Below are 110,661 nucleotides of genomic sequence, written 5' to 3'. Positions count from 1 at the left end.
CGCACCGCGGTAGTCTCGGGCATGAAGCGAACGGGGTGGCCATGAGGCCACCCCATTCGCGTGTCGGGTATCAGCAGGTATCGGGTGTGCGGATCAGCCATTGGCGGGAGACGAAATCGCTGGTGCATAGCATCGGCTCCGGTCCGAGTATTCGACCGCCGAGCCGGGCGAGGGCCTCCCGGTTGCCGCGTGCGGTGGATGGCAGCTGCTTGGAGACCGTCACCGGCTGCCAACCGCCGTCACCGCGGGTCGCCAGGGTGAAGGCGAAGGGATGGAAGCCCGGGAAGCCGAGTCGTAGGTCGGTGGCCACCAGGGTGTCGCGTCCGTCACGCTCGCGCACCTCGTAGCGCAGGAAGGGGCCGGCGAACCAGTCGAGGCGTCGGCCGCGGGGGCTCTCGAGGGCCGTCGCCTCCAGCCCGGTGCCGCGGGCGTAGGTCTCCAGTATCGGCGGGGTGTCGCCGTCGAATATGCCCACCAGGGCCTCGTGATATCGCGCCCCGTCGGTCACGGTGACCCGCCACAGCAGGGTGTTGAAGGGGGTCGGCTGCACCAGTCGCGGGGCCTGCTGAAGCCCCTGCTCGGCCAGTACCGGGGTGATGCGCGCCTCGACCAGCTGCCTGGCTCCGAAGGCCACCACCAGGTAGGCGCAGGATAGCGCAAGCCCCCAGCTCGGGGCGCGCCTAGCCCGGCCGGTGGCCAGGGCCACGGCGATGCCCACCAGCAGCGGCAGGGTGAAGAGTGGGTCGATGATGAAGACGATGGGCCAGGCCGCAGGACGCACGTCCAGTGGCCACCAGAGCTGGGTGCCGTAGGTGGTCAGGGCGTCGAGCAGCGGATGGGTCAGCAGGATGAGCCCGAAGAAGAGCCCCCACCGGGCCGGCGAGATGTCCCGGGTGCGTGAGAGGCGCGCCGAGAGCAGCGCCAGGAGGGTGGCGAGCCCGGCCAGCACGAACAGCGAGTGGCTGAAGCCGCGGTGCTGGGTGACATTGGCCACGGCATCGCCGTAGTCGATGATCACGTCCAGGTCGGGCAGGGTGCCCAGCGCCGCGCCGATCAGCACCGCCTTGCGGCCGAGGCGTCGGCCGAGCACGGCGCCGCCGATGGCCGCGCCCAGCGCGGCCTGGGTAACCGAATCCATCGAGAGGCTCTCCTTCGTCAGCGGCAGGCCCTTGCTCTGACGCCTGGCGGGGGCGCCGGTTCCCTGGCCTCAGCCGGACTGCACTCAGCCGGGCTGTGTTCAGCCCGACCGCGCCCAGACCGGGCCGGCGTCGAGGATGCGTGCCTGCACGGGGCAGTCGTCACGGTGGGCTCCGGGCAGGTAGCCGGTGCTCATAAGCAGCTCGCCGACGATCTCGGGTCCGGTGAAACGGAAGGTCCGCTTGAAGAGTCGCACCCAGTCGCCATGGTCCAGCGGATGGTGGTGGTCCAGCCAGGCCGAGAAGCTGCCATGCTCGGCCTGAAGGGCCTGGATCACGCCGGCATTGTGGATCGCCGCGTCGACCTTGAGGCGATTGCGGATGATGCTCGCGTCCGCCAGCAGTCTCGCCCGCTCGGCCTCGCCATAGGCCGCCACGCGGTCGATGTCGAAGCCCTCGAAGGCACGCCGGAAGGCCTCGCGCTTCTTCAGCACGGTGAGCCAGGAGAGGCCGGCCTGGTTGATCTCCAGCACCAGGCGCTCGAACAGGGCGCGGTCATCCTCCACCGGGAAGCCGTATTCATGGTCGTGATAGGGCCCGTGGAACGGATGCCCGGGGGCCAGGTCGCAGTAGTGGCTCATGGGGCCGCTTCCTCGTGGTCGGGATTGGCAGGAGGAACGTGAATTGTCAGGATGACGCCATCCTCATCTACTGTGAACCGGGAGAATGTTCATGCAATACCTTCACACCATGGTTCGGGTCAGCGACCTCGACGCGTCCCTGCATTTCTACTGCGACCTGCTGGGCCTCAAGGAGGTGCGCCGCCGGGAGGTCGAGAAGGGCCGCTTCACCCTGGTCTTCCTGACCGCCCCGGAAGACGAGGCGCGCTCGGCCGAGCTCAAGGCACCGGAGCTTGAGCTGACCTGGAACTGGGACCCGGAGGAGTACGGCGGCGGCCGCAACTTCGGCCATCTGGCCTTCAGGGTGGACGACATCTATGCCCTCTGCGAGCACCTGCAGGCGAACGGCGTGACCATCAACCGTCCGCCCCGGGATGGCCATATGGCCTTCGTCAGGAGCCCCGACGGCATCTCGGTGGAACTGCTGCAGAAGGGCGACCCCCAGTCACCGAAGGAGCCCTGGACCTCCATGGAGAACACCGGCACCTGGTGATCAGTCCGGCCGCCAGGCCATGCGACCGCTGCCCAGGAAGACCAGCGCCAGGGCGCCGAACAGGAAGAACCCCTGCAGCTCCAGGGCCCAGGCGCCATTGTCCTTGAAGGCGGTGAGCTCGCCCATGTGCACCAGGAAGATGGCCACCAGCATGTTGGCGACCATCAGCAGCGCACCCACCCGGCTGCGCCAGCCGATCAGTGTCATCAGCGGCGCCACCACCTCGCCGACCAGCACCCCGTAGGCGAGCACGGTCGGCAGGCCCTGGGTGGCCAGAGTGTTGCCGATCCAGGTCAGGCTGCCCGGGTTGAGCAGCTTGGTCAGCCCGTGGGGAAGCAGCAGGCCGGCCACGGTGAGTCGCAGGATCAGCTTGCCGAGGGCATCGTTGTGGAGCGCTTGGAGCATTCGGGGACCTCATGGTGCGGCGGGAATTGTCTCGATGCCCCGGCTGGGGCAAGCTTGGTGCCTGGGCAATCGCCTCGTGCCTCAAGGAAGATACCATGATGATCAAACCGTTACGCAACACAGTGCTGCTTCTTGCCGCGGCCCTTCTGCTCGCCGCCTGCAGCACCGGGCCGGCCCCTCGAGTTGTCGGCGAGCCCGCGACCCGTCTCGAGGGGCCGGTGGTCGAACAGCGCTGGAACCTGCTGCTGGTGGGCACCTCCGAGCGTCTCTCCATGCCGGAGCGGCCCCACTTCGTCATCGACCGCGATGGCCGGGTGGGCGGCAGCGACGGCTGCAATCGGCTGACCGGCCGGGCGGCGCTGGGCGAGAACCAGCGGATCGCCTTCAGTGAGCTTGCCACCACCCGGCGCGCCTGCCCACGGGCCGAGGACGCCGCCCGGGTGACCGGCATGCTGGAGAACGCCTACCGCTATCTGATCGACCACGACCGGCTGGTATTCTTCGGTCCCGATCAGCGCGTGCTGGGGGGCTGGCGTCGCGTCGATTGAGACGATGACGACCGATCCTTCAGCGACGGACCGGCCATGACAAGGGCTCGGTCAAGAAAAGGGCCCAGTTGAGAAAAGGGCCCGGTTGAGAAAAGGGCCCGACATCGACGGGCCCCGTTGGATGAGCAGCAGGCACGGATCAGAGCGCTTCGATCTTCTCGTGTTGCTCGACCAGCAGGCGCCGCGAGGCCTCGAAGTCCGCGAGCTTGCCGCGCTCCTTCTCGACCACCGCCTCCGGCGCCTTGGCGACGAAGCTCTCGTTGGACAGCTTCTTCTCGATTCCGCCGATCAGCTTCTCCTGCTTCTCGATCTCCTTGGCCAGGCGCGCAAGCTCCACGTCCTTGTCGATCAGGTCGGCCATGGGCACCAGCACCTCCATCTCGCCGACCAGCTGGGTCGCCGAGAGCGGGGCCTGCTCGGGGTCGTCGAGCCACTCGACGCGCTCGAGCTTGGCCAGCTTCGACAGGAACAGGCGGTTGGCCTTGAGGCGCTCGGCGTCGTCCGGGCGGCCCTTGGTGAGAAGTGCCTCCAGCGGCTTGCCAGGAGCGATGTTCATCTCGGCGCGGATGTTGCGCACCGCCACGATCACGCCCTTGAGCCATTCGATGTCTCGGGTCGCCCGGTCGTCGATCAGGGCCTCCTCCGCCAGCGGCCAGGGCTGGTTCATGATGGAGCCGTCCTCGCCCATGGCGAGCGTGCCCGCCAGCGGGGCGACGCGCTGCCAGATTTCCTCGGAGATGAAGGGCATCATCGGGTGGGCCAGGCGCAGGATCGCCTCGAGCACGCGGACCAGGGTCCGGCGGGTGCCGCGCTTGGCGGCGGCGCGGGCGCCCTCGTCCCACAGCACGGGCTTGGAGAGTTCCAGGTACCAGTCGCAGTACTCGTTCCAGACGAAGTCGTAGAGCGCCTGGGAGGCGTGGTCGAAGCGGAACTCCTCCATGGCCCTGGTCACCTGAGCCTCGGTCTGTTGCAGGCGCGAGACGATCCAGCGGTCGGCCAGCGAGAGCTCGACCGGTTCTTCACCCAGACCGGTATCCTCGCCCTCGGCGTTCATCAGCACATAGCGCGAGGCGTTCCACAGCTTGTTGCAGAAGTTGCGGTAGCCGTCCAGGCGCCCCATGTCGAACTTGATGTCGCGGCCCGTGGTGGCCTGCGAGAGGAAGGTGAAGCGCAGCGCGTCGGTGCCGTGGGGCTCGATGCCCTCGGGGAACTCGGCGCGGGTGGCCTTGGTGATGGCCTTGGCCTTCTGCGGCTGCATCATGTTGCCGGTGCGCTTTTCCACCAGGGTCTCGAGCGCGATGCCGTCGATCAGGTCGATGGGGTCGAGCACGTTGCCCTTGGACTTGGACATCTTCTGCCCCTGGCCGTCGCGCACCAGGCCGTGGACGTAGACCTGCTTGAAGGGCACCTCGCCGGTGAACTTCAGGGTCATCATGATCATCCGGGCGACCCAGAAGAAGATGATGTCGAAGCCGGTGACCAAGACGCTCGACGGATGGAAGGTGGCCAGTTCCGGTGTCTGCTCCGGCCAGCCCAGGGTGCCGAAGGTCCACAGGCCCGAGCTGAACCAGGTGTCCAGCACATCCTCGTCCTGGGTCAGGGGCAGCTCGGCGGGCAGGCCGTGCTTCTCGCGGGCCTCGGCCTCGCTTCTCGCCACGTAGACGTTGCCGTCGGCGTCGTACCAGGCCGGGATGCGGTGGCCCCACCACAGCTGGCGGGAGATGCACCAGTCCTGGAGGTCGCGCATCCAGGCGAAGTACATGTTCTCGTAGTTCTTCGGCACGAACTGGATGTCGCCGTTCTCCACGGCTTCGATGGCGGGCCTGGCGAGGCTCTCCACGGCGACGAACCATTGATCGGTGAGCAGCGGCTCGATGACGTCACCGGAGCGGTCGCCATAGGGCAGGGTGTTGCTGACGGCCTCCACCTGCTCGAGCAGGCCCAGGGCCTCCATGTCGGCGACGATGGTCGTGCGCGCCTCGAAGCGGTCGAGGCCGGCGTACTTGCCGGGCAGGCTCGGATCGATGTCCGGCAGCGCTCGGCCCTGGATGTCGAAGGCCTCGGCACGTTCGAGGACGGCGGCATCCTGGGTGAAGACATTGATCAGCGGCAGGCCCTGGCGGCGTCCCACTTCGTAGTCGTTGAAGTCGTGAGCCGGGGTGATCTTCACGCAGCCCGAGCCCTTGTCCATGTCGGCGTGCTCGTCGGCGACGATGGGAATCCGCCGGCCCACCAGCGGGAGTTCGACGAACTTGCCCACCAGCGAGGCGTAGCGCGGGTCTTCGGGGTTGACCGCCACGCCGGTATCGCCGAGCAGGGTCTCGGGGCGGGTGGTGGCGACCACCAGGTGGTCGCGGCCCTCGTCGGTGGTGACACCGTCGGCCAGCGGATAGCGGAAGTGCCAGAAGCTACCCTGCTGGTCGCGGTTCTCCACCTCGAGGTCCGAGATGGCGGTGTGCAGGGTCGGGTCCCAGTTGACCAGCCGCTTTCCACGATAGATCAGCTCTTCTTCATGGAGGCGGACGAAGACCTCCTGAACCGCCTGATAGAAGCCGTCGTCCATGGTGAAGCGTTCGCGGCTCCAGTCGACGCTGGCTCCCATGCGGCGCAGCTGGCGGGTGATATGTCCGCCGGACTCCTGCTTCCACTCCCACACCTTGTCGATGAAGGCCTCGCGCCCGAGATCGTGGCGGCTCTTGCCTTCCTCGGCGGCGATCTTGCGCTCGACCAGCATCTGCGTCGCGATGCCGGCGTGGTCGGTGCCTATCTGCCAGAGGGTGTTGTGTCCCTGCATCCGCCGCCAGCGGATCAGGGTGTCCATGATGGTGTCCTGGAAGGCGTGGCCCATGTGCAGGCTGCCGGTGACATTGGGCGGCGGGATCATGATGGAGTAGGGCTCGCCACTGCCCGAGGGGGCGAAGCGGTTGTCGGCCTCCCAGCGCTCGTACCAGCGGGTTTCGATCTGCTCGGGTTGGTAGGTCTTGTCCATGGGCATTCCGGGTCGAAGAGGTGGCGCCGACCCATGGCAGGGACCGTCTCGGGGCGCTGCCAGGGTGCCGGGGATGCTGAAAATGGGCCTGATTATAGCGTGACGGTGGGGGAGGCGTCAGCCCGCCTGTCCGCGGGCCTGGCTCTTGATCTGGTGGGGAGTGACCGGATAGCCACGCTTCTTGTAGGTCTGCCAGCACTCGCGCTTGGCGGTGAGCACGTCCTGGTGCTGGTTGATGATCTCGGCGACTCGCTCGAAGCGCGAGAACCACTCGGGGATCCCCGGGTGCAGGTTGAGCAGCGCCTGGGCCTCCGGCTCCGGCGGGCCTTCCCAACCGATGGTCACCGGCACCGTCTCTGCCTGGTCGCTGCCCAGCAGGGTACTGCCCATGAGGGCATGGGGCACGTAGGCGTCGGGCCTGAAGGACCAGAGCCGCTCGTCAAGCTCACGGGCCATGCCCTCGTCCTCGGCATGCAGGTGAAGCCGGTATCCCTTGCGGTAGATCGTCTCGGCCAGCCGGCAGGCGAAGTCGAGGCGCGCCGCCAGGGTGGTGTCGGGAAGGATGTAGAAGTCGATGTGAGTCATGGGATCTCGAGGCGGCCCGGTCAGCGATGTGGGCTTGCCCCCCGGCGCCCACCATCTGGGGCCGGGAAGAAAGGGCTCAGGCGAGCCGTGTCAGCCAGCCGCGGGTATCCTCACTGCGGCCGTACTGCAGGTCGAGCAGGCGGGTGCGCAGGCGCTTGGCCACCTCGTTGTCGTCCTGGGCGGAGAGCCGGATACGGTCGTGTTCGGTGACCAGCTCGCCCACCGGGGTGATCACGGCGGCGGTGCCGCAGGCGAAGATCTCGGTAATCTCGCCTGAGGCCGCGCCCTCGCGCCACTCGTCGATGCTGATAGGGCGCTCCTCCGGGGTCAGGCCCTCGTCGCGGGCCAGGGTCAGCACCGAATCGCGTGTGACGCCCTCGAGGATGGTGTCGGTGAGGCGCGGGGTGACGATGCGGCCGTCGCGGAACACGAAGAACAGGTTCATGCCGCCGAGTTCCTCTACCCACTTGTTCTCCGCGGCGTCGAGGAAGGCCACCTGGCTGCACTCGTTGGCAGCGGCTTCCTTCTGGGCGGCAAGCGAGGCGGCGTAGTTGCCGCCGCACTTGGCGAACCCGGTGCCACCCGGAGCGGCGCGCTTGTAGTGCGAGGACAGCCAGATCGACACCGGCTTTACGCCGCCCTGAAAGTAGGCCGCGGCCGGTGAGGCGATGACGTAGTAATCGACCTCATGGGACGGGCGCACCCCGAGGAAGGTCTCGCTGGCGATCATGAAGGGCCGCAGGTAGAGGCTCGACTCGTCGGACTCGCTGGCCGGGGTGGGCACCCAGTCGTGGTCGCGGGCCAGCAGGGCGCGCAGCGAATCGATGAAGTCCTCGTCGGAAAGCTCCGGCAGCGCCAGGCGTCGAGCACTGCGACGGAAGCGCTCGGCGTTCTTCTCGGGGCGGAAGGTCCACACCGATCCGTCGGCATGGCGGTAGGCCTTGACCCCCTCGAAGATCTCCTGGCCGTAGTGCAGCACGGCGGCGGCGGGATCTAGGGTCAGCGGGCCGTAGGGCCGCACCTGGTGGCCATGCCAGCCGGCGTCGAGGGTCCAGCGCACATGGATCATGTGGTCAGTGAAGTAGAGCCCGAAGCCGGGGTTGGCGAGGATGTCGTCACGGATCTGCGGCGCTGTCGGCTGGTTGCATGGCAGCACGGAAAAGCGTTCGAAGGACACGGCAAGAGGTCTCCGCTACTGGCGGGGCGCACTCGGGCGCCCTCGTCACGAATCAGGGTTCCGGGCCGGCGAGGGCCCGGTGCATGGAAGTCGACATCCCACATGAAAAGGGCACCGCACGGAAAAGGCAACCCTGGCGAGGGCCTCAGTCTTCGGCGACCTCGACCTGGCTGTCGGCCTCGCGGTCCAGCAGGTACTGGGTCAGCAGTCCCACCGGGCGACCGCTGGCGCCCTTATCCTTGCCCGAGGCCCAGGCGGTGCCGGCGATGTCCAGATGCGCCCAGGGGAACTTGTCGGCGAAGCGCGAGAGGAAGCAGGCGGCGGTGATGGTGCCCGCCGGTCGGCCGCCGATGTTCGCCAGGTCGGCAAAGTTGGAGGACAACTGCTCCTGGTACTCGTCCCAAAGCGGCAGGTGCCAGGCGCGGTCCCAGGCGGTCTCGCCGGCATCGAGAATATCCAGCGCCAGGTCGTCGTCGTTGGCGAGCATGCCCGTGGCATGATGCCCCAGGGCGATGATGGCGGCCCCGGTCAGGGTGGCGATATCCACGACGCTTGCCGGCTCGAAGCGCTCGGCGTAGGTCAGTGCGTCGCACAGTACCAGGCGACCCTCGGCGTCGGTGTTGAGCACCTCCACGGAGAGGCCCTTGAGGGTATTGATGATATCCCCGGGCTTGGTGGCTCGGCCGTCGGGCATGTTCTCGGCGGCGGCGACGATGGCCACCAGGTTGATCTTCGGCTTGATGGCGAGCACCGAGGTGACGGTGCCGAATACGCTGGCGGCCCCGCACATGTCGAACTTCATCTCGTCCATGGCCTCACCTGGCTTGAGCGAGATGCCGCCGGTGTCGAAGGTGATGCCCTTGCCCACCAGGACATGGGGCGCCTCGTCGGGGTCCTCGGCGCCCTGGTACTTCATGACGATCAGCCGCGAGGGCTGCTCGCTGCCGTGTCCCACGGAGAGCAGGCTATGGGCGCCCAGTGCCTCCAGGGCCTCCTCGTCGAGGATCTCGGCGGTGAGGGCGCCGCCGGAATCGGTGGCCAGTCGCTCGGCGCGCTCGGCCAGGTAGCTCGGTGTGCAGACGTTACCGGGCAGGTTGCCCAGGGTGCGGGCGGTCGCCACGCCCTGGCCGATGGCGTCGCCGATGCGCACCCCCTGGCGGGCGGCCTCGGCATCACCTTGCTCACTGACCAGCAGGGTGACCTGGTCGAGACGCGGCGCGGGTGCCTTCTCGGACTTGAATTCGTCGAAACGGTAAACGGCGCGATGGGCGGCCTCGGCCACCATGCGGGCCTTCCAGTCGCAGCCGCGGTCGGGCACCGGGACATCGGTGAAGGCCACGGCGACATCCTCGACGGGCAGCGCCGCCAGGGCCGTGAAGGCCGCGTCGACCGCCTTGCGGAAGGCGCCTTCCTGGCACTTCTCGCGCTCGCCCAGACCTATCAGCATCAGGCGTTCCGCGTTGAGCCCGGGGGCGAAGGGCACCATCAGGACATTGCCCAGCTTGGCCTCGAAGTCACCGCGATCGATCAGCTGGCCGATCAACCGCTCGCTGGCGTCATCGAGCTTGGCGGCGGCAGGCAGCAGCTCACCGTCCTTGAACACCGGTACCACGAGACAGGCCATCTCGGCCTTGGCGGGATTGGCCGTCTGAACAGGGAATTCCATGGAGTCTCCACAAGACAAGCGATGGGGGATTCTGGATAATGCCGGCACGTTGCCGAGTCGCCCAGTGTACCCAAGGCAAGGCGTCATTGCATGGAAGATGGTCGGGCGCCGCGGGGTGTCGGGCCGGGAGACAGCGTTGATCATATTTCGTTACCTGACCCGCGAGATCCTGCAGACCATGGCCGCCGTGGCTGGTGTCCTGCTGCTGGTGATCATGGGCAGTCGCTTCATCCGCTACTTCTCCTCGGCGGCGGAGGGGGAGATCCCGGTGAGCATCCTTGGCACCCTGATGATGTTCCACCTGCCGGGCTTCCTCGAACTGATCCTGCCGCTGGCCTTCTTCCTGGGAATCCTGCTGGCCTACGGCCAGCTCTACCTCAACAGCGAGATCACCGTGCTGGTGGCCTGTGGCACGAGTCCCAACCGCCTGCTGGAGGTCAGCCTGGTGCCCGCCACCCTGGTGGCGATCCTGGTGGGGGCTTGCAGCCTGTGGCTGACCCCGGCCGGTGCTCTTTACAACGAGGTGCTTCTCGAGGAGCAGCGCAGCCAGCTCGATTTCTCGGCCCTGGCGCCGGGGCGATTCCAGGACTTCGGAGGGGGGCGCACGGCCTACACCGAGGGCTTCAATGACGACGGCACCCGGATGCAGGAGGTCTTCATCAGCGAGCGACAGTCCCGCAACGACGGCACCCCCGAGAGCGTGGTGACCCGCGCCGAGACCGGCTATCAGACCGTCGACCCGGATACCGGGAGCCGCTTCCTGGTGCTGGCCGACGGCGAGCGCTACAGCGTCGACCCGGGGCGCGCCCAGGCCGAGCGGCTGGTGTTCGGCACCTACGCCGTGCGCCTCTCCGGGGCCGCCGAGCGTCCCGAGCTCGATGCCCCCGAATATGCCACCACCGCCGCGCTGTTCGCCGACGAGGCGCTGCCGGCCCGGGCCCAGTTGCATTGGCGCCTCGGCCTGCCGCTGATGGTCTTCATCCTGACTCTGCTGGCCATGCCGCTGTCCCGGGTGAACCCGCGTCAGGGGCGCTTCGCCAAGCTGCTGCCGGCGATCTTCCTCTATGTGGCCTATCTCAGCCTGCTGCTGGCGGCGCTGGATGCCATCGGGCGCGGCAGCTGGCCGGTGGCCATCGGTATGTGGCCGATCCATGGCGGCTTCCTGGCCATCGGCCTGGCCATGATGGCAAGGGCCCAGCACAGGGGGATGAGCGGATGATCGCCGACCGCCTCGATCGCTACATCGCCCGCAACGTGCTGGGCGCCATCCTGGTCGTGCAGGTGGTGCTGCTGGGCCTGGACCTGGTGATCACCTACATCAACGACCTCGGCGACATCGAAGGTGACTATGGTGCTTTCCAGGTGCTGCTCTACCTGCTGATGCGCCTGCCCTGGCGCTTCTACCAGTATGCGCCCGTGGGGGTGCTGATCGGTGCGCTGATCGGCCTGGGCAGCATGGCCTCGAGCAACGAGCTGACCGTTATGCGTGCCGCCGGTCGCTCGTTGGTACGCATCCTCTGGGGGGTGATGAAGCCCATCATCGTGGTGGTCGTGGTGCTGCTGTTCATCGCCGAGTTCGTCAGCCCGCGTACCGAACAGTTTGCCGGCGCCTGGCGCCTCGAGCAGCGTCAGGGGGAGGACGCGGTACTGACCGAACGTGGCGGCTGGCAACGGGAGGGGAATGACATCTACCGTTTCGGCGCCATCCGTGCCGACGATACGGTGCTTGACCTGACCCGCTATCGCTTCGAGGGCAAGTCGTTGCGCGAAGCCCTGAGAGCCCGGCTGGCGGTATGGCAGGAAGACCACTGGCAGCTCAGGCGAGTGGCTGTGACCCGCTTCCAGGAGGGACGAACCGAGGTCGAGCGCCATGACGCCCTGCCCTGGGAAACTACCATGACGCCCGCGCAGCTCGGTCGGCTGTTGCGGGACGTCGAGAGCCAGTCGCCTAGCGAACTGTGGTCTTACGCTCGTTACCTGCGTGATCAGGGACAGCAGGCGACTCAGCCGCTGCTCTATTTCTGGCAGAAGATGCTGATGCCACTGACCATGGCGTCGCTGGTGCTGGTGGCGGCCTCCTTCGTGTTCGGCCCACTGCGAAGCGTGGCCGCCGGGACTCGGGTGTTCTACGGCGTGATCGTCGGCCTCTCCTTCAAGTACCTTCAGGACTTGCTGGGCCCGGCGTCTACCGTATTCGGCTTCTCGCCGGCCTGGGCGGTGCTGGCGCCGACCCTGCTGTGTGCCGGGGTGGGGTTCTATCTATTGCGTCGCACAGGCTGAGACGAGGACCGCATGCAGCGATATTTCGACCAACTCGATGATGTCTGGCCGGCCGGCCTCGGTCGGCGGTTGGGCGCCATGCTTTACGACGGCCTGCTGGTGCTGGCGATCTGGATCGTCATCACCGCGCTGCACCTGGTCGTCGTGCGGCTGGTGCTGGAGGTGCCGGCCGAGCAGGTCGGACTGAGCCTCGCGCAGGTGCTCTCGCTGCGCCTGCTGCTGGCGGTCAGCGCCTTCCTCTTCTTCGCCTTCTTCTGGACCCGGGGCGGCATGACGCTGGGCATGCAGGCCTGGCGGCTGCGGGTTCAGACCCGTGAGGGCTGCTCGATCACCCCCTTTCAGGCGCTGCAGCGCTTCCTGGTGGCAGGTGTCTCGCTGGCCGCCCTTGGCCTGGGATACCTCTGGATCCTCTTCGACGATGAGAAGCGTAGTTGGCCGGACATCGTTTCCGGCACCCGGGTAGTGGTTCTGCCCAAGCGGCGTTGAGCGCCTTCGGTCCGAGGATGCCTGGCTCGGAAACCTGACATCGGTCAGTTTTTGAGCACATTCGACTTGCGATTACCCATGCGAATCATTTACATTTACTTCACGACCAGCGTGAGGTGATGACATGTACGTGTGTCTCTGCAAGAGCGTGACCGACCATCGGATCCGCGGGGCCGTCGAGCAAGGTGCCCGCAACTGGCGCGAGGTACAGCAGGTGACGGGGTGCGGTACCCAGTGCGGCAAGTGTTCCTGCATGGGCAAGGACATCACCCGCGAGGCGATCCAGGCCGAGAGGAATGCCGCCGCCGAGGGGCTCGCCTACGCCGTCTGACGGCCATCATCGTCGTTCCCTTCCCTCATCAACCCTTTGATTTTATGCAGATGTCCCCGGCGTTGCCCACACTGTTGGGTGGCGGGCTGGTCAGGCCGGCACGGCCATGCCAAGCTGGCACCAGTGCCCTGACAACCGTGATCGAGGTAATCAAATGAAAGGCGACAGCAAGGTCATCGAGCACCTGAATACCGCTCTCGGCAATGAGCTGGTGGCCATCAACCAGTACTTCCTGCATGCCAAGATGTACAAGGACTGGGGTCTCAAGGCGCTGGCCAAGTGGGAGCACGACGAGTCCATCGAAGAGATGCAGCACGCCGACAAGCTGATCGAGCGTATCCTTTTCCTCGAGGGCATCCCCAACCTTCAGGACCTCGGCAAGCTCAACATCGGCGAGAACGTGCGCGAGATGCTCGAGTGCGATCTGAAGATCGAACACGAGGGACGCAATGATTACATCGAGGCCATCGCCTATTGCGAGCAGGTCAGGGACTACGTCAGTCGGGACCTGTTCCGGGACATCCTCGCCGATGAGGAAGACCACATCGATCACATCGAGACCGAGCTCGGCCTGATCGACAAGGTCGGTATCGAGAACTACCTGCTGAAGCAGATGCAGGAAGCCGGCGACGAGTAAGTCCGTCGCCGTTGCGGCCCGCGAGTTCATCGAGCGCCCCGTTGCCTGGCCACGGGGCGCTCTGTCATGGAAAGGCCTTTTCCAGGGCGAAGCGGGATACCGGCTCGCCCTGCACCTCGACGGTCTCGAGGAACATGTCCAGGGGCCGCGTCCATAGGCCGTATTCGCCGTAGAGGGCGCGGTAGACCACCAGGGGCTCCTCGGTCTCGCTGTGCCGGGCGACACCGAGTACCTCGTAGAGCGGGCCCTTGTAGTGGCGGTAGATGCCGCGTGGGGCCTTGTGTTCCATGGGGTCTGCTCCTGTGGTGGAGGCGTGGGTGGGGCGTGCTGGGTCAGGGGGCGGCGCTGGCCTGTTTCGCCAGCCGGGCCAGTACCCGGGAGGCGGCGGTGAAGCCGAAACTGCCGGTGACGAAGGTGGCCGCGCCGAAGCCCGAGGCGCAGTCGAGCCGGATGGCCTCTCCCTCGCCGGGTTTCTGGAAGCATACCTCGCCGTCGCTGCTCGGGTAGACCAGCTGTTCGTCCGAGTAGACGCACTCCACCGAGAAGCGCCGCTTGGGATTGCGGGAGAAGCCGAAGTCGCGGCGCAGGCGGGCGCGGACCTTGGCCAGCAGCGGGTCGTGCTCGGTGCGGGTCAGGTCGGCCACGCGGATGCGCGTGGGATCCGTCTGGCCGCCGGCGGCGCCGGTCACCACGATCGGCAGCTTGCGGCGCTTGCACCAGGCGATCAGCGCCGCCTTGGCGACCACGCTGTCGATGGCGTCCACCAGTTGGTCGGCATCCTCGGGGATGCGCTGGGCCAGGTTGGTCGGGGTGACGAAGGCGCTGTCGGCCACCACCTCGATGCCCGGCTGGATGGCCCGGCAGCGCTCGGCCAGCACCTCCACCTTGGGGCGTCCGATGGTGCCGTCCAGGGCGTGCAGCTGGCGATTGACGTTGGAGACGCAGACGTCGTCCAGGTCGATCAGCGTCAGCTTGCCGATGCCGGAGCGGGCCAGCGCCTCCACCGTCCAGCTGCCCACGCCGCCCACCCCCACCACCACCACGTGGGCGGTGCGGAATCGCTCGGCGGCACGCCGGCCATAGAGCCGGTGGATGCCGCCGAAGCGGGCCTCGAAGTCGTCCGAGGAGGCGGAGGGCGAAGCGAACTGGGCGGAGTCGGTCATGGCATCACGCTCGGAAGTGGAGATCGTGTCGGGGTCGGCAGGTGGCCCGTCCACCCGAAGCGCTCGAAGAGCGCCGTCATGGTGGCATCCAGCGGGCAGCAGAGGTCGAGGGGCCGGCCGCTCACCGGGTGGTCAAAGGCCAGTCCCACCGAGGCCAGCAGCAGCCGGGGGCAGTCCAGGCGCTCGGCGAAGAAGCGGTTGTGGTTGCCCTTGCCGTGCTTGGCGTCGCCGATGATCGGGTAGCCTCGCCGGGAGAGGTGGCGACGGATCTGATGGCGGCGGCCGGTGAGGGGGCGAGCCTCCATCAGCGAGTAGCGGCTCTGGGGATAGCGGTCCACCTGGATCGGCAGCTCCACGCTGTCGAGCCGGCGAATCTCGGTCGTCGCCTCCATGGCCGGCATCTCCGACTTGGGGCGGCGGCCATCCTCCTCGCGCAGCGGGTAGTCCAGCCTTTCGCTCACAGGACCGATGCCGCGCACCACCGCCAGGTAACGTTTCGTCACTCGGCGCGCGCTGAAGGCCGCCTGGAGTGCGGCCGCGGTGTCGGGGTCGAGGGCGAAGACGATCACCCCCGAGGTGGGGCGGTCCAGGCGGTGGACCGGGTAGACTCGCCGTCCGAGCTGGTTGCGCAGACGCTGCAGCAGGAACTCCCGCTCACCGCGGGCAAGCGCACTGCGATGCACCAGCAGGCCGGCCGGCTTGTGCACGGCGACCAGGTGGTCATCCTGATGGAGGAGGCTCAGCGGTGGCGTCATCGGGGCATCGGGGCAGGTTGACAGGGGGCGCCATTGTCGCCGCCTGGCGCCGCGCTGTCATCCCGCCCCGCGTGTCGCTACGCCGCGCGGTCCGCTGCGGTCGGCCTCAGAGTTTCTCGAGCACGGTCTCGGCACTGCTGGCGTCCACGCCCTTCTCGTCGATGCCCAGATACTCCACCACGCCGTCGTCGGCGATCAGGGCGAAGCGCTTGCTGCGCAGGCCCATGCCGCCGCCGGAGGCATCCAGCTCCATGCCCAGGGCACGAGTGAACTCGGCGTTGCCATCGGCCAGCATGGTGAAGGCCTGGGCATTCTGGTCCTTCTGCCAGGCATCCATCACGAAGGCATCGTTCACCGCCATGCAGCCGATGGCCTCTACACCCTTGGCGAGGAGCTTGTCGGCATTCACCACGAAGCCGGGCATGTGCGTGTTGGAGCAGCCGGGCGTGAAGGCGCCGGGCACGGCGAAGAGCACCACCCGCCTGCCGGAGAAGAAGGCGCCGGTGGAGAGATCCTCCGGGCCCTTGAGGCCGTTGGTCTTGAGGGTGATATCGGGAATCTTGTCGCCCTTGGCAATCGTCATGGGGTCTCCCTTTTCGTGGGGTTAATGTCGTGGGAACACTATCGTGGGGTCAGAGAGTGTCATACACACCGCGGGTATGCACCGTCAGTGTGATGGCCTCGCCGGCGGTTCGCCAGGGGGCACGCCACCTTGGTCGGCTCGCCTTGCCCGACACGATTCGTCATGCTGGGCGTGATTGCTGCCCGGAGCCAGACCATGACGCATTCGTCCGCCTATCGCCTTGCCGCCTCGGTGCTGCATGGCTTCGACGAGTACCGCTCGCGTTTCAAGCAGATCACCGATGATGCCAGTCGTCGCTTCCGGGACGCGGCCTGGCGTGAGGCCCAGCAGGCCTCGGCGGAGCGTATCGACCTCTACGACGAGAAGGTCCAGGACACCCTGGCCCGCCTCAGGCGCACCCTAGACGATGACGAGCTGACCAACTTCGAGTGTTGGCGGGAAGCCCGGGGGCACTATGCCGATCTGATCGACCAACGGCTCGACTACGAGCTGGCCGAGACCTTCTTCAACTCGATGTTCTGCTCGCTGTTCCACCATCGACACATCCGCAACGACTGGATGTTCGTCTATAGCTCCCGGGAGCGGGCGGCGCACCATTCCGGCCTGCAGCTGTGCCGTTCTCGACGGGTGGGAGGTGACTGGTCGGAGGGGCTGCGATGGGCCCTGAGTGAGGCGCGCTTCGAGACGCCCTTTGTCGACCCGGCGCGGGATGCCGAGCTGGGGAGCGAGGTGCTTGGCCGGCTGCTGCCCGCGGCCATCCAGGAGGACCCCGAGGCCGAGATCGAGCTGATCAAGAGTGTCTTCTACCGCAACAAGGGGGCCTACCTGGTGGGAAGGGTGCTGGGCGGCGGTGAGCAGGTGCCGCTGGTGCTGCCGGTGCTCCATCGGGAAGGCGAGGGGCTGCACCTGGATACGCTGCTGATCGAGCCCGAGGAGGTCTCGATCATCTTCTCCTTCACCCGCGCCTATTTCCAGGTCAAGGTCGTGGTGCCCAGCGAGTTCGTGCACTACCTACAGGAATTGATGCCGGACAAGCCCCAGGGCGAGCTGTATGCCGCCATTGGCTTCTTCAAGCACGGCAAGACCGAGTTCTTTCGGGCCCTGAACCGCCAGGTGGCCAGACGCGAGGATCAGTTCATCATCGCCCCGGGGGTGCGTGGCATGGTCATGGCTGTTTTCGTGCTGCCCTCCTCCCGCACCGTGTTCAAGATCATCAAGGACCGCTTCGACCCGAGCAAGGAGATGACGGCGGAGAACGTGCGCGACAAGTATCGCCTGGTCAAGCGCCACGACCGCGTGGGGCGCATGGCCGATACCCAGGAGTTTTCCAACTTCATCGCCCGCCAGGACCATTTCGACCCCGACTGCCTGGCGCATCTGCTGGAGGTGGCGCCGTCCACTGTCTACCTGCGCGGCGACAAGGTCATCATCCGGCACTGCTATACCGAGCGCATGATGACCCCGCTAAACCTCTATCTCGAGACCTGCGACGCGACGGAGACCGAGGCGGTGCTCAAGGACTACGGCAATGCGATCAAGCAGATGGCCGCCGCCAACATCTTCCCCGGCGACATGCTGCTCAAGAACTTCGGGGTGACCCGCCACGGCCGGGTGATCTTCTATGACTACGACGAGATCTCGTATCTCACCGAGTGCAACTTCCGGCACATTCCCGAGCCGATGTACCCGGAACAGGAGCTGGCCAACGAGCCCTGGTACTCGGTGGGGCCCAATGATATTTTTCCCGAGGAATTCGGTCCCTTTCTGTTCGCCAACGTGCGGCTTCGCAAGCTCTTCTACCAGCTTCATCCGGAGCTGTTCGATGCCGATTACTGGAAGGGGCTGCAGCAGGCCATCCTCGACGGCCGCGTGATCGACGTCTACCCCTATCGCAACAAGCGGCGCTTCACCGCCGACGACGGCAACGGCCTGACCTACTGAGCCGAGACCGACACGCATGGCCAGCAGGAGATGCTCCTATGGGTGAGCAGCGACGCCCCCACCTGGTGGTGTTCACCGGGGCCGGGATCAGTGCCGAGAGCGGCATCCAGACCTTTCGCGCCAGCGATGGCCTTTGGGCCGACCATCCCGTCGAGGAGGTCGCCACCCCCGAGGCCTGGCGGCGCGATCCCGAACGGGTACTGCGCTTCTATGACCAGCGCCGTGACCAGGTGCGCCGTGCCCGACCCAACGCCGCCCACAAGGCCCTGGCGCTCCTCGAGCAGCGGGGCTTCGCTGTCAGCATCGTTACCCAGAACATCGATGACCTGCACGAGCGTGCCGGGTCACGCCATGTGCTGCACCTGCATGGCGAGATCCTCAAGGCGCGCTCCTCGGTGGATCCGCGCATGCACTACCCCTTGCCTAGTGGGGGCATCCGCCTGGGGGACCGCTGCGACAAGGGCAGCCAGCTGCGCCCCGATGTGGTGTGGTTCGGTGAGAGCGTGCCGCATTTCCCCGACGCCTGCGAGGTCGTCGCCCAGGCCGACCTGCTGCTGGTGGTGGGCACCTCGCTTGCCGTGATGCCGGCCGCCTCGCTGCTCGGGCATGCCCCCCTGAAAGCACCCTGCGTGCTGGTCGACCCCGAGGCCCAGACCCTGGCGCCGCCCGGGGTGGCCTGCCTTCGCGCGCCGGCAGGCAAGGGCGTGCCGGCACTGGTGCAGCACTGGACGCGTGAAGGGCGCCTATGGTTGCCGGAGACGCTGCTGGGCGGAGCATGAAGGGTGCGGCATGCTAGAATGCCGGCCCCTCCACCTTCGGGATCCAGCATGCAGGACGATACCACCATCGATCGCGACGGGGACGCCGGTTGCTCTACCGCCCCCGCTGCCGGGCGCACCAAGGATCCCGGGACAGGGCATCCGCGCCCACCACGCCGCGAGTTCAAGGCGCGCGGCAGTTTCGTCTCCCGCTGCGACAGCTGCCAGCTGCCGGCACTCAACTGCCTGTGTCCCTTTCGAGTCACCGCCCGGAGCGAGGCGAAGGTGTGGTTGCTCACCCATCCGCTGGAACACTACAAGCCTACCAACACCGGCCGGCTTATCGGCGATGTACTGACCGATACCGAGGTCTTCACCTGGTACCGCACGGCGCCCGACGAGCGGCTGCTGGCTCTTCTGGATGACGAGCGCTACTCGCCCTTCGTGATCTTTCCCGACGATCAGCCCGACTATGCCGACCGCGTGGTGGGGATGGAGCGTGTCGGGGCCAGCAGGCAGTCGGGCAGGGTGCCGGTCTTCATCATTCTCGACGGCACCTGGCGGCAGGCCCGGCGGATCTTCCGCAAGAGCCCCTACCTCGACCGGCTGCCGGTGCTGCCTCTGGCCACCGAGCGGCGCACCCGCTACCGGCTGCGCAAGCCGGCTTCCGCCGCCCATCTCTGCACGGCCGAGGTGGCCATCGAGCTGCTGCGTCAGGCCGAGGATGCGGAGGCGGCCGAGGTGCTCGACGACTATTTCGATGCCTTCAACGACAGCTACGCTGCCAGTCGGCGCCACGAGAAGCTCGAAGCGCCGACGGCAGCCATGCGGCGTCTGCTGAAGAGAGCCGCTCGCTGAGCCAGAGTCCTTTGTCCGCTGACACCGCCGCCCGGTCGTGCTCCGGGCGGGGGCCTCACTCGCTGTGCTTGCTGAGGATCCAGTCGACCAGTTGCTCGGCTTGTTCCTCGCTCACTTCGGGACGCTCACCGGGCTCCGGCATGGTCGCCGACCCCCAGTGATCCTCACCCCCGGCCATCACGACATCGATCAGGTACCCTTTCATCTGTGTGCCGGCGTATTTGGCGGCGATGCTGTTGAAGCTCGGCGTCCTTGGGGTGTCGTCGTCCCGGGCGTGGCAGCTCAGGCACTGCTTCTCCTCTGCCAGCTGCATCACGTCCTCGGACGCCGCCGTTGCAGAGGAGGCGCCCAGGAACAGAAAGAGGAGCGCCATGGATGCAATGGGCGTATTCATGTCCTTGTTCCCCCTTTTCATCCGGAGACCTTCATCCGGATGCTCGCTATGGATGATGGGCTGATCAGGCTGCCATGACGGCATGTGACGCGTCCGCGGCAGCTGCCCTTAAACTTAGGCCAGCTACCCCGCCAGGGCCATGAAGGGGGTTCTGATTTTTCTCATGCTCAAGGCCCGTCATCGCCGGGTGGCGATGACGGGCCCCATCCTGGCAGGCCGACCATCCGGATCGGTCAGCCGCCGAACAGCTTCCCGGCAATGCGGAAGCCGGCGATCCAGGTGCCGGCGGCGGAGCCGAGGGTGGCGGTGAGGAACACCAGCAGGGTGCGCGAGACCCGGTTTCGCCACCAGCCCTTGAGCTCGGTGACATCGTGTCGCAGGCTCGAGAAGTCCCGTACCTTGGGCTTGCGCAGCCACAGTTCGACGCCCGCGGCCACGAAGCCGGCGCCGATGGTGGGATTGAGCGAGGTGAGTGGGGCGGCGACGAAGGTCGCCGCCACCGTAAGCGGGTGGGCCAGGGCGATCAGGGTTGCCGCGCCGGAGAGCACACCGTTGATCAGGAACCACTCCACCACCAGCTGCCAGCCGAGCTCAGTGTTGCGCGAGAAGCCGATGGCGAAGCCGGTCAGCACCAGCGCGGTGATCGCCCAGGGCAGTGCCTTCCAGACCTTCGACGGCGGCGGCGTGGCCTCCAGAGCCTCACGCTCCAGGCGCGGCGCCTCGGGCAGCGGCTGTTCCAGCTGTTCGGCCATGCCCTTCATGTGGCCGGCGCCGATCACCACCAGCACGTGGCGATAGCGGCCGGGGGCGGCGTCCTCCGCCAGGCGAAGCACCATGTAGCGGTCGCGCTCGGTGATCAGCGGCGTGTAGAGGGAGGCCGACTCGGCGGCGAACTCGCTGAAGGTGGACTCCAGGACGTCGCCCTCCTTGAGTCGCTCGATTTCCTCAGCGGAGACCTGCTGGCGAGACAGCACGCTGCCGAGCAGGCCGGAGAAGATCGAGAAGCGCTGCCACCAGGGCACGTTATGGTAGATGCGCTTGAGGGTGGTGCCCACGTCGCGGTCGATCAGCATCAGCGGCAGGTCCGCATCGCGGCTCTCCTCCAGGGCGGCGCGCATCTCGGCACCAGGCTCGATGCCCGACTGCTCGGCGAGGCGCTGCTGGAAGGCGCCCAGTGCCAGGCTGGCGGCGACCATGCCGGCCTTGCCCTGACGAAATATCTGGAACAGGTCCTGCTCGCCCAGGGCATCGGGATGGGTCAGGCTGTGGTGGCGCGATTCGCACAGCTCGATGGCCACGGCATCGAAGTCGCCGGAACGAATCAGCGCGCGCACGTCCGCGGCGCTCTCGGCGGAGACATGGGCGGTGCCCAGCAGGCTATAGCGGGTCTCGCCCACCACAAGCTCTCGGCGCGGGCCGCTGGTGGTCGCGTGCTGCGGGGGAGTGATCACGGAGTCCTGGGAGTCGGTCATGGACGCTCGGGTCTGTAGGATGAAGGCTCGATTATCCACGAAGCGTTGAGGCAGGCCAATCCCGCCGCTCAGGGGGTATCCCACGGGTCAGCGGTTCCCGTCACTTGCGCCAGAAGGCCGGGGTGAAGAGCACCAGCACGGTGAAGATCTCCAGGCGGCCGAGCAGCATGGCCACCACCAGGATCCACTTGGCCAGGCTCGGTAGGTCGCCATAGTGGGCGGAGGCCTCGCCCAGCGCCGGCCCCAGGTTGTTGAGTGCCGAGCCCACCGTGGACCAGGCGGTGACCTGGTCTACCCCGGTGGCCATCACGCCCACCAGCATCAGGAAGAACAGCATCACGTAGGCGGAGAAGAAGCCCCACACCGCCTGGGCGATGCCGTCGGGCACGCTGACCTTGCCGATCTTCACCGTGATCACCGCATTGGGGTGGATCAGACGCATCACCTCGCGCATGCCTTGCTTGAGGATCAGGATGATGCGGATCACCTTCATGCCACCACCGGTGGAGCCGGAGCACCCGCCGACGAAGGCCGCGACGAACAGCAGGAAGGGCAGGGCGCCTGGCCAGGTGGAGAAGTCCGCCACGGCGAAGCCGGCCGTGGTGGCAATGGAGACCACCTCGAACAACGCATGGCGGAGCCCCTCGGCGGTCGAGTAGATGCCGGTCAGCCACAGCGAGACCGCGGTGATCACCGTCAGTCCACTCAGGAAGAGCATCAGGAAGCGCGCCTCGGGATCCTGGAAGTAATGGATCAGGCTGCGCTGGCGCCAGGCCAGGAAGTGCAGGCTGTAGCTGAAGGCAGAGATCAGCAGGAAGCCGGTGCAGATCAATTCGATGGCGGCACTGTCGAAATAGCCGATGCTGGCGTCGTGAGTCGAGAAGCCGCCGATGGCCACGGTGGAGAAGCTGTGCCCCAGGGCATCGAACCAGTTCATGCCGGCGGCCATGTAGGCCAGCATGCAGGTGAGGGTCAGGGTGGCGTAGATGTACCAGAGCGCCTTGGCGGTCTCGGTGATGCGCGGAGTGAGCTTGGAATCCTTGAGCGGGCCCGGGATCTCGCTGCGGTAGAGGGCCATGCCGCCGACCCCCAGGGTCGGCAGGATGGCCACGGCCAGCACCACGATCCCCATGCCGCCCAGCCACTGCAACTGCTGGCGGTAATAGAGGACCGCCTTGGGCAGGAAGTCGATGCCGGTGATCACCGTGGCGCCGGTGGTGGTCAGTCCCGAGAAGGACTCGAACACCGCGTCGGTGATCGTCAGGGCCGTGTCGCCGGTGAGCATCAGCGGCAGCGAGCCGAACAGTCCCAGCACGCTCCAGAACAGCGCCGCGATGAGGAAGCCGTCGCGGGTGCGCAGTTCCTTGCGGGCACCCCGGTTGGGCAGGTACATCATCGCCCCGGTCGCCACGGTGATGCCGATGGCCACCACGAAGGCCTTCCACATGCCGTCGCCGAACAGCAGCGAGATCAGGATAGGCGGCACCATGGTCAGGCTGAACATCATCAGCAGCAGGCCCAGGATGCGCAGGATCATGCGCAGGCTCATCAGGCGGCTCTCCTCGGGTCGCCGGTGGTGGCGGGAAACGTCATCAGAAGAAGGTCAGCCCGACCTGGAAGAGCCGCTCCACGTCTCGGAGCCGGCGCTTGTCGATCACAAACAGGATGATATGGTCACCGGATTCCACCACCACGTCATCGTGGGCGATCAGCACCTCCTTGCCGCGTACCACGGCACCGATGGTGGTGCCCTGGGGCAGGTCGATGTCACCGATGGCGCGGCCGACCACCTTCGATGACTGGGTATCGCCATGGGCGATGGCCTCGATGGCCTCGGCGGCGCCGCGGCGCAGGGAGTGGACATTGACGATGTCGCCGCGCCGCACGTGTGTCAGCAGGCTGCCGATGGTGGCCTGCTGGGGGGAGATGGCGATATCGATCTCGCCTCCCTGCACCAGGTCCACGTAGGCGGCGTTGTTGATCAGCGTCAGCACCTTCTTGGCTCCCATGCGCTTGGCCAGCATCGATGACATGATGTTGACCTCGTCGTCGTTGGTCAGCGCGCAGAAGATGTCGCAGTCCTCGATGTTCTCCTCTTCCAGCAGCCGCTTGGCGGTGGCGCTTCCATGCAGCACCACGGTGCGATCCAGACGCTCGGAGAGCTGTGTGCAGCGGTTGAGGTTGTGCTCGATGATCTTGACCTGGTGGCTGTGTTCCAGGTGCTCCGCCAGCCGCTCGCCGATGTTGCCGCCCCCGGCGATCATCACCCGGTGGAAGTCGCGGTCGAGTCGACGCAGTTCGCTCATCACCGCCCGGATGTCGCGGCGGGCGGCGATGAAGAATACCTCGTCGTCGGCTTCGATCACGGTATCCCCGCGGGGGATGATTGGCCGATTGCGCCGGTAGATGGCTGCCACCCGGGTGTCGACGCTGGGCATGTGGCGACGCAGGAAGCCCAGCTCCTGGCCGACCAGGGGGCCGCCATAGAAGGCCTTCACCGCCACCAGCTGCACCAGGCCACTGGCGAACTCCAGCACCTGCAGGGCCCCGGGGTGCTCGATCAGGCGGCGGATATGATCGGTGACCACCTGCTCGGGACTGATCAGCACGTCGATGGGTACCGCATCGTGGGCGAACAGCCCCTTGCGGGTGAGGTAGGCGGTGGCACGAACCCGGGCGATCTTGGTGGGGGTGCGAAACAGCGTGTGAGCCACCTGGCAGGCGATCATGTTGACCTCGTCGGAGTTGGTCACCGCGATCAGCATGTCGGCGTCCTCACAGCCGGCCTGGCGCAGCACCATCGGATAGGAGCCGGCGCCGGATACCGTGCGGATGTCCAGGCGGGTGTGGAGCTCACGCAGGCGTTCGTTGTCGGTATCCACCACCGTGATGTCGTTTTCTTCCCGTGCCAGGTGTTCTGCCAGGGTGCCGCCGACCTGGCCGGCGCCCAGAATGATGATCTTCATCGTTGTGCTATCCGCTCTGGTCAGACCCGGGGGATCGAAGGCGGCACACCTTGTGCGCCGCAGCATACCTTAGGCAAGACTAAACCAGCCATTGGCAGAAAAACAGCTCACGCCATGGTTCAGTCCAGGGTGAAGCCGACCTTGATGGTGACCTGCCAGTGGGCGACACGCCCGTGCTCGATGTGGCCGCGGGTGTCCAGGACCTCGAGCCAGCGCATGCCGTGCAGGCTCTCAGCGGCCTTGGTCAGGGCGTTCTGGATGGCGTCCTCTATGTCCTTCTCAGAGGACCCCGTCAGCTCGATATGCTTGTAGGTGTGATGGCTCATGAAGCCTCCTGTATCGCGGATCGGTTCGCGGATCGATAGCGCCGCCCGTCAGGCAGTGCGCTTCCCCAGTCTGGCATAGAAGAAGCCATCATGGCTGTCGGGTTCGGGCAGCAGCTGCCGCCCGACGCCCGAGACGCGTCCCCAGCCCATCTCGGCCGGGGTGGTAGCCTCGGCATCGGGGGTGCGGGCCAGGAAGGCGTCGATCTGCGCGGCGTTCTCCTCGGGCAGCACCGAACAGGTGGCATACAGCAGCGTTCCTCCGGGGCTTAGCAGCGGCCAGAGGTTGTCGAGCAGGCGGGCCTGGAGCTCGGCCAGCTTCGCGATGTCCGAGGGGCGGCGCAGCCGCTTGATATCCGGGTGGCGGCGGATCACGCCGCTACCGGAACAGGGCGCGTCGAGCAGGATGGCATCGAAGGGGGTGCCGTCCCACCAGTCGCGGCCGGTGGCGTCGCCCTCGGCCAGGGTCGCCGAGAGTCCCAGGCGAGCCAGGGTGTCCTCGACCCTGGCCAGGCGGGAAGCGTCACTGTCGATGGCCTGCAGGTCGAGGTCGAACAGTTCCAGCAGGTGGGCGGTCTTGCCGCCCGGGGCACAGCAGGCATCCAGCACCCGGGCACCGGGGCGCGGGGCCAGGGACGGCCCGAGCAGCACGGCTGCCAGCTGGGCGGACTCGTCCTGGACGCTGACGTGGCCCTCGGCGAAGCCGGGAAGCGTCTCGACATCGCGGGGCGTCTCCAAGGTCAGGCCGTCCGGGGCATGCAGGCAGAGGCGCGCCTGGATGCCGGCACTATCGAGGCGGTCCAGATACTTCTCACGATCACCATGGCGACGGTTGACCCGCAGTGTCATCGGGCCCGGCACGTTGTTCGCCTCGCAGACAGCCCGCCAGTCGTCGGGCCAGGCCTGGCGCAGGGCCTTGAGCCACCACTTGGGGTGCAGCAATGCCGAGGCCGGCTCGCGGTCCACTTCCGCCTGGAGCTCGGCGCTCTCGCGCTGCAGGCGGCGCAGGCAGCCATTCAGCACTCGGGTCGCCCACTCCTTGCCCAACAGGCGGGCGGCGCCGGCGGTCTCGCCCACGGCGGCATGGGCCGGTATGCGCAAGTAGAGCAACTGGTGGATGCCGATCAGCAGCAACGCCTGTACATCGGCATCGCGGGCCTTGAATGGCTTGGCCAGGAGCTTTCCGGCCAGTGCCTCGAGCCTGGGCAGGGTGCGGCAGGTGCCATAGCAGAGTGCCTTGAACAGGGCCCTGTCCCGGGCGACCACCTGATGGTCATCGAGGCCGGTGAGTGAGCCCTTGCCGGTGATCACCGGGGCCAGGGCACGGGCGGCGGCGGCGCGCACGGCCATGCCGTTGTCGCGGTGACCTTCCCGGGAGTGCGGGGTCTTCTTCTCCTGGCTCATGCCGGGGCCTCCTCGTCGTTGTGCCCCAGGCGAAAGCCGGGGGTGAACCTGTCGGAGCGGGCCTTGAGCAACTCACGCACCTCCATGGCCTTGCCACCGGGCAACTGCGCGCGAGTCACCGCCAGCACCTGGTCGCCGGCCTCGCCGCAGGCGATTCGCAACGCATCGGCCTCGGGGGCGAGCAGGGTGCCGGGGCGTGCCGGGAGATCGTGTGGTGCCGGAAGGGTGGCCCGGGCCATCAGCAGGCGCAGGCGGTCCTCGCCCATGGGGCACCAGGCCACCGGCCAGGGGTTGAAGGCGCGGACCCGGGCGGCCAGTTCGCCGGCCGGGCGTCGGAAGTCGAGCTCCGCCTCGGCCTTGGAGAGCTTGGCGGCGTAGGTGATGCCTTCCGCCGGCTGAGGAGCGGTGGCCAGCCCCTCCCCGGAGAGTGCCTCCAGGGCCTCGATCAGCGCCTTGCCGCCGAGACTCGCCAGGGTGTCGTGGAGCTCGCCGCCGGTAGTGGTTTCAGTGATCGGCGTACGCTTGACCAGCAGCATGTCGCCCGTATCGAGCCCCTCGTCCATCTGCATGATGGTCACCCCACTCTCGCTATCGCCGGCCTCGATGGCGCGCTGGATGGGAGCGGCGCCGCGCCAGCGGGGCAGCAGCGAGGCATGCACGTTGAGGCAGCCCAGCCGGGGGGTGTCGAGCACGGCGCGGGGCAGGATGAGCCCGTAGGCCACCACCACCATGATGTCCGCCTCCAGGGCGGCCAGTTCGGCCTGCACCTCGGGCGCCTTCAGCGTCTCGGGCTGGAGGACAGGCAGGCCATGGGTCATCGCCAGGGCCTTGACGGGGCTCGGCGTCAGCTTACGGCCACGTCCCGCCGGGCGGTCTGGCTGGGTATAGACGGCGATGACGTCGTGTCGGCTCGCCAGCAGCGCCGACAGGCTCTCGGCGGCGAAGTCGGGAGTGCCGGCGAAGATGACGCGCAGGGGTCGGGACATGTTCAGGGCCTTGCCAGTGGGCGATGTCCCTCATGATAACGGAGGCGACCATAAACGACGAAGGCCGACGCGTAAACGTCGGCCTTGGTGCGGGATATCGGCAAGGGGGTCAGGCGGGTTGCATCTGCTTGTGACGCTTCTGCATCTTCTTCATCACCCGATCACGCTTGAGCGGGGAGAGGTAGTCGACAAACAGCACTCCCTCCAGGTGGTCGTACTCATGCTGGATGCAGTGGGCAAGCAGTCCCTCGGCTTCGAGTTCGTAGGGCTGACCGTCTCGATCCAGGGCCTTGAGGTGCACCTTCAGCGCTCGCGGTACCTCGGCATAGTACTCCGGTATCGACAGGCAGCCCTCCTGCATCGGATCACGCTCGTCGCCGATGGGCGTGAATTCCGGGTTGATCAGCACCAGGGGGCTCGAGCGGTCGTCACTGACGTCCATGACGATGACCCGGCGGTGCACGTCCACCTGGGTGGCGGCGAGTCCGATGCCGCTGGCGTCGTACATGGTCTCGAGCATGTCGTCGACCAGTCGGCGTACCTCGTCGTCTACCGACGCGACCGGCACCGCGATGTTGCGCAACCGCTCGTCGGGAAATTCGAGGATAGGTAATTTGGCCATGGCGTTGGAATCACCGTTATGCTGTCATTTACAGGATGACACTATTCTAGGTGTACGCGTTCAATGGCGAAACCGTCGAACGCGCATCACATCGATAGCATGTGACTATACCACGTCGCCGACGTTCCTTGGGCGCCGGGCGTGAGTCCAGCAACGCGGGGGAGAGCAGGGATGAGACAGACAGGATGCACAGTGGGGTGGTGTCGGCGGCTGACGGGTGGGCTCGTTGCCTTGCTGGTGGGCGGGGTGCTCGGGCTCGGCACCAGTCTGGCCCAGGCCCAGGGACTCTCCTGGGATGACGGCCTGAGGGGCGACGCGCCCGATCGTTACACCGTGGTGAAGGGGGACACCCTGTGGGACATTTCCGGTCGCTTCCTGCAGCACCCCTGGCAGTGGCCCGAAGTGTGGCAGGTCAACCCGCAGATCAGAAATCCACACCTGATCTATCCCGGCGATATCGTCTATCTCTATGACTGCAACGGCCGCCCCTGCCTCGGTCTGGAACGCGGTCAGGGCTTTGCCCGACTGTCGCCGAAGGTGCGCACCACGTCGCACCGCGAGGCCATCGAACCGATTCCGCTGGATGCCGTGCGTCAATTCCTTCGCGATCACCGTGTCATCGAGGACTCCGAGATGATGGACGAGCTGGCCTATGTGATCGCCGGGGACGATGGTCGGCTGATAAGTGGCAGCGGCGATCGGCTCTATGCCCGGGGACGTGTCGAAGGCGGAGGCCGCGTGGGCCTCTACCGAGTGGGCGAGCAGTATACCGACAGCGTCACCGGCGAGTCGCTTGGACTCGAGCTGGAGAGCGTCGGCGAGGCGCGTCGACTGCGGCAGGAGGATGACATCGTGGTGATGGAGGTCACCTCTTCCAGTCAGGAGGTTCGCAGCGACGACATCGTGCTGCCCCTCGAGGATCGCCGCCTGGTCAACGAGTTCTTGCCGCGGGCGCCGGACCATGAGGTCGACGGCCATATCCTGGCGGTGCCAGGGGGCGTTCGCTTCATCGGTCGCCTGCAGGTGGTGGCGCTCGACCGCGGCCGCCGCGATGGCCTGGAAACAGGGCATGTGCTGATGGTCGAGCAGCAGGGGGAACTGGTCGATGACCCGCGAACCGGCGAGGCGCTGCGCCTTCCCGGTGAGGATGCCGGCCTGGTGATGGTCTTCCGCCCCTACGAAAAGATGAGCTACGGCCTGGTGATGGAGGCCAGCCGCACTCTCTCCGTGGGCGATCGTATCCATAGCCCGAAGCGCCTGCTGGATACGGCGCTGCGCTAGGGAAGCCTCGCCAGGTGCAATCGCGCGAGTGGCTGGCCATTGCCCGGTTGCCCGGGGTCGGAGCGGCTCGCCTGGCCGAACTGGCGGCGGCTTGTCCCGATTGGCCGGCCGGCTGGCTGGCCCTGCTGCCCCGGGAGGCCGCCACGGCTCTGCGGCTGTGGCTCGATCATCCCGCGCGCAGCCCCCTCGCCGCTGACCTGGCCGCGGATGAGGCCTGGCTCGGCGCCGGACCCGCCCGGCACCTGCTCCATCCGGACCATTCGCACTGGCCGAGGCTACTCGGGCAGATCGCCGACCCCCCGCCGGTGCTCTGGGCGATGGGGGACCTGTCGGCACTCGACCCGCCGCGACTGGCCATGGTCGGCTCGCGACGCCCGACCCGGGAGGGGCTCACCAATGCCGCAGGCTTCGCCAGGGAGCTGGCCGGGCGAGGCTGGTGCGTGGTCAGTGGCATGGCGTTGGGCATCGACGCCGCCGCCCAGCAGTCGGCTCTGGAGGCCGGCGGAACCAGCGTGGGTGTGCTCGGTTGTGGCGTGGATGTCGTCTACCCGCCTCGCCACCACCGCCTCCATCGGCGGCTGCAGGAATCGGGCGGGCTGCTGCTCTCCGAACACCCTCCCGGCACCCAGGCGCGGGCCGGCTACTTCCCGCGGCGAAACCGCATCGTCACCGGTCTGTCGCTTGGAGTGCTGGTAGTGGAGGCCGCCGAGAAGAGCGGCTCGCTGGTCAGTGCCCGCCTGGCCCTCGAGCAGAACCGGGAGGTCTTCGCCCTGCCCGGTTCCATCCACAACCCCATGGCCAGGGGGTGCCTGCAGCTGATTCGCGATGGCGCAGTGCTGGTACGCCAGATGGATGACATCCTCGCCGAATTCAGCCAGTGGGCCGTCGCCACCGCCATCGATCCCCCGCCTGCATCCGGCCCGGATCCGGCGGGGGAGGATTCGCTGCTGCGCTGGCTCAGCGACACCCCCACGCCGGTGGATGCCCTGGTCTCGCTGACCGGTCGCGGCGTCGCCGACTGCCAACGCGGCCTGCTGGAGCTGGAGCTCGAGGGCGCCGCGACCCAGGCCGCCGGTGGCTGGGTGCGCCTGCCGACCCGGCCGGGAGCGTGATAGCATACGCCCCCATAGCTGGCGGCCGGCCTGTCGAGACACGACGAGGAAACCCATGATCGAGTCCAGCAAACTGGAGGACGCCGTCGCCGCCCTTCGGTCCGGCGGCGTGATCGCCTATCCCACCGAGGCCGTCTGGGGGCTTGGGTGTGATCCCGACGACGAGGCGGCCCTCGCCCGCCTGCTGCGCCTCAAGCAGCGCGACCCGGCCAAGGGCGTGATCCTGGTGGCCGCGAGCATCGAGCAGGCCGCCCCCTGGCTCGAGGGCGTGCCTGAGGCGCAGCGGGTGACGCTGGCGGAGAGCTGGCCGGGCCCAACGACCTTCCTGGTGCCCGACAATGGTCGCGCCCACGCCCTGGTGCGCGGCGACCACGATCGGGTGGCGCTGCGCGTCAGCGACCATCCCCTGGTCATTGCCCTGTGCGAGGCCTTCGGTGGCCCGGTGGTCTCGACCTCCGCCAACCGGGGGGGCGAGCCGCCGGCAATGAGCGCCGACGAGGTCCGGCATGTCTTCGGCGAGGAGCTCGACGCCGTCCTCGAGGGCGAGCTGGGCGGGCTCCAGCGCCCCAGTACCATCCGTGACCTGGCCACCGGCCGGGTCCTGCGTACCTGATCTCCTCTTTCCATTCTTCCCAGGAGGCACCGTTGGCCCACGCCCATCTCGATGACGTCAAGACCTACCTGCTCGACCTTCAGGACCGGCTCTGCGAGGCCCTGGCCGCCGAGGACGGCGGCGACTTCCGCGAGGATGCCTGGCAGCGCGAGGAGGGCGGCGGCGGTCGCTCCCGGGTGATCGAGCACGGCGGCCTCTTCGAGAAGGGGGGCGTGAACTTCTCCCATGTGTTCGGCGAGCGCCTGCCCCCCTCGGCCACCGCGGCGCGTCCGGAGCTCGCTGGACGCAGCTTCCACGCCGTGGGCGTCTCCTGGGTGCTGCATCCGGAGAACCCCCACGTGCCGACCAGCCACGGCAACGTGCGCTTCATCATCGCCGAGAAGCCCGGCGAGGCACCGGTGTGGTGGTTCGGCGGCGGCTACGACCTGACTCCCTTCTATCCCGTGCATGAGGACGTGCTGCACTGGCACCGGGTGGCCCGAGATGCCTGCGCGCCCTTCGGCGAGGCGGTCTATCCGCGCTACAAGGCGTGGTGCGATGACTACTTCACCCTGAAGCATCGCGGCGAGACCCGGGGGGTCGGTGGACTCTTCTTCGACGACCTCAACGAGGAGGGCTTCGAGGCCAGCTTCGCCTTTCAGCGGGCGGTGGGGGACAGCTTCCTCGACGCCTATCTGCCCATCGTGCGTCGCCGCCGCGGCACCCCCTGGAGCGAGCGCGAGCGGGACTTCCAGCTCTATCGCCGCGGCCGCTACGTGGAGTTCAATCTGGTGTGGGACCGCGGCACCCTGTTCGGCCTGCAGAGCGGTGGTCGTACCGAGTCGATCCTGATGTCGATGCCGCCCCTGGCAAGCTGGGTGTATGACTGGCGCCCGGAGCCGGGCAGCCCCGAGGCGCGGCTCTACGAAGACTACCTGCGCCCCCGTGACTGGCTGGGCGAGGCCCCGAACGAGGAGACCCCATGACCGATCGCTACTGTGTCTTCGGCCATCCGGTCGGCCACTCGAAGTCCCCGGCCATCCACGCTGCCTTCGCCGAGCAGACCGGGGAGCGCATCGAGTACACCGCCATCGAGGCGCCGCTGGACGACTTCGCCGGCGCCTGGCGCGCCTTCGTGGCCGAGGGCGGTCGCGGGGCCAACGTCACTGTGCCCTTCAAGGAGGAGGCCTTCCGTCTCTGCGACACCCTGAGCGGGCGCGCCCTCCGCGCCGGCGCGGTGAACACCCTGATCCTGGGCGGCAACGCCCTGAGCAACGCTTTCAAGGTCTATGGCGACACCACCGATGGTGTCGGCCTGGTGCGGGATCTTGAGCGTAACGGTGTTGCCCTGACCGGGGCACGAGTGCTGGTGCTGGGGGCCGGCGGTGCGGTGCGTGGGGTGCTGGAGCCGCTGCTGGCGGCAGAGCCGGCGAGCGTGCTGGTCTCCAACCGCACCGCGGCCAGGGCCAACACCCTGGCGGAGGACTTCCGCGACCTGGGCATGATCCACGGTGGCGGCTTCGGCGCGGTGCAAGGACCCTATGATCTGGTGATCAACGGCACCAGCGCGAGCCTTGCCGGCGACCTGCCGCCACTTCCCGATGAGCTCTTCGCCGACGGGGCGACGGCACACGACATGATGTACGGGGCCGAGCCCACGGTCTTCCTGCGCTGGGCCGCCGAGCGTGGGGCCCGGCCCCTCGACGGCCTGGGCATGCTGGTGGAGCAGGCCGCCGAGTCCTTCTTCCAGTGGCGCGGCAAGCGCCCCGATACCGCGCCGGTCCTTGAGGCGCTGCGCCGCTCGCTGTGAGCCTGTCGGGCCAGCCGGAGGCGTCACGGGGAGAGCGGTTGAGCGCCGCTTGACGTGGCGCCGTCAGCGGTATTTCACGAAGAGCCATCAGCGGTAATTCATGAAGAGCCATCAGCGGCGTTTCACGAAGAGCCCTCAGCGGCGTTTTACGGATAGCCCTCAGCGGCGTTTTACGGATAGCCCTCAGCGTCTCTTGACGTACAGCCCCACCATGCACAGCGCCATGCCGGCCACCGAGAGCAGCATGCCGCCATTGACCAGCCAGGGATGGCGCTCGACCCAGGGGACGAAGGGCTGGGCGGTCTCGCGGCAGACACCCGCACGGTAGTCCCAGTGCCCCTCCTGAAGGAGCACGCAGTCGCGCACGTCACTCAGTTCCATGAAGTAGGCTCCCATCAGCACCAGGATGGGCAGTATCAGCAGCAGCAGTCCGATTTTCAGCATGCGAGTCGAATGTTCCTTCAGGGGCGTGGGCAGTTGGGCATGCGGCCGGCCTGGCGGGCCCGTTCATAGCGTGCCATGGCCTGGCCCATGCCCGCTTCCAGGCCACCGAGGCGCTGACCGTGGCTCGGGTGGGTGGAAAGCCAGGTCGGTGGCCGGGCGCCCCCGGCAGCACTCATGTTGTTCCACAGGGCGATGCTGGCCCGTGGGTCGAAACCGGCCTCGGCCATCAGGGTCAGGCCCAGGGTGTCGGCCTCGCTCTCGTGACGCCTCGAGAAGGGCAGCAGGATGCCATACTGGGCGCCCATGCCCAAGGCCGCCATCATGGTCTCGCCACCGGCGCCCTGCATGCCGGCGGCAGAGGAGATTACCGACAGCCCCAGCTGGGTGGCGGTCTGGGTGGAGGCGCGCTCGTTGGCATGGCGAGCCAGCACATGGGCGATCTCGTGGCCGATGACCGCGGCGAGCTGGTCCTGGTTTCGGGCCACCTGGAACAGTCCAGTATTGATGCCCACATAGCCGCCGGGCAGGGCGAAGGCATTGGCCTGATCGGACTCGAAGACTCTGACCTGCCAGTTCTGGTCGCGCTCCCTGGCCGGCAGGGCACTAATCAGGGCCGCGGTGACACACTGCACGTGGCGCAGCGGCGCCCCGCCCACGGTCGGCAACTTCTGCTGGTACTCGGCGAAGGCCTGTGCGCCCATCTGGTCGAGCTGATCGTCGGACATCAGTGTGAGCTGGGAGCGCCCGGTGGGAGAAGTGGTGCAGGCGGCCAGGCTCATGCTCAGGGCGCCGATGGTGAGGCAATGAATCCAGCGCATGGAGAGCTCCTGTGGTGTCCGGTCCATTTGGACTCTGGACGGGGCGACTAGGTTCGCCACAAGATACCCCGACCGCCGGTCAGGTCAACCGGGAACCCTGCACACAAGGAGGAAACCGCCATGGACGCCGAGCTTTCGCGTCGCCTGCTGCACCTGCTGGATCACGTCGAGCACTGGCTGCCACCGTCACCGGTGGAGGTGGACTGGGAGCATGACATCGCCGCCCTCTGGCAGCGTCACGCCCTCGGGGGGCGGCTGCTTCCGGTGCCGCCGCGGGATGCCCTCGGGCTCGACGACCTGCTCGGCATCGAGCGCCAGAAGCTGGCGCTGGTCGACAACACCCGGGCCTTCCTGCAGGGATTGCCGGCCAACCATGCCCTGTTGTGGGGCTCGCGGGGCAGCGGCAAGTCGTCGCTGATCCGCGCGCTGTTAAACGGCCTGGCGTCGGAGGGGCTGCGCCTGGTCCAGGTCGATCGCCATGACCTCTCGGGGCTGCCGATGCTGGTGGAGCAGCTGCGCCATCAGCGCCAGCGCTTCGTGGTCTACTGCGACGACCTCTCCTTCGAGGGGCACGATGATGCCTACAAGGCGCTCAAGAGCGTGCTCGACGGTGCCCTGACCGGTCCGCCGCCCAACGTACTGCTCTACGCCACCTCAAATCGTCGACACCTGCTGCCGGAGTCGATGAGCGATAACGAGGGGTCGCGCCTGGTGGGTGACGAGCTCCACCACGGTGATGCCGTGGAGGAGAAGATTTCTCTCTCGGACCGCTTCGGCCTGTGGCTCGGCTTCCATCCCTTCAATCAGGACGTCTACCTCGAGGCCTGCTGCCATTGGGTCACCCAGCTCGGCAGTGCCGGGGACTGGACCCGCGAGGCCCGTGCCGAGGCGATCCGTTTCGCCACGCTGCGCGGTGGGCGCAGTGGCCGGGGCGCCTGGCAGTTCGCCACCCATTGGGTGGGTAGCCGCCGTCTGCACGGTGAAGCCCCGGACTGATCGGCTGCTGGCGGGGACAATCGTGAGAGGGCGGGGACGAGAGAGGGCGGCGGGGAGAGGGCTCAGCGGCGGCTCTTGCGCGCCTCTCGGGTGCGGCCCAGTTCACGCTTCTTGGCCTTTTCCCGATCGCTGGCGCCCGCCATGCTGTCGTAGGGGTTGTCGCCAGAACGGAACTCGAAGCGCATCGGCGTGCCACGCACCTTGAGCACCTTGCGAAAGGTGTTGGTCAGGAAACGCTTGTAGGCCTCGGGCAGCGAGGAGGTCTGGTTGCCGTGGACCACGATGATCGGCGGATTGCTGCCGCCCTGGTGGGCCATGCGCAGCTTGATGCGCCGGCCATGGACCAGGGGCGGCTGGTGCTGCTCCACTGCATCCCGGAGGATGGAGGTCAGGCGATTGGTCGACCAGTGGCTGTTGGCCGAGTCGAAGGCGCGCTCGATGGAGGGATAGAGGTCGCCGACGCCGGTGCCGTGCAGGGCCGAGATGAAGTGCAGGTCGGCGTAGTCGGCGAAGCCCAGGCGGCGCTTGATCTCGGCCCGCATCTTCTCCTTCGCCTCGCTCTCCAGGCCATCCCACTTGTTGACCGCGAGCACCAGGGCACGGCCGCTAGTCAGCACGTAGTCGAGCAGGTGCAGGTCCTGCTCGACCAGGCCGGTCCGGCCATCCAGCACCATGACGGCGACATGGCACTCCTTGATCGCCTCCAGCGTCTTGATGATCGAGAATTTCTCGTAGGCCTCCCGCACGCTCTTGCGGCGACGCACCCCGGCGGTATCCACCAGCACGTAGGGTTTACCTCGGCGCTCGAAGGGAATCTCGATGGCATCGCGGGTGGTGCCGGCCTCGTCGAAGACCACGACCCGTTCCTCGCCGAGCAGGCGATTGACCAGGGTCGACTTGCCCACGTTGGGGCGACCGATGACCCCGATGCGAATGCCCTTGGTGCCGGTATCCGCGGGGATGCTCTCGTCGCGTGCCGGGAAGGGCGTTAGCACCTCCTCGATCAGCGTGGTGACGTTGCGGCCATGGGCGGCGGCGATGGCATGCGGGTCGCCGAGCCCCAACTGCCAGAAGTCGGCCATGGCGCTGTGCTCTTCCAGGCCGTCGACCTTGTTGACCACCAGCCAGGTCTTCTTCTGGTTGACCCGCAGGTGGTTGGCGATGGCCTCGTCGGCGACGTTGAGGCCGGCGCGGGCATCGACAAGGAACAGCACGATGTCGGCTTCGTCGATGGCGGCCAGTGACTGCTCGGCCATGGCCGCGTCGATGCCCTCCTCGTCGCCGCTGATGCCGCCGGTGTCGATCACCGTGTACGCCTTGTCGCCGAGCATGCCGTTGCCGTACTTGCGGTCACGCGTCAGGCCCGGGAAGTCAGCCACCAGGGCGTCCCGGGAGCGAGTCAACCGATTGAAGAGCGTCGACTTGCCGACGTTGGGACGGCCGACCAGGGCAATCACCGGCGTCATGGGCGAAGTTCCAGGGCTTCCAGGGTGCCGTCGTCTGCCAGGGCATAGATGCGACGGCGATCTGTAAGCGGGCGTACGCTGATGCCCGAGCCATCGATGCGGGTGCGGCCGACGATCTTGCCCTCGCGGGCGTCGAGCAGGTGAAGGTAGCCCTCGGCGTCTCCCACCACCAGGTGATCGGTGGCATAGGCCGGCGCGGTGAGCGAGCGACCCTCGAGCGCCTCGTTGCGCCAGATCTCGTCGCCGGAGCCGGCGTCCACGGCGATGACGTGGCTGGCCTCGTCGACCACGAACAGGTAGTCCCCCACCAGGATCGGGGTCAGGTAGCTGGAGAGTTCCCGGGCCCAGAGCACCTCGCCGGAAGGGGCATCCAGCGCGGCCAGGCGACCGTTGTAGCTGGTGACGAACAGGCGTCCGTCCTGGGTGAGGACCGGCTGTCCTGCCAGGTCGACCAGCCGGTCGATCTCGCTGCGCCCCTGGGCAATGGCGATGCGTCGTTCCCAAAGCGGCTGGCCGTTGCGGTTGTCCAGGGTCACCAGGCGACCGTTGGCGAAGCCGGCGAAGGTGACCTGGTCGATCACCGTGGGCGTGCCGGTTCCGCGCAGGCTCAGGGAGGGGCGGGGGCCGCTGAAGACCCAGCGCTCCTCACCGCTGACGCGATCCATGGCGGTGATGCGACCGTCGAGGGCCTGCACCACCAGCAGCTGCTGGCTGGCCTGGGGTGCGGCGAGCACCTCGCTGGTGACCCGGGCTCGCCACTGAATGTCGCCGTCACGCTGGTCGATGGAAAGGACTTCGCCGTTGCGCGTCGCCAGGAAGAGGCTGTCGGCGACGGCGGTCAGTCCGCTGGAGACCGGCGTATCGAGCTCGATCTGCCAGCGTGTCTCGCCGCTGTCGGCATCCAGGGCCTCGACCAGGCCGCGGCCGTCGGCGGCAAAGAGGGTGTCGCCATCCTGGGCGGGCGCCACGGGGTAGCCGGCGTCGCCCAGTCCCTTGCCGACGCGCTCGCTCCACAGGGTCTCCATCTCGGTGGTGACCGTCAGGGGCTGCAGCTCGCGAGGGGGGTACTGGGGCTCGGTCTTGCCGGCACAGCCGGCCAGCAGGGCCAGGGCCGCGGTGGCGGCGATCAGCAGGGTCGGTCTCATAGGGTGGCTTCCTCTGTGCCGAGGTCATCCAGCTTGAGCTGGACACCGTAAAGCGGCTGATTGTGCTGCTCGGCTAGGCTCAGGGCCTCGCTCCAGGCCTCTCGCGCCTGGTCGGGCCGCCCCAGGGCATGCTGGGCATCACCGACCGTTTCGGCGCGCTGCGCCGCCAGGGTCTCGGGCACGCCCTCCAGGGTGGTCAGGGCGGTTTCGGCATTACCCTCGGCGAGCTGCAGGCGAGCCAGTCGCAGGCGTGCCAGACCCTCGAGATAATCGCGTTCGCTGCCTTCGATCACCGCCTCGAGGGCGGCACGGGCACGCGGGCGGTCACCCGCGCCGATGGCCAGACGGGCGTCGAGCAGTCGTGCCAGGTCGGCATAGAGGGTCTGGCCGTGCTGGTCGGTGATTTCGGTCACCAGCTCTCCGGCACGGCGGCGTGCGTCGTCGTTCAGGTCGTCCCGGCCGGTCAGATCGACCAGCTGCTGGTAGCGCATGGAGGCGGCCTCGGCCTCCCCGGCCTGGTAGTCCTGCCAGGTGTTCCAGCCGAACACGCCGGCCGCCGCGATGGCCACGCCGGCGATCAGCGAGGTGCCGTTCTCCTTCCACCAGCGCTTGATGGCCTCAAGCTGTTCTTCCTCGGTTCTCAGCTCCGCCACGGGCGGTCTCCTCTAATGCGGGTGTCCGTCAGGCGAGAGAATCGCCTTCGAGCAGGGATGTCAGGGTGTCGGCAATTTCGGTCATGGGCAGGCTCTGCTGTTCACGCTCTTCACGCATGAACTTAAGGGTCACGCTGCCTTCTGCCAGCTCGTCCTCGCCGAGCAGCAGTGCCAGGCGGGCACCGCTCTTGTCGGCCTTCTTCATGCGGCTCTTGAAGCTGCCTCCGCCGCAATGCAGTTGCAGGCGCATCGCCGGCAGAGCCTCGCGCAGGCGCTCGCCGAGCAGAAGGGCCGTGGCGTTGGCCGCCTCGCCCATGGGCAACAGGTAGACATCCAGCGCGCCGCGGGCCTCGTTGGGTACCAGTTCCAGGGTATCGAGCAGCAGGATCAGCCGTTCGATGCCCATGGCGAAGCCCACCGCGGGAGTCGGCTTGCCGCCGAGCTGCTCCACCAGGCCGTCGTAGCGTCCGCCAGCACAGACCGTACCCTGGCTGCCGAGGGCCTGGGTGGTCCATTCGAAGACGGTCCGACCATAGTAATCCAGGCCGCGTACCAGCCGGGGATTGATCTCGTAATCGATGCCGGCGGTGTCGAGCAGTTCACAGAGCCGTTCGAAGTGGTCCCGCGACGCATCGTCCAGGTGGTCCATCAGCTTCGGGGCGCCGTCGAGCATCTCGGCCATCTCGGGATTCTTCGAGTCGAGGATGCGCATCGGGTTGCTGGTCAGGCGCCGCCGCGAGTCCTCATCGAGCAGCTCGTGGTGCCGGTCGAAGTAGGCCACCAGGGTGTCGCGGTAGGCGGCACGGGCCTCGGAGGACCCCAGGGAGTTGAGCTCCAGGGTGACGTGCTCGGCCAGGCCGAGCTGTTGCCACAGGCGTGCCGATAGCAGGATGGTCTCGGCATCGATGTCCGGGCCCTCGAGGCCGAAGGTCTCCACACCGATCTGGTGGAACTGGCGGTAGCGGCCCTTCTGTGGGCGCTCGTGGCGGAACATCGGTCCCTGGTACCACAGGCGCTGGGTCTGGTTGTGCAGCAGGCCATGCTCCATGGCGGCACGCACGCAGCTCGCCGTCCCCTCGGGACGCAGCGTCAGGCTGTCGCCGTTGCGGTCCTCGAAGGTGTACATCTCCTTCTCGACGATATCGGTGACCTCGCCGATGGAGCGCTTGAAGAGCGCGGTCTGCTCGACGATGGGGGTGCGGATCTCGTCATAGCCGTAGCGGGCCATCAGTGAGCGTACCTGGCCCTCGAAGTACTGCCACAGCGGGGACTGCTCGGGCAGCAGGTCGTTCATGCCACGGATGGCCTGGATCTTCTTGCTCAATGCTTGCTCCTTGTGGGGGCGCCGGCTCAGGCGTCCCGGACGATCACGTCCTGCTCGGCCTGCTGCTTCTCGCGGACCTTGTCGCGGATCAGCCGCTCGAGGTCGTCGACGAGGTGGTCGTTGCGCAGCTTTCTGGCCGGCTTGCCGTCCAGATAGACGAGGTTGGCGGGGCTGCCGCCGGTGAGGCCAACGTCGGTTTCCTTCGCCTCGCCGGGACCGTTGACCACGCAGCCGATCACCGAGACGTCCAGAGGCGTCATGACGTCCTCGAGGCGCTCCTCGAGGGCGTTCATGGTGCCGATGACGTCGAAGTTCTGGCGCGAGCAGCTGGGGCAGGCGATGAAGTTGATGCCCTTGCTGCGCAGGCGCAGGCTCTTGAGCATGTCGTAGCCGACCTTGATCTCCTCGACGGGGTCAGCGGCGAGCGATACGCGGATGGTGTCGCCGATGCCGTCCATCAGCAGCATGCCGAGGCCGATGGAGGACTTGACGGTGCCCGAGCGCAGGCCGCCGGCCTCGGTGATGCCCAGATGCAGCGGCTGCTCGATGCGCGTGGCGAGCTGGCGGTAGGCGGCCACGGCCATGAAGACATCGGAGGCCTTGACGCTGACCTTGTACTCCTGGAAGTCGAGGCGATCGAGATGATCGATATGGCGCATGGCAGATTCGACCAGGGCCTCGGGAGTCGGCTCGCCGTACTTCTTCTGCAGGTCCTTCTCCAGCGAGCCGGCATTGACGCCGATGCGGATCGGGATGCCGTTGTCTCGCGCGGCGCTGACCACGGCGCGGACGCGCTCTTCCTTGCCGATATTGCCGGGGTTGATGCGCAGGCAGTCGACGCCGAGTTCGGCGACGCGCAGGGCGATCTTGTAGTCGAAATGGATATCGGCCACCAGGGGGACCTCGACCTCGCGCTTGATGCGACCGAAGGCCTCGGCGGCATCCATGTCGGGTACCGAGACCCGCACGATGTCCGCCCCGGCGGCCTCCAGCTGGCGAATCTGCGCCACGGTGGCCGCCACGTCCAGGGTGTCGGTGTTGGTCATGCTCTGCACGGAGATGGGGGCATCGCCCCCGACCGGCACCCTGCCGACCTGGATCTGGCGAGATTTGCGACGAACGATGGGGGATTTTGCGTGCATGGTGACGGAATCATTCTCCCAGAGAGAAGCGGGCAACGTTGTTGGCGCCGGCGCGGGCCACGAGGTCGACGGGCTCGCCACCCCAGATCAGTTCGACGCCGGTGGCGTTGCCCACTGTCAGGCGGAACGGTGGTTCGCCTTCGACGCGTGCCGTGGTGCCGGGTTCCTGGAGGCCGACGAAGATGCGCTGGTTGCTGGCATCGAAGATCTCGGTCCATGACTGCTCATTGAAAGCCAGTTCCAGTACCCGGGAATCGGTGGCCGGAGCCTCATCGATGGCCTCGGGGGCGATCGCCGCAACATCAGTAGCCACGGTGGGTGCGACGTCTGCGGGCGTCTCGCCCTCGTCGCTGATGGCTGCGTCGGTGATGGCTGAGTCGCTCATGGTGTCATCGGTGACGATTTCGCTCTGGGCGGGCACCTGCCCGTCGCCAAGGGTGACCGGTTCGGTCCCGTTCGTCTCGGCCGCCGGGATGGACGGGTCGACCAGGCCGAGGTCGCTCTCCTCCTCAGGCAGCGGCGGCAGGGCGTCGCTCTCGCCCCCGGGGCTCTCGGTGATGGTGGTGGTGCCATCGAGGCTGTCTACCGAGACCGGCCCGCTGTCGCCCAGGCGGGGCGGCTGGCTGCCGCCGCGGCTCTGCCACCACATCAATGTCAGGCCGATAATGCCGGCGATCACCAGGAGGGTGACCAGACGGAACAGCCAGGTCCCGAGCCGTGATGGTGGGCGGTTGATCTGGACAGGTGTGACACGATGCTCGGTGTCATCGTTTCCGTTTTGCGCCTTGTAGGCGTCAAGGACCACGCGCTCGTCGATGCCCAGCAGTTGGGCATAGCTGCGCAGGTAGCCGCGGCGATAGACGGCGACGGGCACTTGCTCGTAGCTGTCGTCCTCCAGCCCCTGTATCACCGCCGGGCGCAGATTCAAGGCCTCGGCCACTTCCTCGCGATCGAGTCCCTGGGACTCGCGCTCGCGACGCAGCAGTTCGCCGGGCGAGCCCTGGCGTGGAATGGTCTCGGCGGCATCATCGATGCGAATGTCGCTCATAGCTGAGCATCCTTCGTCAGAAAACGGTGGTCAGGGCCCGGCATGAGTTCCCTCCAACTGGTCGGCATAGAAGCCGGCGGTCTCCGTGTCGCCGCGCTGGCGGGCAATGTCACGGGCCAGGCGCAGGGCCTCGGCGCGGGGGCCGGCCAGTCGCATGTAGCCCTCCAGTTGCTGCTCGGCACGCTCGAGGTTTCCCTGGGCGTACTCGAGCTCTGCCAGCAGGAAGTAGCTGCGCGCGCTGCGTGAGTCGATGGCCTGGGCGCGGGCGAGGCTCTCGCGGGCGGCAGTGACGTCGCCCATCTCGAGGCGGCATTGGCCGAGATTGGCGAACAGCTGCCCACGGCTGTCGTACTGGGTATCCTGGGAGGCCTGCTCGAGCTGTTCACAGGCCTCGGCGATGCGGCCACGATCATACAGCAAGGCCGCGTAATTGTTGCGTGCTCGGGTAAACGACGGCTCGGCCTCGATGGCACGTCGGAACATCTCGCTGGCCAGTTCCCCGTCTCCCTGGCGCTGGTGGACCATGGCCATGGCCTGAAGGGCCTCGGCATCGCCGGGATCGATCTCCAGGGCGCGCTCCAGAGCGTTCATGGCACGTGGCAGGTTGTCACGCTCCAGGTAGGCCACGCCGAGCCGGGTATAGGCCTCGGCGGAGTCCTCGCCGAGGTTGGCCTGGGTGGCGCAGCCGGATAGCCACAACGCCCCCAGCAGCATGATGGCGGCGGGTATCTGCCTGAAGCCGTTCATGCGCGTGCACGGGGTCATGGCATCCTCTCCAGATAGGCACGTAACCGATGGCCGCAGGTAGCGTTCGAGACGCGGCCGGCGGTGAAAAAAGGCCCGTTCATCAAAGCGCCGAGCCTGGTCGAAGTCAAGGTGTCCTCCGATCAGTCTGCGTCGATCTGGATCGACTGGATGTAGCGGGCATGGCGCTTGGTGCGATCCTTGACGCGTCCCACCAGCTGGCCGCAGGCGGCATCGATGTCGTCGCCGCGGGTGGAGCGTATCATCGCCGTGTAGCCGAGCTCATAGAGCCACTGCTGGAAGCGCATCACCTGGTTGCGTGACGGCTTCTCGTAGCCCGAGTGCGGGAAGGGGTTGAACGGGATCAGGTTGATCTTGCACGGCAGCTCCTCGAGCAGGGCGGCGAGCTGCTCGGCATGCTCCTGCTGGTCGTTGACGTCCTTGATCACCGTGTACTCGATGGTCACCATCCGCGTGTCGTGGCACTTGGCCAGGTAGCGGTGGCAGGCATCGAGCAGGCTGCGAATGTTGTACTTGCGGTTGAGCGGCACCAGCTCGTTACGCAGCTCGTCGTTGGCGGCATGCAGCGAGATGGCCAGGCTCACGTCGAGCTCGTCCCCGAGCTTGTCGATCATCGGCACCACCCCTGAGGTGGAGAGCGTGACGCGGCGCTTGGAGAGGCCGTAACCGTCGTCGTCGAGCATCAGCTTCATCGCCGGCACGACGGCGTCGTAGTTCAGCAGCGGCTCGCCCATGCCCATCATCACCACGTTGGTGACGGGGCGGTTGGCGGTGTCCCGACGCGGACCGACGCTGCGCTGGGCCACCCACACCTGACCGATGATCTCGGCGGCGGTGAGGTTGCGTTGGAAGCCCTGCTTGCCGGTGGAGCAGAAGCTGCAGTCCAGCGAGCAACCCACCTGGGAAGAGACACACAGGGTGCGACGCTTGCCGTTGTCGGCGGGGATCAGCACCGTCTCCACGTAACTGCCGTCTTCCACCTCGAGCACCCACTTGCGGGTACCGTCGCTTGACGAGCCCTCGTAGACCACGCCCGGGCCGCGGATCTCGGCGACCTCATCCAGGCGAGAACGCAGCGCCTTGGAGAGGTTGGTCATGGACGCAAAGTCGTCGCAGCCCTCGATATGGATCCACTTCATCACCTGGGCGGCACGGAACTTCTTCTCGCCGATGGAGATAAAGAAGGCTTCCATCTCCTCGCGCGTCATGCCGAGCAGGTTGGTGAGTCGGGGAGCAGTGGTGGCGGTCATGGCGGTCAGCGCGTCGGTGGGGCAGGGCGGGGGTGTGGCCACCCCCCTGTGAGAGACGGGATCAGCGCGAGCAGATCTCGTCGGCCTCGAAGAAGTAGGCGATCTCGCGCTCGGCGGATTCCGGGGAATCGGAACCGTGGGCGGCGTTGGCGTCGATGGTTTCGGCGAAATCGGCGCGGATGGTGCCGGCGGCCGCTTCCTTGGGGTTGGTGGCGCCCATCAGGTCACGGTTCTTGGCGATGGCGTCCTCGCCCTCGAGCACCTGCACGATCACCGGGCCGGAGGTCATGAAGCCGACCAGATCCTTGAAGAAGGGACGCTCCTTGTGCTCGGCATAGAAGCCGCCGGCCTTCTCCTCGGAGAGTTGCAGCATCTTGGCGGCAACGATCTTCAGGCCGCCCTTCTCGAAGCGGCTCTCGATCTCGCCGATCACGTTCTTGGCGACGGCATCGGGCTTGATGATGGACAGGGTGCGCTGGTTGGCCATGGGGGCATGTCTCCGGTTGGATTGGGTCGATGGATAGCGCCGCGCCGCCCGTTGCTCCGCTGTCGGGAGCGCGGGGCGGCGCGGCGAAATCGGATGAAACTGTCCGGCGATCCGGCGGTGTTCGCCGACTGGGCGCGCATTATAACGCTCCGGGGCGGCGTTGAACAATCGTTCAGACGCTGAAGCTCTCGCCGCAGCCGCACTCGTCCTTGACGTTGGGGTTGTTGAAACGGAAGAAGCGGTTGAGCCCCTCCGTGACATAGTCGACCTCACTGCCGTCGAGCATCTCCAGGGCCTCGGGGGCCACGTAGACGGTCACGCCGTGTTCCTCGAAGGTCACGTCGTCATTGGCGGCTTCGTCGGCGAAGTCGAGCACGTAGCTGTAGCCGGAGCAGCCGCTTGGCTTGACCGAGACCCGCAGGCCAAGGCCGTGGCCGCGCTCGTCGAGCACCCGGTGGATCTGCTCGGCGGCGGCAGTGGTGATCGAAAGGTGCGCCATGGTCACTCTCCTGATAGGGGTGGGGTCAAACCGCCCGGCGACGCAGCCCGTCCAGGGCGTGTCGCAGGGCATCCAGTGTGCGGTCGATGTCGGCTTCGGTGGTGAAGCGGCCGAAGCTGAAGCGCAGCGAGGCCATCGCGAGCGGGCGAGGCAGCCCGATGCCCTTTAGTACATAGGACGGCTCGACGCTCGCCGAGTTGCAGGCCGAGCCGGTGGAGAGCGCGATGTCGCGCAGCGCCATCAGCAGTGACTCTCCATCCACGCCCTCGAAGGCCAGGCTGAGGATGTTGGGTACCGACGCTTCGACGACGGTGTTGCGGTGGATGCCATCCAGATCGTCGAGCCCGACCAGCAGGCGATCACGCAGCGCGGTGATGCGGGCCTGGTCGGCCTCCCCCTCGGCGGCCGTGAGGGCGAAGGCCTCGCCCATGCCGGCGATCTGGTGGGTGGCCAGGGTGCCCGAGCGCATGCCGCGCTCGTGTCCACCGCCATGGATCAGCGCTTCAAGCCGCAGGTCGGGGCTGCGCCGTACATAGAGGACGCCGATCCCCTTGGGGCCATAGGCCTTGTGGCCGGAGAGCGACATCAGGTCGATGCCCAGCCGCGTCACGTCCAGTGGGATGCGCCCGACGGCCTGGGCAGCATCCACATGGAAGACGGCGTCGTTTTCATGGGCCACCTCGGCCAGCGACGCCAGGTCGTGGATCACGCCGAGCTCGTTGTTCACGGCCATCAACGAGACCAGCACGGTGTCGTCTCGCATGGCCTCGCGCAACTGCCCCGGCGTGATGCGGCCGCCGCGATCCGGGGTGAGCCAGGTTACCTCGAATCCCTCGACTTCCAGCGCAGCGGCGGTATCGACCACCGCCTTGTGTTCGATGACGGAGGTCACCAGGTGCCGTCCCCGGGCGCGATTCGCTCGCATGAATCCGGTCAGCGCCAGATTGTCGGCCTCGGTGGCCCCGCTGGTCCAGACGATCTCGCGGGGGTCGGCGCCGATCAGGTCGGCGACCTGACGGCGAGCACTCTCCACGGCCTGTTCCGCCTGCCACCCCAGCATGTGGCTGCGCGAAGCGGGGTTGGCGAAGATGCCATCCATCGTCAGGTATCGGCTCATGACCTCGGCGACCCGCGGATCGACCGGGGTAGTGGCGGCATAATCGAGGTAGACGGGTGCGCTCATGGGCTCGCAGTCGGTTCTGGGGATGGATGACAGGGGCGGTGGTTCAGGTGGTCGATATCAGGATGCCGTCATCCTGGCGGCCCCGTTGGCGGTTAGCGATCGCCTGGATCTCCCCGCGCCCGGCCAGCTGGTCCAGGGTGACTTTCCGAAGGAAGCCGTGGATGTGGTCGGAAAGCTCGCACCACAGGTGATGGGTCAGGCAGGTGTCGCCCTGCTGGCAATCCGAGAGGCCGCCGCAGCGGGTGGAATCCACCGACTCGTTGACGGCCTCGATGACCTGAGCCACGGTGATGGCCTCCGGCGCCATGGCCAGAAGGTAGCCTCCGCCCGGGCCGCGCACGCTGTCCACCAGCCCGGCCCGGCGTAGCCGCGCGAACAGCTGTTCCAGATAGGAGAGCGAGATCTCCTGGCGCTTCGAGATGTCGGCGAGGCTGATGGGGCCGATCTCGGCATTCATGGCCAGGTCGAGCATGGCGGTGACGGCGTAGCGTCCCTTGGTGGTCAGGCGCATGAGGAACTCACCTCGGCACCGACGCGCAGGTCGGCAGTCAATGAACGTGATCGACCATTATGGTAAAGGCCGAGTGTCGCGGTCAACCATTGCCCCGGCGAGGTGAGGGGTTAACGTCCTCTCTCGTTTCTACCCGGATATCTGTCTGGAGCGTCTTCGTTCACTTCTTTGGGTTCCTCCCCGGGCTTCTCCAGAGGCGGGCAGCAGCCGTCCACGTCGGCGAGAATGTCGGCGAAGTCCTCGTCGCGCAACTCCGGCAGGCGACCATCCCGATAGCTGGCGTCGACCTTGCGCAGGGTAGTGCACATGAGCTCGATTCGCTCGTCCACGGCATGCATGTGGTCGAGCATCGCCTGGATCGAGCGGGCCACCGGGTCGGGCATGTCCTGGCTGATTCCGTAGGCGTCGAAGCCGAACTTGCGGCGCATCGACTCGCGACGCGCGGGATCCACTTCCATCTCCTCCGCCTGGTCCGGATCGGTGCGCTGGACGACCTTGCCGGGTATGCCGACCACGGTGGCGCCGGCAGGCACCTCCTTGGTGACCACCGCGTTGGAGCCGATCTTGGCCCCCCTGCCCACGCTGAAGGGGCCGAGGATCTTGGCGCCGGCGCCGACGATCACCCCGTCCTCCAGGGTCGGGTGGCGCTTGCCCTTGTTCCAGCTGGTGCCGCCGAGGGTCACGCCCTGATAGAGGGTGACGTCGTCGCCCACCTCGGCGGTCTCGCCGATCACCACCCCCATGCCATGGTCGATGAAGAAGCGTCGGCCGATCTTCGCCCCGGGGTGGATCTCGATGCCCGTCAGCAAGCGAAACAGCTGAGACAGGGTGCGCGCCAGCCACTTCAGGTTCTTCCGCCACAGCCAGTGACTCAGTCGGTGCGCCACCAAGGCATGCAGCCCCGGGTAGTTGGTCAGCACTTCCAGGAAGTTGCGTGCCGCCGGGTCGCGGGCGAATACGCTGTTGATGTCCTCGCGCAGACGTTCAAGCATGCAGCGGTCCTTGGGTGGCAGGGCGGTTGGCAGGGCGATGAGCAGTGGCTTTCATGCAGTGGCATTCATAGTGGGGGCGCGGCGGGCCGGCTTCAAGGCGCGACCGATTTCTACTCGCGGCGCTCGGCCTGCTGTTCGGTGGCGGTGAGGATGCCGCGCAGGATGTTGAGTTCCATGCGCTCGGGGCGGGCCCGCAGGGTGAAGCGTCGCAGCCGGGCCATCAACTGCCGCGGAGTGGCCGGGTCGTGGAAGCCGATGGCGACCAGGGCCCGTTCCAGATGCTCGAAATAGTGCTCGAGCTCCTCATGGGTGGCAAGCGACAGGGACGGTTCCGCTTCGACCGGGTCGGCCGTTGCCTGCTGTCCGAGCCAGGCCTGTCGGCACTCGTAGGCCAGCACTTGAACGGCTGCGGCCAGGTTCAGGGAACTGAAGTCGGGGTTGGTGGGGATATGCACATGGGCATGACAGCGTTGCAGCTCGGTGTTGGTGAGGCCGCTGTCCTCGCGACCGAAGACCAGGGCCACGCGAGACGCCGGGGCAGCCAGCTCCGTGGGCAGGCGGTCGCCCAGGGCGCGGGGAGTGATCATCGGCCAGGGCAGGGTGCGCGAGCGGGCGCTGGCGCCGACTACCAGAGTGCACTCACTGACAGCCTGCTCGAGGGAGTCGACCGTGCGTGCGTCGTGGACGATATGGTCGGCTCCCGAGGCGCGGGAAACGGTGTCGGCGGTTAGCGGCTCGCAGCGCGGCGCCACCAGGGCCAGGTCGGAAAGGCCCATGTTGTGCATGGCGCGGGCGGTGCCGCCGATGTTGCCGGGGTGGCTGGTGCCGATCAGGACGATGCGGATGCGCTCGAGCATGGTGGGGCCTGTGGATCCTGGAAGAGACGAGGGCCTTGGATTCTACCACGCGGGCCAGTGGCCACGAATGGCGCATCCGCCGCGGGTCTGCTAGGATTCGCGCCGATCCGTTCTTTAACACCACCGACTCCCCAAGGCCTGATCATGCATCCGATGGTCCAATTCGCACTGCGTGCAGCACGCAGTGCCGGCGAACAGTTCCTGCGCATCCGCGAGCGAATCGAGAACTCCCACCAGGAGCACAACCTCGATCGTCTACTCGAGGACGCCGCCCGCAACGCCGAGACGCTGATCGCTCGTCAGCTCTCCCGCGGGTACCCGCAACACGGTATCGAAGGTCGCTTTACGCCTCATCGCGCCGGCGAGGGCGAGGGCGCCGACACCGTCTGGAAGATCGAACCCTTCCACGGCTATTCCAACCTCAGCGTTGCCGCCCCAGGCTTCGCGCTGTCGGTGGTCTGTCTCGTCAACGGCCGCCCGGAGCATGCGGTGGTGATCTGCCCCTTCAGCGATGACGAATATCTGGTCAGTCGCGGTCGCGGCGCTCAGCTCAATGGCAAGCGCATCCGCGTGACGAAGAACACCGCCGTGACCGGCACTCGTATCGCCATGGGCCTTCCCGAGACGGGACTGCGTGCGCGCTTCCTGCCCTCCTACCTGACCCTTGTCCAGCAGCTTGGCCCGCAGATCGAGCAGCAGCGCGCCTCCGGCAGCGGCCTGCTCGACATCGCCGAGCTGGCAGCCGGGCGTGCCGATGCCGCCTTCGTGCTCGGCCTTGAGGAGCAGGACCTGCACGTCGGCTCTTTGCTGATCAAGGAGAGCGGTGCCCTGATGGGGACGCCCGATGGCCAGCCCAGCGTCGGGGTCGAGGGGCGTCTGATGGCGGCCGGGCCGCGCCTCTACAAGGCCCTGGTGCAGCAGCTCAAGCCGCATTTCTAAGCGTCGAGCGACATGCGCCAAGCCACAAGGAAAGCCCCCGTCGGTATCACCGGCGGGGGCTTTCTGTTTCTACCTCTATGGCCTGCAGCTTCCCGCTATCAGGGCAGCTCTTCGGCCTCCGGGTCTTCCTTGCGCGCCGGGATCAGGTCCTCGCGCTGCAGCTTGAGCGGCAGCAGCAGGGCCGCGGACACGTAGATGGACGAGAAGGTCCCGACCAGCACGCCGAGGATCAGCGCCACCGCGAAGTAGTGGATCATGTCGCCGCCGAGGATCACCAGCGCCAGCAGCACCAGCAGGGTGGTGCCGGAGGTCGCCAGGGTGCGCGACAGGGTCTGGTTGATGGACTCGTTGAAGATGGTCGGCATGTCGTCGATCCGCGACTTGCGGATATTCTCGCGGATACGGTCATAGACCACGATGGTGTCATTGAGCGAGTAACCGATTACCGCCAGCACTGCTGCCAGCACGGTGAGGTCGAACTCGAAGCCGAACAGCGCGAAGGCGCCGACCACGATGATGACATCGTGAAGCAGGGCCAGCAGGGCGCCCACGGCGAACTTGTACTGGAAGCGCGCCGCCACGTAGAGCATCACGATGCCGAGTGCCACCAGCATGCCCGTGCCGCTCTGGTCGCGAAGCTGGTCGCCGACCTGGGCACCGACGAATTCGGCGCGCACCAGGGAGACATCGTTGCCGGCGTCCTGCAGCAGCGCCACCACCTGGTTGCCGACGCCTGCCTCGAAGGCCTGTTGCAGGCGGATCAGCACCTCGGTGGAGGCGCCGAAGGTTTGCACCGCCACGTCCTGGAAGCCGGCGGCCTCCAGGGCCTGGCGCAGCGTGTCGAGCGCCGGCGCGGTGGCGAAGCGGACCTCCACCAGGGTGCCGCCGGTGAAGTCGAGGCCCAGGTTGAGCCCCAGCAGCAGCATCGAGACGATCGACGCCAGCAGCAACGCCGCCGAGATCGCGAAGGCGATCCGGCGCCCGCCCATGAAGTCAATTTCGCGGGGTATCAGGGATTTCATAGGCACCTCTTATATCCAGAGCTTCTTGAGTGGCTTGCCGCCGTAGCACAGGTTGACCATGGCGCGAGTCACCATCAGGGCGGTGAACAGCGAGGTCAGGATGCCCAGCGACAGGGTCACGGCGAAGCCCTTGACCGGCCCGGTGCCGATCGAGAACAGGATCAGCGCCACCAGCAGGGTGGTGATGTTGGCATCGACGATCGAGGTGAAGGCACGTTCGTAGCCGGCGTGGATGGCCTGTTGCACCGAGAGCCCCGTGCGCAGCTCCTCGCGGATGCGCTCGAAGATCAGCACGTTGGCGTCCACCGCCATCCCCAGAGTCAGCACGATGCCGGCGATGCCTGGTAGCGTCAGGGTGGCCCCGAGCAGCGACATGGCGGCCACCAGCAGGGTCAGGTTGAGCGCCAGTGCGACGTTGGCGAAGATCCCGAACACCTTGTAGCGTGCCAGCATGAACAGCACAACCAGCAACAGGCCGATCTGCACCGAGAGCACGCCGCGCTCGATGTTCTCGGCGCCGAGGCTCGGCCCGATGGTGCGTTCCTGGGCGAAGTAGATCGGCGCGGCCAGCGAGCCCGAGCGCAGCAGCAGGGCGAGCTCGGCCGCCTCGGTGGGCGAGTCGAGCCCGGTGATGCGAAAGCTGTTGCCCAGGGCGCTCTGGATGGTGGCCAGGCTGATGATGCCGCGCTCGGTGTAGGGGTCGCGCTCGACGACCTCCTCGCCGTCCACCATCGTGGTGGTCTCGCGGGTCTTGTGCTCGATGAACAGCACCGCCATGTTGCGTCCGATGTTGGTCCGGGTGGCCCGGTTCATCAGGGTGCCGCCGGTGCCGTCCAGGTCGATGTTGACTTGGGGACGGCCGTTCTCATCGAAGCTGTGGTTGGCATTCGAGACGCTGTCGCCGGTGATGATCACGTCGCGCATCAGGTCGGCGCGGCGCGACTCGCTGTTGCGGAACGGGAAGGATTCCGTCTCGTTGTCCGGGGTATCCGGGCGCGCCTCGAGGCGGAATTCGAGGTTGGCGGTGGCGCCCACGATACGCTTGGCGGCCACGGTGTCCTGGACGCCGGGCAGTTCCACCACGATCCGGTCCGGCCCCTGGCGCTGCACCAGCGGCTCGGCCACCCCCAGCTCGTTGACGCGGTTGCGCAGGGTGGTCAGGTTCTGATTGATGGCGTAGTCCTGAAGCTCCTGCACGGCCTGGTCGGTCATGGTCATGATCAGCCGGGCGCCACGATCATCCCCTTCTTCGGTGTAGGTGAATTCGGGGAATTCGCGGCTTATCAGGCGGCGCGCCTCGTCGCGATCCTCCACGTTGGCGAACGCCATGGAGAGGGTACGACCCTCGACCTGGGTATCGCGGTAGCGGATGCGCTCGCCGCGCAGCTGTTCGCGCATGGCGCTGGCGTTGACCTCTATACGCTGGGTCAGCGCGGCATCCATGTCGACTTCGAGCAGGAAGTGGACGCCACCGCGCAGGTCGAGGCCGAGGGTCATGGGCGATGCGGAGAGCGACTGGAGCCATTCCGGGGTCGATTCGGCCAGGTTCAGCGCGACCACGTAGTCACCGCCCAGCATCTCGGCGATACGATCCCGAGCCTTGATCTGGTCATCGGTGTTGTCGAGGCGGATCAGGACGCGATTCGCCTCCCGCTCGGTGTCACTGATCTCGATACCGGTCTCACCGAGGGCGTCGCGGATGCGCTCGAGCTGGCGCTCATCGATGGTGGCGTCGCCCCGCTCGCTGCTGATCTGGACTGCCGGGTCTGCGGGGAAGAGGTTGGGGAGGGAGTAGACCAGGCCGGCGAGGAGGACGACGAGTATCAGCAGATACTTCCACATGGGGTAACGGTTGAGCATGGGGGCCCTGTCCTCAGGTTTCGGACGTTGGAGGCTGACGAGGCGACAAGGCGGCCGGTGAGGGCGGGAGCCGGTCGCGCGGCTCCTGCCGCACCGGCCGCAGGGCTACCCCCGCCGCGGTCAGGGAAGGCCGGCGGCGGGGGCGGGAGACACCCGGGTCAGATGGACTTGATGGTGCCCTTGGGCAGGACGGCGGCCACGGCGTTCTTCTGCACGCTGACCTCGGTGCCTTCGGCGATTTCCATGCTCAGGAACTCGCTGTCGTCACTCACCTTGGTGATGCGGCCCAGCATGCCGCCGCCGATGACGATCTCGTCACCCTTGGCGAGGTTGCCGATCAGCTGCTTGTGCTGCTTGGCACGCTTGGCCTGGGGGCGCCACAGCAGGAAGTAGAAGATGGCCACGAAGCCGACCAGCATGACGATCTGAGCGATGCCGCCACCGGGCGCAGCGGCATCCTGGGCCATGGCCGGGGAAATGAAGAAGTCCAGCATGTATGACGATCTCCTGAGTAGTGAAAGCAGAATATTGATGACCGACCCGGTGGGCCGGACATGGATCAATTCGGTGCGGGAGGAACCGGCAGGCCGCGCTGCGTATAGAAGCCTTCCACGAAGTTCGCCAATGTACCCGCTTCGATGGCACCGCGCAAACTGGCCATCAGGCGCTGGTAGTGGCGCAGGTTATGGATGGTATTGAGCATCGAACCGAGCATCTCGCCGCAGCGATCGAGGTGGTGAAGATAGCTGCGCGAGAAGTGCTGGCAGGTGTAGCAGTCGCAGCCCTCCTCCAGCGGCCCCGTGTCGTGGCGGTGCCTGGCGTTGCGGATCTTGACCGTGCCCTCTGCGGTGAAGAGGTGCCCGTTTCTCGCGTTGCGGGTGGGCATCACGCAGTCGAACATGTCGACTCCGCGGCGCACGCCCTCCACCAGGTCCTCGGGCTTGCCCACACCCATCAGGTAGCGCGGGGTGTCCTCCGGCATCCAGCTCGGCAGGTAGTCGAGCACCCCGATCATCTCCTCCTTGGGCTCGCCGACGGAGAGGCCACCGATGGCCAGGCCGTCGAAGCCGATCTCCAGCAGGCCCTTCAGGGACGCTTCGCGAAGCTCGGGATACATGCCGCCCTGAATGATGCCGAAAAGGGCCGAGGGCGAGTCGCCATGGGCCTCCCGGGAGCGCCTCGCCCAGCGCAGCGAGCGCTGCATGGAAAGCTCGGCCTCCTGCTCTGTGGCCGGGTAGGGGGTGCACTCGTCGAAGATCATCACCACGTCGGAGCCCAGCGAGCGCTGTACGGCCATGGACTCCTCGGGGCCCATGAACACCTTGTCGCCATTCACCGGCGAGCGGAAGTGCACGCCCTGCTCGGTGATCTTGCGCATGGCGCCCAGCGAGAACACCTGGAAGCCGCCGGAGTCGGTGAGGATGGGCCTGTCCCACTGGGCGAAGTCGTGGAGATCGCCATGGGCCTCGATCACCTCGGTGCCGGGGCGCAGCCAGAGGTGGAAGGTGTTGCCGAGGATGATCTCGGCGCCGATCTCCTTGACCGACTGGGGCGTCATGCCCTTGACGGTGCCGTAGGTGCCCACCGGCATGAAGGCGGGAGTTTCCACCGTTCCCCGAGGGAAGGTCAGGCGGCCGCGCCGGGCCCGACCGTCGCCGGCCAGGCGCTCGAATGTCATGAAGCTTTCTTTACGCATGGGCAGTCTCGTTGCGCATCGGGTGTGCCCTGTGCCGGCGGCGTGTCGGGAACCGGATGCCAGGGCTGTCGTGTGAGGGCGTGCCGGTCAGGGCGCACGCTCGAGAAACATGGCATCGCCATAGCTGAAGAAGGCATAGCGCTCGGCTACCGCCGACCGATAGGCTGCCATCGTCGTGCCGAAGCCGGCAAAGGACGATACCAGCATCAGCAGGGTCGACTCCGGGAGGTGGAAATTGGTCACCAGGGCATCGACGCAGCGCCATTCGTATCCGGGGTAGATGAAGATGTCGGTCTCGCCGCTGTAGGGAGCTATCTCGCCGTCGGCGCTTTTCATACAGGCCGATTCCAGGCAGCGCACGCTGGTGGTGCCCACGGCGATCACACGGCGGCCCGCGGCCCTGGCCCGGCGCACCTGCTCGCAGGCCTCTTCCGTCACGTCGATCCACTCGCTGTGCATCTGGTGCTCACGGATGTCGTCGGCGCGCACCGGCTGGAAGGTGCCGGCGCCCACGTGCAGGGTGACGTAGGCGCTCTCCACGCCCTTCTCCGCGAGGGCCGCCAGCAGCGGCTCGTCGAAGTGCAGCCCTGCGGTGGGCGCCGCCACGGCGCCGTCGCGGCGCGCATAGACGGTCTGGTAGCGCTCCCGGTCGGCCAGCTCGTCCTCACGGGTGATGTAGGGCGGCAGCGGCATGTGGCCATGTTGCTCCAGCAGGCTGATCAGCGGCGTTTCGCCGGGAAAATACAGCTCGAAGAGCGCGTCGCGGCGTCCCTCCACCACGGCCCGGATGCCGCCCTCGAAGATCAGCTCGGTGCCGGGCTTTGGCGACTTGCTCGAACGCAGGTGCGCCAGGCCTCGGTGGGCATCCAGCGGGCGCTCTAGCAGCATCTCCACCTTGCCGCCGCTGGCCTTCTGGCCATGCAGGCGGGCGGGAATCACGCGGGTGTCGTTGAAGACCAGCAGGTCCCCGGGTTCGAGCAGTTCGACCAGGTCGGGGAAGCGGCGGTGGATGGGCGTCCCGCTCTCGCCATCGACGCATAGCAGGCGGCAGTCGCTGCGCTGCTCGGAGGGATAGCGGGCGATCAGCTCATCGGGGAGCTCGTAGTGGAAGTCGGCACGCTGCATGAGACGTTTCGGTCCGGATGAAAGGCGTCATGGGCGACTCGGAGAGTCGCGCAAAGCCCGCAAGGATACCGTCTCGACGCGGCGAAGTCAGCCGGCCGATTGACCTGCCCCGGTGCCCACGTATAATGCCCACGCGTTGCCGGCGTGGCGGAATTGGTAGACGCAGCGGATTCAAAATCCGCCGGGGGCAACCTCTTGTCGGTTCGAGTCCGACCGCCGGTACCAGCAAGAACAGCTACTTGCCCCCTCTTTTCTTATGGCCTTGCGTGGCATGAACCAGCATCCAATAACATGAACTGTGTTGGTAAGGATGTTGGCAAGCGGCCATGCCCAAGAAAGCCCATCCCCTATCGGCCCTTGAGGTGAAGCGCCTCACCACCCCTGGCTTCCATGCCATTGGCGACGTGGCGGGCTTGCTGCTGCGCGTCGATAAGAGCGGCGCCCACGTGATGAAGCAATGGGCCGCCTATCTGGCCACCTCGGCAAGTGCTGGTGGCAAGAAGGTAATGAAGTGGAAGAGGGTCAGCGGATAAGGCACCGGAAAGCGCTTCCCAAACGGTTTACTCGTTCGAGAATACCACCCGATTCCTCCCACCCTTCTTGGCCCGATACAGGGCCTGGTCTGCGCGTTCCAGCATCTGCTCGAGCGTATCGTCTTCCGAGCCGAGATGGGTGACTCCGATACTGACCGTACAAGAGATCGGGGTGTCATTGTTGATGTCGAACGACAGGGCTTCGAAATTCGAACGAATCCGTTCTGCCAGTGCCGCAGCTTGATCCGGCGACGTTTGCGGCATCAACAAGGCAAACTCCTCCCCGCCCAGCCGGCCGAACAGGTCGGACTCGCGCACCATGTCCATGTTTAGATTGGCGAGGCCCGCGATCACGACATCTCCAGCAGGATGCCCCCAGGTATCGTTTACCAATTTGAACTTATCGATGTCCATCATGGCCAGAGAAACCGGCTGTTTGTATCGTGCCGCACGTCCAAGTTCTGATTTCGCCTCTGTCATCCATCCACGCCGATTCATGGCCCCCGTCAGGACGTCGGAAGATGCCGTTTGGCGCAGTTCAATGCTATCGATCAGGATCTTTGCGAAATTGGAAAGGATATCCACTTCTTCGGACGTGAACTCGCGTGGCGAGGTTCCCATCGCACAAAGGCTCCCGATGTTGTATCCATCCGGAGTGGTTAGCGGAAATCCGACGTAGGATACAACGCTAGGGTCTCCCACCACGAAAGGATGATCGGCGTAGAGTGGATCTATTCGAGCATCGGAAATGATATGCGCGCCGGTCTGGTCGATGGTCCTGGAGCAGAAGGATAGTTCGCGCGGAAACTCCTGCACATCGATGCCGCGTCTCGCCTTGAACCAGTGTCGACGACGATCTATCAGTGAAACCCCACTCATCGGTACCTTGAGGACCTGACGGACGAGGGCTGCTATGTTTTCAAAGGCCGTATCCGCTTCGGTATCGAGGACACCAAGGCGCTCCAGGGCGCGGACTCGACCCTCTTCATCATTCAGCTTCACCTCGAACATGCAGACCGCTCCGATTTCTAGTTTTTAAACGTTTCCATCATCATGATGAGTCTAGCGTTTCACCCACAAGCTGAACATCATGCCGCCATGTTTTTTATGCGCGGCCTGGCATGCAGTCGCTGAATAGAAGGAGATACCACGGTTCCTTCGACACATAGAGGGGGGAGCCACCCTGATGGTGGTGTCATCCACGAACGCTGGCACATGGCCCCGGTGCTCGACCTGATGGTGGTGATGCCCGGCGCCGACTGCTGAACCAGATGCCGCTCTAGAAAGATAGGTATTTCTGCACGACTCACAGGAAATATTTGAACCAGGTGAAAAAAATGCCACACTGCAAGGCTCATTGCGGCCGTAGACATGCCATGGATTGACAATGACGCAGAGGGCGATCGATAATCGTTAATAATGAATAACTTATCGATTTATAATAAAACCTTGGCATGTTGAGAGAACGTTTTTTGCCATGCTGCCCATGAGATGTTCGTAATGCAGCCGCCACCCCTTCCCGAAGACGAGCTCGAGCGTCTGGCCGCACTCCACGCCCGAGGAATTCTCGATACCCCCCCCGAGGAGCGCTTCGATCGTCTGACTCGCATCACCCAACGCGCCCTCGGGGTCTCCACGGTGCTGATCTCGCTCATCGACAGCGATCGCCAGTGGTTCAAGTCACGCCAGGGGCTAGAAGCATGCGAGACACCCCGGGAAATCTCGTTTTGCGGTCACGCGATTCTTGCCAGGGATATCTTCGAGGTCCAGGACACCTGGCAGGATCCGCGCTTTCAGGACAATCCGCTGGTCACCGGTGAGCCCTTCATCCGCTTCTACGCAGGCGTGCCGCTGTTTTCCGCCAGCGGCTTTGCGCTGGGCACGCTCTGCCTGCTTGACCCCCACCCCGGCAAGCTTGACACAGGCGAGCGCCAACAGCTTGTCGATCTCGCCGCCTGTGTCGAGAGTGAGATCAACAAGCAGGTCCTCGAGCAGGTGCGCGAACGTGCCGAGAAGCTGAAAGGCGAGTTCGTTTCCATGGTCAGCCACGAACTTCGCACTCCGCTCACCTCCATCTCGGGGGCGCTGGGGCTTCTCGACAGCGGCATACTGGGAAGCTTCTCTGCCGAGGCCGACCAGATGCTCGATATCGCCTACAACAACAGCAAGCGTCTGACCTTTCTGATCAACGACCTGCTCGACATCGAGAAGCTCTCGTCCGGCAAGATGCACTTTGACATGCAGCCACAGCCACTGGCGCCGATGATTCGCCAGTCCGTCAAGGCCTTGAGTACCTACGGTCAGGAGCGCGAGATCACCATCGACATCCCTGAGCCCCTTGCCGAGGTAACGGTCACGGTCGATGCCCAGCGCTTGCAGCAGGTGCTGGCCAACCTGCTTTCCAATGCCCTGAAGTTCTCACACCCCGGCGGCCAGATAGAACTCGGTGCCGACTACAGGGACGGAAGGGTAGAGGTCAGTGTGCAGGATCACGGTCGGGGCATTTCTGCCGAGTTCCAGGAACGGATGTTCGAGAAGTTTGCCCAGGCGGAAGACGTCGACACCCGCACACGGGGCGGTACCGGTCTTGGTCTTGCCATCAGCCGCGAGATGGTCGAGCGCATGAACGGGGAGATCGGCTTTCACTCCATTGAGGGTGAAGGCGCCCGCTTTCACTTCACTCTGCCGGCAAGCCCTCTTGCTGCCAAGGCGGCCACGCCCACCAGGGTGGCCACGACAGTTGACGGTGCCAGGAAAAGAAGCGCCTGGCAGGTGTTGGTGATCGAGGACGATCTGGACCTTTGCCGCGTGCTCGAAGCCCAGATAGGCAAGGATGTGGGCCTAGAGCATGCCGGAACCCTCGGCGAGGCAAGGACGCGTGTGGCCCTTGAGGACTTCGACGTGATCCTGCTCGATATCGGCCTGCCGGATGGCAGCGGCTGGACGCTGGTGCCCGAGATCCGCACCCGCCTGCCCGAGGCACGCATCGTCGTGCTCACCGCGCAGGAGGTGCCTGAGGCCGACCGCGCAAGTGTCGATGAAGTATTGCTCAAGACCCGGACAAGCCCCGAGGCCATGCTTGCGGCAATGGGCGTACCACAAAACGACCAACTCTCGAAATCAGGAGACAGACCCTGATGCTGCAGCGAATTCTCTGCGTGGAAGACGACCCGGACATCCAGGCCGTGGCCAGGCTAGCCCTGCAGGCCCTTGGAGGCTTCGAAGTAAAGCTCTGCAGCTCCGGCAGCGAGGCCCTGGAGAAGGCCGGGGCCTTTGCCCCGGACATGATTCTGCTCGACGTGATGATGCCCGGCATGGATGGTCCGGACACGCTGGCCGCCCTGCGCCAAGAGCCTGCCCTGGCCCAGGTGCCCGTCGCCTTCATGACCGCCCGGGTGCAGCGCGATGACATCTCGCACTATCTGGCCCTGGGCGCCTGCGGGGTGATCGCCAAACCCTTCGATCCCATGACGCTGCCAAGCCAGGTCAAGGCCCTGTGGCAGGAAGCGTCGTCATGACCACGCCACAAGAGGCCCTCGAGGCCCTGGAGGCGCTAGGTCGGCAGTTTCGCGAGCAATTGCCAGGGCGCCTGGAAGCGTTGAAACAGCACCTGGATGCGCTCTCACCGAATGAACTCTCACCGGAAGTCCAGCTTTCCGATGCAAGCCGCAGAGCCGAGCTCGAATCCCTTCACACCCTTTCGCACCGGCTCACCGGCACCGCCGGCACCTTCGGTATGCCAGGCCTCTCGCAGAGTGCCCGCCGCATGGAGAAGCTCGTCCTTGACGAGCTGAAGGAGACGGCGCCGCCAACCCCTGCTCGGCAGAAGGCACTCGAGCGCGCGCTCGGAAACCTGTTTGCGGTGGCGCGCCAGAGCCTTTCGAGCGCCTCGCAGTCTCTGCCCGTGCCGGCACCACCCTCGGCAGCTTCTTCCCAGCCGCTTCTGTTCCTGCTTGAGGACGATGCCCTGCAGCTTGCCCACATGGCGCAGGCCCTGGAAGACAGTGGCTATCGCACGCGGGGCTTTGCGCAGACCGAAGATTTTCGGCAGGCGTTAACGGATCCCCACGCCGAGTCGCCAGAGGCGGTAATCCTCGACATGGTGCTCGAGGACGGTGCCCTGCAGGGGGCTGAGCTGATTCAGGAGCTCGGTCTTGGCGGCAGCGCAGGGATTCCGGTCGTTGTGATATCGGTGCGCGACGATCTCGAGGCAAAGCTTGCGGCCCTGCGGGCCGGGGCCCGCCGCTATCTGACCAAGCCGGTGAACCTCGCGAATCTCTCCGACCTGCTGGACGCCCTTCTCGGACGCGAGCCATACACGCCGTATCGTGTATTGCTGGTAGATGACGACCCCCTGCTCCTGGAAAGTCAGTCATTGGTGCTCGAGAGCGCTGGCATGCAGGTGCTCTCCCTGGCCGAGCCGATGAAACTGCTCGAGGCAATGGCGCAATGGTCGCCGGAGGTGGTGGTGCTCGATGTCCACATGCCCGAGGTAAGCGGACCCGAACTCGCCGCCGTCCTGCGCGAAGGCGACAACCATCTTGAATTGCCGATCCTCTTTCTCTCCGCGGAGACTGACCTTCAGCAGCAGCTCCAGGCACTCAGCCTCGGTGGCGATGACTTCCTGGTCAAGCCGGTGCTGCCAGAACACTTCATCGAGGCGGTGTCGGTGCGTGCTCGCCGCAGCCGCCAGCTTGTCACCATGCGCAAGCGCCTGGAATCCTCGCTCTACGAGCGCAAGCGCGAACACATGGCAGTCAATCACCATGCCATCGTGAGTGTTACCGACAACCGCGGCCAAATCATTGCGGCCAACAATCTCTTCTGTCAGATCAGCGGCTATTCTCGACAGGAGCTTCTGGGACAGAATCACCGCATCTTGAAGTCCGACGTTCATCCACCGGAATTCTACCGCCAGCTGTGGCTGACCATCAGCAGCGGACGGGTATGGAAGGGGGAAATCTGCAACCGCAGCAAGGAGGGCAGAGACTACTGGGTGGAAAGCACCATCACTCCCTTTCTCGATGACACGGGCAAACCCTACCAGTATATCTCGATTCGCACCGATATCACTCGGTTGAAGCAGGCGGAACAGGCACTCAACCAGCGGGAGCGCGAACTCGTCACTACCCTGGACGCCACTCAGGACGGCATCCTCTCGGTGACCCCCGACCGTCGCGTGAGTTTTGCCAACGAGCAATTCTGGACACTCTGGGGGCTGCCTGTACCGACGTACCACCTGGGGAGGGATGAACGTGAACACCTCAGGATGATGCAGCACAAGGTGAAACGAACCGAAGAAGGCAACTTCCTCGATCATCTCGATAGGCTCTATCAGAACCAGGATACCCTGAACGACACTGTCGAACTGCTCGATGGCCGTTTCCTCGAGGTTTACTCCCAGGCGGTGATCGGAGGTGACACCAACGCCATTGGCCGGGTGTGGAGCTTTCACGACATCACTGAAAGCAGGCGTGCCCAGGCCGAGATCGAACGCTATCAGGAGCGCCTGCGCCTCGCTCAGATGTACGCCAACATCGGCAGCTGGGAGTGGAACATTCAAAGTGGCGAACTCTACTGGACGGAGCAGGTTGCCCCCCTGCTCGGCTACCCGGAGGGTGAGGAGACCGAAGCCAGCTTTGACAACTTCATGCAGGCGGTGCACCCCGAGGATCGGGATATCCTCAATGAGGCCATTCGCGTCGCTGTCGAGGACGCTGCACCCTATGAATGCGAGTTCCGCGTAGTGTGGCCCGATGGCCGCGTGCGCAGGCTACTCGCGCAAGGGGCCGTGCTGCACGATGAGAAGGGCGACGCCTTGCAGATGCTGGGCGTGGTGCAGGACATCACCGAAAGGGTGGAAGCAGACAGAGCCCTGCGCGAGAGCCAGGAACGCTTTATCTTCGCCGTGGAGGGAGCAGGCGATGGGGTCTGGGACTGGGATATTCCTCGAAATGTCACCCATTATTCGCGGCTCTACTCCGAGATGCTCGGCTATCCTCCCGAGGAGTTCTCCCTAGATGGGCAAGCCTTGCAGAGACACATCCACCCCGATGACCTGCCTCTTATCCAGGAGCGCGTTAATGGCTTTCTTGAGAATCGCCGTAATACCTACAAGATAGAAGTACGCCTGCGCTGCAAGGATGGCCGCTATAAATGGATTCTCTGCCGCAGCACCGTGGCCGCGCGCGACATCGAAGGCAAGCCTATACGGGTGATAGGCATCCACAGCGACATCGATGCCCGCAAGGAGGCTGAAGCCGCCCTGATTCGTGCCCGTGAAGAAGCCGATCGCGCCAACCGGGCCAAGTCCGAATTTCTCTCCAACATGAGCCATGAGCTGCGCACGCCGCTCAATGCCATCATTGGCTTTGCCCAGATTCTCGAGTACGAGGAAGGCCTCGGTGTTGATCAGCAGGACAGCGTGGCGGAGATCCTCAAGGCCGGGCACCACCTGCTTGTCCTGATCAACGAGGTGCTCGACCTGGCCAAAGTGGAATCCGGGCGGATGGATCTTTTCCTGGAGCCGGTCTCGGTGGCCAAGGTGGTCGAGGAATGCCTGGGATTGGTGCGCGGCCAGGCCGCCAAACGGGGCATCCAGATCAGCACCGAAGGCCTTGAGGGAGCCGTGGTACAGGCCGATCGCACACGACTAAAACAGGTGCTGCTCAACCTGCTATCGAATGCCGTGAAGTACAACCGCGAGGCGGGGCAGGTCAAGGTGGGGTCTATCCCACTGGGCGAGATGCGCCTGCAGATCCAGGTCACCGATACCGGCATGGGCATTGCGCCGGAAGACCATGCGGCGCTCTTCCAGCCATTCAATCGTCTCGCGGCCGAGGGCACCGCCATCGAGGGCACCGGCATTGGCCTGAGCATCGCTCGGCGCCTCACCGAACTCATGGACGGGCACCTGGAGGTGGAAAGCGAGCTCGGGGTGGGCAGTTGCTTCAGTATCGAGCTTCCCAATGAGCTACACCGACCGCCCTCCGAGATGAGCGAGACCCAGACAGCAGCCAGCGAGCCTGACGGTCACCACGCACAGCAAGCAGTGCTCTACATCGAGGACAATCCTGCCAATCTATTAGTCGTGGAGAAGCTGCTTCGAGGCCGAAGCCACATCAGGCTTTTCACTGCGGAGGTAGCCGAGCAGGGCATCGCCATGGCTCGAGATCAGCGTCCCGCCCTGATTCTTCTCGACATCAACTTGCCGGGGTTGAATGGCTTCGAGGTGCTCGAGATTCTCCGCAACGACCCCATGAACCGGGGTGTTCCGATCGTGGCGGTGAGCGCCATTACCATGCCCGATGATATCAAGCGCGCCAGGCGGGCGGGCTTCGATGACTATCTGACCAAGCCTTTGGATGAGGTGGCCTTTCTCGAGACAGTGGATGCGCACCTGAAGCCGGATGGGCCGACAAGGGAGGCGCTGGACTGATGCCGCGAGATCCTGATGCCCTTGCCTTAGACATGAAACGGGAGCACCTGCCTGACCATGCCTGATCTGAACGAAGACTTTCTCAAGACCAGCGGTATTGTCATCGTCGACGACGAGCCTGCCAACCTCAAGCTCATGGACCGGATGCTCCGCGCTGAAGGCTACCAGAACCTGCAACTGATCTCCGATCCCCGGGAGGTGGTGCCCCGCTACCGGGAAGAGGGCGGTTCGCTGATCCTGCTCGACATCAACATGCCGTATCTGGACGGTTTTGCGGTGCTCGAGCAGCTCCAGGCCCTCGATGACCGGCTGCTGCCGCCGGTCATGATGCTCACCGCCCAGACCGACCGGGAATTTCTGCTGCGTGGCCTTGCCCTGGGTGCCCGGGACTATATCACCAAGCCCTTCGACCGTGCCGAGTTGATGATGCGGGTCCGCAGCCAGCTCGAGGTGCACCTGGGCAAGCGCATGCTTCACGAGCACAACACCGTGCTCGAGGAAATGGTGCGCTTGCGTACGGAGGAATTGAGCAGCACCCGTCTGCAGGTCGTGCGACGCCTGGGGCTTGCCGCCGAGTACCGCGACGAGGAAACCGGCGAGCACATCCTGCGCATGAGCAAGTGCTGCGCACTGATTGCCAGGGAGCTGGGCTGGGACGATGCCCAGTGTGAGCTGATCTTTCTGGCAAGTCCCATGCACGACATTGGCAAGATCGGCATTCCCGACCGCATCCTGCTCAAGCCCGGCAAGTTCGAGCCCGATGAGTGGGAGATCATGAAGACTCACGTGACCATCGGCGCGCAGATGCTCGACGGTGACGACTCGGATCTGATGCGCCTGGCGCGAGATATCGCCCTGACCCATCACGAGAAGTGGGACGGCAGCGGCTACCCTAACGGCATCGCCGGCGAGCAGATTCCCCTTTCGGGAAGAATTGCCGCCATCAGTGACGTCTTCGATGCCCTGAGCTCACCGCGCCCTTACAAGCATGCCTGGCCGATAGAGGAAGTGCTCGCCTTGATCAAGGAGAACCGCGGCAAGCACTTCGATCCCATGGTGGTGGATGCCTTTTTCAGGGTGCTTCCGGCTATCCTGGAGGTCCGGGAGCGCTACCAGGATCGCAACAAGTTAACGACCTGACATTCCGAGTCCAACTGTCTTCAGGGGGGCTCGTGCCGACAACGGATTTCTCGAGCACCTCGGCAAGTGCCCCTTCGTTGATTTGGGGCATCTTGCGGAGCTGACATCTCCCCGCTTTGGCTGGTACGCGGCAGGCTCTCGAACCGTGCCGGCACGACCACTCTGACATCGACGCCGTCCGGTTCGCGCTGTTCGGTCAGGTGGTCCAGGCGTTGCGCTCATGCCACGATGGCCGGGGGCGTCTCAACGTCCCTGGGCACCTCGACGCAGCCAGTCATGCACGAAGACCAGCTTGCGGCGCGAGAAGTCCGACAGCACGAAGGGGTAGAGATCGGACAGGCCCATGGAGCGGTTGACGTGGTTGACCCCCGCCACCAGGGAGGCCGCGACATGGATCAGACGCTCGGCGTCGGTTTCCACGTAGGGGTCCCAGCCGGCGCTCGGCTGTTCCGGCGAGGAGAGGCCTGCCGCGACGAAGCTGTCAGTGATATCGGTCAGGTGCAACAGGTGGGCGGCGGTCTCGGCCCAGTCCTCATGAGGATGCGCGGAGGCGTAGGAGGTCAGGAAGCTCATGCGCCAGCCAGGCGGCGGGCCGTCATGGTAATGGCGCTGGAGCGCGGTGGGATAATCTGCCCGCTCATCGCCGAACATGGCCCTGAAGGCCTCAAGAAAATCCTCTCGCAGGCTGAGACGCCACCAGAGCATATGCGCGATCTCATGGCGCATGTGGCCGATCATGGTGCGGTAGGGTTCTTCCAGGGCTTCTCGACGGGTGATGCTCAGGACCGGGTCTGCCTCGGCGACGCTGATCGTCACCACGCCCCCGACGTGTCCCATGGGCACCGGGGTTGGGCCCTCGGCCAGCATGTGAAACACGGGGCGAGCGCCGGGGTCCTCGGGGCGGAACCAGTGCCAGCGGCCCAGGTTGTCGAGTACCCAGCGCTTGGCGGCCTCGGTCTGTGTCCAGTTGGGAATGGCATTGGGGATGGAAGGGTCCGGGGCCAACTCGGTCATGGCGCAGGCCCGGCAGAAGGCGCCCTGCTCGGGCGCGATCCAGTTGCAGCCGATGACCTCCCGGTTGGCGCAGAACGGCGGCATGGGCAGAAAGGTCCTGGCCTGCGGATCATAGGCAACGGGCGTACCGTCGGCGGTGGCGAGGTTATCGAACCAGATGGATCCGTCACCGACCGGGTTGGCAAAGACACGCATGAGACAGCTACTCCGTAGGCATGACAGGGCAGATGTCACCACCCAGTGCGATGCATCCTCCTCCCTCCCGCCTCGCTAATCAAACCCTCAGTGGCGTGAGGCCGGGCAGGCCCCGTATTCACCGCACGTCTCGAACTCGGCGCTGATCTAGCAGGACACCGGACTACCCGCTTCTGCGTGACCCTTCTCGTTGAGCTCGGAATAGAAGCACACGTTGTTGCGGCCAGACGCCTTCACCGCGTACAAGGCCTTGTCGGCGCATCGGATCAAGTCGTCCATGCTGACTGCATCGTTGGGGAAGAATGCGACGCCGATGCTGACTCCGAGCTCGAAGCGAGCACCATCAACAATGAAGGGTTGCCCGATCGAAGCGATGATGGCTCGCGCGATCTGCCTTACAGATGCAACGTCTGAAACATTGGGAAGAATGAGAGTGAACTCGTCGCCGCCCAGGCGTGCAACCGTGTCGGAACTCCGACGGCCATCGCGCAGCCGATCGGCGGCCATCGCCAGCACGCTATCACCCGCAGCATGCCCGGCTGTGTCGTTCACTTCCTTGAAATGGTCCAGATCCATGAAGCACAGGGCGACCAGCGAACTGCCACGCTTCGAATTAGCGAGGGCCTGGGAGAGGCGGTCGTTGAACAGCACCCGCGAGGGCAGCCCGGTGAGGATGTCGAAGTTGGCGAGCCTTCGATCTCTCTCGCGGAGTACGTTCAGCTCGGCATAGGCGTTGCTTAGTTCGCGGTTCTTGTGCCGTTCCCGTTCCGCGGCGGCTTGCTCACGTCGACGATCCTCCTCTGCCTGGGTGCGCAACTCGACCAGCATGGCCTGGAGTTTTTCGTTGACGGTGTTCAATTCGGACAACAGTTCGGTGCGTGACAGCTCCGAGATCTGCTCGCGCTGCCTCTCCAGGAACGACTCGGTGGGAATGAAACCGCGATCCGACACCTTTTTAAGCAGCAGGCAGCCATGCACCCCCTCGCCAGAAGTGAGGTCGGTTATGCGGTCAAAGACGAGGTCCGCAAGCTCGCGCTCCGTCTGTTGCAGCGGAGCGGGAAACATGATCGCGAGGTAACAGGCGGCATCGGCGGCCTGAAAGCCGACGTTGAGGGAGGACCGTCGCGCGTCCGCATCCAGTCGCGCGGCGATCTCGCAGGTGGCAAGGCCGAGGCGGGTCGCCACGGCATCGGTGAAGCCGACGTCCTGCGCCAACCTGTGTATGCGCTTGCCGACGGTCACGCAGTCGGTGTCGCGTTCTAAAGGGAGCTGCAATAGTTCGATCATGCCCTTACCCTGATGACAACACAGCCAGCGTCGTCGGAGTCGCGCCCGAAGGTGGCGACAAGTCGCTCCGCCGCCGCCTTTGGTTCACCCTGCAACAACCATTCTAGTTCGGAACTGTAGATACGAGAGGAAATGCCGTCGCTATGCATCACGAGAACGCTATCGGCGGCCATTACCTGCTGCTGAACCCGCGGCTTCGGCGCTACCTGTCCGATGATGCCGTCCTGGGGGACGATTATCTTCGACGTCGCGCCGAGGGTGCGCGTGACGATGTCACCCAGCCCACAGAATTCCAGCAAGCCGTCCGCAGCATTGACGCGGCAGAGCGCCGCCACGCAGCCGCGGCCACCACGCAACTTCTTCTGCAGCGACAGCATGATCAGGTCCATCGCGGCGTCTGGATCCACCTGGTTCAGGTGGTCGCAGGCCTCACGGGCCACCGCCTGAGCGAGCACGCCATGCCCGAGGCCGTCGATCATGGCGGCGAACAACCCGTTCGCGGTCGGCCGCAGCAGCCCCATGTCGCCGCAGGCACCGCTCGCTTCACCCGGGAGCGGTCGAGTGGCGATGCCAGCGTCCACGAGCAGCGGGGTCACAGCCACCTCCTCGCCACGATCCGGGTGCCCACCGCACGACCCTCATCGAAGTGGAGCTCGTCCATCATGCGCTGCACGCCGGGCAGGCCGAGTCCCAGAGAATTTGCCGTGCTGAAACCATCCCTCAAGGCAAGGTCGATATCGGCAATTCCCGGCCCCTGGTCCTCGGCGGTGATCTCGAAGCCCTGGCGCCCCTGGTGCTCAAGCACGCACAGGCGCACCAGTCCTCCTCCCGCATGCACCACCAGGTTGCGGGCGAGTTCACTCGCTGCCGTGGCGATCTGGAAACGAACCGGGCGGGTAAACGGAAGTTTTCGCAGCATGGCTTGAGCCGTGTCGACGGTGACCTGTACATCATGGCTGCTGCGCACCGCGATTTCGTGCGCCTCGGCTTCGAGCACTTCAGCTTCCCGCGACGTCTCGCTCGTCCGGGGCGGTGGCACTGACGGATCATGGATGCGAGGCACGATTTTCCTTCGAGGCGCGGACATGCTGTCGTCCGGTCTTGTTCATCGAACGGTCGGCCGTGAGCAGGGCAATGGCGTGATCGATGTCCCGTGCCTTTGGCACCTCCTCGAATCCGATGTCGAGCATGGCTAACGCGGAGGCGAGGCTGGCGGGGATGTCACAGATCACTGTCGGCGAATCCAGCAGCGTGGCGGTGCGCGCCAATCGGACCAGCACCTTCGTCACATCTGACGGCATGATAGTGACCATCGACAGGTCCACGACGAGCCCCAGGGGTCGGTCGCGGCTGATGTCATAGATGAGCCGGGTGTACAGCTCCCCGGCCACCTCGGTGTCCATATCGATCGGCAGCGTTACCACCAGGCAGCCTTGCGTTTCATGGACGGCGAAGTGGCCACGAGTGCCCACCTGCATGGTTGCTGGCCCAGGCACCCCGCTGACTGCCGCCTTGATGGAAGGCGCCGTAGTGGGCGAAGCCTCCCTCTCCGTCATGGCTGGGCCTGTGTACGCGGCACTACCTGCAATTCCAGTCGATCGAAGGCAAACCTCAGCGCATCGCTGATGCTGACGCGAGTGACGATATCTTTCAGGGGGATACCCAGTTGTACCAACGCCTGAGCCACGGAAGGCGAGATCCCCGAGATGACGCACTCGCACCCAAGCAGTGTGGCCGCCTGGGTGATCTTGATCAGGTGGTTGGCCACCGCCGTGTCCATGGCGGCAACGGCGCGAATGTCCAGGATGAAGATGCGGGCGCGGGTTTCGGAGATTTCTCTGAGAACACCGTCCATCACATCATACGAGCGGACCGAATCGACGACACCACTCAGCGACAGCAGCAGGACCCCGTCCCAGAGCTCAGATACCGGGATGCGGGTGGTGTTTTCCATTTCAGTATCGTCATGGCTCGTCGACATGATGGTTTCCTCATTATAAAGACATAACCCAGACTATGCCTTGGATAGGCAATGTTGGGAAGGCTGGCTTGACTCATTGGCCCAGAAAGTCCGGGGCAACCGACCATCCAGCATTCTGGTCTATGTCGAGGCCATCATTTTTTCGGGTTTTCGGGGCTCTACGCGGGGGCGGCGGCCTCACCGCCCATGCCGTTTCCGCGTCCAGAGGAGGATGGCGCCGAGCAGCAGCAGCACGGGGCCGATGAAGCCGACGGGGCTGCCCGCCTGCAAGCCGATGATGGGCAGGATGGCCCCGAGGATCAACAGGGCGATGGCAAGGGTCCGGACCGACATGGGCAGCGTCTCTGTGCAGGTGTGCCGCCAGTGTAACGTCGCGCTGGCATGGCATGCAGCCCCCACGCGGCTGTTGCCTGTTGTCCCATGACGGATTGACGTAGCGTGGATCGGCAACGGTCCTTCGCCCCTGTTCCGGTGTGGGGCTGTCTTCGTTGGCTGCCCCGGAACGCAAGGCTCTTGTCATCGTTGAGGCCCCCTCCATTCCGACACCGGAGATATTCGAATGCCATTTTCCCTCTGGCTCTCCCTGGCCGCGGTCTGCGCCATGGGCGCCATGTCGCCTGGTCCGAGCCTGGCCCTGGTGCTGCGCCACACCCTCGGCGGCGGGCGGCTGCCGGGGGTGTCGGCGGCGCTCGCCCATGCCCTGGGCGTGGGCTTCTATGCCCTGCTGACGGTATGGGGGCTGGGAGCGCTGGTCGTGCGCTTCCCGATGCTGTTCCAGGCCATTACCTGGGCCGGGGCAGCCTACCTGGCGTGGCTGGGCGTCAAGGCCCTGAGGGCCGGAAGGGCGGGCGCCCTCCACGCCACCGGTATGGCCACCAGCCGTCGTCAGGCGGCCCGCGAGGGGATGCTGGTGGCGCTGGGCAACCCCAAGCTGATCCTCTTCTTCATCGCGCTGCTCAGCCAGTTCGTGACCCCCGAGATGAGCCTCGCGGCCAAGCTGGTCGTGGTGCTCACGGCGATGGTCATCGATGGCGGCTGGTACGTGCTGGTGGCCGTGGGCCTTTCCCACTCGCGGGTGCTGCCCTGGCTGCAGGCGGGGCCCCACTGGCTCAACCGCATCACCGGGGTGTTGCTGCTGGCGCTGGCATTGAGGGTGGTGGCTGGTCCTGTCGTCTGACCCCCCCCAGCGTTGATGGGCAGGGTGCCCATGTGCCGGTAGACCATGCGTTTTGCTGATAGGCTGAGAGTCAGTCTCATGGACGGAATCATTCTGGATGAAGGATCTGACAATGCAGGCCGCGCGGTTGGCGGTGGTCCTCGAGGAGGACCCCGATGCTGCCGCCACCCTCTCCGTGCAGTTGCGCACCCTGGGAATTGAATCCCGCTACTGTCGGCATGGCCAGCACCTGATGGGTGAGGTCATGGCGCGTCGCCCGGAGTTGGTCATCATGGCCCTGGAGTTCGGCCAGGAGGATGGCTTCTCCATGCTGCGCCGGCTCGCCGAATGCGGCTATGGCGGCCGGGTCCTGCTGCTCAGCGGGGTGGAGCGCAAGATCGTGCGCATCGCCGAGCGCCTGGGTCAGGCTCTGGGGCTGCAGATGCTGGTCTCGCTGGACAAGCCAATGCGGCTGCTCGAACTGCGCCAGCGTCTCGAGGGCAATTCCCTGAATGACCCGTCCGATTCACCGCATCCCTGTCGCATCGAGGAGCTGGACCGGGCCTTCGCCCGCCGCGAGATCACGCTCTACTACCAACCTCAGTTCGAACTGGCCACTGGTCGCCTCAGCGGCGTCGAGGCGCTGGTGCGCTGGGACCACCCCGAGGCGGGCCTGCTGGTGCCCGGCCGCTTCCTGCCACTGCTCACGCCTGACCAGAACCGTCACCTGACTCGCCGCGTCCTGCAGCTGGCGCTGGAGGACGCGAACCGCTGGCGCGAGGCCGGCCTGTCCCTGTCGTTGTCGGTCAATGTCTCCGCCGATGACCTGATGTGCCCGGGCCTGCTGTCGCTGGTCGACGAGGGTCGCCGCGCGGCGGGCGAGGCGCCGGTGGTGCTGGAGATCACCGAGACCGCTGCCATGGAGGACGAACTGCTCGGCAGCGAGGTCGCGGCTCGGCTGCACCTCAGCGGCCTGGAGGTCTCGGTGGATGACTTCGGAGTGGGCTTCTCGTCGCTGGCACGGCTGCAGCTGCTGCCGATCAGCGAGCTCAAGGTCGACCGAAGCTTCGTCAGCCGCCTGCTCGATGACCCTCAGGATGCCGCCATCGTCGAGGCGGTGGCGCTGCTGGGGCGTCGGCTGGGCGTCCGGGTGGTGGCCGAAGGGGTCGAGGACCTCGCCTGTCTGGCCACCCTGGAGCGCTTCGGCTGTACCCACGTGCAGGGCTTCGGCCTGGCGCGTCCCATGCCCGCCGAGGACATCCTGGCGCTGGCCGGCGCTCAGTCGCCGATTCGCGCCAGCAGCGATCTCAGTGGGGCATCGCTCGGCAGTACCCCGTAGGCCGGGCCAGCCTCCTCGCCCAGGCGCGAGCGACAGAAGGTCTCGGCTACGTCCGCCGGCCCGTGGCGCAGCAGCAGGGCGGCCTGAAGGCACTGGGCCAGTCGCTGGGCCAGCCAACGGGCACGGGGCTCGAGGGCCTCGGGGGAGGTCGCCAGCTCCGCGTCCAGCCCTGCCAGCGCGTGGTCGAACTCGGCCAGCCGACCGCGCACCGGGGCCAGCTCCGCCCGGACGGCCTCCAGCGACGCCGGATGGCGCGCCAGCACCCGCAGCAGGTCCAGGCAGATCACGTTCCCCGACCCCTCCCAGATCGAGTTGACCGGCGCCTCGCGGTAGAGCCGGGCCAGCGGAGCTTCCTCCACGTAGCCGATGCCACCCAAGCACTCCATGGCCTCGGCCATGAAGGCGGGCGTGCGCTTGTTGTGCCAGTACTTGGCCAGGGTCGGCAGCAGGCGGGCCAGGGCGGTCTCGTCCGCGTCGCCACGGGCGGCGCCGTCGAAGGCCCGGGCGGTGCGTAATAGCAGCGCCAGGCCGGCCTCCACCTCCAGGGCCATGTCGGCCAGCAGCACCCGCATGAGCGGCTGGTCGGCCAGGGCACGTCCGAAGGCGTGACGTTCCCGGACATGTCGCCAGGCCTCCACCAGAGCCTCGCGCATCATGCCCACCGGGGCCGTGGCGGCATCGAGCCGCGTCTGCTGGACCATCTCGAGGATGGTGGCGATGCCGCGCCCGGGCTCGCCCACCCGCTCGGCCCAGGCACCGCGGTACTCGATCTCCGCCGAGGCATTGGCGTGGTTGCCGCACTTCTCCTTGAGGCGCTGCAGCTCGATGGCGTTGCGCTCGCCCTCGGGCGTGAAGCGCGGCACCAGGAAGCAGGAGAGGCCGTCGTCGGTCTGGGCGAGGGTCAGGAAGGCGTCGGACATGGGGGCGCTGCAGAACCACTTGTGCCCCGTCAGGCACCAGCCTTCGCTGCCCCGGTCGGCACGGGTGGAGTTGGCGCGCACGTCGCTGCCTCCCTGCTTTTCGGTCATGGCCATGCCGAAGGTCAGGCCGGTCTTCTCCATCGCCGGCAGCACGCGCGGGTCGTAGTCCCAGGCCAGCAGGCCCGGCCCCCAGTGTGCCTCGAGGTCGGGCGACTGGCGAAGCACCGGCATGGCGGCGTGGGTCATGGTGATCGGGCAGCAGAAGCCGGGCTCGGCCTGGGTCAGCAGGTAGAGGGCGGCGACATGGGCCTGATGACCACCGCGACCCTCCTCCTGCCAGGCCACGGCGTGCCAGCCATGGTCGATGGCCAGGCGCATCAGCGCATGGTAGGCCGGGTGGTAGCTCACCTCGTCGAGGCGTCGGCCGTGACGGTCGAACAGGCGCAGCTCCGGTGGATGACGATTGGCGGCCTCGCCCAGGGCCTGGACCTCGGCGCTGCCGGCCTCTCGGCCCAGGGGCGCGAGTCGCCTGGCTACCCAGTCCGGGGCCTCGCGGGCCAGGGCCTCCATAAGGGGCGTGTCCCCGGCGAGGAGGTCGCGATCGCCCGGAGGGGCGGGCTGGTTGGTCACCTCGTGGGTGGCCAGCCGGGAGCGGGCAGGGGCGTCGGGCATGGTCGGGCTCCGCAGGAGAGGCCTGACCTGAGCATGGTCCCCGCCCCGCAGGCGGTCAACGCGCGGCGTGACGCTGCCGCCGCGACTGGTTAGTCTGATGACATTTCCCCGGGAGTCCCCCATGACCGTCACCCCTCCCCAGGCCGGCGCGCCGCCCGAGCCGCATATCGCCGATGAGCAGATCCAGCTGGTGGATGCCCGCAACCGTCCCTGCGGCAGCGCGCCCCGGGCCACCATGCGGCGATTCCGCTTCTGGCACCGGGCCACCTATATCGTGGTACGCAACTCCCGCGGCGAGCTCTGCGTGCAGCGCCGCACCCTGACCAAGGAGGTCTTTCCGGGTGGCCTGGACCTCGCCGCCGGCGGCGTGGTGGGAGCCGGAGAGGCGGTCCACGTGGCGGCGCGCCGCGAGCTTGCCGAGGAACTGGGCATCCAGGGCGTGGCGCTGCGTCACGTGCTGGAATTCGTCCATGCCGAGGGCGGCAACCATATCTTCGGCAGCGTCTACCTGGTCGACCACGACGGGCCGCTGGCACTGCAGGCCGAGGAGGTGGCCGACGCCTTCTGGCTGTCGCCCGATGAGGCCCTGGCCCTTGACGGGGTCACCCCGGATACCCGCCAGGCGGTGAAGGCCTTGCGGTCCGCCGGCGAACTGGAGGCCAGACCATGAATCGCCCCGTCCAATTCGACGAACTGGATGCGGTGCTCGCCGCCCTCGAGGGGGTGGTGCTCGGCAAGTCCCGGGAGGTGCGCCTGGCGCTTTGCTGTCTGTTGGCCCGCGGTCACCTGCTGATCGAGGACCTGCCCGGGCTTGGCAAGACGACGCTGGCCCAGGCCCTGGCTCGGGTCACCGGGCTGGACATGCAGCGCCTGCAGTTCACCAGCGACCTGCTGCCCGCCGACGTGCTCGGCGTCTCGGTCTTCGACCCGCGTGAGGGGAGCTTTCGTTTCCATCCAGGGCCGGTCTTCCATGGCCTGGTGCTCGCCGACGAGATCAACCGTGCCACCCCCAAGACCCAGAGCGCGCTGCTCGAGGCCATGGAGGAGGGTCGGGTGACCGTGGAGGGCAAGACGCGCGAGCTGCCGGATCCCTTCTTCGTCATCGCGACCCAGAATCCCCAGGATCAGGCAGGCACCTTCCCACTGCCGGAGTCGCAGCTCGACCGCTTCCTGATGCGCCTCTCGCTGGGCTATCCCGACCCCGGCGCCGAGCGCGAGATCCTGCGCGGTCATGCCGGGCGGGTGAGGCTCGGCTCGCTGCCGGACCTGCTCGACGCCGAGCGGCTGCGCGACTGGCAGGCGCGCCTGGATGGCATCCATGTGGCCGATGCGCTGCTCGACTACGTGCAGGCGCTGGCCGCCGCCAGCCGTGAGCATCCCGAACTGGCCTGGGGGCTTTCCACTCGCGGTGTGCTGGCCCTGCTGCAGGCGGCGCGAGGCTGGGCGCTGCTCGAGGGGCGCGACCATGTGCTGCCAGAGGATGTCCAGGCGGTCTGGGTGCCGGTGGCGGGACACCGGCTCAGCAGCGGGCCGCGCGAGGAAGGTGAGGTCCTGGCGCGTCATCTGCTGACCCGTGTGTCGGTGATGGGGTGAGCGTGTCGGCGGGGGTGACGCCCAGCAGGCATCGCCGTGAACGGCTGCGCCGCTGGTGGCGTCGTCGTCTGGCTACCCCGCTGGAGACGCCCCTGTCCCAGCGGCGGCTGTTTCTCGCACCCACCCGCTTCGGCCTGGGGTGGGCGGCCCTTGTGCTACTGCTCCTGCTGTTCGGCATCAACTACCAGAACAACCTGGCCTACGTGCTGGCCTTCTGGCTGTTCAGCGTCGCGGTGGTGGCATTGCTGCGTGGCTGGTTCAACCTGCTGGGGGTCACCCCCGGGCTGCGCCTGCCCCGCGAGGCCTTCGCGGGCGGCGAGGCGCGCCTGGGCGTGGTGCTGCGGGCCCGTCGGGCGCGCACGGCCATCGAGCTTCACTGCGCTGGTGCCCGGGGGCAGCTGGATATCGTCGATGGTGTCGGCGAGGCCGAACTGGCCCTGCCGACGCCTCGGCGCGGCCCCATGGTCCTGCCCTGGCTGCGGGTCGAGACCCGCTGGCCGCTGGGGCTCGTTCGTGTGGTGGCCTGGGTGGGCCACGATGCCGAACTGCTGGTCTGGCCCCGCCCCCTGGAGGAGGACGAGCCGGCCGTGCGCCATGGCGGCGCGGGGCTGGAGACCGGTGACTTCGCCGGGCTGCGTCGCTTTCAGCCCGGCGACAGCCCCGGCCAGGTTGCCTGGAAGCAGTGGAGCCGCACCGGAGTGCTTGCGACCAAGGTGTTCAGCGTACCCCCCCGACGACAGCTGTGGCTCGATTACGATGCCTGCCGCGGCGACCCGGAGCGGCGCCTCTCGGTGCTCTGTGCCCGGGTGCTGGCGCACCACCGTGCCGGTGACCGCTATGGCCTGAGGCTGCCGGCCCTGACCCTGGCCCAGGGTGAGGGCGATAGCCAGCGCCGCCGGGCGCTGGATGCCCTGGCGCATTTCTCGGCGCCTTCTCGGGAGGAAGGGCGGTGAGGGCTCGACGCGCGAAGCTCGATTCCCCTGTCCTGCTGGCCGATGGCCGCAGGCTGGGGGGAAGCATGCTGCGTCAGCTGTTCATCGGCCAGTGTCTGGTGCTGGCCCTGCATCTCGCCTGGATGCCGGCCTGGCTGGTGGCGCTGGCCCTGGCGGTTGCCGGCTACCGGTTCCTGCAATTGCGCAGCCGCCTGCCCCGGGCCGGCGTGGTGCTGAGACTGGCCGCCGTGGGTGTGCTGGTGCTGGCGCTGTGGCTGCAGTTCGGCACCCTGGGCAACATGGACGCCCTGATCGGCCTGCTGCTCGGGGTCTATCTGCTCAAGCTGCTCGAGACCCAGGACCGGCGGGATGCCAGGATCGTGGTGCTGATCGGCCTGGTGGCCACCACCGTGGCCTTCCTCCACGACCAGGGGATTCTCATGGCCGCCGGGGCGCTGCTGGCGGTGGCCTGGCTGCTGCAGTCGCTGGTGTGGCTCGCCGGTGGCAGTCGCCTTCGCCAGACATGGCGAGAGACGGCCTGGCTGCTGGTGCTCTCGGCCCCGCTGATGACGCTGCTGTTCGTCTCCTTCCCGCGCCTGGGTCCGCTGTGGAGCATGCCGCAGATGGATCGAGCCTCCACCGGCTTGAGCGACGAGATATCTCCGGGCGATATCGCCGAGCTTTCGCGCAGCGCCAGGCGGGCCTTTCGGGCGAGTTTCGAGGGGCCTGAGCCCAACCCGGGCGAGCGCTACTGGCGGGTCTATACCCTGTCGCACTTCGATGGCATCCGCTGGTCTCGGGCGACCCCCGACCAGCTTTCCGCGACCCTGGAGCGTCCCGTCGGTGCCTTCGTCAGCCAGGGGGTTCGTTCCCCCTGGCAGGCGCCGGAGACCGCCCGCTTCAGCGTCGAGCTGCTGCTGGAACCGGACAGTCGTCCCTGGCGGCCCTCCCTGGGTACCCCGCTCGCCACCGAGACTCCCCAGCGCTACCTGGCCGACGGCACCCTGGAGGGACTGTCCGCGCTGAGTTCGCGCGGCCTGTTGACGCTCGACAGCAGTGGGGCGCCTCCGGCCAACCCGGACCCTGCCGGGTCGAGGTGGCACCGCCTGCTGCCGGTCGATGCCAACCCACGCACCCGAGCGCTGGCCGAGCGACTCTGGCGGGAAAGCGACAATGACCCGGATGCCTATCTCGAGGCGATGATGGCCCGTTTCGGGGAGTCGCCCTATCGCTACACGCTCACGCCGCCACGGCTGGTCGGCGAGCATCGTGTCGACGACTTCCTGTTCGACAGCCAGGCCGGCTACTGCAGCCACTATGCCTCGGCGGCCGCCGTGATGGCGCGCATGGCGGGCATCCCGGCGCGGGTGGTGGCGGGCTTTCTGGGCGGCGAACGGCATCCGGACGGACACTTCACGGTGCGCGACTACGATGCCCATGCCTGGGTGGAGGTCTGGCGCGAGGGTGGCTGGCGACGCCTGGATCCCACGGCGGTCATCGCCCCGGAGCGCGTCGAGCAGGGTGCCGGGGCCGTCGATGACGGGGCCGAGGCCTTCCTTGCCGATGCCGGTTTCTCTCCGCTGCGCATGCGCGAGGTGGATTGGGTGAACCGTATGCGCCTGGGATGGGAGCGGATGGAATATCGCTGGCAGCGTGAGGTGATCGGGTATCAGCGTGAGTCGCGTCGCTCCCTGATGGCGCGACTGACCGGCTGGTGGCGAGAGGCCTGGGCTCGGCTGGATGCGCTGTTGCCCGGACGCAGCATGCTCGCCACCGCGCTGAGCCTCGCGATAGCGCTGGTCGTGACGGCGGGGCTCGCCCTGCTGGTGCGAATGGGCTGGCGCCACCGGCGACTTCAACGTGACGAGCGGCGACTGGTGAGCGTCCTGCAGGCTTGGCTGGCTCGCCACGGACTGGCGGCACGGCCCGGGGAGTCGCCTGCCTCGCACCTGCGGCGTATCGCCCCCCAGGCCGGGCCGGCGGGCCGGGCGCTCAATGAGTGTGCCGATGACCTGGAGCGGCTGGCCTTCGCCCCGCTCGAGCGGGGCGAGCGGGCCGAGCGTCGTCGTCGGCTGTCGCAGCGGGTGTCCGAGGTGCGCCGCCGCCTGCCGAGGCGGCGGCGAGGCCGGGGCGGTACTGGCGCGTGATGGGTCGGCGTGTCATCGTAGGGGCTCAGAGAGCGAGCCCGACCCATGTCCATCCATGATCAAGAATGCCGCACCCAGAGCGGCGAGCCCTTCAACCTCCGCGCCCTGCGTGGCCAGGTGCTGCTGATCGTCAATGTGGCCAGCCAGTGCGGCTTCACCCCTCAACTGAAGGACCTCGAGCGCCTCTACGTTCGCTATCGTGACCGCGGGTTCACGGTGCTGGGGTTTCCGTGCAACCAGTTCGCCCGCCAGTCACCGGAGTCGGCGCTGGATTTCTGTCGCTTTGCGGAGCACCGGTACGGCGTTTCCTTCCCGCTGATGGAGAAGGTTCGGGTCAACGGCAGGGGCGCCCACCCCCTGTTCGTCGAGCTCAAGCGCCAGGCGCCGGGGATGCTGGGCATCGGCATGATCAAGTGGAACTTCACCAAGTTCCTGGTCGGCCGGGATGGCCGGGTGATCCGTCGTTTTTCCCCCCGCGACGGCGAGGTGGAACTTCGCGAGGCCCTGGAGAAGGCCCTGGACGAGCCCTGAGCGGGCTGCGTTCCATCGGCTCGTTCCAGCCCGGGTGAACGCCGGGTCACCTGGGGAGGGTCGCGGAATCTCGCTCACGGTATCTCGCCGCGCTCGACCATCACTCTACCCATCAGCTCGTTCCAGCGGTGGCGTGTCATCATCGTGGTCAGCCCCGAGAACAGCGCCCAGATCTTGCGTCGCCAGCCCTTGAGCCGCAGGTTGTGACCCACCAGCTGCTTCATCAGCCGGTAGTCGTCGAACGAGCGCCACTCGCCGGCCACCGAGAGCTGCTGGCGGGCCAGCACCGGGGCGAGCTCCAGGCGGAAGACCCACTCCAGTTCGCGCAGGCTCAGGTCGTGTCGCTGGATCTCGGCCACCATGCGGGCGTAGTCGGTCTCGCGGGGCTCGCGCTCCAGCCACAGCGGGGCCAGCGCAAGCCACAGTTCGCCGCGTTCATCGACCAGGGTCTGCGCATCCATCCAGTCTCTCCATGCAGGGTTTGCCATCAGGCCAATCAGGCATCGTGCACCAGCCGTGAAAAGGCCTCAAGGGCGGACAGCCGGCCTCGGGGCCGCTAGAATGTTGCCCACTGCCGATACGATCCATGCATTCGTGCCACTCATTCGATACCGGCGGTCGTGGCCAGACGTCGCGTCCGTCAGCCAACAACGAGGTCAGTCGTGATCATCAAGCCCAAGGTCCGCGGTTTCATCTGCACTACCACCCATCCCCTCGGCTGTGAGCAGAACGTGCTCGAGCAGATCGAGGCGACCCGAGCGCGCGGCCTGGACAAGGCCCGCGGCCCCAAGAAGGTGCTGGTGATCGGCGCCTCCAGCGGTTACGGCCTGGCGGCGCGTATCACCGCGGCCTTCGGCTACGGCGCCGATACCCTGGGCGTCTTCTTCGAGAAGCCCGGCACCGAGAAGAAGCCCGGCACAGCCGGCTGGTACAACAGCGCGGCCTTCGACAGGTTCGCCAAGGCGGAGGGGCTCTACAGCAACTCGATCAACGGCGACGCCTTCTCCCACGAGGCGCGTGACAAGGCCATCGAGCTGATCAAGCAGGACATGGGTCAGGTCGATCTGGTGGTCTACTCGCTGGCGTCACCGGTGCGCAAGTTGCCCGACAGCGGCGAACTCAAGCGCTCCAGCCTCAAGCCGATCGGCGAGACCTACCGTGCCACCGCCATCGACACCAACAAGGACGCCATCATCGAGGCCGAGGTCGAGCCCGCCACCGAGCAGGAGATCGAGGATACCAGGGCGGTCATGGGGGGCGAGGACTGGGAGCTTTGGATCGATGCCCTCGACCGCGCCGGTGTGCTGGCCCCGGGCGCGCGCAGCGTGGCCTTCAGCTACATCGGCACCGAGATCACCTGGCCGATCTACTGGCACGGCGCCCTGGGCAAGGCGAAGGAGGACCTGGATCGCGCCGCCGGTGAGATCGACAAGCGCCTCGGCTCCAGTGGCGGCGGTGCCAACGTGGCGGTGCTGAAGTCGGTGGTCACCCAGGCGAGTGCCGCCATCCCGGTCATGCCGCTCTACATCGCCATGGTCTATCGGGTGATGAAGGAGAAGGGCCTGCATGAGGGCACCATCGATCAGCTCAACCGGCTGTTCGGCGAGCAGCTCTATGCGCCCGAGGGGCAGGGCGGCGAGATGGCCACCGACGAGGCCGGCCGCGTGCGCCTGGACGACTGGGAACTGCGTGACGACGTCCAGCAGGCGTGCCAGGACCTGTGGCCCCAGGTGACTACCGAAAACCTCTTCGAGATCACCGACTATGCCGGCTACAAGCACGAGTTCCTGAAGTTGTTCGGCTTCGAGCGCGACGACGTGGACTACGACGCCGACGTGAATCCGGTGGCGGACTTCGATGTCGTGAACCTGTAGGCCCCTCGTGTGACGTCACTGACGCGGCATGTCGGTGTGGTGGTGCTGCCCGGTTTCTCCCTGCTGGCCGAGGCCTGTGCCACCGAGCCTCTGTTCGTGGCCAATCGGCTGGAAGGGCGTCCCCTCTATCGGCTCACCATCTTTGCCACCGCGTCAGGCCCCGTGGCGAGCGCCTCCCAGCAGGCGCTGATCCCCCAGGCCGAGATCGGCGAGGTGGATGAGTCGCTGGACCTGCTGCTGGTGTGTGCCCCCGGGCCGCTCTCCGGTAGCGTTCCCGAGGCCCTGGTCGACTGGCTGCGTCGGCTGGCCGGGGGAGGGGTGCTGTTGGGGGGCGTCGGCGGCGGTACCGAGGTGCTGGCCCGAGCCGGGGTGCTGGATGGCTACCGAGCCACGCTGCCCTGGCAACGCTTCGATGCCGTTTCCGACGCCTTCCCCCGGGTCCGCCTCTCGCGGCAGCTGTTCGAGATCGACCGAGATCGACTGACCTGTGGCGGTGGTACCGCGGCCATGGACATGATGATGACCCTGGTGGGCAGCCAGCATGGTCCCCGGCTCGCAGAACGCATCTCCGAGCACTTCGTGCTGGAGCGCATCCGGATGGGCGATGAGCCTCAGCATGTGCCGCTGCGCGCACGCCTGGGGCATGCGCCCGAGAGCCTTGCCGAGGCGGTGACCCTGATGGAGGCCAACATCGAGGAGCCCCTCACCACCCATGAGCTGTCCGAGCATCTGGGCATCTCGCGGCGTCAGCTCGAGCGGCTTTTCAAGAAGTACCTGCAGGCGGTGCCCAGCCGCTACTACCTGGACCTGCGTCTGCAGCGGGCGCGTCGCCTGTTGCGAGAGAGTGACCGCCCTGCCGGCGAGATCGCGCTGCTGACCGGCTTCTCATCGGCGGCCCACTTCTCCACCGCCTACCGCAACCACTTCGGCATCACTCCCCGCGAGGAGCGGCTGATCTGACCCCATGCCATGGAGGCTCGATGACGGCGCTGCGGCCCCACCTCTTCCTGTTGATGGTGGTGATGATCTTTTCCGGCAACATCCTGGTCGGCAAGGCCCTGGCGGACCTGCCGCCCTTCACCATCTCGATGGGCCGGGTGGCCATCGCGCTGGTCGTGATGCTGCCGCTGGGCTGGCACCAGGCGCGCCAGGGCTGGCCGGTGTTCCGCCGCCACTGGCGGCCGTTGCTGGGCCTCGCCCTCTCCGGGGTGGCCTTCTTCAATGCGCTGATCTATGCGGCGTTGAAGTTCACCTCGCCGACCAATGTAGCCATCCTCGAGAGCCTGATCCCGGTGGCGACCCTGCTGCTCAGCGTGCTGCTGCTGGGCGAGCGCTACCGTCCCCTGCAGTGGTTCGGCGTGGTGGTCTCCCTGAGCGGGGCCGTGGTGGTCATCACCGCCGGGGAGGGCGTCGATCTCGTGCCTGGCGGGGTCAACCCGGGGGACCTGATCATGGGGCTGGCGGTGCTGGTCTGGGTGGGCTATTCGCTGATGGTCAAGGAGCACATGGCGCGCTTTCCTCGTTATGGCGGGCTGCTGGCGATGCTCATCATCGCCAATCTGGCGCTGGCGCCCATCGCCCTGCTGGAGGGCGCCTGGCAGTTGGTGCCGCGGCTGTCCACCGCCGAGCTGGCCGGGCTCGGCTATCTCGGCATCTTCCCCTCGGTGGTGGCGCTGTTGCTCTACAACAGTGCGCTGGCCGACATCGGGCCCTCCCGGGCTTCGATCTACCTCAACCTGCTGCCGGTGTTCACCATGCTCGGTGCCTGGTGGTGGCTGGGCGATACCATCCTGGCGGTGCAGGTGGTCGGCAGCCTGGTGGTGATCGTCGGGGTCTGGTGCACCCTCTCTCCGTCGCCTCGGCAGGCGAGTGATTCCGGCCGCTCGTCCTGATCAGGCGGGGCGGGCCAGCAGGGCGCGAAACAGCGAGCCCATCATCACCGGGGTGTCCTGTTCGATGAGAAAGCCCGCCTCAGACATCAGCGGACCGGCCTGGCGGGTAATATCGGTGGCGATGGCCGAGGTAACGGCGTTGAGCCCGCGGCGGGCGATGCTCGCCGGTCGGTCGTCGGCCTGGAACTTGTCCATCACGCAGAGCTGGCCGTCCCCCTTCAGCACCCGGTGGGCCTCGGCAAGCCCCTTCGCCGGGTCGGGCATCACCGCCAGGATCAGGTGCATCACCACGACATCGAAGTGATCGTCTGGGTAGGTGAGGCGCTCGGCATCCATGACCTCTGCCTGGACATCTCTCCCGAGGCTCTCGGCGCGGCGCTCCAGGCGTCTGACCATGGCCGGCGACAGGTCGGTGGCCTGGAGCTCGACATCACGTGGCAGCCAGGGCAGGTCTAACCCGGTGCCGGCACCGACCAGCAGCACCCGCATGCCGGGGTGCCAGTTCACCTGTTCCAGGGCCCTGCGGCGAGCATCACGGAAGGCGCGCTCGGCCACCAGGTCGTAGACTGGCGCGTAGAGCCCATAGCGGATCCGATTCCAGGCCGTGGTGTTGAACATGTCGGATTCCTCATGGGCGGTGGCTTTCAAGCCTATCCCATCCAGCCTACCCCATTCAGTGTCGAAGATGAGGTCGCACCCGCATCCGTTGCCTTTTACACAACTCGCCGTCCCATTGCTGAAAGCTTCCCGACCTGGTGCTCCCTATACTCGACTGACAGCAGATCCGTGATTCCGAGAATGGAGAGCCACATGAGCCAGACCCCGACCCGCGCCGACTTCGACCAGTACATGGTGCCCAACTATGCCCCCCAGCAGGCGATTCCGGTGCGTGGCGAGGGGAGTCGCCTGTGGGACCAGTCGGGCAAGGAGTACATCGACTTCGCCGGCGGCATCGCCGTCAACGCCCTCGGCCACTGTCACCCGGTGCTGGTAAACGCCCTCACGGAACAGGCCAACAAGGTCTGGCACCTGGCCAACGTCTATACCAACGAGCCGGCCCTGAAGCTCGCCCGGGCGCTTACCGAGCGCACCTTCGCCGACAAGGTGTTCCTCTGCTCCTCGGGTGGCGAGGCCAACGAAGCGGCCCTCAAGCTGGCGCGTCGCTGGGCCTACAACGAACATGGCGAGCGCAAGGACAAGATCATCTCCTTCCGCCAGTCGTTCCACGGCCGCACCTTCTTCACCGTCAGCGTCGGCGGCCAGCCCAAGTACTCCCAGGGCTTCGGGCCGGTGCCCGGCGGCATCCTGCACGCCGAGTTCAACGACCTTGAGGCGGTGCGTGAACTGATGGGCGACGATACCTGCGCGGTGATGGTCGAGCCGATGCAGGGCGAGGGCGGCATCGTGCCGGCCACCCAGGAATTCCTCGAGGGCCTGCGGGCGCTGTGCGACGAACACCAGGCCCTGCTGATCTTCGATGAGGTGCAGACCGGCGTCGGACGCAGCGGCTCGCTGTATGCCTACATGGAATACGGCGTGACCCCGGACATCCTGACCAGTGCCAAGTCGCTGGGCGGCGGCTTCCCGGTGGGCGCCATGCTGACTACCGATGCCATCGCCCCGGCGATGGGCATCGGTACCCACGGCTCCACCTATGGCGGCAACGCCCTGGCCTCCGCCGTGGCGCTGGCCGCGGTCGAGTTCATCGACACCCCGGAAGTGCTGCAGGGCGTCAAGCGTCGTCACGCGCTGTTCCGGGAGCATCTCGAGGAGATCAACCAGAAGCACGGCGTGTTCCAGGAGATTCGCGGCATGGGCATGCTGATGGGCGCCCAGATGTCTACCGCCTATGAGGAACGCGCCAAGGACATCCTGCCGCTGGCCATCGATGAGGGCCTGATGGCGCTGATCGCCGGGCCCAACGTGCTGCGCATGGCCCCCTCGCTGGTGATCCCCGAGGCCGACATCATCGAGGGCATGGCGCGCCTCGAGCGCGCGGTGGCGCGAATGGTGGCGGGGCAGTGAGCCCCGGCTTTCCCATGAGCGACGATCCGTCCATTTCCGGAGACCCTGCCATGCTGGTCATACGCCCCGTCCGCCCGGCGGACCTGCCGTCCCTGGAGCGGCTGGCCGGCAACGCCACGCCGCGCCTGACCAACCTGCCGGCCCACCGCGATCGTCTGGAGGAGCGCATCGCGCGTTCCCAGCGCGCCTTCGCAAGCGAGGTCGAGGCGCCCGGCGACGAGCACTACATCTTCGTGCTCGAGGACCTGGAGCGCGGCGAGGTGGCCGGCACCGCCACCATCCGCGCCCAGGCCGGCGCCCGTGAGGCCTACTACACCTATCGCCAGGAGACGTTGATTCACGCCTCCCAGCAGCTCGACGTGCGTCGCGAGGTGCCGACTCTTTCGCTCTCCCATGAGGTCTCCGAGGCTACCCTGCTCTGTGCGCTGTCGCTGGATGCCCGCTACAAGGGCACCAGTGCGGAGAGCCTGCTGCGCCGGTCGCGGCTGATGTTCATCAGCCAGTATCCGGAACGCTTCGCCGGGATCCTCGCCATGGCGTTCCCCGGTTACCTGGACGACCAGGGTGAGTCGCCGTTCTGGAACAGCGTGGGCCGCCACTTCTTCGTGCGCGACTACCAGGAGATCAACTACCTCGCCGGGGTGCGCTCGAAGAGCTTCATCGCTGAGGTGATGCCGCAGTTTCCGCTCTACCTGTCGCTGCTTACGCCCCAGGCCCGCGCCGCCATCGGCCGTGAGCATCCCGGCCACGAGTCGGCGATGAACGAGATGCTGGCCGAGGGCTTCCTGCGCTCGCGCCATGTGGACATCTTCGATGCCGGCCAGGTGATCAAGGCGGAGCGCGAACGCCTGGCGAGCTTCCGTCGTGCCGCCTGGCATCCGGTCCGCGTCCGCCCGGCCCATACCCTGCCCGATGCCGAGCCTGCCATGGTCGCCAACCAGCGTCTGGTGGACTTCCGTTGTGTGGTGGCGCGCTACGCCCTGTCGCCCACCGGCCAGTTGATGCTCTCTCCCGAGCACGCCGAGCTGCTGGGGGTGGAGGAGGGGCGCGCCGTGCTGGCCGCGCCGCTGGCCCTGCCTGGTGTGGGAGACGGGAGTGAGCACGAACCGGGCTATGACGAGGGAGAGCTGTGATGCGGATGAGACCGATCGTCGAGACTGATCTGGACGAACTGCAGGCCCTGGCCCGGGAGACCGGCGTGGGCTTCACCTCGTTGCCCGACAACCGCGACTTCCTGGCCGCCCGGATCGCCTCCACGGTAAGCGCCTTCGAGGAACGCACGCCGGTGGATCAGCGGCTTTACTTCTTCGTGCTGGAAGACGAGGAGATCGGTCGGCTGGCAGGGTGCTGTGCCATCGAGGGCCAGGTGGGACGCGAGGTTCCCTTCTACCACTATCGCCTGGGGACGCTGGCCCATTCCTCGGTGCAGCTCGACCTGCACCGCACCATCGACACCCTCTTCCTGAGCTCCGACCACACCGGGGATGCCGAGGTGGCCTCGCTGTTCCTGAGGCCCGAGTATCGCGGCGGCGACCACCGCCATCAGCGCAACGGCGCGCTGCTGTCGATGATGCGCTGGCTGTTCATGGCCGAGTTCCGCGATCGTTTTCCCGGAAAGGTACTGGCCGAGATGCGCGGCGTCTTCGACGAGCGGGGGCGGAGCCCCTTCTGGGAGTGCCTGGGCAGCCACTTCTTTCCTCTGGACTTCGACGAGGCGGACAAGCTCACGGGACTCGGCCAGAAGAGCTTCATCGGCGAGCTCATGCCCAAGTTCCCGATCTATACGCCCTTCCTCTCCGACGAGGCGCGCGCCTGCATCGGCCAGGTCCACGAACATACCCGCCCGGCGCTGGCCATGCTCAAGAAGCAGGGGCTGCGCTGGGAGGGCTACATCGACATCTTCGACGGTGGTCCCACCGTCGAGGCCTATATCGATGACGTACGCGGCGTGAGGCTGTCGCGGCGCTGCCGGGTGGAGGTCAAGGCCGGCTCCCTCGAGCAGTCGCCTCGCCCGCGCTGGCTGGCAGCCACCACCGGGATGGCCGGCTTCCGTTCCGCCTGGCTGGGGCGAGGCCCGGACGAGGAAGGCGTGGTGACCCTCGACGAAGCCGAGGCGCGCCGGCTGGAGGTCGCCGCCGGCGACACCCTGCGCATACTGGATACCGAGGAGGAGGCGTGATGAAGGCTAGACGACAACTGCTGATCCGTGGCACCTGGCACGAGGGCGAGGGCGAGGCCTTCAGCAAGCACGACCCGGTGTCAGGCGAGCATCTCTGGGAGGGCAGGGCCGCCGCCGATGCCCAGGTAGGAGCCGCCGTGGCGGCCGCCCGCGAGGCCTTCCCTGCCTGGGCCCGCACTCCTTTCGCCGAGCGTCAGGCGCTGGTGGAGCGCTTCCGCGAGGTGCTCGAGCAGCACCGCGAGGACCTGGCCACGGCCATCGCCCACGAGACCGGCAAGCCCCTCTGGGAAGCCCGCACCGAGATCGGTGCGATGATCGGCAAGGTGGCGATCTCCATTCGCGCTTATCAGGAGCGCACCGGCGAACGCAGTCGCGACCTGGGCGAGGCCACCGCCGTGCTGCGTCACCGGCCCCACGGCGTGATGGCGGTGTTCGGCCCCTACAACTTCCCCGGCCACCTGCCCAACGGCCACATGGTGCCGGCGCTGCTGGCCGGCAACAGCGTAGTCTTCAAGCCCAGCGAACAGACGCCGCTGACCGCCGACCTCACCCTGCAGTGCTGGCAGGAGGCGGGGCTGCCCGACGGGGTGATCAACCTGGTCCAGGGGGCCGCCGCGACGGGCCAGGCGCTGTCTGCTGATCCCGGCATCGACGGTTTGCTGTTCACCGGCAGTGCAAGGGTGGGGGGCATCCTGCATCGCCAGTTCGCCGACCAGTTCGACAAGATCCTGGCCCTGGAACTCGGCGGCAACAACCCGCTGGTGGTCAAGGACGTGCCCGACCAGGAGGCCGCCGTGCTGAGCATCCTGCAGTCGGCCTTCCTCTCCGGCGGCCAGCGCTGCACCTGCGCCCGGCGGCTGGTCGTGCCCGAGGGCCAGGTGGGCGATCACCTCCTGGATGCCCTGAGTGATGCCATCTCGCGGCTGCGGGTGGCGGATCAGTTCAGCGACCCCGCGCCCTTCTATGCGGGCCTCGCGAACGTGGCGGCCGCCGATGGCCTGCTGAAGGCCCAGGAAGACCTGGAGGCGCTGGGCGGCACGGTGCTGTCGCGCATGGAGCGCCTGGAAGCCGGCACCAGCCTGCTCAGCCCCGCCCTGATCGACGTCACCGGCCTCGATGTGCCCGACGAGGAGCACTTCGGCCCTCTGCTCAAGGTCTACCGCTACCGAGACTGGGACGACGCCCTGCGCCTGGCCAATGACACGCGCTATGGCCTCTCGGCCGGGCTGATCGGCGGCGAGCGCAGCGACTGGGACGACTTCCTGCTGCGCATCCGCGCCGGCATCGTCAACTGGAACCGCCAGACCACCGGCGCCTCCGGCGACGCACCCTTCGGCGGTGTGGGCGAGAGCGGCAACCATCGCCCGAGCGCCTATTACGCGGCCGACTACTGCGCCTACCCCGTCGCCTCCATGGAAAGCGAGGCATTGAACCTGCCCGAGAAGCTGCCGCCGGGGGTGGTGCTATGAGCGATGAGGTGAGCCAGGAGCGCAACGAGTCGACACGCGAGGTCAATTTCGATGGCCTCGTGGGCCCGACCCACAACTACTCCGGTCTGGCGCTTGGCAACGTGGCCTCGATGAGCCACGGTGGCCTGGTCTCCAATCCCCGGGAAGGCGCCCTGCAGGGCCTGGGCAAGATGAAGTCGCTGATGGATGCGGGTTATGCCCAGGGCGTGCTGCCGCCCCAGCAGCGTCCAGACCTGGGAGTGCTTCGCCAGCTGGGCTTCATCGGCAGCGATGGCGAGGTGCTCGCCCGCGTATCGAAGGAAGCCCCGCAGATCCTGCGGGCGGTGTGCTCGGCCTCCAGCATGTGGACCGCCAATGCCGGCACCGTGACCCCGAGCGTTGATGCGCCGGATGGCCGGGTGCACTTCACCCCGGCCAACCTGCAATCGAGCTTCCACCGCTATCTTGAGCCGGCCACCACCGGCCGGGTGCTTGCGGCAGTCTTCAAGGACGAGCGCCGCTTCGCCCATCACCCGGTGCTGCCGGCCACGCCGGCATTCTCCGATGAGGGCGCGGCCAACCACACCCGGCTCTCTGCCTCTCACGGTGAGGTCGGTGTGCACCTGTTCGTCTTCGGCCGCCAGGCCTTCGGTGGCGATGGTGTCGAGCCGACGCGGTACCCGGCACGCCAGACTCTGGAGGCCAGCCAGGCCGTGGCCCGTCAGCATGGCCTGACGCAGGCCCAGACGGTGTTCGCCCAGCAGCACCCCGGGGCCATCGATGCCGGCGTCTTCCATAACGACGTGATTGCGGTGGGCAATGGCCCGGTGCTGCTCTACCACGCCAAGGCGTTCCGCGACGAGGTGGGCACCCTGGACGAGTTGCGCCGAAAGATGGCCACGCCGCTGATCCCGGTGCGGGTGCCGGAAGAGGCGGTGAGCCTCGAGGACGCCGTGGGTTCGTATCTGTTCAACTCGCAGCTGCTCTCCAACCCGGACGGTTCGATGACCCTGGTGGTGCCCGGCGAGTGCCAGGAGAACGAGGCGGTATGGCGCACCATCCAGGACCTGTTGATCGCCGGCCCGAACCCGATCAACGAGGTGCTGGTCAAGGACGTCAAGCAGAGCATGCGCAACGGCGGCGGCCCCGCCTGCCTGCGTCTGCGGGTGGCGCTGTCCGGCGCCGAGCGTGCCGCCCTGACCGGCCGCGTGCTGCTCGATGACGCCCTCTATGGCGATCTCACCGCCTGGGTCGAGCGCTACTACCGTGATCGACTGGCGCCCGAGGACCTGGCCGATCCGCAGCTCGCCGCCGAGACCCTCACCGCCCTGGACGAGCTGACGCGGATCCTCTCCCTCGGCGCCGTCTACCCCTTCCAGTTGGGCTGACCGCCGGTCGGCGAGGGGACCCACAACGCCGAGGCCGGGCAATCCATGCCCGGCCTCGGCTCTTTTCTCGATGGCGTTGAGGTGTTTAGGCGCCGGCGCCGGCGCCACCCACCATGCCACTGCGCAGGTCGCTCTGACCGTCGTTGGGTCGCAGGTGCCGGGAGACGGCGGTTTCCGGCGAGCCAGCCATTTCACGGAACATGCCCATGGAGCCCAGCAGGGCGGAGGATTCATAGGGCACGAAGACGCGTTCTCCTTCCTGGGCCATGGTCGGCAGGACCTTGATGTAGCTCTGGCCGAGCAGGTAGCCGACCACGGTCCGCTTGTTCTCCTCGCTGTCACCGATGGCATTCAGGACCAGCTTGATCGACTCCTGCTCGCCTTGGGCACGCAGGATGGCGGACTGCTTGTCGCCCTCGGCGTTGAGGATCGACGACTCCCGCTGGCCCTGGGCCATGGCGATGGCCGCGGACTTCTCGCCCTCTGCCTCGGTCACTGTGGCGCGGCGCTTGCGCTCGGCGGCCATCTGCAGGCGCATGGCGGACTCGACCTCCTCGGGCATGGCGATATCCTGCACCTCGACCCGTGAGATCTTCACCCCCCACTTGGACGCGGCCTCTTCCATGGCCCGCTGGATCTCGTTGTTGACCTCGGCGCGGGACTCGAAGAGCTTGTCGAGTTCCATCTTGCCGACCACCGAGCGCAGGGTGGTCTTGGCCAGCACCTCCACCGCCTGGCTCATGTTCTCCACTTCATAGACGGCGCGTTTGGGGTCGATGATCTGGTAATAGAGCGCGCCATTGATGTTAACCGTGACGTTGTCGGTGGTTACTACGGGCTGGCCAGGAAAGTCCATCACCGTCTCGCGCCGGTCGATGCGGATCTCGTCGCTGGTGATGGCGTGGTACTCATCTCCCATCTTGCGGTAACGGATCATGGTGATGGCGCGGGGCTGCTCGATGAAGGGGATAATCAGGTTGATCCCGCTTTCCAGCAGCCGATTGAAGGAGCCGAGGCGCTCGATCACCATCACCTCGGACTGGCGGACGACCACTAGGCCCTTGGTGATGATCAGGATGCCGATGACGACGATGATCAGGCTCATGATCAGGTCTGGACTGACGGGTAATTCCATGTTCAAGGCTCGCTGTGTCGAGATGTGGCGTCCGTGTTGCGGGATGTCTGCCCAACGATGGCGGTGGTGCCATCGAAGGACAGGAAGGTGACCCGGGTGCCCGCCGGAAGGTCGATTTCCCCGGTGTCGGTGACCCGAATCCGGAAGAAGTCACCATTGACCTTGATGCCGGTGGCACCATCGAAATCACGTTTCAGGGTGGTAAAGATGCGGCCCTTCTCGACCCCGGTGCCAGTAGTCCCGTAGGCCACGCCGCGTGGCGAGAACCAGGGGCGGATCACCCGGATGGCCAGTGGCACCAGCACGCCCGAGAAGACACCCATGCCCAGCAATTGCCAGGAGAGCCCGAGACCCAGCCAGGCGATGGTCGCGGTCAGTCCCGCGGCGAAGGCGAGGGCCAGCAGTACCATGCCGCCGGATACCAGCTCCGCCAGTCCCAGCAGCAGGGCGAGCGCCAGCCAGATGACGGCAGGGTTCCAGTCCATGGGGATCTCCTCGAGGCCAGCAGAGGCCCCATGGTACTGCATCGGTGCATCAGGGGGGCATTTGTCGGGCCGGCAAGAAGATGGCATCTTCACGGCTCTGTGCCAGGAGCCCCCAGATGCCCCAGCGATACTCGCCACGTCAGGCCCATGATCACGCCATGGCCCGCCTGGGCTTTGTTTCCGACGATGCCCAGCGTCGCGCCGTGGCGGTGCTCGAGGCCTGCTACCAGGCCCTGCATGACGCTTCGGCAACGCCCCGGGGCGTCTACCTCTGGGGCCCGGTCGGCCGCGGCAAGACCTGGCTGATGGATCTCTTCCACCGGCACCTCGACGTTCCCTCGCGGCGCCTTCACTTCCACCACTTCATGCGCTGGGTACACCGCCGCCAGTTCGAGCTGGCCGGTACCGCCGACCCGCTGACGGCGCTGGCCCGGGAACTCGCCGGCGAGGTCCGCGTGCTGTGCCTCGACGAGCTGTTCGTCAGCGACATCGCCGACGCGTTGATCCTCGGGCGACTGTTCAGCGCGATGTTCGACCACGGGCTGGTGCTGGTCTGCACCTCGAACCAGGCGCCGCACCAGCTCTATGCCGAGGGCTTCAACCGCGAGCGCTTCCTACCTGCCATCGCAGCCATCGAGTGGCACATGGGGGTAGTCGAGCTCGACGGCGGCCAGGACCACCGCCTGCATCCCGGTCGGGCCCACCCGCGCTACTGGGTCTCGCGTCCCGGCCATCCGAGCGCCCTGAATGAGGTCTTCACGCGGCTGCGCCAGGGCCGACCCGAGGACCACGCCTCCATCGAGCTGGGACGTCGCTCGATCCCCGTGGTGGCGCGCAGCGAAGGGGTGCTCTGGTGCCGCTACGCCGCGCTGTGCGAGAAGCCACTGGCGGCGCTGGACTTCATCGCCCTCTGCGACCGTTTCGACCATGTCCTGCTGAGCGAGGTGCCTTGCCTGAGCCGTCGCGAGGCGGCGGCCCCCATCACCCGGGGCACCGAGGACGGGGTGGCGCGGGTCGACGCCGGCGAGCGTGACTTCCCCGAACTGTCCCGCCATGACGACGGCGTGCGGCGCTTCATTGCCCTGGTCGACGAGTGCTATGACCGGCGCATTCCGCTCTACCTGGAGGCGGAGGTGGCGCTGGGCGACCTCTATCCTCACGGCTACCTCGCCTTCCCGTTCCGGCGGGTCCTCAGTCGCCTGCAGGAGATGCAGCTGGCGCGCTTCGGTCGTGACCTCGATCTGGAGAGCCCGGGTGGCTGATCACCACGAGATCGTGCGGCTCCACCTCTTTACGCCGGACCAGCAGGGGCTCTATCGCCGCCTCGGCTGGCAGGACCACGAGACCCTGGTCCATCACGTTAAGACGGTGACCCTCATGATCCGGCGCCTGCCCCTGCAAGGGAGTTGAATCTGGCACGGTCGGCATTCCGCCACCGATGAGGCGAAAGGGCGGCGTGATGCGCTATGCTGCCGGGCGGCAGACAAGGGAGTGACGATGTGACAGGGCTGGTCTACTGGCTGGACATGGCAGGGGTTATCGTCTTCGCCCTCTCGGGGGTGGTGCTGGCCTGCCGCTCGAGGATGGATCCCTTCGGCATGCTGGTGCTGGCGGCGGTGACCGGGATCGGCGGCGGCACTCTGCGAGACCTGGTGCTGGGGGTCCGTCCGGTCTTCTGGGTGACGGATCCGACCTACCTCTGGGTGATCCTGGTCACCGTGGGCCTGTCGATCCTCGGCTTCCACTATATTCACCGCCTCTCGCGTGGCTTCTTGCCGGTGGCCGATGCCTTCGGCCTGGCCCTCTTTACGGTGATCGGGGCCCACAAGGCCCTGATGCTCGAGGCGCCCGGCGTGGTGGCGGTCCTCATGGGGCTGCTCACCGGGGTGGCCGGCGGGATGATTCGCGATGTCCTCGCGCGCCGGGTGCCCATGGTGCTTCGTCGTGAGGTATATGCCATCGCCTCCATTGCCGGCGGCATGGCGTTCGTCGGTCTCGAGGCCATTTCCGCGCCGCTGGGGATATCCATTGCCACCGGGCTGGGGGTCACCCTGGGGCTGCGACTCTCGGCCATCTATTGGCACCTGTCCTTGCCGGTGTTCGCCTGGGTAGTGGTGCAGCCACCGCAAGCCACCGAGCTTCGTGACGAAGGCGGGCAGGACGAGGACGACGGCCAGGACCAGGCGGCAGCGACGCCTCAGAGGCGAACCAAGACGCGGGTGAAGATGATCACGTCTGGTCGTTCCCGGCGTGGGGGCAAGTCAAAATGAGCCACCAGCGGCGGGTGGCTGCCGAAAGATCCCGCCGCGTGCTGGCCATCAGGCTTCTGGAGTGGCCGGACAGGCTCTATCCTGGGTCGGCACGGGCCTCTCTTCAATAAGAGGAAGCCCTGGCTTCCTGAATCGGCATGTCTTCCAATTGTGGTGCCAGCTCATCGCAGATATGCAGGTAGAGCGGCATTAATGCTTTCTGCATCCCGCTTTCTGCCTTCTGGCGATCGATATAGTAGGCACTGCGTCGGCCATGAAAATTGATGGTTTTTCCTACCTTGGTGAAGTGGAATCCTGCCATGGAAAGTAGCCGGGGAAGCCTCGGCTCCATCATGGCGAAAACCTGAATTTTTCCCGAGAGTCTTCCCAGGGCATATCCCGCAAGGAATAGACCACTAACCAGCAAGGGAAAAGTCCGTTTTTCCTTAGCCGTGAAGAGCATCGGGCCTCCGGATACTCCCGGGACATCGTTCTGCTTCAGCTTCGCGCGGAACTGCCGGCTTACAGCCAGTCGAGAAATTTCGTAGTAGCTGTCTGGCGGAAGCTTGTCCGGATGGAACCTCGGATGTGTGAGGCTATGATAGCCATAAAACTGGAGTGGTAGCTGGTTCAGCGGGGAGGGGCTTGAAGGGTCGGGAATCACGAGCCTTACACACCCTGCCAGGAGCCCAGTTCTGCGGTGCTCGATCACACAGTGGATTGAGCACTGGTCATGGATGTCATGTTCAAGCTTCCTCAAAGGATCGCTGGGCTTTTCATATCCGAGTTCTGCGCAGTAGATGTCATATCTTAAGCGATAGACTCTTTCCTTATCCTGCGGGCTTTTTGCCAGCTTGAAGCTGAATTCATCCATGAATTGCTTAAGAAGCATCGAGGACTCATCGCTGTCCTTTGTAGAGCTTGAGAAGGGCTTCATTCGATGGTCCTTTCGAGAAAAATTTCAGCAAGGCCTTCGGGGGAATGGTCGGCGCTATGTATGCCAAGTTACTCCGAATGCCTCAGGCACTGTGATCGGTTTGCCTAGGTGGAATCCCTGACCATAGGTGATGCCATAAGATTTCAACATTGGCAGCAGGGCTTCCTGGTCGACGAACTCGGCGATTGCCTGCTTGCCGAATCCTGCGGTGATATCGGCAATGGCCTGTACTATCACGCGGCTCTCCGGGCTGATCGAGAGGCTACGGATGAAGGAGCCATCGATCTTGATGTAATCCACCGGTAGCTGTTCCAGGTAATGGAAGCTGCTGAACCCCACGCCGAAGTCGTCCAGGGCCGTACGGCAACCCAGGTCACGCAGCGCCTGCAGCACACCACGTGCAGTGGAAAAATCGGTAACGGCGGCCGTCTCGGTGATCTCGAGGATGAGATGATGAGGATCGGCACCACTGGCCGCCAGTTCGTCGGCCAGATACTGTTTCAGGCCTTCATCATGCAGAGACTGGCCAGAAAGGTTGACCGCCAGGCTGACGCCCCTGTCCTGTAGCTGGCGAAGGACGCGCAGACTGTGTCGCAGCACCCAGCGGTCGACCTGCACGATCTGACCGCTGCGCTCCGCGACTGGGATGAAATAGGAAGGCGCTACCAGGCCGCCGTCGGCATCGCGCATGCGCAGCAGCACTTCGTAGTGCTTCACGTCGCGATCCTCCAGCCGCATGATCGGCTGCACCATCAACTCGAAGCTGTTTTCTGCCAAGGCGCTGCGTACGCGTTCCACCCAGTAGACCCGCTCCTGCAACTCGTCCTTGGCACTCTCGGCCTTCGAGAGCAGGTGCCAGTGCTGGATGCCGCTCTCCTTGGCCTTGTACATGGCGACGTCGGCACTGGCCATCAGATCGGCCGGCGTCGCGCCGTGGGTCGGGAACAGGGCAATGCCGATGCTCGCATTGACCCGATGTCGTCGTCCTGCGGCAGTGAACCTGAGGCTGTCGAGCAACTGGTCGATATGCTGGGCAACCTGAACCGCCTGGTTCTCGTCGGCACCCGTCAGCAACAGCGCGTACTCGTCGCCCCCCAGGCGAGCGATGACACCGCGATGGCCCAGGTTCAGCAAGAGGGTTTCGGCCACTTCGCGCAGAAGTCGGTCACCGACATGGTGGCCGCTTAGCTCATTGACCTCCTTGAACTGGTCCAGGTCCAGCAGCAGCACGGCACCTCGTGCTTCTCGCCACAACGCCTGCTGCAGGACGTCCTGGAAGTAACGTCGGTTGTAGAGTTCGGTCAGGGGATCACGCTCGGCCAGCCAGGTCAGACGAGCTTCCGCGGCCTTTCGTTCGGTGATGTCGAGGCCCACCGAGATCCGCGACATGCTGCCATCGGTGCCGGACGGCAGCGGGGCATGGTACCAGGCGATGGTATGGAGGCGTTGATCCGGGGTCAGGAGAGTTCGCTCCTCCTGCTGCGGGGTGTCGAAGGTTCCAGCAAGAGAGGAACTGCCTGCTTCGAATACATCGACGAAATGGCGACCCAGCAGGGAGGACTCGTCCAGGTCCAGCATCGCGCGGGTATAGTCGTTGACCAGACTGATCCGTCCCCGGCTGTCCTGGGCGATGATGAACACCCGGGCGGTATCCAGCAGGCTGTTCACGAAGTCCCTTTCATGGGCCAGTTCCTCGACGCGCGCCGCCAACTGGTCACCGCGTGCCTGGACCTCTTCCTCCAGCATCTCGAGCTGATGAGAGAGCTCCAGCGTCGTGCCCTCCAGCACGTCGATCTCATCCGGCAGGCGGCGGCGTACAGAGGGAATCGCTGCCCGGATATCGTCGAATCCCCCGCTGGCCAGCGTCGGAAGCAAGCCGGCGATCCGCCGCAGGCGCGCCATGGGGCGCAGCAGTATCATCAGCAGCATCAATTCCGCGACGATCCAGCCCACCAGGCCCACCCCCAGCAGAGTGCGCGTATCCTCGTTGATGGCCTGGATCTGGGTCGAGATATCGGAGATCAGCAGGAAGTATCCGGTACTGCGTCGGTCAGCATCCTCGTCCATGCGGACCGCGCTGAGTTCGAGTTGTTGGCCCTGTTCCTGCAGGTGCCGAGGGGTTTGCAGCAGGGCGCTGATGGATCCGAGGCCTGCTGCCCGCCGCAGCAACGGCAGGCTCTCCTCCTCTCGCGTCAGTGCCAGGAGATAGCCCTTCCAGGGGGTGAGGTGGCGTTTTTCGGGAAGGTCACGGCTCTCCAACGCGCCGGTCACCAGCAGGGCCACTTCGGCGTTGGAGACCTCTCTGGCCTGCCGGGTCACATCGGCCAGCGAGCGTGAGAGTACGACCAGGCCGACGCTCTCGCCATTCACCAGCACCGGAACGGCGGCGTACTGCTGGCAGTCGGTCGTGCAGCGTAGTGCCGTGATGGGTACCTCGGTATCCATGACCTGCTGTACCCAGGACTGGATCGGTAAGTTGTCTTCCTGCTGGACGGAACCCCAACGACCCATGGTCCGTCCCCGGACATCCACGACCAGTATCTCGTCGATGCCGGCCTCGAGCTGCAGGGTCGGCCACTGGGAGGCCAGCGCCTCCTCGACCTCTTCCGCGTTGCCTGCCTCGAGGGGCGGCCCAAGACGCGGCGAGGCTGCGGCCAGGCCCGCCAGCTGGCGCAGGTTCTCTGCAGAACGCTGGAGGGCCAGGCGGATCTCGCGTTGCTGCCGCTCATGGTGCTCGCTACGGCTCTCCTGGAACTGGCGGGTCAGATTGTCGTGGCCCAGCCACGTGAACAGCACCACGAGCCCCAAAAGCAGAAGGCTGCTCAGGGCGATGACACGCCATGTCAGGCTGAGTCGATGACGAGTCCGGAGGGACGATGGGGGGGTCATCTCTGTGGTTTCCAGGCCAGGAGCATTAGGACATCAGAAGCGCAGCGAAAGCTGGAACAGCACCATGTTCCAACGACGGCTGGTTTCCGATGGGTCCGGATTATCCTGGACAGGCAGCCAGCCGGTACCATCGACATGGTGATACTCTCCGGCCAGCAGCAGGCTGGGGTGTGGCGTCCACTGAAGTCCCAGAGTGATATCGTCTGCAAACTGGGAGTGTGCGGGTCCGAGGCCACTTGCCTCAAACCCCTTGCCGGAAGTGTCGTCACGATTGTTGGTCAGGCTGTCGTAGCGTACCAGCCACTGCCAGTCATCAAGGAAGCGTCGGGTATATTGCAGATACCAGCTTTCCCCGGTGGTATCGAAGTTCAATCGCGGGTCATTGAAGTTTTCAAGGCCGGACCGTCGCAGAGCATATTCTGCTGTCAGGCTCCAGAGTTCCTGATTATATTGCAGCGAGAATACCCATGGCTTGAAGTAGAAGTCTCCATCGGTCAAGCCGGGAGCCTTCGAATTGAAGTGTACCTTGGCATTGGCAGCGCTCAAGGCAGCAACAATTCTCCCACCATCATGTTCATAGCGGATCTGCCCAATGGCAGATTGCTCCGGGTCCAGTGAACCTGTCACACGGTCCAATCGAAGCGTCTGCCGCAAATCATCTTCTGCCTGGGGTGCACCCAGGCCAAGTTGTCCTCTGATGACGCCTTTGGGCAGGCGTTCCTCCAGATAGAGTGTTACCCCGTCGCCCGTTAGAGCCAATGAACGTGTTCGGTCGAAGTAGATGGATTGGGGCAGCAGGATACTGGGACGCGTAAAGGCCACATCACGGGTCTGGTTGTAGAAGCCGAACGGATTCTTGATTCGGCCTAGCTGGATGCCGAGGGTCCGCTGCTGGTCGGAGAGCATCTGATAATCGATCAGCCCGTAGTCCAGCTTTGGGCTGGCATCGCCGCCATCCCCGCCTGCGCGCCGGCTCAGTACCTGGGCGGCCAGCAGCACGTCCTCGTGGGGCCGCAGTGAGGCATTGGCGCCTATCTCTGTGAACTTGAAACTGCCCTCGCCTTCGCTGCTGGGGCCGAAGAAGTCGTTGTCATCACTGATGACCAGCGCCTGGCTCATGAAGCCATGCAACTGCAGGGTATCCAGTACGCCTTCGTCGCTCCGAGCCTGGACAGACAAGCTCAGGGTCAGCGCGGCGGCCATGGCGGTTATGGAGCGGGGATCACTCCATCGAAATGACTTGGACACGATCATCCAGGTACTCCCTTTCAAGATATCCCAGAGCACCGGGAGTGTTGGCGATGCGCTCAAGCATCTCCTCCTGGTTGCGAACTCGGTTGGGGGCCTGCCCGGTTCCCGAGAACACCATGCGGTCCCAGGCCAGCTGCAACTGATGCGGGTAGACGGACAGCTGTTCCTTGGCAAAGCGGGCATGCACGGGGTGGTCGTTGTCGAGCACGAAGACCCGCACGGCCTGCCCATCGGGCCAGGTGCGCTGCCTCATGGCGAAGATGGCGCGGGTGGTGTCGCGCGTGAGGTGGCGTGTCGCTACATCCGGATGTGCCACCAACAGGACGGGAACGTCCTGAGCGGTGGCCGTTGTGCCGGCCAGCGACAGGCCGGTCAGCAGCATCACGGTGGCCAGTGTCAGAGCGGTCAGGCGCGCCATGGGGCGTGCCTCCCTGATCGGCGAGCAGCAGCGGAGATCACCATCGCGAGGGAGTGATTCAGGACGATTGGTAGCATCGGGGTGTGTGTTCCCGTTGTCTGATGAACGTCAGGTTCATGCACCATGCAGGCTCAGCCCGCATTTCGTGAGTGTATGAGTCGATGACGCCTTCTCCCTGCAGCCCCTGAGGGGCATTCTCATTCTTATGTACGGTGCATGTCTCAGCTTTGCCACCGTGTGGGCACCAGAAAAATCAGCGCCCCATGACTAGTTTTGTCATCCTTATACGCTACATCACTTCAAGGAAATTTACAGGCAGGAGTATCAACGCGGGGTGAAAGTCCCGGCGGCTCGGGGCCGCCGGGGGAGGAGCTGCAGGTCAGAAGACCTGGAAGCTATCGGCATTGAGCCACAGGTGAGCCGCCACGCTGGCGATGTAGCCCAGCGCGATCACTGGGCTCCAGCGCAGATGGCCCATGAAGGTGTACTGGCCGCGGGCCTGGCCCATCAGGGCGACGCCAGCCGCCGAGCCGATCGACAGCAGGCTGCCGCCGACGCCCGCGGTGAGAGTGATCAGCAGCCAGTGGCCATGGGACATCTCGGGTTCCATGGTCAACACGGCGAACATCACCGGGATGTTGTCGACCACCGCCGAGATCACGCCCAGGGTGATGTTGGCGCCGGTGGCGTTCCAGCCCGTGTATAGCGCCTCGGAGAGCATGCCCAGGTAACCCATGAAGCCCAGGCCTCCGACGCACATCACGACCCCGTAGAAGAACAGCAGGGTGTCCCACTCGGCGCGTGCCACCCTGTTGAAGACGTCGAAGGGCACCACGCTGCCCAGGCTCTCGAGCTTCTTCCAGTCGCCGCGCTGGCTGTATTTGGTGCGCTTGCGCTCCAGGGAGCGGGGCAGGGTGCGGCGCAGGTAGTAGCCGAAGAACTGCAGGTAGCCAAGGCCCGTCATCATGCCCAGCACCGGCGGCAGGTGAAGCAGGGTGTGACAGGCCACGGCGGTGGCCACGGTGAGCAGGAACAGGGCGATGATGCGGCGAGCACCGCGCTTGAGCCAGACGTCCTCTTTCATGCTGTCGGGGGTGCGGTTCTGGATGAAGATGCTCATCACCACGGCCGGGATCAGGAAGTTGATCAGCGAGGGGATCAGCAACTCGAAGAACTCATAGAACTCGATGATGCCGGCCTGCCAGACCATCAGGGTGGTGATGTCGCCGAAGGGGCTGAAGGCGCCGCCGGCGTTGGCGGCCACGACGATGTTGATGCAGGCCAGGTTGATGAAGCGCTTGTCGCCCTCGGCCACCTTGGTTACCACGGCACACATCAGCAGGGCGGTGGTCAGGTTGTCGGCAATCGGCGAGATGACGAACGCCAGCACGCCGGTGATCCAGAACAGTGAGCGATAGCTGAAGCCCTTGCGGACCATCCAGGAGCGCAGGGCATCGAAGACGCGGCGCTCGTCCATGGCGTTGATGTAGGTCATCGCCACCAACAGGAACAGCATCAGTTCGGTGAATTCGAGAAGGGTCACACGAAAGGCATGCTCCGACTCGGTGGGCATGCCTGCCTTCACATAGACCCAACCGATCAGCCCCCAGATGATGCCGGCGGCGACCAGCACCGGCTTCGACTTGCGCATGTGGATCTTCTCTTCCGCCATGACCAGGGCGTAGGCGAGCACGAAGATGGCGACGGCGAGAATGCCCACGAAGGAACCGGTCAGGTCGAGCTCACCGGTGGCGGCGAACGCCGGGCTGCTGGCGATGAGGGAGATAAGGGCAAGCATGAACATGCCCGGCCAACGCACGAATTGCCGTGGCCAGTGGGGAGTACGACAGGTTGTCAGCATGGCTGCGATCATCCTGAGGCAAGAGGTGGGGGGAAGTGTGGGTAGTATGAAAAAGTGGCCAGATGTTATCACAGCGTGTTGCGACGCAGTATGCTCCTTCCTTGTTAACCAGTGCGCCTTTGGTAGGACAGAGGCGATAGGGAACCCACCCACGCCCACCTATCCAACGGGCCGCGCAAGCCGTTATTTTGTGGCATCATCTTCCCTTCCGGCGTCTGCCGGAGACCAAGGATTGCCAATGACTCGGGGCAGGCTCACGACACATGTTTCTTGATGACTTCCATACACGGACGGATGACTGGGTCCGGATCTCCGCCGAGCAGGCCAGTCGCTTTGCCAAGCGCATCGCCGGGGACTACAACCCCATCCACAATACCGATGCACGGCGGTTCTGTGTGCCTGGCGACCTGCTGTTTGCGCTTGTCCTGGCACGCTATGGGCTCTCGCAGACCATGAGCTTCCGCTTCCTCAGCATGGTAGGGGGCGACGTGCCGCTTTGCTTTCTCGAGCACGACGATGGCCTCATACGCGTCTGTGACGATCAGGGCAAGTGCTACCTGGAGGTGACCCACGAAGGCGAGACGACTCGCGACGAGGCCGTGGTGGAGGCCTTCACCCGCAGCTACGTGGCCTTCTCGGGCAAGAACTTCCCCCACTACCTCAAGCCGCTGATGGAAGAGCAGGGAGTCATGTTCAACCCGCGTCGTCCGCTGGTGATCTATGACAGCATGGGTTTCTCGCTGGAGCGCCTGGACGGCCCGTTGCCTGGCCTCGAACTCCTCGACTCCTCACTATCGGTGGTCGGAAAACGCGGCGATGCCCTGCTGGAATTCCGGATCACCGCCGGCGGTGAAGAGGTCGGTACCGGCTCCAAGAAGCTCGTGGTCAGCGGCCTGTGCGACTATGACGCCGCCGCCATGGACGAGGTCGTCGCCGAGTTCTACCGTCTCAAGGACGCCTACGAGCGGCAGGACTGACGTGCCCGACCGCCTGGCGCCATGCATCACCACCGGCAGGATGCCCATTGCCCGCCCGCCGGGCAGCGACGGTCTAGCAAGAGGATGACGACACGATGATGCGCACGCTGCTGCTGGAAGCCGATGGCCAGGTGTCGAGAGGCGGGGAGGAGCTGATCGCGCGCTGGCGCGATACCCCCGACAGCCGCATCTGGATCGACCTTCAGGGCGCGGCGCTCGACGATCAGCGGGTGTTGCTCGAGGCCTTCGACTGCCACCCGCTGGCGATCATCGATGCCCAGCGCGAGCGCCACCCGCCCAAGATCGAGGAGTTCGAGACCCACACCCTGATCCTCTACCGGGGCATCTCGTCCTTCGATGCGGAACTCAACTATGCCCCGCAGCAGGTCGCCTTCTTCATCGGCGAGCGCTACCTGATCAGCCTGCACCCGAGCCTCGCCATGAGCATCGATCGCATGTGGGAGCAGGACGGCAGCCGGCTCCTGGCGAAATCCCCCGGCCATGTGGCCCTGAAGATCATGCACCTCTCGGCGGGCTTCTATCTCGACAGCCTGCTGGAGTTCGAGACCCAGCTCAGCGATCTGGAGGACGGCCTGGTCGAGGCCGGCAACGACAGCCTGATGAAGCGGATCATCAGCTACAAGTCGCGGCTGGTGAAGATGCGCAGGGTGTTCAACTACCATCAGGCGATCACCCAGGAGCTGATGGCCTACGACTATTCGCACCTGCCCCGCGATGAGGCCGACACCCTTCACGCCATCAACGACGTCCACGAGCGCTTCGAGCGCCTGCACAGCCTGACCCAGATGTACTACGACATCTGCGGCGACCTGGTCGATGGCTATATCTCGCTTTCCTCTCACCAGCTCAATATCACCATGCGGGTGCTCACGGTGATCACCGCCATCTTCGTGCCGCTGACCTTCCTCGCCGGCATCTATGGCATGAACTTCGCCAATATGCCCGAACTCGCCTATCGCTGGGGCTATTTCGTTTTGCTCGGCGTGATGCTTGCCATCGGCATTGCCCTGTTGTGGGTGTTCCGGCGCAGGAAGTGGCTGTGATAGCGACCGACGGCCACCGCGTCAAGAACCAGCGGCTCCGGGTGTCGCAGCTCCTGCAAGGGCCAAGGTGGAACGCTATGCTGTAGAAAGGCCCATCCGGGCCTTCGCGTTCACCGTTACCCTATCGGGAGGTGCATCATGACAACGCCCATCATCGCCGGCGGCATACTGCCTCGGCGCCTGCTTCTCTGCCTGCTGTTCGTCGCCCCGGTAGCCCTGGCCAGCGGAGGCCACGACCTGACCTTCCAGGGCGATGCCAGTTTCGGCGGCCCCCATGGCGGCCAGGCCGTTCAGGTGGCCCTGGTCGACGCCGCCTCCGGCGAGGTACTCGAGACGAAGTCCGGCACGGTCTCCGCCGACGTTAGCCCGGCCTTCTCCTTTGACTTCCCCGGCGCCCTTAACGAAGGGAGCAGCTACGAGGTGCACTACTGGATCGATTCCAACTTCGGCGGCGGCACCGAGGGAAGCTGTGATCCCAAGGGTACCGACCACCAGTGGAGCGTGTCGCTGGAGGGATCCGGCGAGGCGGTCACCCACGCAGAAAGCCATGACCCCGGCGCACAGTCGGACGTCTGCGCCACTTTCGAGTAACGGCCTTCTCAGCCAGGCCTGCGGTGCCACTGACGACCGAGCCCGGCTTCCGCAGGCGCCCCGGTCAGTCGCTGGCCGGGCGCCTGCTTCATGCTTCCTTGCGTAACGGGTCGAGCAGCTCGCTCAGCCCGTTGTGGTCGATCTCGTGCATCAGGTGCAGCAGGCGGCCGATCTGGCTGTCGGGAAAGCCCTCGCGGGCGAACCAGTTGAGGTAGGGGCCTGGCAGGTCGGCGATCAGGCAGCCTGCGTGCTTGCCGAAGGGCATGCGCAGGGTCACCAGTTTCTCAAGATCTTCGGGATTCACTAAGCTGGCTCCATGACGGGCTGAGGCGACCTGACCAAGCCGGATTTGGCGCTTGTTGGGCCCACCTCGCGTCCTGCGGGTCGACCGCCGTCTATGCGGTAACCCGCACCCGGTTGCGCCCTTCGTGCTTGGCGCGGTAAAGGGCGTGGTCAGACCGCTCCAGCAGAGCCTCGGCCTCCTCGTTGCCCTGAAACTCTGCCACGCCGGCCGAGAGTGTCAGCCATAACTGTTCGGCCGCAAGAGGTGTCGTCTCGAGACGCTGGCGAAGCCTGTCCACGGCCTGGCAGGCTTCTTCCAGCGTCACTCCAGGCAGCAGGATCAAGAATTCCTCGCCGCCGAGACGAATGACGTGGTCATGCTGACGCATCGCGTCCTTCATCAGTTCGGCTGTTTCGCTCAGCACACTGTCGCCCACCGCATGGCCGTAGCGATCGTTGACCCGCTTGAAGTGATCCAGGTCGCAGATAGCCACGCACAGGGGAGTGGCATAGCGGCGGCTGCGCAGGATTTCCTTCTCCAGCAGGCCCAGCCCGGCGCGACGATTGAGCAGGCCGGTCAGTTCGTCGTGGTGGGCCAGAAACTCCAGGCGCTGCTCCAGGGACTTGCGCTCGGTGATGTCCAGCACGAAGGTGACCTTCTTCACCTGGCCGTTGCCGTCCCGAATGCGTGCGGCCTTGGCCAGGATGTTCTTTGGCTGGCCATCCCTGCCCTGCACCTCCCACTCCTGGGTGGCCTCCAAGTCGCTTTCACCGGCGATGAACCGTTCATGCAGGTCGATCAGCGAGGGCCGGTTGGCCTCGGGCACCACCATGGTAAAGGGCTGGCCGAGCAGTTCCTCCTCGCGATAGCCATAGAAGTCACAGTAGGCGGGGTTGACCATCTCGAAGAGGCCATCGGCGTCGGTGACACAGATGCCGATGGGAGCGGCATGGATCACCTTCTCCGTGTTGCCGAAAGGTTCGAGGGAAGGCGTCATGAGTCGGTACCGGGGAGAGGGAAGGGGGAGTCGAGCACGGCCGACAGCTACGTATCATCTGCGCAAAGAGACCCTTTTGCCGATACCTTAATACCACCGAGCGTTTGCGTTGTCATCGGCGGCGGAGCCTCATGGTATCGCCACTGGCAGACACGCGGCCGGACCCGGCTATTGCGGCATGACGCGGCGCTCAAGCGCCTCCAGAAAGGCCCGGATGCGCGCCGCATTGGTGCCCACGTCGCTGGTGCCGAGCCGCGAGGCGGAGCGCATGTCCACCCGCACTTCGTCGCCCGTCACGCCATCACCCGTCTCGGTCATGCGGATCACCACGTCGTCCTTGAAGCCGAACCAGAAGGTGGTATCGGTGGCCTCGAGCCTCCGTTCCTCCAGGGCGGCGATCTCCCAGCCGGCCTCCCGGGCCTCGGCCTCGGCGGCCGTTCGCACCGCCTCGAGTGAGGCCGCCAGCATCAGCGGCTGGATGTCGGGGTAGGCCTCGCGCTGCTGGCGGGCGGTCTCCTCGCCGGGGTAGGCCACGGCATTGGGGGCGGCCTCCCGGGGCGCCACCAGGGCCTCGAAGGCGGGCGGGTCCAGCAGGTCGGTGGTGATGTCGTGGATGGGCGGCACGCTGCGCGCCTGCTGCAGTTGCAGCCAGGGCACCGCGACCAGTGCCAGGCCGGCCAGGATCACCAGGGCGCCGAGCACGGCCGGCAGGAGGCGGCGGGTGAGGGCGGCGATGAGCAGGCTCACCAGGCCCAGACCGGAGGCGCCGAAGGCGATGAAGGCGCCGTAGCGCAGCATGCTGAAGGCATCCCCGAGGGCGAGTGCCTCCAGGCGATAGGCGGGCCCGGCCCCGGCCATGGAAAGGGCCGCCAGGCTGGCCAGGATGCCCCCGGCCAGCGCCACCTTGAAGGCCAGTCCCTGGCCTCGATGTCCCGATACCATGCGCTCTCGTGTCATGCTGGCTCCTCGCGTCGGTCAGCCCATGTCATTCGGTGGCCGTTCTTCCGGTGAGCATCGGCCGTGGATCATCGCTGGTCATGCCCGTTGCAGGGTCGGAAGAGGGTCAATCCAGCACGATCAGGTGATTGGGCAGTTCGTTGCGCTCGTGGGTGGCCGGTACCTGCTCCTTGAGATGTTCGCCGCAGGCCTCGATGCACTCCAGGAACCCCTTCAGCGTCTCGCCGGCCTGTACCCGCCGGGTGAACGCCGCCACGATGGATTGCCAGGCCTCGTCGTCGATGCGCGCCGAGATGCCCCGGTCGACCAGGATCTCCACATACCGCTCGGCCTCGGAGACGAAGATCAGCATCCCCGTTTCTCCCTCGGTATGGTGCAGATTCTGCTCCAGAAACTGCCGCCGGGCGAGGTTGGCCGCCCGCCAGTGGCGCACCGATTGCGGGATCAGCCGGGTGGTGATGGTGGGGAGGCGGAACACCAGTCCCAGCACGATGAAGGTCGCCCACTGCGCCAGCGTCAGCTCATAGGCCGTCAGCCAGCCGGGAAAGTAGTTGACCGCACCGGGTACCACCAGGGCCAGCAGGCCGGCCCAGAGCAGCGGGATATAGGCATAGTTGTCCGCTCGCGGAGCCAGCACTGTGACCAGTTCGGCATCGGTCTCGCGTTCGACCCGATGAATCGCCTCGGCGACCTGGCGCTGCTCGTCTTCACTCAATAAAGCCATGGGGATCGTGATCTCCGAATCCTGATTGTCATGTGGGTGTCGCCGCCGGAGGGAGGGCGGGATTACCAGCCGCCGGACGCGCCGCCGCCGCCGAAGCCACCGCCGCCGCCTCCGAAGCCGCCACCTCCACCTCCACCGAAACCACCGCCGCCGCCGCGCGACCTGCCGCCGAGCGCACCGCCCAGCAGCATACCGGCCAGCAGGCCGCCGCGACCGCCCCGAACCAGGGCCATCACGATGCCGAACATCACGAAGAAGAGAATCGAGGCCGGTCCCTCGGGTTTCTGCTGGCCGGCCTGGGCGCTGGCGGTGGTGGTGGTGTCCAGGGGCTCGCCGCCCAGCACCCGGATCATCGCCTCCACCCCCTCGGTGATGCCGCGGGTGTAGTCGCCCTCGCGGAAGGCCGGTGTCAGGATCCGGTTGATGATCACCGAGGACTGGGCGTCGGTAAGTCGGCCCTCGAGGCCATAGCCGACCTCGATGCGCACCTTGCGCTCATTCGGCGCGACGATCAGCAGGGCGCCGTTGTCCTCCTCTTCCTGGCCGATGCCCCAGTGGCGCCCCAGCTGATAGCCATACTCCTCGATGGTCACGCCCTGCAGGTCGGGCAGGGTGGCCACCACCAGCTGCTCGGTGGTGGCCTCCTCGTGCGCCGCGAGCTGCTCGCTCAGGCGTGATTCGGTGGCCCGATCCAGCAGGTCGGCCTGGTCGACCACGCGACCGGTCAGCTCGGGGAAGTCGAGCTGCTGTGCCTGAAGGTCCTGGGCCTGGAGGCCCAGGGTCCCCGACAGCAGCAGCGCCAATAACGGAATGCGCAGAAGATCGATCATTCAAACTCCACCTGGGGGGCCTGGTCGGCGTTCTCGGTCGTGGCGTCGAAGGTCTCGCGAAGCTGCATGTCGCTGTAGAGGACCGTATGCCACAGGCGACCGGGGAAGGTGCGCAGCTCGGTGTTGTAGCGCTCCACCGCGGTGATGAAGTCGCGCCGCGCCACGGCGATGCGGTTTTCGGTGCCTTCCAGCTGCGACTGCAGGGCCAGGAAGTTCTGGTTCGACTTCAGGTCGGGATAGCGCTCGGACACCGCCATCAGGCGGCTCAGCGCCCCGCTGAGCTGCTGCTGGGCCTGCTCGAACTGGCGCATCTTCTGCGGGTCGTCCAGCGACTCGGCATCGATCTGGATGGACGTGGCCTTGGCCCGCGCCTCCACTACGGCGGTCAGGGTCTCCTGCTCCTGCCGGGCGAACCCCTTGACCGTCTCGACCAGGTTGGGCACCAGGTCCGCGCGCCGCTGGTACTGGTTCTCCACCTGCGCCCAGGCCGATTTCACCTGCTCATCGTAGGTGGGGATGTTGTTGACGCCGCAACCCGTCAGCAGCATCGCCATCATCAGCACAAGGGCGAACCGCCAGACGCGAGGGTCGGGAAGCGTGGAGTGTCTCGTCAGCATGGGGTCGGTCATTCCTGTCATTGCGGTTCGATGGTGTCCAAGGTACAGCTCAGGGGGATGCGAAGGAAGCGACGCCATGCCGTCCGGCAGCGAACGGGACGGCCGCCGAGCGATGCAAGGCGGCGCCGAGTGAGGGAGAATGTCGCGATACCCGAGCTTCACCGCGCGCCCTGACGACGCTGTCCGACACCACGCCACGAGGTCCCATGAATCCCACCATCGAGCTGCTCAAGTCCCACCGTTCCATCCGCAAGTTCACCGACCGGCCGGTCTCCCGCGAGCTGCTGGAGGAGCTGATCCGCGCCGGGCAGGCCGCGGCCACCTCCAGCCACGTGCAGGCCTACAGCGTCATCCACGTGACGGACTCCGCCCACCGCGAGGCGATCGCCGAGCTGGCCGGCGGCCAGGGCTATATCGCCCGCTGTGCGGACTTCCTGGTGTTCTGCGCCGACATGAAGCGCCCCACCGAGGCCGCCGAACGCACCGGTGCCCGGGTGGTGCGTGGCATGACCGAACAGCTGCTGGTGGCCAGCGTGGACACCGCCCTGATGGCCCAGAACGTGGCCATTGCCGCCGAATCCGAGGGGCTGGGCATCTGCTACATCGGCGGAATACGCAACGATCCCCAGCAGGTCAGCGACCTGCTGGAGCTGCCGGACCACGTCTTCCCGGTGTTCGGCATGTGCCTCGGCTACCCGGCCCAGGATCCGGACGTGAAGCCCCGCCTGCCGGTGTCGGCGATACTCAAGGAGGACACCTACACCGACGACCGTGAGCAGGTGGCTGACTACGACGAGACCATGCACGGCTACTACCAGGCGCGGAAGGGCGGCAACAAGCAGAGCGACTGGTCGCGCAACCTCACCCCGCTGTTCGACACCAAGCTGCGCCCCCACATGCGTGACTTCCTGGTCAGGCGCGGCTTCGAGATGAAGTGAGCCATGCCTCATCCGCGGAGGTGGCGAAGGCGGTGCGCCGGTCGGCAGGCCAGCGCCACCCCAGGGGTCACCCCCGTGTCCTGGGGGTAAAGGAGCCGCTCACTCAGCCGTCGGCCAGGGCACTCGCCCGATGCGTTTTCGGGCTGATGCCCCGCACCCGCTTGAACGCAGCGCTGAACGCATAGGGCGTGGCATAGCCGACCTTCTCCGCCACGCTGCCGACCGTCTCGTCGGGCTGGCAGAGCAGGTCCGCTGCCAGGGCCATGCGCCAGTTCTTCAGGAAGGTCATGGGCGGTTCGCCCACCAGGTCGTGGAAGCGTCGTGCCAGGGACGCCCGCGAGGCACCCGTCTCCAGGGCCAGGGCGCCCAGCGTCCAGGGACGAGCGGGATAGTCATGCATCAGGCGCAGCGCGCGCTCCACGATGCGGTCGCCCTGATGGCGCCACCAGGCCGGTCGGTCGGCGTCCTGCCGGGCAAACCAGGCCTTCAGCACGGCGGTGATCAGCAGGTCGAGCAGGCGGTCGAGCACTGCCGCCTGCCCCGGCTCGTCGACGACCACCTCGTCGCACAGCAGCGGCACCAGGGGCGATTCCCAGTCGCGATGCGACAGCGACAGCACGGGCGGCAGCGAGCGCAGCAGGCGATCGCTGATGTCGCTCAGGTGCTCGTAGGCGCCGACGAGGAAAACCGTCTCGCCCCGGGGATCGTTGCCCCAGATGCGCACGCCATGGGTCATCTCCTCCCGCACGGAGCGGCCATCGAGGTCGCAGCAGCGCTGCCCCGGGTGGATCACCACCTGCGGGGGCATCGTGGGTGCGTGGGCGACGGTGTAATGGGCCGGGGCGCGAGTGACGGCGATATCGCCCGGGCCGATGCGCACCGGCTCGCCCTCGTCGGGCATGAGCCATGTCTCGCCCTTCACGCCGGCGATCAGCGTCAGGGGCGATTCGGCGACGATCCTCAGCGACCACGGCGGGGTCATCACCGTGCGAAGGGTGAAGGCCCCGCGGGCCCGCGGGGCGTCCAGCAGTCCACCTAGCGTATCCATCGCACGATTATAGACGGATGCGTATGAAACCGAGGGTCTCGCGCATGGTGGGCCAGCGGTGCCCTCCTTAATCTTCAAGGTGTCACCCACGCCCCCCGGGGCAGCACAGCTTGATCTCGAGGAGAATGCACCATGAAGGCACCATCCATCACCCAACAGGATCAACAAGGCGTCGTCCTCGTCCTGGGCGGCACCGGCAAGACCGGGCGTCGCGTCGTCGAGCGCCTCCAGGCCCGCGGCATCGAGACACGCGTCGCCTCGCGCTCGACGACCCCGGCGTTCGACTGGAACGATCCCAGCGGCTGGGAGGCGGCCTTCGAGGGCGTCACGGCGGCCTACCTCACCTACGCCCCGGACCTGGCGATCCCCGGCGCCATGGAGGCGATTCGCCGTGTGGTGGACCTGGCCGTCGCCAAGGGCGTCCGGCGCCTGGTGCTGCTCTCCGGGCGCGGCGAGGAGGAGGCGCAGGCCTGCGAGCGGGTCCTCCGGGCAGCCGACGTCGAGTGGACGGTGGTGCGCGCGAGCTGGTTCATGCAGAACTTCTCGGAGGGCGAGTTCCTCGGCATGGTGCAGGCCGGCGCCATCACCCTGCCGGCGGGCGACATCCCAGAGCCCTTCATCGACGTCGATGACATCGCCGATGTGGCGGTGGCCGCGCTGACTGAGAAGGGACACGCCTACGAGACCTACGAGGTCACCGGGCCCCGCTGCCTGACCTTCGCCGAGCTGGCCGAGGAGATCTCCCGCGCCGCCGGGCGCGAGGTGGCCTTCGTCCCGGTCCCCGCGGCCGACTTCGCCCGCGCCGTCACCGCCTCGGGCGCGCCGCAGGAGGTCGCCTGGCTGCTGAACTACCTCTTCGAGACGGTGCTCGACGGGCGCAACGCCTACGTGGCCGACGGCGTGCAGCGGGCGCTGGGCCGTGAGCCCGCCGACGTGACGGCCTTTGCCCGCCGCATCGCCGCGCACGGCACCTGGCAGGCCGCGGGCGAAGAGACGCCCGCATGACCCTGCTGGCGAAGCCCAGCAGGCAGAGTGCCAGGGCCACCAGGCTGACGCCCTGGCCCAGCAGCCATCTCAGGCCGATCTCTTCCATGGCCTATCCACTGCCGAGGGGGAGGATGAGGAAAAGCCCCGCCATGCCAGCCCGGCCGCCCGGTGGCAGGCGATGGACTTGCTCGTGAGTGTGCCACGGTAGAGACTCGGCACAGCGCATACGGGCTGCGCACCCGACGCTTCCTGCCATCCCATTTTCCTGCCAAGCCATGGAGGGCCGATTGAATGGCGAGCCAAGCCGACCCCGACCTGGCCCCGCGCCTGCGTGAGTGGCTCGAGGGCCTGCCCGACGTGGCGGTGCCGATCACCTACCAGCAGGCCGCCGAGGCGCTGGGCCTCTCGCCGCCGGGCACCATCCAGCGCGTCGCACTGGCCCTGGAGGCGCTGATGTGCGAGGACGTCGCCGCCGGCAGGCCGATGATTGCCGCCCTGGTGGTCAGCCGCCGCGGCGACCTGCCCCGGCCGGGCTTCTTCGAGCTGGCCGTGTCGCTCGGCCGCTTTCCCGCCGTCCCGGCAGGCCTTGATTCGGCCTATCGGCAGGAGCTCGATCGGGTGCTGGCCCGCCGCGGATGACGCTCATGGACGGCCTGCTAACTCACTGATAGGGTCGAGATTGTATCGGTAGCACACACAAGGACATGGAGGTGTCATGAGCCATACGCCGCACGAACTGGTTGAGGAGTTTCCCGAGCATGCTGAGCGCATCCACAGCCTCAAGCAGTCGGATACCCATTTCGCGAAACTCGTCGAGGATTACCACGAGGTAAACCGGCAGATCCACCGGATGGAGACCGAAGTCGAGCCGGTGGCCACCCACATCGAGGAGGACGCCCGCAAGAAGCGCGTCGCCCTCAAGGACGCCATCGCCACCTACCTGAACGAGTGACTTAACCGGCTCGCGTCTGACCCTGTTCACGCGAGAAGCCGATCGCCCGTCTCGCCACCATGGCCGGGACGGGCGATCGGCGTTTTGTCGTCATCTTGCCGTGGGCGTCGGGAACGACGGCCACCGCCCGTG

At 66.2% G+C, this 110,661-nt stretch carries 112 protein-coding genes and 1 tRNA gene; 48 read left to right on the top strand and 65 right to left on the bottom strand.

Translation table 11 applies throughout. The features are described 5' to 3' along the window. Positions 1–70: 70 nt before the first annotated feature. Together ABE960_RS02675 and ABE960_RS02670 are read right to left on the bottom strand one after the other, a co-directional pair. Positions 71–1,138: a metal-dependent hydrolase gene (locus ABE960_RS02675; protein ID WP_349760676.1), complete on the bottom strand. Its 1,068-nt coding sequence runs from the start codon at positions 1,136–1,138 to the stop codon at positions 71–73. Between the two features lie 99 nt (positions 1,139–1,237). Continuing rightward, complete coding sequence (locus ABE960_RS02670) at positions 1,238–1,777, bottom strand: DNA-3-methyladenine glycosylase I (RefSeq protein ID WP_349760675.1); 540 nt, start codon at positions 1,775–1,777, stop codon at positions 1,238–1,240. Positions 1,778–1,868: 91 nt separating this feature from the next. On the opposite strand from ABE960_RS02670, the gene ABE960_RS02665 reads away from it, so the two are divergent. Continuing rightward, positions 1,869–2,309, top strand: a complete 441-nt coding sequence (locus ABE960_RS02665) for a VOC family protein (protein WP_349760674.1) — start codon at positions 1,869–1,871, stop codon at positions 2,307–2,309. On the opposite strand, the gene ABE960_RS02660 is transcribed toward ABE960_RS02665, so the two are convergent. Further along, the gene (locus ABE960_RS02660) at positions 2,310–2,714 is read right to left on the bottom strand and encodes a DoxX family protein (protein ID WP_349760673.1); all 405 of its coding nucleotides are present in this window, start codon (positions 2,712–2,714) and stop codon (positions 2,310–2,312) included. 95 nt (positions 2,715–2,809) lie between these two features. Between ABE960_RS02660 and ABE960_RS02655 the strand changes: the two genes are divergently transcribed. Beyond that, positions 2,810–3,262 (top strand): META domain-containing protein, encoded by a 453-nt coding sequence (locus ABE960_RS02655; RefSeq protein ID WP_349760672.1) that lies wholly within the window; start codon positions 2,810–2,812, stop codon positions 3,260–3,262. A 139-nt stretch (positions 3,263–3,401) separates the two neighbouring features. Here ABE960_RS02655 and ABE960_RS02650 read toward each other — a convergent pair whose 3' ends face one another. From ABE960_RS02650 to ABE960_RS02635, 4 genes are all read right to left on the bottom strand, one after another. After that, positions 3,402–6,251, bottom strand: coding sequence for a valine--tRNA ligase (locus ABE960_RS02650; protein ID WP_349760671.1), 2,850 nt, complete (start codon positions 6,249–6,251; stop codon positions 3,402–3,404). Between the two features lie 117 nt (positions 6,252–6,368). Further along, complete coding sequence (locus tag ABE960_RS02645) at positions 6,369–6,836, bottom strand: DNA polymerase III subunit chi (protein ID WP_349760670.1); 468 nt, start codon at positions 6,834–6,836, stop codon at positions 6,369–6,371. A gap of 76 nt (positions 6,837–6,912) precedes the next feature. After that, on the bottom strand, positions 6,913–8,013 hold the full coding sequence (locus ABE960_RS02640; protein WP_349760669.1) for a branched-chain amino acid aminotransferase: 1,101 nt from the start codon (positions 8,011–8,013) through the stop codon (positions 6,913–6,915). A gap of 145 nt (positions 8,014–8,158) precedes the next feature. After that, positions 8,159–9,679 carry a leucyl aminopeptidase gene (locus ABE960_RS02635; protein ID WP_349760668.1) on the bottom strand — a complete coding sequence of 507 codons (1,521 nt, stop codon included), beginning with the start codon at positions 9,677–9,679 and terminating at the stop codon, positions 8,159–8,161. Positions 9,680–9,815: 136 nt separating this feature from the next. Between ABE960_RS02635 and lptF the strand changes: the two genes are divergently transcribed. From lptF to bfr, 5 genes are all read left to right on the top strand, one after another. After that, a complete protein-coding gene (gene lptF / locus ABE960_RS02630; RefSeq protein ID WP_349760667.1) occupies positions 9,816–10,898 on the top strand; it encodes an LPS export ABC transporter permease LptF in 1,083 nt (360 codons plus the stop codon). Beyond that, positions 10,895–11,959, top strand: a complete 1,065-nt coding sequence (lptG, locus tag ABE960_RS02625) for an LPS export ABC transporter permease LptG (protein ID WP_349760666.1) — start codon at positions 10,895–10,897, stop codon at positions 11,957–11,959. Before lptF ends, lptG begins: the two co-directional genes overlap by 4 nt. Positions 11,960–11,971: 12 nt before the next feature. Then, the gene (locus ABE960_RS02620; RefSeq protein WP_349760665.1) at positions 11,972–12,445 is read left to right on the top strand and encodes an RDD family protein; all 474 of its coding nucleotides are present in this window, start codon (positions 11,972–11,974) and stop codon (positions 12,443–12,445) included. 124 nt (positions 12,446–12,569) lie between these two features. Then, on the top strand, positions 12,570–12,776 hold the full coding sequence (locus ABE960_RS02615; RefSeq protein ID WP_349760664.1) for a (2Fe-2S)-binding protein: 207 nt from the start codon (positions 12,570–12,572) through the stop codon (positions 12,774–12,776). A 154-nt stretch (positions 12,777–12,930) separates the two neighbouring features. Further along, complete coding sequence (bfr, locus tag ABE960_RS02610) at positions 12,931–13,413, top strand: bacterioferritin (RefSeq protein ID WP_349760663.1); 483 nt, start codon at positions 12,931–12,933, stop codon at positions 13,411–13,413. 64 nt (positions 13,414–13,477) lie between these two features. Here bfr and ABE960_RS02605 read toward each other — a convergent pair whose 3' ends face one another. From ABE960_RS02605 to ABE960_RS02590, 4 genes are all read right to left on the bottom strand, one after another. Continuing rightward, positions 13,478–13,702: a DUF1653 domain-containing protein gene (locus ABE960_RS02605; protein WP_349760662.1), complete on the bottom strand. Its 225-nt coding sequence runs from the start codon at positions 13,700–13,702 to the stop codon at positions 13,478–13,480. 43 nt (positions 13,703–13,745) lie between these two features. Beyond that, positions 13,746–14,576: a tRNA cyclic N6-threonylcarbamoyladenosine(37) synthase TcdA gene (gene tcdA, locus ABE960_RS02600; protein ID WP_349760661.1), complete on the bottom strand. Its 831-nt coding sequence runs from the start codon at positions 14,574–14,576 to the stop codon at positions 13,746–13,748. Next, complete coding sequence (locus tag ABE960_RS02595; RefSeq protein WP_349760660.1) at positions 14,573–15,331, bottom strand: pseudouridine synthase; 759 nt, start codon at positions 15,329–15,331, stop codon at positions 14,573–14,575. The genes tcdA and ABE960_RS02595 overlap by 4 nt, the downstream gene beginning before the upstream one ends. A 106-nt stretch (positions 15,332–15,437) precedes the next feature. Next, positions 15,438–15,914, bottom strand: a complete 477-nt coding sequence (locus tag ABE960_RS02590) for a peroxiredoxin (RefSeq protein WP_349760659.1) — start codon at positions 15,912–15,914, stop codon at positions 15,438–15,440. A 195-nt stretch (positions 15,915–16,109) separates the two neighbouring features. On the opposite strand from ABE960_RS02590, the gene aceK reads away from it, so the two are divergent. From aceK to ABE960_RS02575, 3 genes are read left to right on the top strand one after another with little or no spacing between them, the layout of a single operon-like run. Next, positions 16,110–17,855, top strand: coding sequence for a bifunctional isocitrate dehydrogenase kinase/phosphatase (gene aceK, locus ABE960_RS02585; protein WP_349760658.1), 1,746 nt, complete (start codon positions 16,110–16,112; stop codon positions 17,853–17,855). Positions 17,856–17,893: 38 nt separating this feature from the next. Further along, a complete protein-coding gene (locus tag ABE960_RS02580) occupies positions 17,894–18,634 on the top strand; it encodes an SIR2 family NAD-dependent protein deacylase (RefSeq protein ID WP_349760657.1) in 741 nt (246 codons plus the stop codon). 48 nt (positions 18,635–18,682) lie between these two features. Continuing rightward, entirely contained in the window at positions 18,683–19,471 is a 789-nt protein-coding gene (locus ABE960_RS02575) for a tRNA-uridine aminocarboxypropyltransferase (RefSeq protein ID WP_349760656.1), read from the top strand. A 55-nt stretch (positions 19,472–19,526) separates the two neighbouring features. Here the strand turns inward: ABE960_RS02575 and ABE960_RS02570 are convergent, their stop codons facing one another. From ABE960_RS02570 to def, 8 genes are all read right to left on the bottom strand, one after another. After that, positions 19,527–19,865 carry a c-type cytochrome gene (locus ABE960_RS02570; RefSeq protein WP_349760655.1) on the bottom strand — a complete coding sequence of 113 codons (339 nt, stop codon included), beginning with the start codon at positions 19,863–19,865 and terminating at the stop codon, positions 19,527–19,529. Positions 19,866–20,098: 233 nt separating this feature from the next. Then, on the bottom strand, positions 20,099–21,337 hold the full coding sequence (locus tag ABE960_RS02565; protein WP_349760654.1) for a TraB/GumN family protein: 1,239 nt from the start codon (positions 21,335–21,337) through the stop codon (positions 20,099–20,101). 100 nt (positions 21,338–21,437) lie between these two features. Then, a complete protein-coding gene (locus ABE960_RS02560) occupies positions 21,438–22,886 on the bottom strand; it encodes a TrkH family potassium uptake protein (protein WP_349760653.1) in 1,449 nt (482 codons plus the stop codon). A 43-nt stretch (positions 22,887–22,929) separates the two neighbouring features. Next, a complete protein-coding gene (trkA, locus tag ABE960_RS02555) occupies positions 22,930–24,303 on the bottom strand; it encodes a Trk system potassium transporter TrkA (RefSeq protein ID WP_349760652.1) in 1,374 nt (457 codons plus the stop codon). Positions 24,304–24,422: 119 nt separating this feature from the next. Then, a complete protein-coding gene (locus ABE960_RS02550) occupies positions 24,423–24,629 on the bottom strand; it encodes a dodecin (protein ID WP_349760651.1) in 207 nt (68 codons plus the stop codon). Positions 24,630–24,677: 48 nt separating this feature from the next. Continuing rightward, positions 24,678–26,030, bottom strand: coding sequence for a 16S rRNA (cytosine(967)-C(5))-methyltransferase RsmB (gene rsmB / locus ABE960_RS02545; protein ID WP_349760650.1), 1,353 nt, complete (start codon positions 26,028–26,030; stop codon positions 24,678–24,680). Continuing rightward, complete coding sequence (fmt, locus tag ABE960_RS02540) at positions 26,027–27,016, bottom strand: methionyl-tRNA formyltransferase (protein ID WP_349760649.1); 990 nt, start codon at positions 27,014–27,016, stop codon at positions 26,027–26,029. Before fmt ends, rsmB begins: the two co-directional genes overlap by 4 nt. A 109-nt stretch (positions 27,017–27,125) precedes the next feature. After that, a complete protein-coding gene (gene def, locus ABE960_RS02535; protein ID WP_349760648.1) occupies positions 27,126–27,638 on the bottom strand; it encodes a peptide deformylase in 513 nt (170 codons plus the stop codon). A 171-nt stretch (positions 27,639–27,809) separates the two neighbouring features. Between def and ABE960_RS02530 the strand changes: the two genes are divergently transcribed. Genes ABE960_RS02530 through aroE form a run of 5 tightly spaced genes read left to right on the top strand, consistent with a single transcriptional unit; the run spans position 27,810 to position 32,433 of the window. Then, the gene (locus ABE960_RS02530) at positions 27,810–28,919 is read left to right on the top strand and encodes a LysM peptidoglycan-binding domain-containing protein (protein WP_349760647.1); all 1,110 of its coding nucleotides are present in this window, start codon (positions 27,810–27,812) and stop codon (positions 28,917–28,919) included. A gap of 14 nt (positions 28,920–28,933) precedes the next feature. Beyond that, positions 28,934–30,031: a DNA-processing protein DprA gene (gene dprA / locus ABE960_RS02525; RefSeq protein ID WP_349760646.1), complete on the top strand. Its 1,098-nt coding sequence runs from the start codon at positions 28,934–28,936 to the stop codon at positions 30,029–30,031. A gap of 55 nt (positions 30,032–30,086) precedes the next feature. Continuing rightward, on the top strand, positions 30,087–30,644 hold the full coding sequence (gene tsaC / locus ABE960_RS02520) for an L-threonylcarbamoyladenylate synthase type 1 TsaC (protein ID WP_349760645.1): 558 nt from the start codon (positions 30,087–30,089) through the stop codon (positions 30,642–30,644). Positions 30,645–30,676: 32 nt separating this feature from the next. Beyond that, positions 30,677–31,609, top strand: coding sequence for an oxygen-dependent coproporphyrinogen oxidase (gene hemF / locus ABE960_RS02515; RefSeq protein WP_349760644.1), 933 nt, complete (start codon positions 30,677–30,679; stop codon positions 31,607–31,609). Continuing rightward, complete coding sequence (aroE, locus tag ABE960_RS02510) at positions 31,606–32,433, top strand: shikimate dehydrogenase (protein WP_349760643.1); 828 nt, start codon at positions 31,606–31,608, stop codon at positions 32,431–32,433. The genes hemF and aroE overlap by 4 nt, the downstream gene beginning before the upstream one ends. A gap of 183 nt (positions 32,434–32,616) precedes the next feature. Here aroE and ABE960_RS02505 read toward each other — a convergent pair whose 3' ends face one another. Together ABE960_RS02505 and ABE960_RS02500 are read right to left on the bottom strand one after the other, a co-directional pair. Then, complete coding sequence (locus tag ABE960_RS02505) at positions 32,617–32,877, bottom strand: hypothetical protein (protein ID WP_349760642.1); 261 nt, start codon at positions 32,875–32,877, stop codon at positions 32,617–32,619. 17 nt (positions 32,878–32,894) lie between these two features. Then, complete coding sequence (locus ABE960_RS02500) at positions 32,895–33,695, bottom strand: M48 family metallopeptidase (protein WP_349760641.1); 801 nt, start codon at positions 33,693–33,695, stop codon at positions 32,895–32,897. A gap of 120 nt (positions 33,696–33,815) precedes the next feature. On the opposite strand from ABE960_RS02500, the gene ABE960_RS02495 reads away from it, so the two are divergent. Beyond that, entirely contained in the window at positions 33,816–34,691 is an 876-nt protein-coding gene (locus ABE960_RS02495) for an ATP-binding protein (RefSeq protein ID WP_349760640.1), read from the top strand. A 62-nt stretch (positions 34,692–34,753) separates the two neighbouring features. Here ABE960_RS02495 and der read toward each other — a convergent pair whose 3' ends face one another. From der to trmJ, 14 genes are all read right to left on the bottom strand, one after another. Next, a complete protein-coding gene (gene der / locus ABE960_RS02490; RefSeq protein ID WP_349760639.1) occupies positions 34,754–36,157 on the bottom strand; it encodes a ribosome biogenesis GTPase Der in 1,404 nt (467 codons plus the stop codon). Beyond that, positions 36,154–37,302 (bottom strand): outer membrane protein assembly factor BamB, encoded by a 1,149-nt coding sequence (gene bamB / locus ABE960_RS02485; protein WP_349760638.1) that lies wholly within the window; start codon positions 37,300–37,302, stop codon positions 36,154–36,156. The genes der and bamB overlap by 4 nt, the downstream gene beginning before the upstream one ends. Further along, positions 37,299–37,955 (bottom strand): YfgM family protein, encoded by a 657-nt coding sequence (locus tag ABE960_RS02480; protein WP_349760637.1) that lies wholly within the window; start codon positions 37,953–37,955, stop codon positions 37,299–37,301. Before ABE960_RS02480 ends, bamB begins: the two co-directional genes overlap by 4 nt. Before the next feature lie 28 nt (positions 37,956–37,983). Beyond that, positions 37,984–39,279 (bottom strand): histidine--tRNA ligase, encoded by a 1,296-nt coding sequence (hisS, locus tag ABE960_RS02475; RefSeq protein WP_349760636.1) that lies wholly within the window; start codon positions 39,277–39,279, stop codon positions 37,984–37,986. Positions 39,280–39,305: 26 nt separating this feature from the next. Continuing rightward, entirely contained in the window at positions 39,306–40,421 is a 1,116-nt protein-coding gene (gene ispG / locus ABE960_RS02470; RefSeq protein WP_349760635.1) for a flavodoxin-dependent (E)-4-hydroxy-3-methylbut-2-enyl-diphosphate synthase, read from the bottom strand. Positions 40,422–40,431: 10 nt separating this feature from the next. Further along, entirely contained in the window at positions 40,432–41,469 is a 1,038-nt protein-coding gene (locus tag ABE960_RS02465) for a RodZ domain-containing protein (protein ID WP_349760634.1), read from the bottom strand. A gap of 30 nt (positions 41,470–41,499) precedes the next feature. Next, complete coding sequence (gene pilW / locus ABE960_RS02460; RefSeq protein WP_349760633.1) at positions 41,500–42,234, bottom strand: type IV pilus biogenesis/stability protein PilW; 735 nt, start codon at positions 42,232–42,234, stop codon at positions 41,500–41,502. 122 nt (positions 42,235–42,356) lie between these two features. Then, positions 42,357–43,484 (bottom strand): dual-specificity RNA methyltransferase RlmN, encoded by a 1,128-nt coding sequence (rlmN, locus tag ABE960_RS02455; protein WP_349760632.1) that lies wholly within the window; start codon positions 43,482–43,484, stop codon positions 42,357–42,359. A gap of 61 nt (positions 43,485–43,545) precedes the next feature. Then, positions 43,546–43,971 carry a nucleoside-diphosphate kinase gene (gene ndk / locus ABE960_RS02450; protein ID WP_349760631.1) on the bottom strand — a complete coding sequence of 142 codons (426 nt, stop codon included), beginning with the start codon at positions 43,969–43,971 and terminating at the stop codon, positions 43,546–43,548. Between the two features lie 172 nt (positions 43,972–44,143). Then, on the bottom strand, positions 44,144–44,470 hold the full coding sequence (locus ABE960_RS02445; RefSeq protein WP_349760630.1) for a HesB/IscA family protein: 327 nt from the start codon (positions 44,468–44,470) through the stop codon (positions 44,144–44,146). A 25-nt stretch (positions 44,471–44,495) separates the two neighbouring features. Further along, positions 44,496–45,653: an aminotransferase class V-fold PLP-dependent enzyme gene (locus tag ABE960_RS02440; protein WP_349760629.1), complete on the bottom strand. Its 1,158-nt coding sequence runs from the start codon at positions 45,651–45,653 to the stop codon at positions 44,496–44,498. 43 nt (positions 45,654–45,696) lie between these two features. Beyond that, on the bottom strand, positions 45,697–46,164 hold the full coding sequence (locus ABE960_RS02435) for an Rrf2 family transcriptional regulator (RefSeq protein WP_349760628.1): 468 nt from the start codon (positions 46,162–46,164) through the stop codon (positions 45,697–45,699). A gap of 110 nt (positions 46,165–46,274) precedes the next feature. Further along, a complete protein-coding gene (gene cysE, locus ABE960_RS02430; protein WP_349760627.1) occupies positions 46,275–47,156 on the bottom strand; it encodes a serine O-acetyltransferase in 882 nt (293 codons plus the stop codon). Between the two features lie 110 nt (positions 47,157–47,266). Next, positions 47,267–48,013 (bottom strand): tRNA (cytosine(32)/uridine(32)-2'-O)-methyltransferase TrmJ, encoded by a 747-nt coding sequence (trmJ, locus tag ABE960_RS02425; RefSeq protein WP_349760626.1) that lies wholly within the window; start codon positions 48,011–48,013, stop codon positions 47,267–47,269. A 144-nt stretch (positions 48,014–48,157) separates the two neighbouring features. On the opposite strand from trmJ, the gene ABE960_RS02420 reads away from it, so the two are divergent. Beyond that, a complete protein-coding gene (locus ABE960_RS02420; RefSeq protein ID WP_349760625.1) occupies positions 48,158–48,952 on the top strand; it encodes an inositol monophosphatase family protein in 795 nt (264 codons plus the stop codon). A 98-nt stretch (positions 48,953–49,050) separates the two neighbouring features. Here the strand turns inward: ABE960_RS02420 and secF are convergent, their stop codons facing one another. The 5 genes from secF to queA all read right to left on the bottom strand — a co-directional run bounded on the left by secF (position 49,051) and on the right by queA (position 54,655). Beyond that, the gene (gene secF, locus ABE960_RS02415) at positions 49,051–49,974 is read right to left on the bottom strand and encodes a protein translocase subunit SecF (RefSeq protein ID WP_349760624.1); all 924 of its coding nucleotides are present in this window, start codon (positions 49,972–49,974) and stop codon (positions 49,051–49,053) included. A gap of 9 nt (positions 49,975–49,983) precedes the next feature. Then, positions 49,984–51,834: a protein translocase subunit SecD gene (gene secD / locus ABE960_RS02410; protein WP_349760623.1), complete on the bottom strand. Its 1,851-nt coding sequence runs from the start codon at positions 51,832–51,834 to the stop codon at positions 49,984–49,986. A 158-nt stretch (positions 51,835–51,992) separates the two neighbouring features. Beyond that, positions 51,993–52,328, bottom strand: a complete 336-nt coding sequence (gene yajC / locus ABE960_RS02405; protein ID WP_349760622.1) for a preprotein translocase subunit YajC — start codon at positions 52,326–52,328, stop codon at positions 51,993–51,995. A 65-nt stretch (positions 52,329–52,393) separates the two neighbouring features. Then, a complete protein-coding gene (gene tgt, locus ABE960_RS02400; protein ID WP_349760621.1) occupies positions 52,394–53,512 on the bottom strand; it encodes a tRNA guanosine(34) transglycosylase Tgt in 1,119 nt (372 codons plus the stop codon). A gap of 105 nt (positions 53,513–53,617) precedes the next feature. Then, on the bottom strand, positions 53,618–54,655 hold the full coding sequence (gene queA / locus ABE960_RS02395; RefSeq protein ID WP_349760620.1) for a tRNA preQ1(34) S-adenosylmethionine ribosyltransferase-isomerase QueA: 1,038 nt from the start codon (positions 54,653–54,655) through the stop codon (positions 53,618–53,620). A gap of 138 nt (positions 54,656–54,793) precedes the next feature. Between queA and ABE960_RS02390 the strand changes: the two genes are divergently transcribed. Both ABE960_RS02390 and ABE960_RS02385 read left to right on the top strand, forming a co-directional pair. Next, a tRNA-Leu gene (locus ABE960_RS02390) sits at positions 54,794–54,880 on the top strand. A gap of 101 nt (positions 54,881–54,981) precedes the next feature. Beyond that, a complete protein-coding gene (locus ABE960_RS02385; protein ID WP_349760619.1) occupies positions 54,982–55,188 on the top strand; it encodes a hypothetical protein in 207 nt (68 codons plus the stop codon). A gap of 27 nt (positions 55,189–55,215) precedes the next feature. On the opposite strand, the gene ABE960_RS02380 is transcribed toward ABE960_RS02385, so the two are convergent. Beyond that, on the bottom strand, positions 55,216–56,199 hold the full coding sequence (locus tag ABE960_RS02380) for a sensor domain-containing diguanylate cyclase (protein WP_349760618.1): 984 nt from the start codon (positions 56,197–56,199) through the stop codon (positions 55,216–55,218). Between the two features lie 489 nt (positions 56,200–56,688). Between ABE960_RS02380 and ABE960_RS02375 the strand changes: the two genes are divergently transcribed. The 4 genes from ABE960_RS02375 to ABE960_RS02360 are packed head-to-tail and all read left to right on the top strand — an operon-like array spanning position 56,689 to position 63,766. Next, complete coding sequence (locus tag ABE960_RS02375; protein ID WP_349760617.1) at positions 56,689–58,326, top strand: ATP-binding protein; 1,638 nt, start codon at positions 56,689–56,691, stop codon at positions 58,324–58,326. Beyond that, positions 58,326–58,706 carry a response regulator gene (locus tag ABE960_RS02370; RefSeq protein ID WP_349760616.1) on the top strand — a complete coding sequence of 127 codons (381 nt, stop codon included), beginning with the start codon at positions 58,326–58,328 and terminating at the stop codon, positions 58,704–58,706. The genes ABE960_RS02375 and ABE960_RS02370 overlap by 1 nt, the downstream gene beginning before the upstream one ends. After that, positions 58,703–62,626 carry a response regulator gene (locus ABE960_RS02365; RefSeq protein WP_349760615.1) on the top strand — a complete coding sequence of 1,308 codons (3,924 nt, stop codon included), beginning with the start codon at positions 58,703–58,705 and terminating at the stop codon, positions 62,624–62,626. The genes ABE960_RS02370 and ABE960_RS02365 overlap by 4 nt, the downstream gene beginning before the upstream one ends. 57 nt (positions 62,627–62,683) lie before the next feature. Further along, the gene (locus ABE960_RS02360; protein WP_349760614.1) at positions 62,684–63,766 is read left to right on the top strand and encodes an HD-GYP domain-containing protein; all 1,083 of its coding nucleotides are present in this window, start codon (positions 62,684–62,686) and stop codon (positions 63,764–63,766) included. Positions 63,767–64,009: 243 nt separating this feature from the next. Here the strand turns inward: ABE960_RS02360 and ABE960_RS02355 are convergent, their stop codons facing one another. The 7 genes from ABE960_RS02355 to ABE960_RS02325 form a co-directional block, all read right to left on the bottom strand. Further along, positions 64,010–64,975 carry a zinc-binding metallopeptidase family protein gene (locus tag ABE960_RS02355; RefSeq protein WP_349760613.1) on the bottom strand — a complete coding sequence of 322 codons (966 nt, stop codon included), beginning with the start codon at positions 64,973–64,975 and terminating at the stop codon, positions 64,010–64,012. Positions 64,976–65,122: 147 nt separating this feature from the next. After that, entirely contained in the window at positions 65,123–66,262 is a 1,140-nt protein-coding gene (locus tag ABE960_RS02350; RefSeq protein WP_349760612.1) for a diguanylate cyclase domain-containing protein, read from the bottom strand. Then, positions 66,259–66,858, bottom strand: a complete 600-nt coding sequence (locus ABE960_RS02345) for a SpoIIE family protein phosphatase (RefSeq protein WP_349760611.1) — start codon at positions 66,856–66,858, stop codon at positions 66,259–66,261. The genes ABE960_RS02350 and ABE960_RS02345 overlap by 4 nt, the downstream gene beginning before the upstream one ends. Continuing rightward, positions 66,855–67,259 carry an ATP-binding protein gene (locus ABE960_RS02340; protein WP_349760610.1) on the bottom strand — a complete coding sequence of 135 codons (405 nt, stop codon included), beginning with the start codon at positions 67,257–67,259 and terminating at the stop codon, positions 66,855–66,857. The genes ABE960_RS02345 and ABE960_RS02340 overlap by 4 nt, the downstream gene beginning before the upstream one ends. Before the next feature lie 49 nt (positions 67,260–67,308). Further along, positions 67,309–67,740: an STAS domain-containing protein gene (locus ABE960_RS02335; RefSeq protein WP_349760609.1), complete on the bottom strand. Its 432-nt coding sequence runs from the start codon at positions 67,738–67,740 to the stop codon at positions 67,309–67,311. A 74-nt stretch (positions 67,741–67,814) separates the two neighbouring features. Beyond that, positions 67,815–68,243 (bottom strand): STAS domain-containing protein, encoded by a 429-nt coding sequence (locus tag ABE960_RS02330; protein WP_349760608.1) that lies wholly within the window; start codon positions 68,241–68,243, stop codon positions 67,815–67,817. Between the two features lie 177 nt (positions 68,244–68,420). Then, positions 68,421–68,576 carry a hypothetical protein gene (locus ABE960_RS02325; protein WP_349760607.1) on the bottom strand — a complete coding sequence of 52 codons (156 nt, stop codon included), beginning with the start codon at positions 68,574–68,576 and terminating at the stop codon, positions 68,421–68,423. A gap of 226 nt (positions 68,577–68,802) precedes the next feature. Here ABE960_RS02325 and ABE960_RS02320 point away from each other — a divergent pair, with 226 nt between their 5' ends. Then, positions 68,803–69,420, top strand: a complete 618-nt coding sequence (locus ABE960_RS02320) for a LysE family translocator (RefSeq protein WP_349760606.1) — start codon at positions 68,803–68,805, stop codon at positions 69,418–69,420. Between the two features lie 97 nt (positions 69,421–69,517). Then, positions 69,518–70,738, top strand: a complete 1,221-nt coding sequence (locus tag ABE960_RS02315; RefSeq protein WP_349760605.1) for an EAL domain-containing response regulator — start codon at positions 69,518–69,520, stop codon at positions 70,736–70,738. Here ABE960_RS02315 and ABE960_RS02310 read toward each other — a convergent pair. After that, complete coding sequence (locus ABE960_RS02310) at positions 70,678–72,330, bottom strand: acyl-CoA dehydrogenase family protein (RefSeq protein ID WP_349760604.1); 1,653 nt, start codon at positions 72,328–72,330, stop codon at positions 70,678–70,680. The two genes, ABE960_RS02315 and ABE960_RS02310, sit on opposite strands and share 61 nt — an antisense overlap. A 121-nt stretch (positions 72,331–72,451) precedes the next feature. Here ABE960_RS02310 and ABE960_RS02305 point away from each other — a divergent pair, with 121 nt between their 5' ends. The 5 genes from ABE960_RS02305 to ABE960_RS02285 are packed head-to-tail and all read left to right on the top strand — an operon-like array spanning position 72,452 to position 77,533. Continuing rightward, entirely contained in the window at positions 72,452–73,000 is a 549-nt protein-coding gene (locus tag ABE960_RS02305; RefSeq protein ID WP_349760603.1) for an NUDIX hydrolase, read from the top strand. Beyond that, positions 72,997–73,923, top strand: coding sequence for an AAA family ATPase (locus ABE960_RS02300; RefSeq protein ID WP_349760602.1), 927 nt, complete (start codon positions 72,997–72,999; stop codon positions 73,921–73,923). The genes ABE960_RS02305 and ABE960_RS02300 overlap by 4 nt, the downstream gene beginning before the upstream one ends. Continuing rightward, positions 73,920–74,876, top strand: a complete 957-nt coding sequence (locus ABE960_RS02295; protein ID WP_349760601.1) for a DUF58 domain-containing protein — start codon at positions 73,920–73,922, stop codon at positions 74,874–74,876. Before ABE960_RS02300 ends, ABE960_RS02295 begins: the two co-directional genes overlap by 4 nt. Beyond that, positions 74,873–77,002 (top strand): transglutaminase TgpA family protein, encoded by a 2,130-nt coding sequence (locus ABE960_RS02290; RefSeq protein WP_349760600.1) that lies wholly within the window; start codon positions 74,873–74,875, stop codon positions 77,000–77,002. Before ABE960_RS02295 ends, ABE960_RS02290 begins: the two co-directional genes overlap by 4 nt. Before the next feature lie 45 nt (positions 77,003–77,047). Beyond that, positions 77,048–77,533: a glutathione peroxidase gene (locus ABE960_RS02285; protein ID WP_349760599.1), complete on the top strand. Its 486-nt coding sequence runs from the start codon at positions 77,048–77,050 to the stop codon at positions 77,531–77,533. A 74-nt stretch (positions 77,534–77,607) separates the two neighbouring features. On the opposite strand, the gene ABE960_RS02280 is transcribed toward ABE960_RS02285, so the two are convergent. Further along, the gene (locus ABE960_RS02280) at positions 77,608–77,994 is read right to left on the bottom strand and encodes a DUF7079 family protein (protein ID WP_349760598.1); all 387 of its coding nucleotides are present in this window, start codon (positions 77,992–77,994) and stop codon (positions 77,608–77,610) included. Positions 77,995–78,195: 201 nt separating this feature from the next. Here ABE960_RS02280 and fabV point away from each other — a divergent pair, with 201 nt between their 5' ends. Genes fabV through ABE960_RS02265 form a run of 3 tightly spaced genes read left to right on the top strand, consistent with a single transcriptional unit; the run spans position 78,196 to position 81,299 of the window. Further along, on the top strand, positions 78,196–79,407 hold the full coding sequence (gene fabV / locus ABE960_RS02275) for an enoyl-ACP reductase FabV (RefSeq protein WP_349760597.1): 1,212 nt from the start codon (positions 78,196–78,198) through the stop codon (positions 79,405–79,407). Positions 79,408–79,446: 39 nt separating this feature from the next. Next, complete coding sequence (locus tag ABE960_RS02270; RefSeq protein ID WP_432765329.1) at positions 79,447–80,367, top strand: GlxA family transcriptional regulator; 921 nt, start codon at positions 79,447–79,449, stop codon at positions 80,365–80,367. A gap of 20 nt (positions 80,368–80,387) precedes the next feature. Then, positions 80,388–81,299: a DMT family transporter gene (locus ABE960_RS02265; RefSeq protein WP_349760595.1), complete on the top strand. Its 912-nt coding sequence runs from the start codon at positions 80,388–80,390 to the stop codon at positions 81,297–81,299. Here ABE960_RS02265 and ABE960_RS02260 read toward each other — a convergent pair whose 3' ends face one another. Next, positions 81,300–81,917, bottom strand: coding sequence for a class I SAM-dependent methyltransferase (locus tag ABE960_RS02260; protein WP_349760594.1), 618 nt, complete (start codon positions 81,915–81,917; stop codon positions 81,300–81,302). A 192-nt stretch (positions 81,918–82,109) separates the two neighbouring features. On the opposite strand from ABE960_RS02260, the gene ABE960_RS02255 reads away from it, so the two are divergent. From ABE960_RS02255 to astB, 5 genes are read left to right on the top strand one after another with little or no spacing between them, the layout of a single operon-like run. After that, positions 82,110–83,324 carry an aspartate aminotransferase family protein gene (locus ABE960_RS02255; RefSeq protein ID WP_349760593.1) on the top strand — a complete coding sequence of 405 codons (1,215 nt, stop codon included), beginning with the start codon at positions 82,110–82,112 and terminating at the stop codon, positions 83,322–83,324. 50 nt (positions 83,325–83,374) lie between these two features. After that, a complete protein-coding gene (locus ABE960_RS02250) occupies positions 83,375–84,457 on the top strand; it encodes an arginine N-succinyltransferase (RefSeq protein ID WP_349760592.1) in 1,083 nt (360 codons plus the stop codon). Continuing rightward, positions 84,457–85,503: an arginine N-succinyltransferase gene (astA, locus tag ABE960_RS02245; protein ID WP_349760591.1), complete on the top strand. Its 1,047-nt coding sequence runs from the start codon at positions 84,457–84,459 to the stop codon at positions 85,501–85,503. The genes ABE960_RS02250 and astA overlap by 1 nt, the downstream gene beginning before the upstream one ends. Further along, positions 85,503–86,972, top strand: a complete 1,470-nt coding sequence (gene astD, locus ABE960_RS02240) for a succinylglutamate-semialdehyde dehydrogenase (protein WP_349760590.1) — start codon at positions 85,503–85,505, stop codon at positions 86,970–86,972. The genes astA and astD overlap by 1 nt, the downstream gene beginning before the upstream one ends. Further along, positions 86,969–88,339, top strand: a complete 1,371-nt coding sequence (gene astB, locus ABE960_RS02235; RefSeq protein ID WP_349760589.1) for an N-succinylarginine dihydrolase — start codon at positions 86,969–86,971, stop codon at positions 88,337–88,339. The genes astD and astB overlap by 4 nt, the downstream gene beginning before the upstream one ends. 85 nt (positions 88,340–88,424) lie before the next feature. On the opposite strand, the gene ABE960_RS02230 is transcribed toward astB, so the two are convergent. Then, a complete protein-coding gene (locus tag ABE960_RS02230) occupies positions 88,425–89,474 on the bottom strand; it encodes an SPFH domain-containing protein (RefSeq protein ID WP_349760588.1) in 1,050 nt (349 codons plus the stop codon). A 2-nt stretch (positions 89,475–89,476) separates the two neighbouring features. Further along, on the bottom strand, positions 89,477–89,959 hold the full coding sequence (locus ABE960_RS02225; RefSeq protein WP_349760587.1) for an NfeD family protein: 483 nt from the start codon (positions 89,957–89,959) through the stop codon (positions 89,477–89,479). A 116-nt stretch (positions 89,960–90,075) separates the two neighbouring features. Between ABE960_RS02225 and zapE the strand changes: the two genes are divergently transcribed. The 3 genes from zapE to ABE960_RS02210 all read left to right on the top strand — a co-directional run bounded on the left by zapE (position 90,076) and on the right by ABE960_RS02210 (position 92,229). After that, a complete protein-coding gene (gene zapE / locus ABE960_RS02220) occupies positions 90,076–91,221 on the top strand; it encodes a cell division protein ZapE (RefSeq protein WP_349760586.1) in 1,146 nt (381 codons plus the stop codon). Continuing rightward, complete coding sequence (locus tag ABE960_RS02215; RefSeq protein WP_349760585.1) at positions 91,214–91,369, top strand: hypothetical protein; 156 nt, start codon at positions 91,214–91,216, stop codon at positions 91,367–91,369. Before zapE ends, ABE960_RS02215 begins: the two co-directional genes overlap by 8 nt. 89 nt (positions 91,370–91,458) lie before the next feature. Then, positions 91,459–92,229 carry a trimeric intracellular cation channel family protein gene (locus ABE960_RS02210; protein WP_349760584.1) on the top strand — a complete coding sequence of 257 codons (771 nt, stop codon included), beginning with the start codon at positions 91,459–91,461 and terminating at the stop codon, positions 92,227–92,229. A gap of 103 nt (positions 92,230–92,332) precedes the next feature. Here ABE960_RS02210 and ABE960_RS02205 read toward each other — a convergent pair whose 3' ends face one another. From ABE960_RS02205 to nhaD, 5 genes are all read right to left on the bottom strand, one after another. Continuing rightward, positions 92,333–93,145, bottom strand: coding sequence for a PEP-CTERM/exosortase system-associated acyltransferase (locus tag ABE960_RS02205; protein WP_349760583.1), 813 nt, complete (start codon positions 93,143–93,145; stop codon positions 92,333–92,335). 54 nt (positions 93,146–93,199) lie between these two features. After that, positions 93,200–96,034, bottom strand: a complete 2,835-nt coding sequence (locus ABE960_RS02200) for a bifunctional diguanylate cyclase/phosphodiesterase (protein ID WP_349760582.1) — start codon at positions 96,032–96,034, stop codon at positions 93,200–93,202. A gap of 33 nt (positions 96,035–96,067) precedes the next feature. Further along, positions 96,068–97,288 carry a hypothetical protein gene (locus tag ABE960_RS02195; protein WP_349760581.1) on the bottom strand — a complete coding sequence of 407 codons (1,221 nt, stop codon included), beginning with the start codon at positions 97,286–97,288 and terminating at the stop codon, positions 96,068–96,070. Beyond that, complete coding sequence (locus ABE960_RS02190) at positions 97,257–97,703, bottom strand: hypothetical protein (RefSeq protein WP_349760580.1); 447 nt, start codon at positions 97,701–97,703, stop codon at positions 97,257–97,259. Before ABE960_RS02190 ends, ABE960_RS02195 begins: the two co-directional genes overlap by 32 nt. A 379-nt stretch (positions 97,704–98,082) precedes the next feature. Then, entirely contained in the window at positions 98,083–99,564 is a 1,482-nt protein-coding gene (gene nhaD, locus ABE960_RS02185; RefSeq protein ID WP_349760579.1) for a sodium:proton antiporter NhaD, read from the bottom strand. Between the two features lie 263 nt (positions 99,565–99,827). Here nhaD and ABE960_RS02180 point away from each other — a divergent pair, with 263 nt between their 5' ends. The 3 genes from ABE960_RS02180 to ABE960_RS02170 all read left to right on the top strand — a co-directional run bounded on the left by ABE960_RS02180 (position 99,828) and on the right by ABE960_RS02170 (position 102,196). Beyond that, a complete protein-coding gene (locus ABE960_RS02180; protein ID WP_349760578.1) occupies positions 99,828–100,541 on the top strand; it encodes a DUF3581 family protein in 714 nt (237 codons plus the stop codon). Positions 100,542–100,636: 95 nt separating this feature from the next. Then, a complete protein-coding gene (locus ABE960_RS02175) occupies positions 100,637–101,605 on the top strand; it encodes a magnesium transporter CorA family protein (protein WP_349760577.1) in 969 nt (322 codons plus the stop codon). Between the two features lie 138 nt (positions 101,606–101,743). Further along, positions 101,744–102,196: a hypothetical protein gene (locus tag ABE960_RS02170; RefSeq protein WP_349760576.1), complete on the top strand. Its 453-nt coding sequence runs from the start codon at positions 101,744–101,746 to the stop codon at positions 102,194–102,196. A gap of 88 nt (positions 102,197–102,284) precedes the next feature. On the opposite strand, the gene ABE960_RS02165 is transcribed toward ABE960_RS02170, so the two are convergent. The 6 genes from ABE960_RS02165 to ABE960_RS02140 all read right to left on the bottom strand — a co-directional run bounded on the left by ABE960_RS02165 (position 102,285) and on the right by ABE960_RS02140 (position 106,604). Then, complete coding sequence (locus tag ABE960_RS02165; RefSeq protein ID WP_349760575.1) at positions 102,285–102,500, bottom strand: DUF3820 family protein; 216 nt, start codon at positions 102,498–102,500, stop codon at positions 102,285–102,287. Between the two features lie 91 nt (positions 102,501–102,591). Next, positions 102,592–103,476: a sensor domain-containing diguanylate cyclase gene (locus ABE960_RS02160; RefSeq protein WP_349760574.1), complete on the bottom strand. Its 885-nt coding sequence runs from the start codon at positions 103,474–103,476 to the stop codon at positions 102,592–102,594. Between the two features lie 168 nt (positions 103,477–103,644). Beyond that, a complete protein-coding gene (locus ABE960_RS02155; RefSeq protein WP_349760573.1) occupies positions 103,645–104,433 on the bottom strand; it encodes a DUF1499 domain-containing protein in 789 nt (262 codons plus the stop codon). A 106-nt stretch (positions 104,434–104,539) separates the two neighbouring features. Beyond that, a complete protein-coding gene (locus tag ABE960_RS02150) occupies positions 104,540–105,157 on the bottom strand; it encodes a TPM domain-containing protein (RefSeq protein WP_349760572.1) in 618 nt (205 codons plus the stop codon). Positions 105,158–105,219: 62 nt separating this feature from the next. Next, positions 105,220–105,987 carry a TPM domain-containing protein gene (locus tag ABE960_RS02145; protein ID WP_349760571.1) on the bottom strand — a complete coding sequence of 256 codons (768 nt, stop codon included), beginning with the start codon at positions 105,985–105,987 and terminating at the stop codon, positions 105,220–105,222. Continuing rightward, complete coding sequence (locus ABE960_RS02140) at positions 105,984–106,604, bottom strand: LemA family protein (RefSeq protein WP_349760570.1); 621 nt, start codon at positions 106,602–106,604, stop codon at positions 105,984–105,986. The genes ABE960_RS02145 and ABE960_RS02140 overlap by 4 nt, the downstream gene beginning before the upstream one ends. Positions 106,605–106,810: 206 nt before the next feature. Here ABE960_RS02140 and nfsA point away from each other — a divergent pair, with 206 nt between their 5' ends. Continuing rightward, the gene (gene nfsA / locus ABE960_RS02135) at positions 106,811–107,542 is read left to right on the top strand and encodes an oxygen-insensitive NADPH nitroreductase (protein WP_349760569.1); all 732 of its coding nucleotides are present in this window, start codon (positions 106,811–106,813) and stop codon (positions 107,540–107,542) included. 103 nt (positions 107,543–107,645) lie between these two features. Here nfsA and ABE960_RS02130 read toward each other — a convergent pair whose 3' ends face one another. Next, entirely contained in the window at positions 107,646–108,590 is a 945-nt protein-coding gene (locus tag ABE960_RS02130; RefSeq protein WP_349760568.1) for an AraC family transcriptional regulator, read from the bottom strand. 132 nt (positions 108,591–108,722) lie between these two features. Here ABE960_RS02130 and ABE960_RS02125 point away from each other — a divergent pair, with 132 nt between their 5' ends. The 3 genes from ABE960_RS02125 to ABE960_RS02115 all read left to right on the top strand — a co-directional run bounded on the left by ABE960_RS02125 (position 108,723) and on the right by ABE960_RS02115 (position 110,529). Then, positions 108,723–109,595 carry an NmrA family NAD(P)-binding protein gene (locus ABE960_RS02125; protein WP_349760567.1) on the top strand — a complete coding sequence of 291 codons (873 nt, stop codon included), beginning with the start codon at positions 108,723–108,725 and terminating at the stop codon, positions 109,593–109,595. Between the two features lie 273 nt (positions 109,596–109,868). Further along, positions 109,869–110,216: a hypothetical protein gene (locus tag ABE960_RS02120; RefSeq protein ID WP_349760566.1), complete on the top strand. Its 348-nt coding sequence runs from the start codon at positions 109,869–109,871 to the stop codon at positions 110,214–110,216. Between the two features lie 76 nt (positions 110,217–110,292). After that, positions 110,293–110,529, top strand: coding sequence for an HP1242/YdcH family protein (locus ABE960_RS02115; RefSeq protein ID WP_349760565.1), 237 nt, complete (start codon positions 110,293–110,295; stop codon positions 110,527–110,529). The last annotated feature ends 132 nt before the right edge of the window (positions 110,530–110,661 follow it).

Origin of the sequence: Halomonas aquatica (assembly GCF_040196335.1) — a bacterium.
Taxonomy (GTDB): domain Bacteria; phylum Pseudomonadota; class Gammaproteobacteria; order Pseudomonadales; family Halomonadaceae; genus Halomonas; species Halomonas aquatica.
This window is presented reverse-complemented; position numbering and strand designations above follow the sequence as displayed.

Excerpts from the sequence above, each read along its gene's own strand:
- ABE960_RS02675 (WP_349760676.1), bottom strand. The coding sequence starts at position 1,138 with ATGGATTCGGTTACCCAGGCCGCGCTGGGCGCGGCCATCGGCGGCGCC.
- ABE960_RS02670 (WP_349760675.1), bottom strand. The coding sequence starts at position 1,777 with ATGAGCCACTACTGCGACCTGGCCCCCGGGCATCCGTTCCACGGGCCC.
- ABE960_RS02665 (WP_349760674.1), top strand. The coding sequence starts at position 1,869 with ATGCAATACCTTCACACCATGGTTCGGGTCAGCGACCTCGACGCGTCC.
- ABE960_RS02660 (WP_349760673.1), bottom strand. The coding sequence starts at position 2,714 with ATGCTCCAAGCGCTCCACAACGATGCCCTCGGCAAGCTGATCCTGCGA.
- ABE960_RS02655 (WP_349760672.1), top strand. The coding sequence starts at position 2,810 with ATGATGATCAAACCGTTACGCAACACAGTGCTGCTTCTTGCCGCGGCC.
- ABE960_RS02650 (WP_349760671.1), bottom strand. The coding sequence starts at position 6,251 with ATGGACAAGACCTACCAACCCGAGCAGATCGAAACCCGCTGGTACGAG.
- ABE960_RS02645 (WP_349760670.1), bottom strand. The coding sequence starts at position 6,836 with ATGACTCACATCGACTTCTACATCCTTCCCGACACCACCCTGGCGGCG.
- ABE960_RS02635 (WP_349760668.1), bottom strand. The coding sequence starts at position 9,679 with ATGGAATTCCCTGTTCAGACGGCCAATCCCGCCAAGGCCGAGATGGCC.
- lptG (WP_349760666.1), top strand. The coding sequence starts at position 10,895 with ATGATCGCCGACCGCCTCGATCGCTACATCGCCCGCAACGTGCTGGGC.
- ABE960_RS02620 (WP_349760665.1), top strand. The coding sequence starts at position 11,972 with ATGCAGCGATATTTCGACCAACTCGATGATGTCTGGCCGGCCGGCCTC.
- ABE960_RS02615 (WP_349760664.1), top strand. The coding sequence starts at position 12,570 with ATGTACGTGTGTCTCTGCAAGAGCGTGACCGACCATCGGATCCGCGGG.
- bfr (WP_349760663.1), top strand. The coding sequence starts at position 12,931 with ATGAAAGGCGACAGCAAGGTCATCGAGCACCTGAATACCGCTCTCGGC.
- ABE960_RS02605 (WP_349760662.1), bottom strand. The coding sequence starts at position 13,702 with ATGGAACACAAGGCCCCACGCGGCATCTACCGCCACTACAAGGGCCCG.
- tcdA (WP_349760661.1), bottom strand. The coding sequence starts at position 14,576 with ATGACCGACTCCGCCCAGTTCGCTTCGCCCTCCGCCTCCTCGGACGAC.
- ABE960_RS02595 (WP_349760660.1), bottom strand. The coding sequence starts at position 15,331 with ATGACGCCACCGCTGAGCCTCCTCCATCAGGATGACCACCTGGTCGCC.
- ABE960_RS02590 (WP_349760659.1), bottom strand. The coding sequence starts at position 15,914 with ATGACGATTGCCAAGGGCGACAAGATTCCCGATATCACCCTCAAGACC.
- aceK (WP_349760658.1), top strand. The coding sequence starts at position 16,110 with ATGACGCATTCGTCCGCCTATCGCCTTGCCGCCTCGGTGCTGCATGGC.
- ABE960_RS02580 (WP_349760657.1), top strand. The coding sequence starts at position 17,894 with ATGGGTGAGCAGCGACGCCCCCACCTGGTGGTGTTCACCGGGGCCGGG.
- ABE960_RS02575 (WP_349760656.1), top strand. The coding sequence starts at position 18,683 with ATGCAGGACGATACCACCATCGATCGCGACGGGGACGCCGGTTGCTCT.
- ABE960_RS02570 (WP_349760655.1), bottom strand. The coding sequence starts at position 19,865 with ATGAATACGCCCATTGCATCCATGGCGCTCCTCTTTCTGTTCCTGGGC.
- ABE960_RS02565 (WP_349760654.1), bottom strand. The coding sequence starts at position 21,337 with ATGACCGACTCCCAGGACTCCGTGATCACTCCCCCGCAGCACGCGACC.
- ABE960_RS02560 (WP_349760653.1), bottom strand. The coding sequence starts at position 22,886 with ATGAGCCTGCGCATGATCCTGCGCATCCTGGGCCTGCTGCTGATGATG.
- trkA (WP_349760652.1), bottom strand. The coding sequence starts at position 24,303 with ATGAAGATCATCATTCTGGGCGCCGGCCAGGTCGGCGGCACCCTGGCA.
- ABE960_RS02550 (WP_349760651.1), bottom strand. The coding sequence starts at position 24,629 with ATGAGCCATCACACCTACAAGCATATCGAGCTGACGGGGTCCTCTGAG.
- rsmB (WP_349760650.1), bottom strand. The coding sequence starts at position 26,030 with ATGAGCCAGGAGAAGAAGACCCCGCACTCCCGGGAAGGTCACCGCGAC.
- fmt (WP_349760649.1), bottom strand. The coding sequence starts at position 27,016 with ATGTCCCGACCCCTGCGCGTCATCTTCGCCGGCACTCCCGACTTCGCC.
- def (WP_349760648.1), bottom strand. The coding sequence starts at position 27,638 with ATGGCCAAATTACCTATCCTCGAATTTCCCGACGAGCGGTTGCGCAAC.
- ABE960_RS02530 (WP_349760647.1), top strand. The coding sequence starts at position 27,810 with ATGAGACAGACAGGATGCACAGTGGGGTGGTGTCGGCGGCTGACGGGT.
- tsaC (WP_349760645.1), top strand. The coding sequence starts at position 30,087 with ATGATCGAGTCCAGCAAACTGGAGGACGCCGTCGCCGCCCTTCGGTCC.
- aroE (WP_349760643.1), top strand. The coding sequence starts at position 31,606 with ATGACCGATCGCTACTGTGTCTTCGGCCATCCGGTCGGCCACTCGAAG.
- ABE960_RS02505 (WP_349760642.1), bottom strand. The coding sequence starts at position 32,877 with ATGCTGAAAATCGGACTGCTGCTGCTGATACTGCCCATCCTGGTGCTG.
- ABE960_RS02500 (WP_349760641.1), bottom strand. The coding sequence starts at position 33,695 with ATGCGCTGGATTCATTGCCTCACCATCGGCGCCCTGAGCATGAGCCTG.
- ABE960_RS02495 (WP_349760640.1), top strand. The coding sequence starts at position 33,816 with ATGGACGCCGAGCTTTCGCGTCGCCTGCTGCACCTGCTGGATCACGTC.
- der (WP_349760639.1), bottom strand. The coding sequence starts at position 36,157 with ATGACGCCGGTGATTGCCCTGGTCGGCCGTCCCAACGTCGGCAAGTCG.
- bamB (WP_349760638.1), bottom strand. The coding sequence starts at position 37,302 with ATGAGACCGACCCTGCTGATCGCCGCCACCGCGGCCCTGGCCCTGCTG.
- ispG (WP_349760635.1), bottom strand. The coding sequence starts at position 40,421 with ATGCACGCAAAATCCCCCATCGTTCGTCGCAAATCTCGCCAGATCCAG.
- ABE960_RS02465 (WP_349760634.1), bottom strand. The coding sequence starts at position 41,469 with ATGAGCGACATTCGCATCGATGATGCCGCCGAGACCATTCCACGCCAG.
- pilW (WP_349760633.1), bottom strand. The coding sequence starts at position 42,234 with ATGACCCCGTGCACGCGCATGAACGGCTTCAGGCAGATACCCGCCGCC.
- rlmN (WP_349760632.1), bottom strand. The coding sequence starts at position 43,484 with ATGACCGCCACCACTGCTCCCCGACTCACCAACCTGCTCGGCATGACG.
- ndk (WP_349760631.1), bottom strand. The coding sequence starts at position 43,971 with ATGGCCAACCAGCGCACCCTGTCCATCATCAAGCCCGATGCCGTCGCC.
- ABE960_RS02445 (WP_349760630.1), bottom strand. The coding sequence starts at position 44,470 with ATGGCGCACCTTTCGATCACCACTGCCGCCGCCGAGCAGATCCACCGG.
- ABE960_RS02440 (WP_349760629.1), bottom strand. The coding sequence starts at position 45,653 with ATGAGCGCACCCGTCTACCTCGATTATGCCGCCACTACCCCGGTCGAT.
- ABE960_RS02435 (WP_349760628.1), bottom strand. The coding sequence starts at position 46,164 with ATGCGCCTGACCACCAAGGGACGCTACGCCGTCACCGCCATGCTCGAC.
- cysE (WP_349760627.1), bottom strand. The coding sequence starts at position 47,156 with ATGCTTGAACGTCTGCGCGAGGACATCAACAGCGTATTCGCCCGCGAC.
- trmJ (WP_349760626.1), bottom strand. The coding sequence starts at position 48,013 with ATGCTCGAGCGCATCCGCATCGTCCTGATCGGCACCAGCCACCCCGGC.
- ABE960_RS02420 (WP_349760625.1), top strand. The coding sequence starts at position 48,158 with ATGCATCCGATGGTCCAATTCGCACTGCGTGCAGCACGCAGTGCCGGC.
- secF (WP_349760624.1), bottom strand. The coding sequence starts at position 49,974 with ATGAAATCCCTGATACCCCGCGAAATTGACTTCATGGGCGGGCGCCGG.
- secD (WP_349760623.1), bottom strand. The coding sequence starts at position 51,834 with ATGCTCAACCGTTACCCCATGTGGAAGTATCTGCTGATACTCGTCGTC.
- yajC (WP_349760622.1), bottom strand. The coding sequence starts at position 52,328 with ATGCTGGACTTCTTCATTTCCCCGGCCATGGCCCAGGATGCCGCTGCG.
- tgt (WP_349760621.1), bottom strand. The coding sequence starts at position 53,512 with ATGACATTCGAGCGCCTGGCCGGCGACGGTCGGGCCCGGCGCGGCCGC.
- queA (WP_349760620.1), bottom strand. The coding sequence starts at position 54,655 with ATGCAGCGTGCCGACTTCCACTACGAGCTCCCCGATGAGCTGATCGCC.
- ABE960_RS02385 (WP_349760619.1), top strand. The coding sequence starts at position 54,982 with ATGCCCAAGAAAGCCCATCCCCTATCGGCCCTTGAGGTGAAGCGCCTC.
- ABE960_RS02380 (WP_349760618.1), bottom strand. The coding sequence starts at position 56,199 with ATGTTCGAGGTGAAGCTGAATGATGAAGAGGGTCGAGTCCGCGCCCTG.
- ABE960_RS02375 (WP_349760617.1), top strand. The coding sequence starts at position 56,689 with ATGCAGCCGCCACCCCTTCCCGAAGACGAGCTCGAGCGTCTGGCCGCA.
- ABE960_RS02370 (WP_349760616.1), top strand. The coding sequence starts at position 58,326 with ATGCTGCAGCGAATTCTCTGCGTGGAAGACGACCCGGACATCCAGGCC.
- ABE960_RS02365 (WP_349760615.1), top strand. The coding sequence starts at position 58,703 with ATGACCACGCCACAAGAGGCCCTCGAGGCCCTGGAGGCGCTAGGTCGG.
- ABE960_RS02360 (WP_349760614.1), top strand. The coding sequence starts at position 62,684 with ATGCCTGATCTGAACGAAGACTTTCTCAAGACCAGCGGTATTGTCATC.
- ABE960_RS02355 (WP_349760613.1), bottom strand. The coding sequence starts at position 64,975 with ATGCGTGTCTTTGCCAACCCGGTCGGTGACGGATCCATCTGGTTCGAT.
- ABE960_RS02350 (WP_349760612.1), bottom strand. The coding sequence starts at position 66,262 with ATGATCGAACTATTGCAGCTCCCTTTAGAACGCGACACCGACTGCGTG.
- ABE960_RS02335 (WP_349760609.1), bottom strand. The coding sequence starts at position 67,740 with ATGCAGGTGGGCACTCGTGGCCACTTCGCCGTCCATGAAACGCAAGGC.
- ABE960_RS02330 (WP_349760608.1), bottom strand. The coding sequence starts at position 68,243 with ATGTCGACGAGCCATGACGATACTGAAATGGAAAACACCACCCGCATC.
- ABE960_RS02325 (WP_349760607.1), bottom strand. The coding sequence starts at position 68,576 with ATGTCGGTCCGGACCCTTGCCATCGCCCTGTTGATCCTCGGGGCCATC.
- ABE960_RS02320 (WP_349760606.1), top strand. The coding sequence starts at position 68,803 with ATGCCATTTTCCCTCTGGCTCTCCCTGGCCGCGGTCTGCGCCATGGGC.
- ABE960_RS02315 (WP_349760605.1), top strand. The coding sequence starts at position 69,518 with ATGAAGGATCTGACAATGCAGGCCGCGCGGTTGGCGGTGGTCCTCGAG.
- ABE960_RS02310 (WP_349760604.1), bottom strand. The coding sequence starts at position 72,330 with ATGCCCGACGCCCCTGCCCGCTCCCGGCTGGCCACCCACGAGGTGACC.
- ABE960_RS02305 (WP_349760603.1), top strand. The coding sequence starts at position 72,452 with ATGACCGTCACCCCTCCCCAGGCCGGCGCGCCGCCCGAGCCGCATATC.
- ABE960_RS02300 (WP_349760602.1), top strand. The coding sequence starts at position 72,997 with ATGAATCGCCCCGTCCAATTCGACGAACTGGATGCGGTGCTCGCCGCC.
- ABE960_RS02285 (WP_349760599.1), top strand. The coding sequence starts at position 77,048 with ATGTCCATCCATGATCAAGAATGCCGCACCCAGAGCGGCGAGCCCTTC.
- ABE960_RS02280 (WP_349760598.1), bottom strand. The coding sequence starts at position 77,994 with ATGGATGCGCAGACCCTGGTCGATGAACGCGGCGAACTGTGGCTTGCG.
- ABE960_RS02265 (WP_349760595.1), top strand. The coding sequence starts at position 80,388 with ATGACGGCGCTGCGGCCCCACCTCTTCCTGTTGATGGTGGTGATGATC.
- ABE960_RS02260 (WP_349760594.1), bottom strand. The coding sequence starts at position 81,917 with ATGTTCAACACCACGGCCTGGAATCGGATCCGCTATGGGCTCTACGCG.
- ABE960_RS02255 (WP_349760593.1), top strand. The coding sequence starts at position 82,110 with ATGAGCCAGACCCCGACCCGCGCCGACTTCGACCAGTACATGGTGCCC.
- ABE960_RS02250 (WP_349760592.1), top strand. The coding sequence starts at position 83,375 with ATGCTGGTCATACGCCCCGTCCGCCCGGCGGACCTGCCGTCCCTGGAG.
- astA (WP_349760591.1), top strand. The coding sequence starts at position 84,457 with ATGCGGATGAGACCGATCGTCGAGACTGATCTGGACGAACTGCAGGCC.
- astD (WP_349760590.1), top strand. The coding sequence starts at position 85,503 with ATGAAGGCTAGACGACAACTGCTGATCCGTGGCACCTGGCACGAGGGC.
- astB (WP_349760589.1), top strand. The coding sequence starts at position 86,969 with ATGAGCGATGAGGTGAGCCAGGAGCGCAACGAGTCGACACGCGAGGTC.
- ABE960_RS02230 (WP_349760588.1), bottom strand. The coding sequence starts at position 89,474 with ATGGAATTACCCGTCAGTCCAGACCTGATCATGAGCCTGATCATCGTC.
- ABE960_RS02225 (WP_349760587.1), bottom strand. The coding sequence starts at position 89,959 with ATGGACTGGAACCCTGCCGTCATCTGGCTGGCGCTCGCCCTGCTGCTG.
- zapE (WP_349760586.1), top strand. The coding sequence starts at position 90,076 with ATGCCCCAGCGATACTCGCCACGTCAGGCCCATGATCACGCCATGGCC.
- ABE960_RS02205 (WP_349760583.1), bottom strand. The coding sequence starts at position 93,145 with ATGAAGCCCTTCTCAAGCTCTACAAAGGACAGCGATGAGTCCTCGATG.
- ABE960_RS02200 (WP_349760582.1), bottom strand. The coding sequence starts at position 96,034 with ATGACCCCCCCATCGTCCCTCCGGACTCGTCATCGACTCAGCCTGACA.
- ABE960_RS02195 (WP_349760581.1), bottom strand. The coding sequence starts at position 97,288 with ATGATCGTGTCCAAGTCATTTCGATGGAGTGATCCCCGCTCCATAACC.
- ABE960_RS02190 (WP_349760580.1), bottom strand. The coding sequence starts at position 97,703 with ATGGCGCGCCTGACCGCTCTGACACTGGCCACCGTGATGCTGCTGACC.
- nhaD (WP_349760579.1), bottom strand. The coding sequence starts at position 99,564 with ATGCTGACAACCTGTCGTACTCCCCACTGGCCACGGCAATTCGTGCGT.
- ABE960_RS02180 (WP_349760578.1), top strand. The coding sequence starts at position 99,828 with ATGTTTCTTGATGACTTCCATACACGGACGGATGACTGGGTCCGGATC.
- ABE960_RS02175 (WP_349760577.1), top strand. The coding sequence starts at position 100,637 with ATGATGCGCACGCTGCTGCTGGAAGCCGATGGCCAGGTGTCGAGAGGC.
- ABE960_RS02170 (WP_349760576.1), top strand. The coding sequence starts at position 101,744 with ATGACAACGCCCATCATCGCCGGCGGCATACTGCCTCGGCGCCTGCTT.
- ABE960_RS02160 (WP_349760574.1), bottom strand. The coding sequence starts at position 103,476 with ATGACGCCTTCCCTCGAACCTTTCGGCAACACGGAGAAGGTGATCCAT.
- ABE960_RS02155 (WP_349760573.1), bottom strand. The coding sequence starts at position 104,433 with ATGACACGAGAGCGCATGGTATCGGGACATCGAGGCCAGGGACTGGCC.
- ABE960_RS02150 (WP_349760572.1), bottom strand. The coding sequence starts at position 105,157 with ATGGCTTTATTGAGTGAAGACGAGCAGCGCCAGGTCGCCGAGGCGATT.
- ABE960_RS02145 (WP_349760571.1), bottom strand. The coding sequence starts at position 105,987 with ATGATCGATCTTCTGCGCATTCCGTTATTGGCGCTGCTGCTGTCGGGG.
- ABE960_RS02140 (WP_349760570.1), bottom strand. The coding sequence starts at position 106,604 with ATGCTGACGAGACACTCCACGCTTCCCGACCCTCGCGTCTGGCGGTTC.
- nfsA (WP_349760569.1), top strand. The coding sequence starts at position 106,811 with ATGAATCCCACCATCGAGCTGCTCAAGTCCCACCGTTCCATCCGCAAG.
- ABE960_RS02130 (WP_349760568.1), bottom strand. The coding sequence starts at position 108,590 with ATGGATACGCTAGGTGGACTGCTGGACGCCCCGCGGGCCCGCGGGGCC.
- ABE960_RS02125 (WP_349760567.1), top strand. The coding sequence starts at position 108,723 with ATGAAGGCACCATCCATCACCCAACAGGATCAACAAGGCGTCGTCCTC.
- ABE960_RS02120 (WP_349760566.1), top strand. The coding sequence starts at position 109,869 with ATGGCGAGCCAAGCCGACCCCGACCTGGCCCCGCGCCTGCGTGAGTGG.
- ABE960_RS02115 (WP_349760565.1), top strand. The coding sequence starts at position 110,293 with ATGAGCCATACGCCGCACGAACTGGTTGAGGAGTTTCCCGAGCATGCT.